The organism is Dyadobacter sp. CY347 (assembly GCF_021502655.1).
Classification (GTDB): Bacteria; Bacteroidota; Bacteroidia; order Cytophagales; family Spirosomataceae; genus Dyadobacter.
In genome coordinates this window covers 922,746-1,038,088 of sequence record NZ_JAKFFT010000004.1, presented here as the reverse complement: position 1 = coordinate 1,038,088, position 115,343 = coordinate 922,746, and the positions used below count along the sequence as shown (strand labels likewise).

The following is a 115,343-nucleotide window of genomic DNA, read 5'->3' as shown; positions in this document are numbered from 1 at the left end:
TGCTCGATATGAGCTAAGGAAATACTATTCATTTAGAGATTGCATAATTAATATTACGTAAAATAAATCTTTTTTTGCGGTTTTGACAAACATACGGCAATCGGCAAACGTGCCGCCGGAAGTTGCCGGAATTTTACATTTGCTTACTTTTGTCTGACATTCACGTTCCCCTTTCAATGATCGGAGATTTACTTTTAAGGTTACATCAGTTCCTTTCCAGACACAAGCCCGCATTCTTCCTTAGTCTGGTTGTCCTTACAAGTTTTCTGGTCCTTGGAATCGCGCGGTTAAAGGTAACGGAAAGCATTTTTGCAACCTTACCGAAGGGTAAAAGCTTCGAAGAATTCAACCGGCTCATCGAAAGCAAGAACATCATCAACCAGATCGTCTTTTCGATTGACATTCCGGAGGAAACCACATCTGAGGAAGCAAAATTGCTCGGAGAAGCTTTTTCCGACTCGTTAACCAGGTATACCAATGGCGCCATCCGGAACATTCAGATCGAACGGCCGTTCGTTCAGGAAGATGTTTACCAATTTGTTTACAGCCGCTTTCCGGAACTGATCGATTCTTCTTATTACTCCCACATTGCATCGCGGTTAAACGCAGATACGGTCAAAGCCTCTGTCAATTCAGCTTATAATCAGCTTACAACACCCGGTGGGACATTTCTCAAACAATTCATAGTCAATGATCCGCTTGGCATAACCGGCCCCTATTTTCGGAAATTAAATGCCAACAGCAATGCAAACGGCATGGTGCTGGAAGATGGCGTCATGTTTACAGGCGACCGCAAGAAAATGATCATCTTTGCCGCAACAAGCTTTGATTCAGGTAATTCCGAAAAGAATGTTGAGCTGTATGAAGATGTAGAAGCATTCAAGTCCCGGTGGAATAAGCGGCAGAGACACCATAACTTTTCTTATTTCGGCACTTTTCAAATCGCAGCACGCAATGCTATCCAGGTCAAAAAGGATTCCTATTTAACGTCCTTCGTCGCATTGGGAGGCATTTTGCTCTTGCTGATCTTTTATTATCGCAAATTCCTCATTCCGCTTTACATTATATTACCCGGCGTTTTCGGGGCGATATTTGCATTGGGCATTATTGGCTATGTCCGCCCTGAGATATCGGGCATTTCCCTAGCGACCGGCGCCGTAGTTTTTGGCATTTTGCTCGACTATGCATTTCATTTTTTTACACATTTAAGGCATACCAATTCCATTTCCACGGCAATCAAGGAAGTAAGCGCGCCTTTGCTGACGGGCAGTTTTACAACTGTGATGGCTTTCAGTGCATTACATTTTGCCAATTCGGCGGTTTTGCAAGATTTTGGGCTTTTTTCATCCCTTAGTCTGCTCGGAGCAGCGCTTTTCACATTGATTGCATTGCCCGTTATATTATCCTCAGTTGCATTTGAGAAAAAGCGAATGCCCGAAGAAAGCCGTGCGTTCTGGTTTCCGCAAATCCAGGAAAAGTCTAGACCGATGGTTTTGGGATTCATTGCCGTTGTAACCCTGATATTCCTCTATTTCGCTCAGTTTACGGAATTTGACAGCAGTTTTGAAAACCTCAGCATTCAGGATGAAGATTTACAAAAACGGGAAGAGACGCTTACCGGGATTGACCCGAAGGCTGAAAAAAGGATCTATATTTTCGCTGGCGATCCTGTTAGGGTGAAAGCGGAGTCAATAAATTATAAGGTTTACCAAAATCTGATCCGGCTTCGTGATCAGGGTAAAATAAACAGCTTTGTTTCCTCCGGGTCATTCCTTATTCCCCAAGAACTCCGGCTCGAACGGAACCGCCAATGGCATGATTTCTGGGATTTGGGCCGGAAGGAAGCGACGTATAATGCACTGGATCAGGCGGCTGTAAAGAAAGGATTTAACGCCAATGCATTCAGTGATTTTAAAGGCTGGGTCGCCGGCCAGCAACCAGGCGGTGTTCCCGTGGATACATTGCTAGCCGAACTGGGCCTGGATAATCTGATCGAATCGAATGCCAAGGGGACGACCTTTATCACCACATTGATCGTTCCGCAAAACCAGCTGGCAATTGTCAAGAACGAACTGAGAACAATCCCCGGAATAGCATTGTTCGACCGCGGAGAACTTGCCGGCGATCTGTTGAAAATGGTCAAAGATGACTTTAATTACCTCCTGCTCATTTCGGCGTCCATTGTGTTCCTCACATTACTTGTCGTCTACGGCCGGATCGAATTAACACTGTTAACTTTTCTGCCAATGGTGATCAGCTGGATCTGGATATTGGGCATAGCAGCTATTTTGGGCATAAAATTCAACTTTGTGAATGTTATCGTAACGACATTCATCTTCGGGCTTGGCGACGATTTCAGTATTTTCGTTACGGACGGACTGCTCAATAAATATAAATACGGGAAGGATTCGCTTCGTTCTTACCAGTCGGCCATTGTGCTATCCGCCACAACAACGATCATCGGAACGGGTGTCCTTATTTTTGCCAAACATCCGGCGATTCAATCCATTGCATTGATCAGCGTGCTGGGCATTGTTTGCATCCTTTTCATCTCCTTCGTTTTTCAGCCTGTCCTTTTTGGTTTTTTTGTTCAAAACAGAATTGCGCGTAAAAAGGCCCCGGTAACCTTACTGCCGTTCCTGATCAGCATTTCCAGTTTTACCTACTTTTTATCCGGCTGCTTATTCCTGCATATCAAACTGGTTGCGATCTTATTATTGCCTATTTCGAAATTAAGAAAGAAGGCCATGCTGAACCGTTCGCTTTCTTTTTACGCTAAAACTGTGATCTATTCCGGGCCGCATGTAAAGAAGAATTTTTCAGGGCTGGACAACCTGCAACCTGAAAAGCCGGTCATTTTCATTGCCAACCACACTTCATTTCTGGACATTTTGCTGGCTATTATGCTCAATCCCAAGATCGTGTTAATGGTCAAAGGCTGGGTTTATAATTCACCATTTTTCGGCCCGATCATTCGCCACGCGGGTTATGTGTATACAGACGACGGCCCTGAAGAGAACATTCATCAGGTAAAAAAGCTGGTTGCAGACGGTTATTCATTGCTGATCTTTCCGGAGGGGACGCGGTCTGAGGACGGCGAAATCGGGCGGTTCCATAAAGGCGCTTTTCACCTTGCGGAGCAGCTTAATTTGGACATTCAACCCATATTGATCCACGGTGCTTCCGATGTTTTGCCTAAAAATGATTTCCTGATCCGCCCCGGCGCACTCAACGTCCGCGTGCTTCCACGCATCCGACTCGCTGATCCTCAATGGGGCAGCCAGCTTCGGGATAGGACTAAAAACATTGCCGCTTATTTCAGAACGGCATTTGCTACCTATAAAGACGAGATGGAGGATACTGCTTATCTGAAACATAAAATTTTCGCCAATTATGTTTTCAAAGGCCCGGTGCTGGAATGGTATTTCAAAATTAAATGGCGGCTGGAAAGCAAGAATTTTGCGCACTACAATGCGTTAATCGGAAACAGGAAAAATATCCTCGACATTGGCTGTGGTTACGGCTATTTGTCATTTTACCTGCATTATAAAAACGCGGACCGCCAGATCACCGGCATTGATTATGATGAGGAGAAGATCAGCATTGCACAGAACAGTTACCGCAAAACGGCGAGTCTGAGCTTTTTAAACAGCGACATTATGCAGGCTGACCTGGGGAGTCAGGATGTAATATTTTTGAATGATATACTGCATTATTTATCAACAGAAAAACAGCTTAAATTGCTAGACCGGTGCGCATTAGCATTGCAACCGGATGGCATCCTTTTCATCCGCGACGGCATCACGGATCATCAGGAAAAGCACAGGAACACGCAGAAAACGGAAGCACTATCCACGGGAATTTTCTCATTTAACCGTAAAGAAGATGAATTTCACTTCTTCGCATCGGCTGACATCCGTGAATTTGCGGCCAGGCACAATATGCGCATTGAGATGCACGAACATTCCAGCAATACATCGAATGTGCTGTTTATTTTGCGGCCACTGACCAGATAATAATTCGTGGATTATAAACTTTTTCATTAATCATTTTCATGCAATCTTCCGCCGTGCAAAAAGAATACGACTTTGTAATTGTAGGCAGCGGCCTCGGCGGCCTGGCTTGTGCGAACATTCTGGCTTTGGAAGGTTTCAGCGTTGTTGTGCTGGAAAAAAACCATCAAATAGGCGGACATTTACAGGTTTACAGCCGTGGAAAAAGCATTTTTGACACGGGCGTCCATTATGTAGGCAGCCTGGACAAAGGCGAGAACCTGTATCAGTTTTTCAAATATTTCGGAATACTTGACAAGCTGAAAATGAAACGGATGGACGATGACAAGTTTGACGTCATCCGCTTTCAGGATGGCTCGGAATATGCTTACGCTCAGGGATTTGATCATTATAAAAACGCTTTGATCGAATATTTCCCGGAGGATAAGACCGCTATCGAAACCTATTGCGACAAGATTTTAGAAGTTTGCGAAAAATTCCCGCTTTATAACCTCAGGATTTCGGGAGACAATTACCAGATGGACGGCGATGTGATGGGATTGAATACGCACGATTTCATTGCGTCGATCACTGACAATGAGCGCCTTCGGAATGTGTTGGCCGGATCAAACCTGCTTTATGCGGGCGTCCGTGACAAAACGCCATTTTACGTTCATGCGCTGATTATGAAAAGTTATTTGTCGGGCTCATACAAATTTATCGATGGCGGCTCCCAGATTGCCATACAGATGAGCAAGGCGATCAGGGCGCATGGCGGGGAAATTTACAAATATAAAAAAGTTGTTTCGGCCAATTATGATGAAGAAGGCAAGATCACGGAAGTGGTTTTGGAAAATGGCGAGACGTTTAAGGGTAAACAGTTCATTTCAAATGTGCATCCTTCCGTGACCATTGACATTTTTGGGAGTGAGAGATTCCTTAATGTGTATAAAAACCGTGTTCAGGGATTAGAAAACAGCATTTCGACCTTTTTGGTGCATGTTACTTTCCGGGAAAAAAGCTTCGAATATTTAAATTACAATATCTATCAGCATCACATTGACGACGTTTGGGGAGGCATTGATTATGATCAGGAAACCTGGCCGCAAACCTATTTTATTTGCACCCCATACATTTCCAAAACAGGTCAATATGCTGATTCCATGTCGATTATGACCTATATGAATGCTTCCGAAACCGAAAAGTGGAGCGGGACTTTCAGCACGGTGGCCGAGCCGGGCGTGCGTGATGCGGAATATGAGCAGTTTAAAAAAGACAAAGAGGCCAAAGTTCTGGCGCGGTTAGAGGAAGTTTTTCCGGGAATTTCAGAGAAAGTGAAGGCAATTCATAGCGCTACACCACTGACATTCAGGGATTACATTGGCAATAAAGACGGCTCTTTGTATGGAGTACTGAAAAACTCGAATTCGCCTACGCGGACACAGATCAATACAAAAACAAGAATTCCGAACCTGCATTTAACAGGACAAAACATTTCAATGCATGGCATACTTGGCGTCACCGTGAGTGCTTTTGTGACATGCTTTCCATTTGTAGACAAAGAGAAACTCATCCAAAAAGTTAAAAATGCCTAATCATGCAAACAGTTGATGTTGTGGTCATTGGTGCCGGACCCGCCGGGACAGTTGCAGCTTCCTATTTAAAAAAACAGGGCTACGATGTCACAATTTTAGAAAAAGAAAAATTCCCCCGTTTCCAGATCGGCGAAAGCCTGCTGCCCTGCTGCATGGAGCATTTGGACGAATCTGATCTTTTAGAGGCCGTTAAGTCCAGAAATTTCCAGAAGAAGACCGGTGCTGCATTCATGCGGGGTGAAAAAAGATGCGAATTTCTCTTTTCCGAACAATTTACCAAAGGCTGGGAATGGACATGGCAGGTTAAGCGCGCCGATTTTGACCTTACGCTTGCAGAAGCAACCCAAGCAAAAGGCGTTGACGTAAAGTTCGAATGCGAAGTATTGAAAGTAACGTGCAGCGCTGACATTCAGCACATTGAGTATCAGGATATCGACGGCAACCGCCACGAAATCCAGTCCAGGTTTATCATTGATTCCAGCGGATATGGCCGCGTGCTTCCACGGTTGTTTGATTTGAGTAAACCTTCTGCATTCAGTCCCAGAGGCGCCATTTTCTCACATTTGGAAGACAAAAACCGGACTGAAAAAACCAGTAACAACATTTTCGTCCACTCATTTGATAACAATAGGTCGTGGATCTGGGCGATTCCATTTTCAGATGGCTCAACTTCCGTGGGAATAGTTGGGGATAAGGAGAAGATTACGGAAATGGCCGAAAATGGTGGCGAAGCTTACAAAAATTTCATCCGTGACTTCGAAGATCTCAGTGGTCGTTTCAAGGATTCTGAGTTAAAATTTGAGCCGCGGCATATCCTTGGCTATTCCATTGGCGTCAAAAAGATGTTTGGGGAAGGATTTGTGCTTTCGGGAAACAGCACTGAATTCCTGGACCCAATCTTTTCGTCCGGCGTCACTTTCGCAACCGGTTCGGGACTGCTTTCAGCAAAACTGACCCACAAGCATTTGCAAGGCGAAATTGTGGATTGGGAAAATGATTATGAAAAGGTGGTCCAGCAAGGCATCAACGTTTTTAGAAGCTATGTTACAGGGTGGTATAGCGGTGATTTTCAGACCATTGTATTTGCAGACCAGATCAATGATAACATTAAGCATCAAATTTGTTCTGTGCTCGCTGGGTATGTATGGGACAAATCCAACCCATTCGTAAAAAAGCATGACACCATTCTGCCAACGCTGGCGAAGGTCATCAAAATGAAGGAAAAAAATATAGAGGCTAAACTGAAAGACGCTACGGAGTAAGTAGAATAAAACTGTGCTGAATTTCTTTATAATGATTATAGATCAGCACATTACGTGACTTTTGACCTTGAGAGTTGTCACGAATACATTGTGAAGGAACTGGGTGGCCGGAAAGCATTTTAACGGCCAGCCATGTTGCAAAAGCCGATGCCGTGGGATAATCCCCCACCATATTCTTGTAAGTATAACTGCTGCTGCCCGGGAAAAAATTGTTTTGAAAATCCACGTATAAATGGTCCGTGCGGTTATCCCCGCTGATCCCTAAAACCAACGTATCGATATCCTGGCGTGTGAGCCCGTTTCGTTCCAAAAAATAATCCAGTTTTTCTTCAAGGTCGTCACCTTTTGGATGATTGATCTGGTCCACATCCATAATACGCGCCAGCGTGCGTTCGCTTCTGGACGATTCTACAACAAACATTGTAGCCCCTTCCCCATTCACCGATCCGGGCGAATCGGCTTTCAGCAAATCATTTGAGGTTATATCTTCTGTTTTGAAATAACCATTCAAAAAATCAATGTTATGGTTGTAATCAGAAATTTCCTCCACGCTGCCGACCAGGATGCGCCGGAGTTTTTTCTCTTCCAAAACCATCATTGCATCCAGTAACGCCGCTTCGAAAGCCAGTCCCTTGTGAACATGCGTTGTATTATAACCCGTCACCTTGCTCATTAAAGCCAGATTTCCCGCAACTGCATTTGGTGTGCTCTGAACGAAGTGGGTGGGCGTTAATGTGCCTTCGTCGTAATCTACGATCTGGTTCAGGAATTTCAGGCAATCCCCTAATCCGCCATTTGCGGTTCCGAGAATGATCCCGTCCATATCAGTTTTCCGGATCAGCGGCAAGCCCGCCCCTACGCCCATACGGACGGCTTTGCCCATTCGGCGCAACAAAGCGGCCGGTATCAATTCGCCATAACCCGGTTCAATGGCAGCGTAACGATTGCCGCGATGCACTTTAATCTCTCCCCGGAAAAAGGCGTTATCAAATGTTAATTGGGGTGAAATACAGGCTAAGTCTGTTACGTACATTCGGGATTTAATGTGGGTTAGTTGCCGGCGTCGGCAATAAATTGTTTGAGTTGAAGCGCATAGTCATCGATTTGTCTTTGCGTTTCGCTTTCGTCCCAATTCAATTCCCGTGCCATCAGATTTGCAACAATAGGTAGGCAATTCAAGGTTTCGTTCCAATCGGTAATTTCCAGCCTTATTCTTCTTGCCAAGAAATCCCGCGGCGTCATAACCATTTCCTTTCTGACCGTGTAAATCACTTCGGCCTGAATGTAAGGATAGGACGCGCTTAGGCGCTCTTTTAAGGAACTGTCGGTGATAATTAATTCTGCCACCAAAGCAGCCCGGGAACCGTATTTTCTGACCAGGTGCAGCGCAACGTCTTGCGGTAATGCGTATTCCGAAGTGAGTTTTCCGGATAACGAAGCATCATAATTTTCCCCGCCGGCCAGCATATGGTTTGCTGTCAGGCATTCATTTCGTTTGGAAAACAATGCATCCGCTTCATCAATGGTGTCTTTGGCCATCAGCCGGTAAGTCGTCCATTTTCCACCGAGAAGGCTAACCAGTCCGCTGGACGAATCCACTTCAACTTCATGGTCCCTAACCAGGCTTTTGGTCGATTTTGAGGGATCTGCTGCCAGTAATGGCCTTAGTCCGCCAAAACCGGCTTTTAATGTCTTCATGTCAATCGGATTTGCCAAAAACGGATTCAATGTGTCCACTAAATATTTCTTCTCCGACTCATTCAAGGTTGCCTCAGAATCAATGCTATCAGATTCTGTATCCGTTGTTCCGATCATCATGGCACCCTCGAAAGGAATAGCAAAGACGACTCGGCCATCGGAAGTTTTGGGGATTAGCATTGCATATTCGCTGTTCAATGTCGCATAAGGCAGCACCACGTGAACGCCTTTACTGGGGCGAAGCCGCTCTGGCAATGCGGGATTGGCCAGCAACCTTATTTTGTCCGAAAACGGCCCGGTACAATTGATTACCAACCTAGATTTGATAATAAATTCACCGCCAAGCTGCATATCCTTCACCTGAACGCCCACGAGTTTGCCAGAGTCATTTTTGGTAAAACCCGTCACATCCAGATAATTAGCCACAATGCCACCCGCCTCCGAAGCCGACTGTACCAATGCCAGACAATAGCGCGCATCGTCGAGCTGGCCGTCATAATACAGAACGCCGCTGTGCAGTTTGACTTTGTTCAATGTTGGGATTTTGTCCAGGACTTCCTTTTTGGAAAGCCATTTGCTTTTGGGAAGCGAATCATTGGTCGCAAATGTATCGTAGAGTTGCAGGCCAATTTTGAAATACAGCCCTTCTATCCAGGAACTTACGGGCGTCATCAGCGCGAGCGGACGCGCCAGGTGCGGTGCATTTTTGAGAACCGTATGACGCTCTTCCAAGCCATGACGGACTTGTTTAAGCTGCGCGAAATCTAATTTTTTAAATGCCTGTTCCAGGTAACGTACGCCGCCGTGGATCAGCTTGGTGGAACGGGACGAGGTTTCGGAAGCGAAATCTTTCTTATCAATGATGGCGACTTTATATCCCCGCAAAACCGCATCCAATGCACAACCAGCCCCGCTTGCCCCTGCCCCGATGATACAAATATCAAATTCTTCACTTCTTAATTTATCCAGCGATGCGTTACGATTCATTGATTGGCAGAATATCGAGCATTTGATTGACCTGTTGCAAAAGTACAAAGTCGGGCTTGAAAAGTGGCCCTTGCTGAACGGTCTTTTAAAGTTTGGCCGCAAAAACTTTGGTATAATAATTGCAACGCCGGAGTTACCATGCAGCGATCATGACTGCATTACATTTTATCTATTTTCACATAAACCAACTAAAACATGGGCTTACTATCGTTTCTTAAAGGCGTAGGGGAAAAAGTTTTCAAAAAAGAAGAAACAGCCGTTCCCACGCCGGAGGCTGAACCACTAAGGGCCAGCGCGCTCCTCGCACACGTGAAAGCGCTTGGGCTTGCCTATAACAGTTTGACAGTCAAAACATCAGGTGATACTGTAACCATAGAAGGCGAAGTGGCACAACAGGAAGATGCAGAAAAGATAGCTCTTGCAGTAGGAAACGTAGAAGGCGTTGAAGTGGTCGACAACCGTCTGAAAGTGGCCACTCCGGCACCGGAAGCAACTTATCACACTGTGGAAAAAGGCGACACGCTTTCAAAAATAGCGAAAGAAGTGTATGGCGATATGATGAAGTATCCTATCATTTTCGAAGCAAACAAACCTATGCTCACGCATCCGGATAAGATATATCCAGGCCAGGTTTTAAGAATACCGGCACCCTGATGCAGATCGGAAACAAAAAAAGCAGCCTCAAAATTTTGGGGCTGCTTTTTTATGTCTTGTTGAAGTGATTAATCTTCCTGCGCGATAACGTTCAGGGCGATTTTGTGTTTCACTTCTTTATGCAAATCGATTGTTGCAGAGTAAGTTCCGATGGACTTTACGTCGTCCAAAGTAATTTTCTTGCGATCGATGTTGAAACCTTTTGCTTTAAGAATATCAGCAACTTGTGTGTTGGTAACACGTCCGAAAATACGGCCGCTTTCTCCAACCACTGTTTTGATATCAATTGTAAGATCGCCGATTGCTGCTGCAATTTCTTCCGCGTCTTTTTTCAGCTTTTCAGCTTTGTGCGAAGCCTGACGCACGTTTTCAGCAACGATTTTGCGGTTAGAGGCATTAGCCAATAATGCAAAACCCTGAGGGATAAGGTAGTTACGACCGTAACCTGCTTTCACAGTTACGATATCGTTTTTATAACCTACACCTGCTATATCCGTTATAAGTATGATTTCCATTGTTTGTAGCTCTTTCTATATTATTTCAATTGATCAGCAACAAAAGGCAATAAAGCCAAGTGACGCGCTCTTTTAATTGCCTGAGAAACTTTGCGCTGATATTTCAAGCTTGTTCCTGTAAGGCGGCGTGGCAAGATCTTACCTTGCTCATTCACCAGTTTCAATAAGAAATCCGGATTCTTGTAGTCGATATATTTAATGCCTGCTTTCTTAAAACGGCAGTATTTCTTACGGTTATTGTTTTTCTCAACCGGTTCGTTTACTAGTGACATAGCTTATGCGTTTTCGGTTTTAGACTCAGTTGACTCTTCTCTTTTTCTTCCAACCAGACCCTTACGTTTCTTCTCGTTGTAAGCAATTGAATGCTTATCCAGGGCGATGGTCATAAAACGCAAAATGCGCTCGTCACGACGGAATTCGGTTTCCAAAACGTCAACCACGTTTCCTTCATTTGCTGTGTATTCTACAACATGATAGAAACCTGAGTTTTTCTTTTGGATGGGGTAGGCCAGCTTGCGCAATCCCCAATTTTCTTCATGTACAATCGATCCACCATTTGCGGTGATGATTGTCGTGAATTTTTCAACGGCGTCCTTTGCCTGGGCCTCAGACAAAATGGGAGTTAGAATGAACACCGTTTCATATTGCTTAGACATACGGTAATTGATTAATTATATAATGTAAAATAAAAACCCTCACTTTGGGTTCATACCAAAATGAGGGTGCAAAAATAGGGCTTGAAATCCAGAATTCCAAGCCCCGATCTTACTTAAATTCAAGCAGTACAGCGTGGTTACTTCACTTCGAAGTCGCCCTGCCCTATTTTAAAGCCTTCACTGTAAACTTCGATGGCATATTTGCCATCCTTCAACGGGATCCCGCCACGTCCGTACAAAATGTCAACCGACTGGCCGCTGTTTGTAAAATTGACAGTCTGCCGTGAGCTGTAAATCAGCTCCTTACCATCATGAATGAATGATCCTGATCCTGTGGCCATATCGGATAAAACTGCTCCGTCCGGATCCAGAATGCGCAAATACATTTCCTTTTCGTTCTGTTTGGCAACGCCGTTAGGCGCCAGACTGAAATTCACACGAAGCTTATCAATGCGCTTTGCCTTGTATTTTCCGCCTTCGCGTTCCTTTCCTTTTGCAGAAACAGCATTAACTGTCAGATTTTCAGCCCTTAATGCGGAAGCAATGTTCACTTTCTCCGCCAATTCCCTGTTTTGAACTGAATAATTGGTTACCGAGTCAGCAAGCAGTTGTTTTTCTGATTCCAGGCCGGTCACTTTCTCGTTCAGTTCCTGGTTTTTCGTAGTTGCGATGCCCAATTCCTGCCTCAGCTGCGCGATTTCGGTGTCTTTTTCATTCAGCACAGTTTCATAACCCTTGATCTTCTTATTATAGCCCAATGCAGAATAGTTGCTCATGTTTTTCAATTCCAGCTTATCCTTTTCAAGCTGTGATTTCATAGCCATTAAAGAATCCACGCTGCCGCCAAGTTTCTGAATTTCAGCGATTTTGATGTCCAGCTCTTGCGAAATCGAGTCGAGCTTAGTTTTGATAAAAAGAACTTCTTCGGTTTTAGCAGTTATAATGTCATCCTTTGCGAGATTTTCCTGTTTTTCATGATAGATAAAATAAACAAGCACCAAATTAAGCAATAGCAATACGGCCAAAGCGGCCCATAAGAGTGTTTTCCTGTCTTGCTTTTGTTCCTGATTATAGTCCATACAGAAGGTTATATTTTTTAATTAGTTGGTAAAAGAACTATGTTTTTTTCAATTTTGAAATATGTTAACATCTATTTCTGGATGCTGGCCGGGAAATTTTCTCTTTAATGCATTAATAATCAAAAATTTAGTCCTCAAAAATGCCTTCAATCGCTGAAAATATACAACAAATAGAAAAAGGATTAAAACAGGAAACCCGCTTGGTTGCCGTAACAAAAACGAAGCCAGAAGAAGTTCTCCTTGAAGCATATAAAGCTGGCTGTAAACGCTTTGGCGAAAACAAAGTGCAGGAGATGACCGCAAAATACGAGGCACTTCCGAAGGACATTGAATGGCACATGATTGGTCATTTGCAAAGCAATAAGGTCAAATATATGGCCCCATATGTTGCTTTGGTGCATTCGGTGGATAGTTTCAAATTATTAAAGGAGATCAATAAGGAAGCGGCGAAAAATGATCGTTTGATCGATTGCCTGCTGCAAATTTTCATCGCGAAGGAAGAGACAAAATTTGGATTGTCGAAAGAAGAGGCTGTTGAAATACTCACTTCCCCAGCGCTCCCCACATTGAAAAATATCCGTATAGCAGGACTTATGGGAATGGCCTCCAATACAGACGATCAGAATGCTGTCAGGAATGAGTTCAAGGGATTAAAATCACTTTTCGAATCATTCAAAAAATACAATAATGAGCAGATCAGCATGCGCGAGCTTTCCATGGGCATGAGCGCGGATTACAACATTGCCATGGAGGAAGGCAGCACGCTCGTACGCGTGGGAAGCGCTATTTTTGGATCACGATAAACTGATCACGTCGGCCACTTTACTCTTTACAAATTCAAAAGAAAGCTGCGAGCAAGGCTCACCTTTTTGCCGGATAAAGACTGCATTTTCCTGTCTTCCATAACTTCCCGAATAAGGGTTATACTCCGGAAAATCATTCAATGAGCCCATTAAAATGATTCCGAATGTGCCCGTAGCATTGCCCAAATGCGAAGGCCCGCTATCCAATCCAATAAAATACGAAGCGCGGCGAATCACCTCAGCTGTTTCCAGAATGGTTAGCTGGCCGCACAGGTTGCGATAGGCTTTTGAGCTAACATTCAAATTGCTCTTCAAACCAATTTCAACGATTTGATAAGGGTAATTGTCTGATAACCAATGTACGAACTGCTCCCATTTTTCGGCGGGCCAGTCTTTCGGCGCGTAGTTGGATTGACAATGCAACACGATAAATGGCTCTGTCAGCTGCAATGAGTCCACTTTCTGACGATGATTTTCCTGTAAATAAAGTTTCGGCTGATCATCAGCTGGGAATGCAGCTTTCGCCGGAATCAAATCACCCGTTTGCGCGAAGACTTCAAGCAGGTTACCAAAGTTGAAATAGTTGAAAATGTTAATGTTACGCCGCTCAGCAACGGGATTGTCAATGAAAACCTGACACTTAGGACAATGGTTGTTGTTTGTAAATTGAAGTTGAATAACCTCGTCAAAAATGCCTGTATCCAGCAAAGTCTTCCGTTCTGTCACACAGAATTCCTTGAAAACTTCGTCAATGGAAGGATTATGGCTTACCAATTCGCTGAATGATGGTTTGACAAACCAAACAATGTGCGCGTCAGGATGCAAAGACCGCACATAACGCGAAATCGGTTCAGCTGCCACAATGTCGCCGAAATGTTCCGTCCGGATGATCGCAATCAGCTTCTGACCTTTTTGCAATTTGCCTTTAACGCCCTTGAAATATAGGTAAGCCTGATAACCAAGCAGGTGGGCTTTACCAATGTGCGTGTATTTGTGATAACGATGAGTCCAGAGCGCTATAAAACTTTTTAAGCTCATTTGCTAAGTATAATCTACAAGTTGCGGCTTTAACGAATCCGCCTATACAAGCTCGCAAGATAATAAATTTGAAACAAAGAGTTGGTTGCGCTGCATTCCGGGCATAACTTTACCGGGCTGCTCTATCGGAAAATTATGGTCCGCATAGCAGCGCAAACCTCGTTTTTAATTATTCAGATTAATACAAAATATGATGAAATTCATGATTCAGGCTGGTGGGATTTTGGGTGCACTTGCAGTTGCATTGGGTGCCTTTGGAGCACATGCATTAAAGGGCATGCTCGAAGCTTCGGGGCGTAGCGAAACCTTTGAAACGGCTGTAAAATACCAGTTTTATCACGCCATTGCCATGGTTTTGGTTGGCTTGCTCATGCAGCGTGCGGGCACAGACGCCATCAAATTACTGGGCTGGTCGGGCAATGCATTCGCGATTGGCGTGATCATTTTTTCAGGCTCACTTTATGCAATATGCTTCACAGGAATTACCAAATTCGGCGCCACCGCTCCGATTGGCGGAGTTGCGTTGATAGTGGGTTGGGTGTTGCTGATTTTGGCAGCGGGGAAAATGTAAAAATTAACCCCTCGACAATGTAAACGGCCGCTGTGCGTCGATTTTCAGGAACACAAACAACAAAATTGAGAACGACCATAGTGAGGATCCTCCGTAACTGAAAAATGGCAGCGGAATGCCGATTACGGGCATTAATCCGATGGTCATACCAATGTTGACCATGAAGTGGAAGAATATGATCCCGGCCACACAGTAGCCATAAACGCGTGCAAACCGGCTTCGCTGTCGCTCGGCGAGCACAACGAGCCTTGCTATTAAAGATACAAATAGCACCACCACAATGGCGGAGCCGATAAAACCGTGCTCCTCGCCTACTGTGCAAAATATAAAGTCGGTGCTTTGCTCTGGTACGAAGTCGAATTTAGTTTGTGTTCCCTGTAAAAAACCTTTTCCCGAAAACCCGCCTGAGCCGATTGCGATCTTCGACTGGATCACATTCCAGCCAATGCCGCGCGGGTCAGAATCTGGGTCGAGTAATACCATAATACGGCCTCTCTGGTGTTTTTGAAGCACATTATTCATAAAAAAATCAACCCCGAAAACAATCCCGATCATTACAAATCCGATAATGATCGTCGCCCAAAGCCCGCCCCGCCGCCGGGTCATTACCGGCATGAGCCATATGACCAGTCCCGCGATCACAATGATGGCTCCTGCGATATACCATTTCACAAACAGCAATGTAATGATCAGCAAAGCGGCCGTCACCATGCCGATAGCTGGAATAAAGCCGGGCATTCCTTCGCGGTAAAGCACAATGGCAAATGAGGCAAAAACGAGCATAGAGCCCGTTTCATTAGACAAAAGAATCAGGAAAGCAGGCAATGCAATGATCCCCATAATCGGGTAATAATCTTTGAGCTTGCGTGTGAGACTAATGGCCGGATCACTCAGATATTTGGAAATAGCGAGACTGATCGCCAGCTTGGAAAACTCAGCGGGTTGCAGCGAAAAAGAGCCAAATTTAATCCAGGAACGGGATCCGTTAATGTTGGAACCGGCAAATAGAACCACCACCAGCAGGAAAATAATCACTGCATATATAATGAAGGAAAATGTTTCGTAGAACTTGTAATCGATCACCAGAATGCAAATGATCAGTACAGCCGCCGTTCCGATCCACATCAGCTGTTTTCCTGCATTATTCCCCAGATCGAACATGCTCATATTCACTTCCGGGTTGTAAACCGCCGCGTAAATGTTCACCCAGCCTATGCCGAGGCACGCGATGTAGATAAGCACCACCATCCAGTCCACATTCTTCGTAATTGGCTTATTTTCGGCCATTTTCGGTCTTTGGTTATTGTTTTTTAGGTGCAGTTACAGGCTTCTCAAGCAGCTTTTTCTTTGCCGAATCCGGGGAGATCAGCTTCTTTTTCAACGAATCGGGAGAAATTGGCTTTTTCTGTCCGGGCAGAATAACTTTGCTCATCAAATCGGATTTCAGCATCCGCTCTTCCAGCGCTTTGTTGGTCACCTTTCTTGTGAGGTATTTTTCGATGATCAAGTTGGCAATCGGCGCGGCTGCCGAACCTCCTGCCCCTGCATTTTCTACAAAAACCGCGATAGCGATTTTCGGATTTTCAACAGGAGCGAACGCGATAAAGATCGAGTGGTCATCCCCGCGCTTATTCTGCGAAGTTCCCGTTTTACCGGCAATGGTAATGCCTTCCACACGTGACCTGCGGGCCGTTCCGCCTTCGACAGCTCCAATCATTCCTTCGATAACAGGATCAAAATTGTGGGAATCGACGCCCGTTTCATGTCTTACCAAAAAATCCGGATTGACCTTTTTGCCATCGCCGATGCCGTGGATCACGTGGGGCGTGTAAAAATAACCTCTGTTGGCAATGATCGCCGCCACATTGGCCATTTTGAGGGGCGTAATCAGCAACTCGCCCTCACCAATGCTCAGCGAATAAATGTTAGAGAATTTCCAGCGATACTCGCCATAAAAGCGGTCATAGTATTTTTTATTGGGCAAATTCCCCTTGTATTCACTGGGAAGGTCAATCCCTAACCTTTGTCCAATCCCAAATTTACTGATCGCATCATGCCAGGCATCCAGACCAACAGCCGAAGCTTTAAAAGTATTTTGAATGTTGTTTTTATAAATAATCCGCCTGAAAACATTGTAGAAATACGGGTTACAAGAGTGCATAACGCCCAGAGCAACGGTTCCTGTGGCCGGGTGATTGTGGCAGCCGACCGGGCAATTTGCATGTGTAAAACCACTTTCCGGCGTAATCACGCCTTCCTGCAAACCGATCAATGCCTGTATTAATTTGAATGTTGAACCTGGCCGGTAACTCGCCATAACCGGCCTGTTGAACAGCGGCTTATATGGGTTTCGCGCCAGTGCAGCGTAGTTTTTAGAAAAATAACGACTTGCCAGAATGTTTGGATCATAAGTCGGCGCGGAAACCATGGAAATGATCTGACCGGTTTTGGGCTCAATAGCCACAACGCTCCCTACTTTATTAACCATCAGACTATCAGCATATTGCTGCACTTCCAGATCGATGCCCGAATAAAGATTATCGCCAGCAACAGCCATCGTGTCCAGCTCGCCGCCTTTCCACGGGCCTTTGTAAACGCCGCTCACATTCTGCATCACGAACTTCGTCCCGCGTTTTCCGCGAAGCTCATTTTCATAAATTTTCTCAATCCCGCTCTGGCCAATGTAGTCGCTCTGGCGATAGTAAGGCTCCTCCTGCTTTTCCAGCTGGCCTCGCGTGATTTCACTCACGTAACCAAGCGTGTTTGCTAGCGTAGGGGCAGTGTACGTACGCAGGGAGCTTTTGGCAAATTCAAAACCGGAATAATCCACCATAATGTCCTGTATCGAGGCAAAATCCTCTTTGGACAACTGGCGAAGAAATAAGGAAGGTTTCACTCGGCTATATGCGCTCGCAGCATGCATTAAACTGTCAAAATCGCGGCGTTCGATGCCCAGAACCTGGCAAAAACGAAGTGTATCATCTACACGTGCTTTGTACGGCGTAACCAATAAATCATAAACCGGGGTGTTATAAACGATGAGCTTTCCTGTGCGGTCGTAGATCTGTCCGCGGAAAGGGATTTCTATGACACGTTTAATAGAGTTACTGGACGATTCGATGGAGTAACTCTCGTCCAGAACTTGCAAGTAGAAAAGTCGAAATAAGTAGATTAAACCTACTAAAGCAAAAAAACCAATGATGACAAAGCGACGACTTTCAAGCATTCTGCACTAAAAATTCCTGTTCCTATTTTCACACGAAGTTCGTCATATCGCGAGACTTATCAAAGCCCGCCTATACGTTTACTCACCTTTTGCCTCCACCATAACCACATTTTCTTTGTCGATCACTACGGCGCCTTCGGGCAGACCTTTTGGTTTACGTACAAATTTCTTTGGCGTGTAAATGACCGGGCACAATGAATCGTTTTTTCGCTTGGAATAAAATGCTGCCAATTCTGCCGCACGTTCAATTACGGGTGCTGGAAAATTGCGTCCGGGCTGGTTTTTGATCACCACGTGCGAGCCGGTAACATCCTTTGCGTGCAGCCACAAGTCGTCTTTTGAGGCAAATTGTTTGGTTAAGACATCATTATTTTTTGCGTTCCGGCCGATCAGGATGGTGTATCCCATGAATTCCACTTTCTTGAACAGATCCGTTGCAGTTGCGACCGCCTTTGTTTGATCCAGGCCATTCGTTTTAATATAACTTCTCAGCTCCCGCAATGATTCTATGGATTCTATTTTGGTCAAATGTGCTGCCAGGCTTTGCTTTTCTAATTCCCGTGCGCTCAAACTGTCATTCAACCTGCCTAGTTCAATTTTCTCGTTTTTGGATTTTCTATAATAACCTTCCGCGTTTTTTTGGGCGGTAAGGTCTTTTTTGAGCTTTACCGTAATGGGTTGATCCCGGTAAAAATCGAACAATTCAATTTTCTCCGTCCGCTCGGGAATCATGTGCAGATTGGCCATGATAATGTTCCCGATCTCATCATTCTTGGTCGCTTCTTCCAGCTCAACGAGTTTTTTAAATGTGTTTTCGAGATAATTGTCAGTCTGGGTGAGCCGCTTGCGCAGTAACCGAAGCATTTCCGCTTTCTCCTTTTCAATGCCGCTCAGCCGGATATAGGCCAGGTAAAAACCGTTCAGCGCCTCGATTGGATCAATAAATTCTGTTATAACGTCGCCAACGGGCAAGAGCGACAATGTTGGAACCAGCTCAATTTTAGTTAAATAGTAAGGGGGCGCATTCAGTTCATTTAATGTCTGCTGAATGATGTTCCATTTTGCGGCCGCGTTGTTTAGGCCAACTAACTTTTCCGCCAAATAAGCATTCACAAGCTTCCCGAATGTTGGGAATAAGGCTTCGAACCGCTCATTATTTTGGACAAATGCTTCGTAAGACTGGTCAATGTTGCGGTTCAGTGAATCCGATGTAATCGCTTTGTCTGCGGGAAGTTTATTATTAAAAAGCTGCGTTGCTATGCCTTCACCATTCAGTGCAATGAGGTTAGATCGATTTCCAAACAGCTTGAAAATTAACTTCTTACCATCTTCAAAACTAATTTGAATCGCCCTTTCGTTGAGATAAACTTTAACAAACTCAACCTTTTGATTTTGGAAATCAGTAAACAAATTGACGCTGTTCCGCCTTGCGCGATCAAAACTATCAGGAAAGCTCAGGCAAGCGAAACTGGACCTGAGGGTGGCTTTGATAAAAAATGCGTCAAACACCAGGATAATTTCATCTTTTTCCTGGCTAAATGCTTCAATAAAGGTTTTTCCGGCCAATTGCTGATGCAAAGCCGGGGCGAGTTGTTTTAAAAAATAATAATTCTGATGCACGGTATTTCTGATAATCCAGCGCAAAAGTAGGCACTTTTACACTAACCCGGTCACAGATCCCAATCTCCGGCACTCTTCCTGGACCGCACCAAGGAAACCATGCTTAGCCAGCCACGCATCATTATAATAAGTATCCTGGTAACGCTCACCCGAATCGCAGATCAAAGTGACGATCGAGCCTTTCAGATCCTGCTCCTTCATTTCCTTCGCCAGTTGCAATGCGCCCCAGAAGTTGGTCCCTGTCGAACCTCCTACCCTTCTGTTCAGCAGTTTCGACAAGGTTTTCATGGCCGCAAAACTCGCCGCATCCGGCACGCGGATCATATGGTCGACCACCGTTGGTATAAATGACGGCTCCACTCTCGGCCTGCCAATTCCTTCAATGCGTGAGCCAAAATCGCTACAAACGCCGGGATCATTGGTTTGCCAGCAATCGTAAAACACCGAATTTTCTGGATCTACTACGCAAATCCGGCTCGCATAACGCTCATAGCGGACATAACGGCCCAATGTTGCAGAAGTCCCGCCAGTGCCTGCGCCAATGACAATCCAGGTTGGAACAGGGTGCGCTTCGAACTGCATTTGGCGGAAGATGGATTCGGCAATGTTGTTGTTACCACGCCAGTCAGTAGCCCGTTCGGCATAGGTGAACTGATCCATAAAATGGCCGTTATTTTCCTCTGCAATGCGGGTTGAAACTTCGTAAACCTCCGAAGGGTGATCTACAAAATGACATTTGCCCCCATAAAATTCAATCGCCTGCACCTTATCCTGGCTCGTTGTTTTAGGCATCACCGCAATGAAAGGCAACCCCAGTAACCGCGCAAAATATGCCTCAGAAACAGCCGTAGAACCACTCGACGCCTCCACTACCACTGTCCCTTCATGGACCCAGCCATTACAAAGCGCATACAAAAACAACGACCGCGACAACCGGTGCTTCAAACTCCCCGAAGGATGCGTGGATTCATCCTTAAAATAAAAGTCAACACCCGGAAATTCAGTCAATTGCAAGGGAATCAAATGCGTATCCGCCGACCGCTGATAATCCGCCTCAATCTTGGTTATAGCAGCGGTTACCCAGGAATTAGCAGTTGAATGTGTGTTAGTTGAATGCACAGGAATCAGTTTAAATCAGTGTGCAAAGAAAATGATTAATTATAAGAAGTGATCCCTCCAAACAACAAAAAGGCCTCAACGAGGCCTTCTGTTTTAAAAACACCACTACACTTGAAATCTTAATGTACGGAGGATGGGTCGACTTTGGTTTTGCCGCTTTTGGTCCAGAGGACGAAGGGGACGCAGATGAGGAACATGAGGCCCAGATAGAGGAAGACGTCCATATATGACATGACCTGCGCTTGTTTGGTGACTGTATAATCCAGGATCTTGTAACCGCTTTTCAGCGCAACATCGGCTGGCATTCCTTTGGCCATAAATGATTGCTGCAAACCTTCAACGCGCTGCATCACGGACGGATTATTAACATCCAGCTTGCTCACCAAATCATTGCGGTGCAGCATGTTTTGCCGGGCAAGATAAGTTGTGATTACTGCCACGCCAAACGAACCGCCCAGCTGCCGCATCATCCCGGTAAATGCGGCTCCTTCGCCGATTTCCCTTCCTTTTAATGTTGATAATGCCAACGTCGTGATCGGCACAAATAGTAATCCCAAGCCAATTCCACGCACGATCAGCATGTTGAAAAATGCATCTTTTCCAGTGTCAGGAGTCAGGATCAAGTAACCCCAGTAACTATAAATAAAGAAGAAGACCATTCCGGCAGAAACCAGATATTGCTGCTTCACACCGCGCTGGATGAGCTGCCCGACAATGGGCATCATCATGGCCGTAACAATCGCCGCGGGCACCATTAACATTCCGGATTGCGTCGCCGTCCAGCCTAATGTTGCTTGGGTGTACAAGGGAATGATAAATGTAGAACCATACAATCCAAAACCAAGAATAAAGGATAGAATCGTCCCGACGCGCAGGTTTCCATTGGCCAAAACCCGGAGATTAACGATCGGATTTTTGTAAGTCCATTCGCGCCAGATGAAGAAAAAGAATCCGAAAACGGCTGTAACGGTTAGTAGGATGATAATTTCATCATTAAACCAATCTTCTTCCTGCCCTTTTTCCAACACATATTGAAGCGATCCTACGGAAATAGCCAGCAGCACAATGCCCCAGTAATCAATTTCATTCGCGGCCTTCTTTTGCGAAAATCTTGGGCTTCTTACAAATTGCAAGGTGAGCATCGCGGCAATGATGCCGAGCGGGATGTTGATATAAAATATGTAAGGCCAGCTGTAATGATCCACAATGTAACCTCCCAGTGGCGGGCCTAATGTAGGCCCTACGATCACACCCAAACCGTAAATAGCCTGCGCGATCCCGCGTTTTTCGGGTGGGTAACTTTCTGTGATCAATGTTTGCGCGGTTACCAGCAACGCGCCGCCGCCCAAACCTTGTATTAATCTGAAAAATACGAGTTCCCAGATATTGTTCGCATTACCACAAAGAAATGAGGCAACGGTAAAAATAATGATCGAAGCTGCAAAGTAATTCCGGCGGCCAAACTGCTGTGAAAGCCAGCTGGTCATGGGCACAATGATCACATTACCAATAGCATAGGCCGTAATAACCCAGCTCACTTCCGACAATGTGCCGCCCAGGTTCCCCCGCATGTCGTTGAGCGCGACGTTGACAATGGTGGTGTCAACGATTTCGAGCAACGCGCACAGTACAGCTGTTATCGTAATGATGACCCTTCGGAAACCATATTCGACGAGTGATTCCTGTAATTCCATTTAATTTGGGTTTAAGGTCAGTGTGCTGATCCTTAGTTCAATTCCACATCCACGAACACGTTCATGCCCGGTCTTAATTCTGCTATGCGCTGGTCGTTTGGCTGCGTAAATTCAATTCTGACCGGCAGACGCTGCACCACTTTTACAAAGTTTCCACTTGCATTGTCAGGAGGAAGTAATGCGAACCTTGCGCCTGTTGCTGGCGAGAAAGAAGCCACTTTTGCTTCGAATTCATGATCCGGATAAGCATCCACGTGAATTTTCACATGTTGTCCCAGTTTCATTTTGGTCAACTGCGTCTCTTTGAAATTCGCTACAACCCAGGGCTCCGTTGTGGAGATAATGCTGAACAGCGACTGACCTGCCTGCAAATACTGGCCAACCTGTGCATTTACTTTTGAAACACGGCCATCGGTGGGCGCAGTGATGACTGTATAAGAAAGAGTTAGCTCTGCATTATCGATCTCTGCCTGACGTGCTTTAATGTTCGCATTAGCGACATTGGTTTGTACGGAAGTCGCACGAGTCTGACTCCCTGCGGCTTTCGCCTGACGTTCTGCTGCGTTCTTCTGGGCAACCAACACGGCCAGCTGACGTTCTGCTTTTTGTTTCGTTGCAGAAGCCTGCTCATATTCCTGCTGCGTGATCGAATGGTCTTTGATCAGGTTTTCATATCGTGCAAAATCCTGGTTCGCACGCCATACATTCACTTTTGCCTCTTCAATTTGCGCTTCAACGATCGATACATTTGCCTGGTAAGTAATGCCGCTAGCCTGCGATGCGGTGGTTGTAGCATTAGCCACGACCAGGTTTCCCTGCGATCCTGCCAGTCCAGCTTTCGCTTGTTCAAGCTTGATAAGCTGATCGCGGTTATCCAGTACGATCAATGTGTCGCCTTTTTTGACATTCTGGTTGTCCTTCACCTTAATTTCGGTTACATAACCTGATATTCTGGGAATTACAGGGCTGATGTTCGCGTCAATCTGTGCGTCATCTGTTTCCTCGTGGTGCAATCCGTGGTTGTATTTATTGAATCCCCACGTTCCGCCGATGGCGATCAGCACGCAAAGAATGATCACGAATGTGTAGTTTTTCTTTTTTGGAGCTTCCTCAGTTTCCAATGTATTTTGTCTGGTTTCCATTTCTAATGTTGAATTTTAATTAATCACTCCGGCTGATTGTTCTAGTTTCTTGTATGCTACGATGGCGTCGGCTTTGGCGGATTCGTAGTTGATGCGGGATTGAACCTGCGCTACGTCTGCGTCGAGTAGTTCGGTGGTGGTTACCAGGCTGTTATCGTATTTATTTTTGGTAATCCGGTAATTTTCGCTGGCTTGTTCAACCGCTTTGGCATACACATCTATTTTTCTTTTACTCAAAACATAATTGTAGTAAGCCGTATTTACTTCCAGATGAATGCGGTCCAATAGGATCTCTTCATTCGTTTTCAGTTGATAAACCCTCGTTTTGGCCTGTTCCATTTTCGCTCCTGATTTCCAGAGCGAACCAATGTCGTATCGCACACCAATTCCTGCATTCATTGCATTTGGGATCACCGCCACACCCGGAATGTTAAGCGCGACGTAACCGGCTGTTAAGGCCACATTGGGATAAAAATCAGCCTTCACAACCTTAATATCCGAATTGGCCGCTTTCTGACGGATGCCATTCGCCGCATAATCCTTGCGGTGCGAAATGGCCGTTTGCTCCCATTCAGCGGCATTGCCTTCCTCTTTTAATGTGAGAAAGCTTGCAGAATCCGCTGCCAGCACCGTATTTTCTGGCATGCCCAACAGGAGGTTCATGTTAATGGTTGTCACTTTCAGATCGTTCTCGGCATCCAGCAACGTGAGCTCCACATTCGATTCCTGCAACTTTGCCTTCATGAGGTCATTTCTTGCCAGCATTCCGTTTTTTTCACGGTTGGTAAATTCAGTCACCCGCTCCCGCTCCCGCAAAAGATTTTCGGCAACCAGATCGACTGACTTTTTAGCTTTATATAAATTACTATACGCAGCCACTGTGTTCTGAATCACGGCATCGCGGTCGTTCTCAGCATCCAGTTTGGCAGCCTGTTCCAGGTAATGTGCTGATTCCAAGCCGTATTTAAATCTGAAACCGGAAAAGATCGGCAATGAAGCGCTGGCCATTCCGTACATCACCTGGTGCACTTCCGGCGAGCTGGTTTGCGTGCTGTCATCCCCGTTCCTGGGTAATTTCAGGTTAATGTTAGGCGAATTTAATCTCAGGTAAGAGCCCGAAACACTCAAACTTGGAAGCTGATTTTCCCTGATCTGCTTAATGCTCAGACCGGCAAGGTCCACGTTCGTCTGACTTAATTTGAGCTGCTTGCTGTTTTGTAAACTCATTTCAATCGCTTCTTCCAGCGTCAATTTCCGCGGGGCCTGAGCGAACGAATGAGCGGTTGCGGCGAGCCAGAACACGCTGGCGATCGCAAAAACCATTCTTTTAGTCCTGGTTGTGGTGTTCATTAGTTACTGTTGATTTAAATAAACTTTTTAAGTGCTGGCTTAACTTTCTTCTCAAATGGATCTGAAATTCAGCCTCTTCCATATCTTCCAGACCATTGATGCGCTTGTAAAAATCCTGGGTCGCGATGGCATAATTGATCGTGCCGTATAAGGTGGTTGTCATCAGGCTCAGGTCAATGTTTTTTCTAAAAGCGCCTATTGCCTGACCTTCTTCGATCAGCTGCTGCATCAACTGGATGTTCCGCAGTTTCAAAGTTCTGATATGCTCCGTTATCGTTGGCGTCCTTTCTGAGGAAAGCTGCTCGCGCATCATAATGTTGTGGAAGCATTGATTGCCCATGAGCCGGTCAATCGCGCTGTCGATCAGGACATTGATTTTTTGAATGGGAATTAAATCTTCGTTACTCAGCAGCGTTTCCATCCGCGAACGCGACTCGCCCATGCGCATTGCAAATAGCGCCTCGATGAGCTTTTCCTTAGATCCAAAATAATAAGAGATCATCGAAACATTCACATTGGCTTCCTGCGCGATGTCCCGGACCGATGTTCCGGCAAACCCTTTGTCCGCAAACAAACGTTCTGCAACTTCTATGATCTGTATTTGCTTTGCATTGTATTCCATATAATTACCTCATTAACAGCTGTTAGCAATTGCTCTCCGTTAATCATGATGCAAATTTAATATACCCCAAAACAAAAATCAAACGCTTGTTTGATTTTACTAAACAAACGTTTGATTAGTAAAATGAAATGTTGCTTAAATACCATTAAAATTTTTTTAATGTCAGTTCGAAGCCTGTTGCAACGAAAATGAGCCGAACATTGTCCTATTTTTAAGGCAGATTGCCATATGCATCGCATTCATTTGCATCCGCTAAAAACTCCTCGTTCGATGAAATTAAATTTTACCAATTCCATTTGGTTCGGCCTGTTCCTACTTCTCTGCACGCTTTCCACGATTGCGCAGCAGGCTCCTCCCATCTGCGGCACAAACGATTCATTATCAGCATCCAGACTGGACAAATATAGCCGGATCAGGGACATTACCCGGGCCAGAACATCCAGCGGGCAGAAACTGGAATACAGGCTTGCGCTGGATATCAATTACAAGACTTATCAGCTTTACGGAGGAGATAAAGCGTTGATTACCAAAAAAGCAGTCCGATTCATCAACGATGCGTCAGCGATTTTCGAGCGGGATATTAACGTCAAGCTTACCATTACTTCAATCCTGATCTGGGACCATCCCGAGCCTTATGCGCTCGATGAGGATTTTCAATACTATTCCAATGTTCAGAATTACTGGGTTTTTAACCGTACCGATGAAAGGGATGCCGTGGTGAGCCTTTCTGTCCGTGATGGCTGGTTTTACGGCGGTTACCGCATGTGCTCTTCTAATTTTCCAAAACCTGACATGCCCGATCTGCCCGTGGATTTGCTCTGTCATGAGCTAGGCCACACGCTTGGCTCGCCGCATACGCATAGTTGCTCATGGCCGGGCGGGCCTATCGACCGTTGCACGGCGCTGGAAGGCGTCAATGAGGAATGTGAAGAGGGTTACCAGGAGTCTGTTAATGGCTCCCTCATGTCCTATTGCCGGTCCATTTTGAAATTTCATCCGCTTTGCCAGAACCTGATGCGGGAATACGCCGAGGGACGGCTTGATGAGAGTTTCAAACTGACTCCCATTGCGGAGAATCCGGATGTGCCGGATTCGCTGATCATTTATGAAGATAACGAACAAAAAGTTTCGCATACGCCTTCATTTCGATGGAAAACGCCTTTTGGTGTAGACAAATATCAATTTCAGATCGCCCGGGACGCGGATTTTAGAGACATTGTTGAAGACACATTGGTGGCCCAGTCCCATTTTACATCGGCCGGACTAGGTGAAGGAGACTACTATGCACGGGTGCTTTCCGTTCAAATCCCAAAAGCAGCATTATGGTCGCAACCACTGCCTTTTAATATCTCCAAATTTGACGAAAACACTCCTTCACCGCTGTTCATGCAGGTTTCCTGGAAAAATGATGACCTGATAACAGGCCTGTTCCGTAAATACGACGGCACGGAATCTTATCAGATCGAACTTGCTGACCGAAACCAGACGGATGGCGTCACTTACCATGATTTTCCTGTAACGAGCCAAAAAATCCAGCGTGTGAAAATCCCGCTTACAGGCAAACAGTATCAACGATACAGCATTCGCCTCAGGGTGAAGAAAGATAATATTTGGAGCAAATGGTCTGATCCTGAAATCTTTAATTCGCCCTGGAACAGCGAAGTCTGGGCGCCGACGCGGCTTTCAGAGACGTCGGCATCACCTATGCTTGCAGCATTCACCTACGTTTCTACTTTGCACACAGGCTTTTGGCAAAACATGGAAGTGGCGACGGATCCTGAGTTTCAGAATGTGGTTTTCAAAGATTCTATCGCTTTGAGTGAAATGAACCAGACACATGTTAACAAAGGCGTTTTCCATCCCGTTTTGGAAGAAAACAGAACCTACTATGGACGCAGCCGCACGCAATATTTACCCGGAATTTTCACTTCATGGAAGCCATTTGAGATCAAGACCAACTGGAAGGATGAGCGCTTGACCTATCATGGAGTCGTTTCCAGAAACCTGTCTACGACAAACTCATTTTACAATTCTAATTTCATACCGCAGTTTTATACAACAAACGATCAATTATATGTCTACGGAGGAAATCAGGGCTATTTTAAAACACGCGATCTGAAAGATTGGCAGAGCATTGCCACCGCTTCAACAAAAGGAAAAAGTCCGAATCAGGTCAATTATTTTGGCGTGTCCGGAACAGGCGACGTTTTTGCGATGAGCTTTAATAATATTATGCTCAAACGAACTCCGGGCGGCATCTTCGAGCAACATATGGTGACCGAAAAATTCTTCACCGACCAACTCGCCCCGCTTATTGTCACCGCGTCCGACGGCATATTTTTCAAAACATTTGACAGAGGCGTCGGCCGCTTTTTCAATGGAAAATGGACATTGTATGGAGCGGACATTGTCGGCCATAACCATGTAATGACAGTTGCGGCGGATGCAGACCAGCAAATCTGGGCGGTTATGGAAGACGGTTTTGTATTTTCATTTAAAGACGAAAAATGGACGCAGCAACCGCAGTTGACCAATTCGCAGGAGCTGAGCGGCATTGCGTTTGATAAGGAACAGAATATTTACGCATATGGCGGCTGGGGCATTTCGAAGCTCAATAAGGCAAATCGCAACTGGGAAGTGATTGTTTCGCCAGCCGGACATTTTATCCGTAAGGTTGTTTTTGATAAAGAAAACAGGCTTTGGGCAGCCGCTTATGGTGTTGCCGAGCATTATGATCCCTTTGCACTCATTAAATACGAAAACCAAAAACTAACCCTCTATTCAGATGGCCTCAATTTCCTGAAAGAGCCTTTCGACTTGACTATTTTCAATGATAAGCTCCTCATTATGACTAGCGGAGGGGAAGTCCATTCATTCCAGGAAAACCAATTTCAGCGTTTTCAACCCAAAGCTTCCTACGAAGCCGGGGACGAGATCGCCTTAACATTAACCACCAATTCTACTTTTGGCAAACATAATGAGACCAGCTTTATCCTGCGAAACACCGGCAGCAATGAGGCTGTAACAATAAAAGGAACGAGCGGCGCGGAAAAGACTTACACATTCAAGATTCCTGCTGACATAAAAGGAGGAATATATCAATTAAAAACAAAGACGACGGAGCCGGAAGTAACTAGCAATGAAAGTGTTGCATTTAAAATAATCCAGTCCGCCACAGTCAACAAGCCGGATGAGGTTACCTTGATGCAGAATGTTCCCAATCCTTTCGGTTCCAGCACGGACATTTCATTTTTCCTGCCGGCAGAAGACGAGGTAACACTAACATTATTCAATGCACGGGGGCAGAAAATGATGTCGCTTGCAGAAGGAAAATATCCGGCGGGCTGGCACCTAGCGCGGTTGGAAGGTCAGAAACTTGCATCGGGCGTGTACATTTATCAGCTCAAAGCCGGTCCTGTTACCAAGACGCTCAAAATGGTCAGATAACGGTTATTTTACACGTTCAGGATTTTCACTAACAAATGCGCCCCAGCCGCCTTTTTTAGACTTTTTAGAAGATCCGGAGGAAACAGAAGCGGGAGAATTGGCGTGATACTGATGGCAAATGGCAATAGCAATGCCATCTGTTGCGTCCATAAACTCGCGGCTGAGTTCCATATTAAGGATTTTTTCAAGCATATAGGCCACCTGCTCCTTGGAAGCGCTTCCGCTGCCGGTGACCGATTGCTTCACCTTTTTAGGAGAATATTCGACGATTGGAATGTCCCTGGCGAGCGCAGCCGCCATCGCTACACCCTGGGCGCGGCCGAGTTTGAGCATGGATTGCGGGTTCTTGCCGTAAAAAGGATCTTCAATGGCCATTTCATCGGGCAGATAATCCTCAATTAGCTGGGTGATGCGCTCAAAGATTTTCTTTAACTTCAATTCATGCGTACTATATTTGCTTAAATGAATCACACCATATTGAACCAAAGTAATGTGCTGGCCTTTCACCGAAATCACCCCGTAACCCATCACCTGGGTGCCGGGATCCACTCCAATAATCACTTTTTCGGTAGCGTCGGTTTGCTGCATTTTAATCATGGTGCAAGATAAGGAACTCTCTACTGCCAAAGAAAAAAGAAAACTGCAAAGCCTGCTCTGGATCGGAAAGCTCATCGTCACGCTCCTGATCCTGAGTTACATCTATAAAACTTTCCGGAACGAGCAAAAAGGGATTGGCGACGTAGGCGCTGTGTTCCAGAATATTCTTGTTCTAGATCACCTCCCGATTCTCTTCTTAATGCTCATTCTTGTGCCAGTTAACTGGGCGCTGGAAAGCCTGAAATGGCAGCAGCTTGCTAAAAAAGTCGTTGATATCAATTTCCGGGACGCATTTCGGGGAACATTGACTGGCCTCGCATTTGGCGTGGCGGCCCCGGCTCAGCTCGGCGACACAATCGGTCGCGTGGCCGCATTGAAATCCGACCGGCGCTTGGAAGCCATTGGGGCAGCAATAGTTTCTAACGGCATTCAATTTTATATCTCCGTCGTTGCCGGTGCGATTGGCTGGTTTCATTTGCAGCAGAAAATCGACCTGTCAGTGCAAAGCAAACAAATGATCAATTTGCTGCTTGCTGTCGTGATCATTTCCGGCATTATGGTGGTATGGCTCCGGAAGCCACTCATGGACTGGCACCCTAAAAGGCCGGTTTTTCAGAAAGCGCATGCCTATCTGCGCATCATTGGCAATTACTCGGCATGGGATTTGTATCTGTCTGCATTATACGGCGGGCTTCGCTACGCTGTGTTTTTGAGTCAGTTTGTGCTCGCTTTATCCCTTTTCGACTTTCCCGTTCCTGCATTTGAACTTGCCTCTGCGGTTTCGTTGATTTTTTTGGCCAAGACACTGATCCCGGCGATCAATGTGCTGGGCGATCTGGGATTGAGGGAGTTTACGGCATTACTCGTTTTTAAACAATACAATTTGCCCGCAGAAGAGATTATCGCGGCCACTTTTCTGGTCTGGATACTGAATGTACTCGGACCCATCCTGATCGGAATTTTCCTGATCTGGAAATATAAATGGAGTAAGATGAAATTTTCGAGCTCCCACAATTAACTCAATGACACAACATTATCTTCTTTCCTGGCTTATCCCCCTACTCTGGCTCGTCATTTTGAGTTATGCGGTTTTTACATTCATTCTTACCTTTTTCTGGAATCGGAACAAGCCATCGGGTGTTTTTAAATTTGATAAAAGAATCTTCATTACGGTCATTGTTCCCGTGCGTAACGAGGCAGATAACATTGGTTTTTTGCTCAATGATCTGGACAAACAACATTTTCCGCACGAACAATTTGAAGTCCTCATTATGGACGACAATTCCACTGACCGGACCGGCGCCATTGTTCAGGGACTTGCCGCCAAATCACAAGTAAATCTGCAACTCATCGCATTGCCCGACACTGACACCAGTTCTCCCAAAAAGCGGGCGATCGAAACAGCCATCGGCCGCGCAAAAGGAAACCTCATCGTAACCACAGACGGCGATTGCCGCGTAGAATCGGGCTGGTTACAGTCTATTGCTGCTTGTTATGCAGCAACCAACGCAAAATTGATCAGCGCGCCAGTCACTTTCTCAGAAGAAAATTCCGTTACAGATCATTTGCAAACCGTAGAATTCGCAAGCCTGATCGGCAGTGGTGCGAGTGCCATTGCGGCCGGATATCCTTCTTTGTGCAACGGTGCTAATCTGGCTTATGAGAAAAATGCTTTTATAGAAGTTGGTGGATTTGAAGGCGTGCGGCACATCGCGTCGGGAGACGATGAATTTCTGATGCATAAGATTGCGGCCAGATATCCGAAAAGCGTTCATTTTCTCAAAGATCCGAGAGCGATTGTTACCACAAAGGCGCATGATAACTGGCAGGCTTTCTTTCGGCAGCGGAAGCGCTGGGCGAGCAAATGGAAACATTACCAAAGCAAAACACCGCTAATTCTGGCGATTTATATTTTCACTTGTAACATTTCATTGATAATCAGTGGATTGCTCTTTGCGTTGGGGTTTGTGGACGGCTACTTTTTCCTTAGCCTGTTATCTGCCAAATGCTTACCTGAATGGCTTTTCCTGGGATCTGTTTTGACTTTTCTTAAAAAGCAGAAATCAATTTTCTACATTCCGATCACGCAGATCATTTATCCTTTTTATGTGTGTTTCTTCGGATTGGCAGCGCAGAAGCCGGAGTACGAGTGGAAGGGAAGGAAGTTGGTTTAAACCAAAAAACCACCTTGTGAGTGGCATTTGGCGACGAACAGTTGAGCTTGAGAAACAACACCAGTAATGCACACTCGGAAATAATTTGAAAGTCAGATCTTCATTGACGTTACGTCCTGTAAAAAATATTTGTCAATGACTTTAAGCGTAATGGATGGCGGCGCTATGTTCATGGCAGCGTTCCTGAGGAAAACGGCGATGCCATTTTCTAACTGCCCTAGTTTACCTAACATCAGGCTATCCTCAACAATTGCTTTTGCCCGCGGAAACTGAATCGATTCATAAAGTTGAAACGTTGTATCCGTAATGCCATATTTCCTTATGATTTCTCCTAACAAGTAGGCTCCTTCAATAGCAAGACACCCGCCTTGACCCAGATTGGGTGTAGTCGGGTGTGCTGCGTCGCCTATTAATGTGCAATTCCCCTTGGTCCAACCCTTGACGGGGATCCTGTCTGAGATGCTATCCTTGATAATAAATTCACTTTTTGCAATTAATTCGGAAATGGGATGATGCCAATAACCGAACAGCCTTTGCAGTTTTGGTTTGGTCCCTTCCGGCTCATCATCGACCATAAACTTTTCATTCATCGTGGCCCACCAGCCGTATCGGCCGTCTCGGATCGGAACAATGCCTACGCGTTTTCCTTTTCCATAACTTTCGCTTGCATAATGAATGTCTGAGTTGGACTCTGCGATGCCGCGCCAGATGTTGTATCCCCGGAAAACGGGTTTTCCATCATCCATAATGCCTTGTCTTACCACTGAATTAAGCCCATCTGCGCCTATCAATGCATCAAAAATTTTGGATACACCATTTGTGAAGCTGAGATTGACCTTTCCGTCAGGCATATTTTGAAACGAGTCCAATGCATAACCAGGATAGAATGTTCCCTCAGCGTGGTGCAGTAAAATGGAATACAAATCCTTCCGCAGCATTCCCAGGGCCGGAAGCTGGTAGCGTGGCTCCGTTTGCGCGAGGATTTTGCCGTGATCCGTTTTCATAAAAATCCTTGTGATAGCGCTTCCTACTCCTACCACTTCCTGCAATAACCCCAGTTGTTTCAGCACACGTAGCGCATTGGGAAATATACTTATTGCCGCATCAATCTCTTCGAACTCCTCTTTTTTTTCAAATATATGGCACTTAAAACGTGAACCTTTCAGACAGATGGCCAGGGTCAAACCTGCGATTCCGCCGCCTATGATTGCGATGTCCTTTGTGTGCATGGGGTTTAGGTGTTGGTTTCTTAATTTTTGATAAGTTTCTCCGACTGCACAGTTCCATCATTCCTAGTAATGCTGATAATGTAAACGCCGGAAGGATATTTTTTAAAATCAATCTCCTTTCCAGGCATATCCCTTAGTTGGAAGTAATTGAATTCTGCGACTTTCGCGCCTGATACATTTATAATTTTCAGATTTTCCAATGAAGACCAATCCCTGGCAGTAATCGAAAGCTTGTCCACAACCGGATTCGGATGAAAGGTCAGGCCACCTTCCCCTCCATAGTGAACGCTACGCATTCGGCTATACGCATAAGTCCCATCCTGATCCACCATTTTCAGCCGGTAAAGGTTATCACCCTTCACCGGGCTGCTGTGCTCAAATGAATAAGTCCTTGTCGCATTGCTCTCACCAACAGCCTTCACCCGCCCAATCTCGCTCCAATACTTACCATTCACGCTGTGCTGGATTTCAAAATGGTCGCTATTGGTTTCCTCGGAAGTGCTCCAAGTGACTGAAACTACTAGTTCATCTGTTAGCATACATTTAAAGTCAATAAGTTTAACAGGCAACGCCGACATTGCTTGTGGCGTCAAGCTTCCCAGAACCCAGGTTACGCTCACCCCGCCACCGGCAGAAGTGTTAGACGCACCATAAATGCCGGATGGGGAAATGGATTGGGCGTTGGCCAGTGTTCCGGCAAAACCCATCCCTATGATAATTATCATTCTCTTCATTTTGCAACGGTTTTAGTTGTAATGGAATTTGCTCCGCCATTAACACTCGCTTCCAGCAACTCCAACCGCTTACCCATCTCCCGCATGCCTTCCAATTCCTTGCGCAATGCCGCAATTTCATCGGTAAAGGCAGTAGGAACCGCAACTTTATAAGTTGGAGCACTACTTTGATGTGGTGAATCAACAATGCGTAGGTCAAGCCGAGTAATCTCATTGTTGTCCAGACTTAAATTCGAAGCAGCCTTATCAATGCGTAAGATTTCATCAAATATTTGAAGTCATTGATGTTAAACGTCTTATTTTCTAGCAACCAAGTGGCCACTAAAATAGTTAGCGTCGGGTTGAACAAACAATTCAACGCCTGCCTTTGAGATGTACACGTTAATATGAAATTGGTCCCCAATTACCGCTTCACAAGTCCTAGAATAGGCAATTATCCCATTGGCTTCAAATTGCACATCTAGCTCAGAGATTTGAGTTGAAGCTCCGTTTCTGGTTCTAATTAGTGCCAAGCCTGCCTTGAATCCCGGATCTTGTATTTGCCCATTAAAGTTCAGGGCCATTTCAAATCTATAAATCCCATTTAAAGGAGCAGTGAAAGTGCTATGATTCGCTGCATTTACATCACTATAATTATTCCCAAGATCATACTCCTCCACTGCAAAAGGAACCTTTGAAATTCCAGGCGGCAACTTCTCACTCCCCCCTCCCTTAATTCCACTTGCAGAAAAAGCGACATTAACACCAGCATTCTGCCAAGTTGCATACCCATTATCATCAGAAGTAAGAACTTTGCCTGCCCCAATTGTTTGCCCTGGACCGTGGATCTGCACTCTACCATTTACTTCTAGTGCAGTTCCATTTACATTTGCTGCTGAAGCCGTGATACCCTTTCCACCGGAGGCTGTGTGCCCAACGACACCTGTTCCTGATAATGTTGCTCCCCTTACACCAACAGCGTTTGCAGCAAGGCCGCTGATAGCAATTGCTCCCGCATTTGCATCGTTGTTGTTTATAAGAAATAAGGGGCCGCTGTTCGTGCCTAATTGCGAAAACGGCAAAGTCAATGTCGCGGTGCCTACACCTACCTCACTCCAAACAGGATTGCCAGATGTTCCGGAATTGTAAAAAAATCCTCTCTTCCCGATCCCCGCATTCGTATTATAAATAAGCAAAGCAGTCGCCGGATTCGGAATCGTCGCGTTATCAGTAAGCGATTGAAGAGCAATTCTTGGAATAAGCAATCCCTTATCTGCCCCTGCCACTTCGAGCGAAGCGCTTGGATCTGGGTTATTTGTATTTATGCCTACGTTTTGTGAAAAAGCATTTTGGCCTGCGCATAGGAACGCAAATGCGACGACAGCGGGCTTGAACTTTCGATAGAGTTGCTTTCCAGCCCAAATGTGTAAGTGTAGAGTCCTGTTTTTCATAGTTTAATCTGTTTTATTTCGGATAGTAAATGTGCATAGCCTGATGTTAATGCCCTTATTTGAGCCTAATGATCTGCATTTATTCTCAGAGGATGGCAATTCAATGAGCCAGAGGTGAGGTTGAGTTATTTAAGGGTTGAGATTTACGGTGAGCGGAAAACGGGTTTATTTTCATTCTCCGGATCGTTTGGGAGCACCCGTGTTTGGTCGTAAACATGGTTTTTATCCTGGCCACTATATTGCCCAGTCGCTTTGAACGAGGCAGGGTCAGCGCAGGGAACAGTATATCCCCGATAGTATACTTGTTTATGATCACGGGCATAATAGGAACTGCTTACATAGCCGGGAACGTCGGTGTCCAGCCGTACCATCTCAAATGTTGCGGCATCGACATCTATCAGCTCCTTGATCGAATCATTCATTATTCCACCATAATAATAGACCCTGTGATCTCTCACATGATAGCCTGCTGGTGTGAGCGCACCGGGTATGAAAACTCCTTTTTTATAAGAATATCCAATGCATTTTGAACAAATCCATACAAGACAAATAACCAGGAATATGCCAAGCAGATATCTCATTTGTTCATAAAAGTTAGATGAATCAATAAGGGTATTGCTTTTGTTTATAGCCTCAAAATCCGATGATTTTCCGGCTGGCGCTATTGAGGGATTGGTCGTGAAAGGTTGTGAAGAACAGAAAGCGAAGCGCGTAGCCCGGACGCAAAAAAAAGGCTGCCTCAAAGTGAGACAGCCTTTTCGTTATCACATAACGCTATATAAACTCTAATTTTATTTTTTCAGGATCTTGGACGAATAGGCGCCTTCTGCATTGACAACATTCACAATGTATAAGCCCGATGCAAAAGCCTGAACATTCACTTTGAGCTCTGTTTGATTTTGGGTTGGCGTTGCCTGATACACACGCTTTCCGTTTAGTGTCAGAATTTCGAATTTTTTAACCGGCGAGAAACTTTTTACCGTCACTTCGTCCTGTGTTGGGTTCGGGTAGAAATCTACTGAAAGCCTAGCATCACAAGTCCCGGCTTCAACGGCGCGGATTGCACTGTATTCAAACGTTTCATCATTATCTACTTGTTGCAGACGATAGTAATAAAATTTCGAAGGAGCTGATTCTCTGCTGTAAGGTGCGTCATTGTATGCATATGTATCCTGCGTCGCGCTGTAATTAATGCGGTTCAGCGAGGTAAAGTTTTTTGCATCCGTTGAGCGCTCCACTACGAAGTGTGAGAAATTTGTAGCTTCCGTAACTGCCCATTTCAATTGAACATCGCAATTCTCATTTTTTGCTGTGAAGCTGGCCAGAGTTACCGGCAATGTTCCCGTTGGCGGAGGGCTAGTGAAACATTTCCCGTCAGGTGTAGAGGCTGGGTATGAGACTTCTACGATCTTCCAAGGAGTTACGGTTATCCTCACCTTTGCGCCTTCTTCCAGGATTGATGAATAACGATCTACTACTTCTACCCACTTGTCACCGTCCTTTTCCCAACCCGGCCAAGCCATTCCCATTCCGTCCGCATCCACAGCCGCGCCTGGGAATAAAATGCTGCCTTTCAATGGCAAGTCACTGTTTTCCTGAATAATGCTTTCACCAGCATTCATCCATTCAATTTTCGCCGTTTCGCCGTTTGATGGGTAATTCGGTGTGATGGTATATTCAAGCCATGGAGCGTTGTTGATGCATTTCGATACAACCGTAACTTCGATTGCTTTTTCGACTGGCTCAGGAATGGAAGGTAAAAAAGGCCAGAAATGAACCTCGTCGCGGGTGTGTACAAAGCTTTTTGCAATGATCTGCCCGTTGATATTTCCGTTGTTTTCTTTGATCAGGTTCGCGCATGGAGCGAAAATTGTTCCATGGATCGGCGTGTTGCCTCCTAACACCAGTTTGTCAGTCGCGTCAGGGAAGTTGTAAATCACGTAGCTTCCTTGTGGATCGGACAATCCGCCTACGCTTGGGAAGTTGATGATGGGGTTGTTACCCTTCGGTGCTGCAAATGTCGGGAAGTCGATAATGTTGACGATCAAGGCAAAAGGGCCTGTGTAACTCGCATCTCCCAATTGTGGTCCTTGTGGGATGTTTTCAATGTTCGTATTTCCAATTCGATCCCAAACCGCTGCTGAAACGGTCAAAACGTTGATTTTGTTTGGGTCAACAATGATTTTTGGGTTGTTACCGATCTGCGACGGATCCAGGTAAGGCCCTGTTTCCATTCCCTTGATAATATTCCCGTTTTGATCGCGGATAGCCAGGTTGTCTTTCATGTCTCTCAACTGGTTCGAGCGCTTCATGAAAGTTGTAAAAGCCCCGTCAATGTCGATCTGATTGCTGGCTGTTCCAAAAACATTCTCACAAATCGGATTCTGAGAATCACTTACTTTCGGAGACCACGTATTTACATTCGCATTGATTGTAATGTTTGGCGTATCACTGTAACCTCCCGTGCTTCCTGTAATCCGGATCGTGGATTCGGCATTGTTGTTATCCTTGTACCAGATACGCAATGGAGTTGCTGCATTGGCGTCTGTTGGTGCACATTGTCCGATTTTCAGATAATTGTCACCGTTTATGGTCAGGCTTCCGCTATTAAGCTTCACCCCGCCCCTTACGGCCAGTCCGATGGACGCACCGCCTACAAAAAACACTCCGTGGTTTTTATTAAAACTAATCTGATATTGATTAGTGGTCAGATTACCGCCGATGGCAACAGGTCCTTCTGTTTCATTGGAGATAAAAGTTGCATCGCCTTTCACAAAGATGTTAAATCTCTTGGCGGCTGCGGTTGGGCTTTGTGCCCTGGCATCATTCAAATTCAGTGTAATAGATGCGAGAAGGATTACGAGTAAAAGTTTGGCAGACATTGTTGAGTTACTTTTTTAATTACTCAACGAAAGTAGCCGACGCCGAAAATTTTGTAATTCTTTTTGTGACAACCCGGCGAATGCTTGGGGTGATTTCTGGCAATTCAGGGGTTTCCAAAACTCTCGAATTGCACTTTGCTCATATCTCCACACGAGACCAAATAACTAAATCGGATCAAAATGCTATTTAGTTATTCACAAATAACGCACTTATTCTACAACCTAATGCCTGAAATATGCCTCACAAAGCCTTTTATCAAACAGTATTTCTACATTATCCGGTGAACGAACGGTTTTATCGACATTTTAACATTATAAAAATTCCGATATGAACTTTTCCGCACCGCTACCGATATCCTGATGACGTATGTACATTATCCAATTATTTGGAGCCCGGCCGTCCTTTTATTTCTTTGATCTCATTCTGCATTTCCTGCAACATTTTCATCAGCTGCTGCATGTCTGTCTGCGGTTCAGGAAGCTGCTTACTATGGAAACTGTAATACTCCCAAAGCTCTATAACTTCCGATAGAGGCACAGTGTAAGCAAAATATTGCTTGTTAAAAGATTGCAGCAACATGGTCCCATCCTTATTAATAGTCACCTGTTTGAACACAAAATCCTGATCCCCTTTCAAAATGACGATACATGGTGTCTCCGGCCGGATCGTAGTCCAGTCCTGTACGTATTTTGTAATGATATCACTTCCCTCGGGAACGGGCAACATGGAATCTCCAATGGTCGGGAACATCCTGAATGTGCCGTTTTTAGGGAGCGTAGGCAAACTGAACCTCGGAAGCGTCGCCAGAAACTCCGGATCGCTGTAACCCGAGCGGTATCCTGCTTTGGCCTGCACAGGGACATATTCAACGTTCTCTTTCTCCTCGCGGTCCACCGTGATAGCAAGCACGCGAATGTTATCACCTTTCATAAAGAGCTCGCTGCCTTCTTCCAGGTCTTTCACTTTCTGCTCCGATAGCTTGCTGAGGTCAATTTTGAGCAGGCTGTCAATGCTCATTCTGAAAAACTCGGAAAAATGGATCAGGTCGTCAATCGTTGGATTGGCGGTTCGGCCACTTTCATGCGCATTCAATTTGACCCTGGTAATTCCCAAACGCTCCGCAAGCGCCTCCTGGCTCAGTTTCAGGCGTGAACGAAGGAATCTGATATTCACCGGCCAATAAATCTCCTGATTTCTCATAACGTGAATGATATTTTGTAAATCAATCATATGATATTAATAATATCAAAAGTAGCAGCATTTTTTTATTTTCCTACAAATTATGGCTAAAATAATTTTGTTTAACTATTTTTGAAAAACGTTAAACAAAATGTCGTCATATTCCATTAAAGACCTGGAACGGATCAGCAACATGAAGGCGCACACAATTCGCATGTGGGAGCAACGTTACGGCTTGCTTGAACCGGACAGGTCCGATACGAATATCCGGTCTTACAATGACGATGACGTCAAGAAGTTGCTGAATGTCTGCACGTTGCTGGACAGAGGGATGAAGATTTCAAAGATCGGCCAGCTTTCCAAGTCGGAAATGGCTATCGAAATTGAAAAGGTGGTCCAGGATTCGTTTCAGGGGGATATGCATGTGGAGGCGATCATTAATCAGGCTCTGGTTGGGATCACGGCTTTTAATGTTGCGCTTTTCGACGAGCTGTTTGCAAATGCCGTAAAAAGGTTTGGTTTAAAAAAGACCTACACCAAAATCCTGTATCCGCTCCTGGTCCGTACGGGCTTAATGTGGGTAAAGGGTGATCTGCTTCCGTCACAAGAACACTTTTTATCAAACCTGATCCGGCAAAAACTGTTCGCGGCCATCGACGCATTGCCCCTGGCGGAGAATTCGGACCAGAAATGGATCCTTTTTTTGAATGAGGAAGAGGACCATGAAATCGGCCTGCTTTTTGCATACTATATGATAAAGCAACTGGGAAAAGAAGTGATTTATCTGGGCGCACGGGTTCCGTTTAGAGATCTTTCCACAGTTATTTCAGGCTGCAAGCCTACGCACGCTTACTCTTTTTTCGTCCGTAATCATTTTGATAATCAAATAGAAACACTCCTGGTAGACCTGAAAGCGGAGTTTCCTCAGCTAAACGTCTGCGTCTCCGGGGGGAGTGAAAAAACAAAGAAAATTGCGGCTAAAAAAGGAGTTACCTTAATAGAAACAATTGAAAATCTGACTGACATTCTTAACGCTACCAATGCATAACGGACGCCTACCCAAATCTGGAAAATCACATGAAGTCGCAGTCATCGGCGCAGGTTTCGCAGGGCTGGCAGCCGCCGCTGTGCTGGCCGAAAGTGGAAATGAGGTCACTGTTTTTGAAAAAAATTGCGGCATAGGCGGCCGTGCAAGAACCTTCTCACAAGACGGCTTTCTTTTCGACATGGGGCCGAGCTGGTATTGGATGCCGGATGTTTATGATAGCTTCTTCGCCCTTTTTGGAAAAACAACCGCCGATTTTTACGAACTGAAAAAACTGGATCCCGGCTTCGCGGTTATTTTTGAGAATGAGGTAATGGACATTCCGGCCGATTTCGATGCGGTTTGCGATCTTTTCGAGACCATTGAAACCGGAAGCGCAGACAAGCTCCGGAAATTTATTGCAGAAGGGGAATTCAAATATACGGTCGGGATGAATGATATGGTTTACAAGCCAGGACATTCAGTTACCGAATTTTTTAGTCTGAAATTATTTAAAGACGCGCTCAAACTTCAACTTTTCACGTCATTCAGCAAGCATGTCCGCCGTTATTTCAAAGATCCAAGGCTGCTCGCATTGATTGAATTTCCGGTCCTGTTCCTGGGTGCAATGCCCAAGGACACACCTGCCCTGTACAGTCTGATGAACTTTGCAGGCCTTAAACAAGGCACATTTTATCCAATGGGCGGTTTCGGAAAAGTTGCGGAGTCTTTCAAGCAAATTGCCGAAAATGCCGGTGTTAATTTTTTGACATGCCAGAACATTGAAAAGCTGGAAGTCAATTCGGACGTCATCAGTCATTTACATACCAACAACAAGAGCATCAGGACGGACGCGGTGATCGGAAGTGCTGATTATCATCACATTGAACAGGAGTTGCTGGGTAAAGACCATCGCACCTATGATGAAGCATATTGGGAAAACCGCACCTTTGCCCCATCCTGTCTGCTATTTTATCTGGGCGTGAATAAGAAAATTGAGAAGCTCAGACACCACAATTTATTTTTCGACGAACACTTCGATCAGCACGCTGTTGAGATATATCAAGACAAAAAATGGCCTGAGCGTCCGCTGTTCTATGTTTGCTGTCCTTCCAAAACAGACCCGTCGGTTGCGCCTGAGGGAAGCGAGAATCTGTTCGTATTAATGCCTATTGCCATCGATCTCGACGACCCTGATTCGATCCGGGAAAAGTATTTTGACGTACTTATGGATAGGCTTGAAAAATTTGCGGGTGAGGATATCAGGTCGCACGTGGTTTACAAGAAAAGCTACTCGGTTTCGGATTTTATAAGTGATTATAATGCTTACAAGGGAAATGCCTACGGACTTGCTAACACGCTGATGCAGACTGCTATATTCAAACCTAAACTCAGGAGCAGCAAGGTAAAAAACCTCTTTTACGCTGGTCAGCTTACGGTTCCGGGGCCGGGCGTTCCTCCATCGATCATTTCGGGCCGCATTGCAGCTACTGAACTTCAAAAATACCTAAACAAGTAAGTCATGAAGAGCTTATTCGACAACCTTTCGGCGTCATGCAGCAAAACAACCACCCAGTTATATAGTACGTCGTTTTCGCTGGGCATTTATTTTCTCAAACCAGCATTGCGGGCACCGATTTACGGCATTTATGGCTTTGTAAGGCTTGCCGATGAGATCGTGGACAGTTTTCATGACTACAATAAGGAATTCATGATGAACAAGATCCGGCAGGACACCGTGGAAGCGCTTCGCGACAGGATCAGCATTAACCCGATCCTGAACAGCTTCCAGCACGTCGTACACACTTATAAGATTGAATGGGAGCTGATTGACACGTTTTTGAAGAGCATGGAAATGGACCTGATGAAAACGGAGTACACCGCGGATTCCTATAACGAATACATTCTTGGCTCTGCGGAAGTGGTGGGGCTAATGTGCCTGCGGGTTTTTACAGAAGGCAATCAACAGCAATTCGACGAGCTTAAACCGTTCGCTATGAAGCTAGGTTCTGCATTTCAAAAAGTGAATTTCCTCCGTGACCTCAAAGCGGACTACGTGGACCTAGGCCGGACGTATTTCCCGGGCGTAAATTTTGACCATTTTTCGAGCAAAGAAAAAGAGAAGATCCAGCAGGAAATTGAAGAAGAATTTGAGCAGGCGCTGATCGGCATCAAGCAGTTGCCAAGCGGCGCAAGACGAGGCGTTTATCTTGCATATTATTATTACAAAAAACTTTTCCTGCGGATAAAAGAAACCCCACCAGAAAAAGTAATGAATGCGCGGATCAGGATTCCCGACCATGATAAGGTGGGACTCATGTTTCGTTCGTTGGTAAGGCATCAGTTCGACCTTTTATGACGTTTTTTTGTTAGTTAAACAAAGGAGCTGAACATTGAACTGTTTGCCGTGAACCTAAAACCCGATTTTATGACTGATCAAGTTGTGCTGGTGAATGAAGATGATATGGAAATTGGCTTGATGCCAAAGTTGGAAGCGCATCAAAAAGGCGTCCTGCATCGCGCATTCTCCGTTTTTATATTGAATTCAAAAGGTGAAATGCTTTTGCAGCAGCGCGCTTTTGGAAAATATCATTCAGAAGGCCTTTGGTCAAATACATGTTGCAGCCATCCGCTCCCTGCCGAATCCGCGCATCATGGAGCGGTAAGAAGGCTTTCGGAAGAGATGGGCATTACTGCGGATCTGCAATTTCTTTTTACATTCCAATATCGCGTAAGCCTCGAAAACGGCCTGACAGAAAATGAGCTCGACCATGTTTTTTGGGGCATTTCCGATGCCGTACCGAACATTAATGTGAGTGAGGCAAATGATTTTAAATATATGAAACTGGCTGATATCAAGGCAGATATGCAGCAGAACCCGGAGGCTTACACCGAATGGTTCAAGATTTGCTTCGCCGAAGTAGCCGAGAAAATAAAACCAAAACAATAGCCAATGGCAAACGCCGGAAGCTGACAGCTTAAATTGCAATGAGTCCCTGGATACAAAATACATTGATCGTACTGGCCGCATTTATAGGCATGGAATGTGTAGCGTGGCTTGCACATAAATACTTGATGCACGGCGCATTGTGGTTTTTGCACCACGATCATCACCAGCGTGATGACGGTGATTTTTTCGAGAAAAATGATTATTTCTTTGCCATTTTCGCCACGCCCGGCATCTTATGCATTTTGTTTGGTGTGAATCAAGGATTTAATTTCTTTTTCTGGATCGGACTGGGCATTACGCTTTATGGGTTTACGTATTTTTTGGTGCATGATATCTTTATCCATCAGCGCTTTAAGATGTTCCGAAATACAGAATCGGTTTATCTGAAAGCAATCCGCCGCGCCCATAAAATGCACCATAAGCATCTTGGAAAGCATCAGGGTGAATGTTTTGGTATGCTTTGGGTGCCATTGAAATATTTCAGAGATGCAAAAAACACGGCATCCAAATGAATTTCCTGTATCTGCTCGTCGATCTTGGAGCGATTGCCGTTCCGTTGATTTTTTCTTTTCATCCCAAAATCCAGCTTTACAAAAGGTGGCATCTGCTGTGGCCGGCCATCATGCTGTCACTAGTCCCTTTTGTGATCTGGGACAGCTATTTTACTAAAATTGGCGTTTGGGGCTTTACACCGAAATACCTGGTCGGCACTTACCTTTTTGGGCTTCCCATTGAAGAAATTCTCTTTTTCATCTGCATTCCCTACGCCTGTCTTTTCACGTATTATTGCTTTCGGATCTATTTTGGAACAGATTACAAAATCAAGAATGAAAACCTGATTACGGCCATTTTTGTGTGCTTCACATTTGCGTTAGGCATAACTTATTTTGATCGATACTATACTTCCTGGACGGCAGTTGGTCTCGTGGGATTTTTACTATTCCTTAAATTTATCGCGAAACCGCGCTGGCTTAGCCTGTTCTATTTTTCGCACATGTTTTTACTGGTCCCTTTCTTCATCGTAAACGGCATTTTGACGGGATCGGGGCTGGATGAACCTGTTGTTTGGTATAATAGTGCAGAAATCATTGGTCTCAGGATCTTTACAATCCCATTTGAAGACATTTTTTACGGAATGTTGATGCTGCTCCTGAACACGTTCATATTTGAATATCTGCTTTCCAAATATCCGGTTCCGGAAAAAGAAAAGTTAGAACCGGTCTCCGTGCGTTAAGGAAACGAGTTTGTTCAAGGCTCCTGGAAATTTATTCAAAGTTCTGAGCGCCAGATCAGTAGTATTTCTTTTCCCGAACAGTCCCTGCAAATAATAGCCAGCCGTTATGCGCCGCGCGAATGCGTGGTTCCAGGCTTTTTGATAATGAGCCGAAACTTCGTCTATACTTTGCTTTTGCTCAAAATAGCGGATCAGTTCGGTCGCCAGCATTTTTGAAGCGCGGATACCCATACTCATGCCATTTCCGCACAGGGGCGTAATGGAACCAGCGGCGTCGCCAAGGAGAAAAACGCCGTCTGTCTGTGTTTGTTTTTTGGAAAAATGAATGTTGCTAATTACTAATGGGGCTTTGTTAATAAATTCAGCCTCAGTGAAGTACGATTTGAGAAATGGATTTTTGTGCAGCACATTTGCCTCCATGGCCTTGATATCCTTTCCATTATCCTGCAAATTCCGGGACGTGGTCAAATAACACAGACAATGCCAATCCTGATCCACTTTTGAAATTCCGCAATAGCCATCTTTAAAGTTGTGCAGCTCGATGCGGTTTGGTGCCAGATCGGTTTTAATGTGATATTTTACACCAATATAGTTACCGCTTTCATTCACAGTCTCAGCCGGATTTCGCGCCAGGAACTGCGGGGTATATTTCCCGTAACTCCCGCAAAGGATGCTCACATTATAATCCCCAAGCGCGGATTTAACTATAAAACCTTCATTACCAAGATCTTCCATTCCATTTACCCGGCAATGTTCGAGGATCACAACTCCCTTAGCTATCGCAATGCGTGAGAGCGCATGATCCAGGCTGAACCTGCTGATCCCAAAACCGCCCATTTGCAGGTTATGTTCGAGCATAAAACCCTTTTCCGAGCTGATCCCGAGCTTGTTAATGATAGGCAGATTGAGCTGGTCAAGGTTCAAGCCAAGACTTTTGATAAAATCCCAGCTTTCCATGGAAATGTATTCGCCGCAAACTTTATGAAACGGGTATTGATTTTTTTCAAATAAGACAACCGAAACACCCCTGTCCGCAAGCTGGATAGCCAGGCACAGGCCGGCGAGGCCGCCTCCAATAATGCCGCAATCGTACTTTTTAACCTGCGTTTCCATAAACGATCACTTCATGCCTGAATGCCCATTTGTTGCGCACTGAATAATTAACTGCACCCGCTTTGTTGAGAATGGATAACCATTCGGTCTTTTTAAACCCACGTAAAACGGACAACGGAGCATCATTTTTAACCAGATAAGATTTAGAAAAGAGCTTAGTGAGCCATTTGATGGCATAATAAGCCAAAGGATTTCTTTCAAGATCATTAACAATCAGAACAGACTTATTTTCCAGCGCAAAACGCACAAGCTCAATGAGTTGATTTTCTGATAAATGATGGCAAAACAGGCAGGCGTGAATAATGTCGACCTGTTTTAAATGGTTGAAAATGTGCCGGTAATCATCACAAATCAGCTTAACCGGTGCGGTTTTGAGATTTTCCTTTGCATAGGCAATGCATACGGGCTTAATGTCGACGCCGTATAAGTCGAGCTTATATCCTGCCTTTTTATTCCAATGGTCAATGCGTTTCAATGTATCACCGCCACCGCAACCAATATCCACGAGAATGTGGGATTTTACGGGCTTAATAACCTTTTTTAGCGCATTAAAAGAAATGTTATATCCGCCCAGCCAATGGTTAATGAAATCAAGTTCTCTTAAATTCAGAAAAAGATCCGTTGAGGGAATCTCTTCCTGATCAAGCAGTTCCTTTTCATGGCTGCGGAATTTAAACATAACGCAGCTGCATCGTTTCAATGCTCAATCCGGGTCCGAATGCTGCTGCAAAGATCCGGTTGCCCATATTTTCCGCCTTCGCCTTTTCAAGGACTTCCTTTAAAACAAACAAAACGGTTGGCGACGACATGTTTCCGTAATTTTTGAGCACATTATAAGTTGCTGCCAAATGGCACCTATCAAGCTCCAAAGCAGCCGCGAAATCGTCCACAATGCGTTTTCCGCCCGGATGAACGGCCCAATGCTTGAACGCTTCCGCAGTAAGTCCGATCCTGGCCATCATTGGTTTTATATTTTTCCGGATCAGGTCAGGCACATATGAAGACAAGTTCATGATAAACCCGGTTTCCGATAATTGCCACGCCATATCGTCGTATCCGTTGTGCAGGATCAAAGAGTTAAATGCGTCAATTTCAACGTTATGGGCATAATGTGATCCCGGCTCAGCAGTCACCAGAACTGCCGCCGCGCCATCTCCGAAAATGAGGTTTGAAAGCAGGTAATCATCATTATATCGCTTTTGGAAATGTAATGTGCATAGTTCTGTGCAAACGATCAGCACTTTGGCGCCGGGCTGGCTTCTGCAAATCGCATCGGCATTTTTGAGCGCAATAATCGCTGCATTACAGCCCATAAAATTCACGCTGCTCCGTTGTATGGCAGGGTTTAGATCCAGTTCCCGCATAAGCTCCACATCAAGCCCTGGCGCGAAAAGGCCCGTGCATGTGACCGTTATCAGATGCGTTAATGTATTCTTGAACTCAGCAAAACCTTGAAGTTTCTCAATAGCGCTTCTTGACAATCTCGTGGCATGCTGCTGATAGAGCTGCATGCGCTGTGTCAATGTCGGTTCGGGAAGTAATGTGGCCGTTTTGTTGAAGAACTGATAATCTTCCGGATCTTTATCAAAGTCTGCGATCACAGAATAACGATTTTCTATGCCCGTTTTTCCTGCTACGATCTTGATCTTTCTCTGATTGGTAATGTCATCGGTTGATTTCATATAGAATGAAGTCAACGTTTCCTGCGGGTAACAATGTTCGGGAACGGCTGTCTCAATAGCAGATATATAACTCAAAGGGATTCTGTTAATTACAATTAAAATAATGAAACAACTGTTCATGCAGACGGCGGCTATCCAGTTCATCCGCATGGTATTCTTAAAATTCGCCTCGCTCCTATCCTTCCAGACCAGGTAAAACCAGTAGCAGAAATAAGCCACAATTGGCATAAAGAACACCTGGATAATGTAAAAAACCATTCCAAGGCCTTTCGATGTAAAGTACAAATAATAAAACACATTGCACAGCAAAAACATCAGCGCCGTAAACAGAAATGTGCCCCTGTAACCGAGCTTGTAACTTAATGTCACCACGCCGTCTTTCAGGTCCTGCTGGTGCTGGTAAACCTGCGTAAGCGGATAGGCGCCGGCAATCTGAAAAGAACAGGCCAAAAGGACATAAATATGCTCCCTACTCAACTTCAACGCACCTTCTGAAATACCCGCAATGGACATATAATAGGTAAAAGCGCCCTGAAAAATCACAACGGTCAGAAAGCCGATCACCGGATATTTCTTCAACCGGATTTGCCGTGAACTATAAGCCCGCGACGCAGCAATGTAAAGCAAGAGGCAAAAAGCAAACAATGTATTTACGAACGAGAACGCCAAAACGAACGCGGTAAAATCCAGAAATATGGTAAGATAAAACAGCCCGGCCGTGGGCATAGGAGGCTTTTCCAGTCCGCCAATGCTGTCTTCATCCCGGTCTACGTAACTGTTATAACCATTACTGGCAGGATAAATCAGCAAATGAATGATTAAAAAAGCGAGAAGCGCGTGGTGATGCATAACCGTATCTGCCTGACTGTAAGCAAGTAGAAACAACGGCATCAGAAAAAAAGAAAAAGGAATTCGCAGAAGTTTAATTGTATTGCCATCGATGCCCATGGCCTAATTTAAGAAGAAAATTGATTCGCGAAAACGGAAGTTGATTGAAGCTTTTTGGTGGTTAACTAATGTTTCTCAATTCACGTTAGTCAAAATATATGCTTTCAATGAATTATACACATTATATTACTCAGTAAATTGAATTTCATAACGGTCATTGTTTTGGAAACCGTTAGAGGATAATAACAATTAGTCAGAAAAATAAAGATCATGCAAGCACAAAGTAAAGCACCGTCCACCCTTATGGTGGTATTGGCTTTTGCCACCGTTTACATCGTATGGGGATCCACTTATTTCTTTATTCAACGCGCGTTGGAAGGTTTTCCACCCTTTTTCCTGGGCGCATTCCGCTTCCTTACCGCCGGACTTATTATGCTGGCATGGAGTCTTTTGCAGGGTGAAAATGTATTTTCTGCCAAAGCGATCAAGCCTGCGATCATTACCGGACTTTTACTGCTTTTTATTGGAAACGGGGTTGTAATCTGGGTCGAACAATTCCTCCCCAGCGCCATGGTCGCCATCATGATTTCTTCTTCTCCCCTCTGGTTTATCGTGCTCGACAAACCGAAATGGTCTGAAAACCTCAGCAACAAATCGACGATTGTAGGGCTTTTGATCGGTTTCGCAGGTGTTGTGCTGTTGTTCAGTGAAAAAATCATGATATCGATGTCATCAATGAACAGCTCGCGCGATTTGTTTGCGATGGCGCTGGTCGTTTTTGGCTCTATGGCGTGGGCCGGCGGCTCATTGTTTTCCAAATATAAATCCGGCACAGACTCGGCAACTGTAAATTCCACGTGGCAAATGCTGGCCGCAGGCTTTGCTTTCCTTCCGGGCAGTATTATTGCCGGTGAACTGGACACGCTAAACCTGGCAACCATTCCTTTGGAAGCCTGGCTATCAGCGATATACTTAATCATTTTTGGATCAATAGCCGGTTTTGGTGCATATGTCTGGCTCTTGAAAGTCCAGCCTGCCACCAAGGTCAGCACCTATGCGTATGTCAATCCTGTCGTTGCCGTTCTTTTGGGCGTATTTTTTGCCAAAGAATCTATTTCCGTGCTGCAAATCGTCGGACTGGTCATCATCCTTGGCAGCGTACTTTTGATTAACCTTCGTAACTATCGCAAGCCCAAACCGATCGCGTCGGCGGTTTAACCAAGTCCGGTATAATGCGTTGCGCTTAAATCGCGAATCTGAGAGAAGGGATATGAACTTATGTTTTTAACATAATGAGGCTTCCGTAATCTGTTCGACCTCTGAAATGTCCTTGTTTCTTTTGATCAGGCTTAATATTCTCTCAAAATCAATGAGCTGTGAAGCTTCGAACGCGATGACGCCTACGAATACTCGTCCTTTGCTGATAAAATTGAGGTGTTTGATCCTGGCGCCGTTGAACGATTCTACAATCGATGTGATCTTGTGAAGGCTTACTGCACTTCTGTAAATGATTTTGAGGAAAAAGATTTTGCTCATTTTAATGTAGTTTTTTCTGGCTAATAGTTCTGAAACGAAAGTTTCAATGCGTTAATTCATAATGAAAGCGCGACTGGCTATTACGCGAAACGGGATCAGCATTATAAATGCTCACAATAGCCTGCACAATGTGATCGATCTCGTCGAATGTGTTGAACTTACTGAATGACAAACGGACATTTTCCTTATCCTTTTGACAGGGAAGCGCGCTGATCACATGCGAGCTGCCCTGGCTCGAACAAGCGCTGCCACCGGAAACTGCAATACCCAGACTATCAAGGCTTTTTACCAGACTTCCCGCAGCCAGGCAGGGAAATGACACATTCAAAATATTCACCAGGCTGTTTTCAAGCGAGTGACTTTCGCCGTTATAACAGATACCCTCTATGCCGCTGATCGCAAGTTTTGAAACCGTATATTGCTTCAATTTGCAAACTGTGCTATGGTTGCTGTCCAGGTCGCGATAAGCCACTTCCAGCGCTTTTGCCAGTCCTACTATGCCCGTAACATTCTCTGTTCCACCGCGCTGGCCCTTTTCCTGGCCGCCGCCAAAAATCTGCGCTTTAATGCGTTGTTTTTTATTAATGTAAATAAATCCGACTCCTTTTGGTCCGTGGAACTTGTGGGCGGAACCCACCAGAAAATCGATAGGCGTCTGGGTCAGGTCGATCCATTGCTTCCCGATTGTCTGGGTGGTGTCCGTAAAAAAAATAGAATCATAACGTTGAGCAAGTTTACTGATCGCCTGGATATCCGTCAGATTTCCAATTTCATTATTGCCATGCATCAGACAAATCAATGTCTGCGGGTTGGCCCTCAAAAGATTTTCAAGATGGTAAAGGTCAACATTGCCGCGCTCGTCCAGCTTCACAAAGCTTGTTTCGATATCGCCTGTTTTTTCGTGTTGCAGAATGGTTTGCAAAACGGCCTTATGCTCGATTTTGCTCGTCACAACATGGTTAATGTCATATGTTTCAATGGCTCCGGAGATTGCAAGGTTGATGGCCTCCGTTGCGCCGGACGTGAAATAAATTTCTTCCGCAGATGCATTTAAAACGCTCGCAACCGTTTTCCGGGCATCATCAACGGCATCTTTGACTTTCCGTCCGGCCCAATGGGTCGAAGAGGGATTGCCAAAGCTGGCGGTAAAAAATGGGAGGATTGCTTCAATCACTTCCGGATCCAGTGCAGTTGTTGCGGCATTATCGCAGTAAATTTCCATGTTGATCTTAGTGTTTAATTTTTATTAGTTCGTCGATTTCAAATACCGTAACCTGCCTGATTAATCGCCACAATTCCGCCAAACGGGAATTGTAACGAACATTCATGGGCAAGCCTTTGGCTTTCATTAACTCGATTTTACTCTGTTTACTCCGGTGGTTGGATTCTCAGATTTATCATTAGAATTAGGTTGGGGCACCTTAAAAAGTCATAGGTTGCCAGAAGATCATAGAGCCTAACCTCTCCCTTCCTTCTTTATAAATCTACTAATTCGATAGACAAAGATTGAATAAAGATTTTAAGAATGCAAGCGGGAGGAAAGAATTTTGTTTTGAGATAAGATTTATCCCCATTTTTTCTTTCAATTCTATCTCTTATCGCGCTCATCACTCTGCTCGCTCATCACTCTGCTCGCTCATCGCTCCCATCCCTCTCCTGTCTCAGCGCGCTCCTCTCATCGCGCTCGTCTCATCGCTCGCCTCCTCGGAATGAATTCCGAGGTTATGATAAAAGATCCCCTGATGGGGATTTGCTATTGGGATGTTGGGATAAAATATCGCTCTGGCTAAAAATCCCTGTCAAGGGATGCAGATATTCTGGCCCAGGATTTTAATCCTGGGAATTAAAGATTCAGGATGCAATCCTGGGAATGATTCATCTTGGAAATTCAGGGCCTGGCTTCGGGATAGCCCTTCTGCAAGAGCATGGCCAGTTCATTTACTGTGATAATGTACGTGCTTTCTTTTGCCAGGTTTTTGAATTCGTTGGGGTCTGTTTGGTGGTCGTATAATTCGACCCCAGCCTTCCCTCCGTCCCATTCTGTATAACGGAAGCGTTCGGTTCTTACGCTCCGGCCGAAGATTTGGTTGCGGCGGACTTGCGTATATGCAGCTTTGTCCCAGATCGCATCCGGGTTTTTCAGCAGCGGTGTGAGGCTTTTGCCACCTAGTTTCTGTGGAGGAGTAAGGCCGCAGAGTTCTGCTAATGTTGGGTAAATATCCAATAACTCTACCGTTCTGCCGGAAGCGCCGCCCTTTGTTCCGCCCGGCACAGATATGATTAAAGGAACGTGGGCTGAATTTTCAAAAAGGCTCTGCTTCATCCACTGACCATGCTGGCCAACATTATACCCGTGATCACTCCACAAAACAATGATCGTTTTGTTGGTCAGTTTCAACCGGTCGAGTTCGTCCAGGACCCTTCCAACTTGCGCATCCATGAATGAAACTGTTGCATAGTAAGCGCGTAAAGCCTCTTTTCGTTGCGCCACGGACAGGCCCCAATGCGCAGGTTTGGTAAAAAGCGCAGCTTCGGGAATGTCGTCAAGGTCATTTTTAACTTCTTTGGGAAGCGGAATGGATGCCAGTGGATATTGGTCAAAATATTTCTTTGGCGCTACATATGGTGAGTGCGGGCGATAAAAACCGACCGCCAGAAAAAACGGCTCGTTCTTTTTTTCTTTTAATAATTTAATGGCCTCACTCGCCACCATTCCATCGGTCTGCTCTTCGTCCGTTCCCGCACTCGCATGCCAGGCCAAGGCACTTCCCAAGCCGCGGTCCGGGGTCAGGTTTTTGACTAAGGATTCTTCGGTTTTGTCGCGCCCTTTTGGATTAATTTTATGGTTCCAGGAGATAGGATCATCCAGTCCATCCGTGCCGATCTGCCCGGGAACGCCATAATGGTAGATTTTTCCAACACGAGCACTGTAATAATCGTTGTTCTTGAACAGTTGCGACAATGTGACCACGTTCGGCAAAGTCTTTCGGAAGTGTGTTTGTAATTCGTAAATCTGGGTAACATCCGGCCTTTGGCCGGTTAGCAGCGACGAGCGGCTCGGGCTGCACAGCGGGAATTGAGTGTAAGCCTTGTCAAACTTTACTCCGCGTCGCGCGAGGCGGTCAATGTTGGGTGTTTTGACGAATTTGTTTCCATAGCAGCCCAAATCGGTGTTTAAATCATCAACAGCAATAAAAAGGACATTTAACTTTTTCACTGCCCTACCTTTTTCATCTTCCGCAGAATAACTTTTTTGAACAATGATCCCAGAAAATGAGCAGACAAGCAATGCAGAAACCAAGTATCTTCTTATCATCAGTTAAATGTTTATTCCTTCCCCTCTGTCACTGCCGGGGCATCAATTCCGCAAAATCAAGACAAGCTACCAAATGATCTTCAAGCCATCCAAAGCATATTTCCGAATGTTCTCATCATCACTGATCAGCGTATATTTATGACAAAGTGCTTGCCAAATCAGCATCCTATCGAATGGGTCTTTGTGGTAGGATGCAATAAGTTGATGAAAACTGCTGGTTTCCTTGGCATTCAAATTTAAAATATCGAATCCGGCCCTTTCGCATATTTCAGGCATCAATGAGGGACTCGTGTCGCCTATTCGAAGTTTCCCCGTATTCACTTTGATAGATATTTCCCAAAAGCTTACCGAGCTTACCAATATTTTGTTATCAGTCCTGGATACAATTTCCCTGACGCGATCAGTTAGCTTCTCAGTTTCAAAAAATGCCCAAAGTAAGATGTGTGTATCTAATAGATAAGTCATATTCCAAATTCGTCGTCCGTGGTTGTTTGGAAGTCATCGCTCATAAAAAATTCTCCTTTGCCCTGGAGAATTCCTAACTTCCTTGGCTCTCTATGTACATCATTTGGAACGAGAAAGGCCTTCACTTCCTTCTTTCTTCCAAAAGTAATCCCAATCTTTTCGCCCTTCTCGACATCTTTTAAAACCTGAGAGAAATGGGTTTTAAATTCTCCGACAGTCATGGTCTTCATAATTGATCTTTTTAATCAAATATAAATCTATTTTGTCAAGTTGTCAAGTTGAGGAGAATGAATATATTATGGGTAAATATAACCTATTCCACCTTCTTCGTCAAAGCATTCAACTCCGCTTCGGTAGGTGTTGTTGAGGGGATTCCTTCTTTTGGGATTTGGGCTTTGGCAGTCCAGGCGATGGCATTCAGGACTATTTTTCGGAAATTATCGTTGCCCCAATTTTTGTGCATATGTCCGCCGGAGAATCCAAATCCCCGACCGCCATCCGGCCTTTCCAATGCCCAGGCAACGGGTTGAAGTTCTTTTTTTGTCAGTACTGCTTCGCGTACAGCCGGATTGTTTGAATGCGTTCCGTCTTTTCCTTTCAATGTAGATTCCGGCGGTAATGCTTGTAAAATAGGTGTGATGTTTTTCATTCCGTCCGCAAAGCGCATGTGATAATACCACTCGTCGGTAATGGAAAACGGCTTCACGCCATTTGCAATCGGATGATCGGGAAAACGGGAAAAAGCAGCTTCCCAAACCGGGTTTACAGACCAATTTATCTCAAAATACCCTCCTATCCAGTCTTTAAAATAATTTCCCACTTTTCCTTCCGGCACTTCCAGCGAGAAATGCAGCATCACCAGCCCGACCCCTTTTTTAGCCAACCGGTCCATTTCGCCCAAATGTGGCATCAGCAAATGATCTCCCCCGCCGTCCGCATAAATCACAATCGCATCGGCATCATTCAAAACAGAACTGTCTTTTGGCCAGCCATTCTGCACCAAGACCGCATTTGCCCCGGGCAAACCTTCCCTGATTGATTTCAAAAGCAACGTACTTCCGCCGTGATGTTCATGCTCGCCTTTTCCATGGCTGTCGGGCCCGGCGATGAATACAATTTTTTGAGCAAAGACATTACCGCTCAAAAAAGCCAGTAAAAGTGTGAAATTTAGTATCCGCTTCATCCTCGTCTATGGTCGGTTATGAATTGAACTGGTAAAAAATCACTTCAATGTAATCGTATAATTCCCGTCATCCCCTTTTTCAGGTAACGACATTTCGAGGCCTTCGCCCTTATTTACACGTAGATAATTTTCAGCAGCGAGAATAGCTTCATTCTCAGACGACGCGTTGGATACAGACAACTTCACTCCTGACTTTACAGCTCCCGAAGGATCTAAATTTTTGATATTTGGCATAATGTTCTATGTTTTTAATGATGCGTGTAAATTCCCGTACCAGCAAGATTGCCGTACAAAAAAACAGCCCACCGATTGGCGGGCTGTTTTTTATTTCAAAACCTATACATATTCTCAGCTATTATTTCTGAGGAGTTGCTGGTCTTGAAGTGCTGCTACCTGGAACTGTTGATGACGATGATGGCGTGGTAGTACTTCCCGGCACTGTTGATGATGGGATAGTTGTACCCTGCGGAACAGTTGAAGGTTGTGTCGTATTGTTAGGAATGCTCGACGCTGGCACATTGCTGTTAGGCGTTGTGTTGGATGATGGTTGCGTTGTGCTTCCTGGAATAGTTGAAGATGGCTGAGTTGTTGATGAACCCGGCACAGTGCTCGATGGCTGCGTAGTTCTGTCAGGCACAGTTCCTGGTGGAACTGATGCTGGCCTTGTTGTAGAACTTGGGGTTGTAGTCGATGGCTGTGTAGTCGTCGTCGAACCTGGCTGCGTTGTTGAGCGCGGCTGTGTCGTTGAACCCGGCTGGCTCGATCCCGGTAAAGTTGATGGCTGCACCGTGCTTCCAGGAACTGTTCTAGGTTGTGTTGATGAGCTGCCCGGCGTAGTCGACGGCTGCGTTGTACTTGATGGAGTGCTGCTTGACGGTGAACTGCTTGATGGCGTCGAAGTTTGGGCAAACACTGCGGTTGATCCTAATAATGCGATTGCTAGTATGTTTAACTTTATAGCTTTCATAACATTTGGTTTTTAGTGATGAATTTTAATTGTCATATGATATTACGAAGATTAAGTAAAAAGAATCGTACCAAAGCGGCACATTGCCAAGCAATTTTTTTTAAAACCAGCTGGAAACGAGGCTCATTGGATCACCTTATATGTTCCTCTGTCCCAAACGCCCCCCGGATTCGACGTTTTTACACACCCTATCTTTATCAATTATTGAGGAAGTTTGTAAACAACAAATTTATCAACATGGAAAAACAAACTGATCTGGCAGCTGCTCTCGAAACAGAAAGCGTTGACAACCATAACATTGTGTCGCAGGAAGAATGGATAGAGGCACGCAAAGACCTTCTTAAAAAAGAAAAAGAGCTCACTAGGCTTAATGACGAACTGGCCCGTCAGCGCCGCAAGCTTCCCTGGGTGAAGGTGAATAAAGATTACACTTTTGAAAGCGAGCACGGGAGGAGGACATTATCCGACCTTTTCGATGGTAAAAGTCAGCTTATCATTTATCATTTCATGTTTGCACCGGGGGATAAGGAAGGCTGTCCCGGCTGCTCATTCCTGGCCGATCATATCGATGGCGCCAACCTGCACCTTGCGCATCACGACATTTCAGTGGTGGTCGTTTCCCGGGCACCATTACAGGAATTATTGCCATTTAAGCAGCGGATGGAATGGAAATTCGAGTGGGTTTCGTCTTTTGGAAGCGATTTCAACTATGATTACTTTGTTTCTTTCACCCAGGAGCAGCTTGACAAAGGGACGATTTATTACAACTACGAAAATTTAAAACACGACGACGGAACGGAATCTCCTGGAACAAGTGTGTTTTTTAAGGATAAAGCGGGCAATATTTATCACACTTATTCAAGTTATGCACGCGGAGGCGACATGCTCGTAGGCGCACATAATTTCCTGGACCTCACCCCAAAAGGCAGAAACGAAGATGGCGCCATGGACTGGATGCGGCACCACGATAAATACGATGATTTCAAAAAAGACAACAATTCGTGCTGTCATTAACATGTAAGAACCTGTTACGCGCCCCTTGGCCAAATCAATATTACTAATGTTCATCAACTAAATTCCAATTGGCGCTTTTCCTGAAAGCCATGATAGAACCGGAAGTATCCAGGCCTGGATACTTCCGGTTCTATCATAGCTTTCGCGCTACCTTAATCAGGCAATCTTTTCAGCGGTTGTATCTGGCAGGAAAATGCTGCTATCGCGCAGGAATGCGGCAATCCAGATCAAGATCATCGGTAGCAATGCATTGAATGGTGTGCCGTGCGACAGTTCCGTAGCCAGGGCTCCCGCAAAATAACAGGACAGCAGAATGAACCCGATCTTCATCGTTTTAGGGTAAATAAACAATGCTGTAAAGCCAATTTCCATCAGTGCGAGCGGAACGAGATAGTCCCCTACTCCAACTTTTGACAATGAACTGACAATTTCCTCGCTGCGGGATAATTTCATAATGCCGCTTAGCACAACAAGCGCGCTGGAGACCACGGTAACGCCAATGGTGATAATTTTCTTTGCTTTCATGTTGATTTCATTTCCAGCAAAAATAGTTACCTTTACTTACGAAAATATAGTAGTATACAAAAGGTTAGCAGTATCCTTTCGGTTAGCGAAATTCAATATGGAACGTATAAACGGACATTCAGGACCGCACTCCGTGGCGGAATGCAACAGTAAATTGGGAGCAATCGGCGACGCACTTTATGTGATAGGCGGAAAGTGGCGGTTGCGGATCATTGTCGCGCTAACCGAAGGGGGAACAAGATTTAATGAATTACAGCGCATGCTTCCGGGCATTTCGCCGCGTGTGCTTTCGAATGAACTTAAAGAATTGGAAATCAACGGCTTTTTAACCAGAACCGTGTTTACAGATATTCCCGTTGTTGTAGAGTACAAGCTCACCCCATATAGCCGGACCCTGGATAGCGTCATGGGCGCACTTGTGGAATGGGGCGAAATGCACAGGGTGAAAATACGGCAGGACGATACGCAGATTGCGAAACCTATTGCTCAGGAAGCGATACTGTAATGTGCCACATATCGCCTGAATTCGTCACTTTCGGCGTTCCCCAAACCCCGGGACCGCCATCAGGGCGGAGATAAACACTGAAAACAAGGCTGGTAACATTCGAGCCGGTTACTAATAAGCTTCCGCAGGCCGCGCCACTGCCGCAAAAGCCGGTTACGGCGGATTTGGTGTGCAATATTTTTGTTTTGGAATCGTCCAGGACCAGTTCCTTAGTTCCTGAGAGTTTGACCAATGTTCTGCCGGGTGTTTGCAGTTCCAGTTCTGTGGTAAAGCCCAGACGTTTGTTGGCAAAATTGGTCGTAGCCCCCAAGCCCACCACGGAGATCACCGGATTATTCACCGGCCTGTTGAACTGCAAACGCAATTTACCGTAATAATAACGGCTTGTATCCGAAGTAGAAGCATTCACAGCCTGTAATGGCTTTGCCGACAAAAAAACCTGAACGCCTACATTATTATATAAACTAACCCCACGCCCTGCCTCTCCTTTTGGGTGTGCGGTGAAAAGCGTCCGCGTAGAATCTTCAAAATAGTAATTGTTGTTCACCACCGGAACTGACCTTACCTGCGTGGCGCTGGCGCCTGACGCGGCCCCGAATGTCATGCCCGTAACATGCTGGGGAACCGTAATGTAAGGCTGGTCATCGAAACTGAATGTCACCGAAAGTTCGGATTGGGGCTTTTGAAAATAGATGCCTTCGTCTTTGCTGCCATTATTGTTCACAAAAAACGAAAGCGTTTGGGGAATGGAGGTTGGCCCTTTGGGAACGGGCGGACGGTAACTGTTATTTACACCATCCTGAACCAATTCAAGCGTGTTCTGTGCAAAGGCCGTTTGCGCGGCGATACAGGCCATCCATAGGAAACACACCCGAACGATGAGAGTCTGTCTTAAAAGCATGTGTACTGAATTAAAACCGTTGAGTTGCTTTATTTGGCGCAATATAATGTTTCAAACGCAAGGTCGATGCGTTGTCAGCCGCAAAAATTAACGGAATGCAACTGACAACGCATCAGTTTGCAATTCTAAGTGTTTGAATGTTAACCTGGTGTGAAGCTTTACTTCAATTCTGAATTAACCGGAATTTTATCAAAAGGCAGCCCTTATATCATGGAACTGCGCGAAACCAGCGGTAACCGTAAGCTTCCAGTGTAATGGTATGCCGGCCTTTTTCATCTGTAACACTTTCAATGTTGCTCATCAGATCGGCGATGCGCCTGGCTCCTGCCGTCTTTTCAGGAACGACCAGTTCCAACGATTTTTCCTCGAAATTATGCCAGATAAGCAGGATCCTGTTCTTCCAGGTGTAACGCATGCCCAGGATCTGGTGCTGGCCGGTATCCATAATCTCCCAGTTGCCGTAACCGATCTCGGGACACTCTTTTCGCATCCGGATCAGGGAGGTCATCCAATTCAGCAAGGAACCCGGTTCGCGCCGCTGATCCTCGACATTTACGTGGTCGTAGGCATAATAGCCCTCGTCAACAACCGGATGGATTAATGTTTCGGCTTTTGAAAAACCGCCTTGTTTTTCACCAGTCCATTGCATCGGCGTCCTGACGGCATCGCGTTCTTCAAGTTCAAGGTTGTCACCCATTCCGATTTCGTCGCCGTAACGGATTACCGGCGTTCCGGGCAATGAAAACATGAGACTATAAGCCAGTTCGGTTTGCTGCCTGCTGCCCAGCATCGGCGAAAGCCTGCGCCGGATCCCGCGCTCATAAAGCTGCATATGCTTTTCGGGACCGAATCTCTCGAAAACGGTTTGCCGTTCTTCCTCGGTCAGCCTGCCCAGGTCCAGCTCGTCGTGGTTACGGAGGAAATGCGCCCACTGGCTGGTGCCCGGAATGTCGCGTGTGGCTTCCAGCGCCTTGATCAGCGGCCGGGTATCGGCGGTGGCGAGGGCATAAAATGTATATTGATTTACAAAAAAATTAAACATTAAATGAATGCCGTCACCGTCTTCTCCGAAATACTTTTTGCTCTCATTTGGCAACACATTGGCCTCGCCCAACAGTACCGCGTCGCCTTTCCGCCATTGCAGAAATTTGCGCATTTCTTTCAGATATTCGAAGTGCAGCTCAGGCTCTCCGGTCTTTTTAGAAGTGCTTGATTCCAGAATAAACGGCACGGCATCCACCCGGAATCCTGCGATCCCGAGTTCAAGCCAGTAACCCATGATCTTGTTTATTTCGTCCCTAACCTCAGGATTATCCGTGTTCAGGTCAGGCTGGAATTCGTAGAAACGGTGAAAATAATATTCTTTTGATTCCTTATCCTTTGTCCAGGTGGCTTTTTGCACGCCCGGAAAAACCATTCCCTTGTTCCAGTCTGCCGGCCTTTTTGCAGACCATACATACCAGTCTTTTTTTGGATTGTCCTTTGAAGATCTTGCTTCCTTAAACCACCGGTGCTCGTCGGAAGTGTGGTTTACAACGAGATCAATAATGACTTTTATACCGAGTTTCCGGGCTTTATGAATGAAGCTCACAAAATCACCGCTGGACCCATGGCGCGGATCGACACCATAAAAATCGCTGATATCGTAACCATTATCGCGGTTGGGTGTGGGTTGAAAAGGAGCCAGCCAAATGGTGTCCAGGCCCAGTGCATGCAGATAATCAAGCCGGTTGCAAAGTCCCTCAAAGTCGCCCGTTCCATCGCTGTTTGCATCCATGAATGTTTCGAGATCGAGGCTGTAAATCACCGCGTTTTTATACCAAAGGTCTTCGAGCATAGGTTTGAGGTTTGTTGATTTGCTAAAATCGTAAAAAAGCAATGCCATGAAACCTGCGTCCCATGGCATTTTTTACATTAAACCTACACACTAATTGCCTCCGCTATACATATTGAATGCAAGTAAATGCTTCCTGAAAATCGCCTCATACTTTTTCGCTTCGGCATCTTGTTTCGCACGCTTGCATTCCTGAGCAATGGTTTGCAGCATATACAGATCCACATTTACCTCCCGGTTCCTGATACCGCCGTTTTCCTTCGCCCAAGTTAGATTTTCGTCCGATCGAAGTGCCATGATCCGTGCCGAATCCAGCGCTTTTTTATTCTCACCCACATCAAAAAGCATCCCTACAAAACCCACTGAAAACTGATCAAACGGGATCGTGTCGTCCGGCATTACCGTCATGGCCGTATTTACCACTTGCTTCGCCTTTTGCAAGTCATTTTCCGCAATTAGCTGGCCTGCAAGCCGCAGGAACGAGATCCGCGCCGTAGCGACGGGCGAGCCGCGATAGGTGTCATCATGATATACTTTGGGATTGTTCAGCGACCGCCATTGCATTTTGTTCATCATGTTGTCGTACATGATTTCGGAATTGACATAACCATCCGAAGCACCCTGAACGCGGACAGGTAACAATCGGTACGTGTAACCTTCGAGCTGCAAATATTCCTGTAAGCCCAGGTTATGCGTGGCACCCATCGTTGAGGAAAAATATACAGGGCGCTTCCAGTTATTGGTGGCGATAATGTCCAGCATAACGAGGTCACTTTTGTAAAGATCCTTAGTGCCAATGTTCCAGCTCATGGAGTCGGTGAGCATAGGCAGCAAATCATTTTTAACAATATTCATAGATCTGATCTTGTGCGCATCGACGGGTAAAAAAAGTGTGGAAGATGGCAAAATTGAGGTCATATCACCGCTGGTGAGCGGAACCTGTATGGCCTTGTTTTCCTGATTGATCAGGTCAAGATATTCTTTCAGGTTAATGCCATTCTTAACTGCCGGGATTTCATAAAACGGCACGTATTCATTTTTCCCTATTGCATAATCGTCCATGTCCAGGGAAAGCGGCAGGGCATCCGAAAGGTTTGTTTTTCGTTTCAGCTGCTCAATGTACCAGTCAATGCCCAGGAAGGTTTGTACGCAAACGCGCACGTCCGTGCGAACGCCCTCCACTTCCTGCAAATACCACAGCGGAAATGTATCATTATCGCCTCCTGTGAAAAGAATTGCATTTGGTGCACAGGAATTGAGCAGATTTCTGGCAAAATCCACAGAATGATAGCGGTTGCTGCGGTCGTGGTTATCCCAGCCCCTGGCCAGCATGATCACAGGCACGGATAGGCTGGCACACACGGCCAATGCGGTTCGCAGCTTAGACATCTTTATCAATTTTGGCAGGAAATCAGCAATAGCCATCACGCCAAACCCGATCCAGATGCAGAAAATGTAAAAGGAACCCACATAAATGTAATCGCGCTCCCGCGGTTCGGTGGGTGGGGAATTGAGATAAATGACGAGCCCTACCCCCGTCAAAACAAACAGCAGGCCCAGCACCAGCAGCTCATTCCGGCGCTTTCCGTACATCCAAACCAGGCCTGCAATGCCGAGCAGAAGCGGCAGCATAAAAAAGTTGTTATGGCCCCTGTTTGTTGCAATGGATGAAGGAAATTTGCTGGCAACCTGCCAGGGCATCACTGTCCCCGCTCCTTCCTGATCGCTTTCCCTGCCTACAAAATTCCAAAGAAAATAACGCCAGTACATATGCCCGAGCTGGTGGGAGAACATGTAATTAAGGTTGTGCTTCATGGTCGGCTGCTGCCCTTCCGCCAGCCCCGTCATTTGCTGGTAAAGTTGCGGATGGCCCGGCTGTGCGCTGTACATTCTTGGAAACAGAACATTGCTGCCCGGCTCATATCCGTAAACCGGCCGGTAATCGATGATGACATATTTTCCGTCCTTCTTGCGATAAACCGGCGCGCCTCGTTCCTGGCTGATGGGTTTGGAAGTAAATGACGGCCCCCATAACAGCGGCCTGCTCTCATATTGCTCCCTTTTTAAATAAGACACAAACCGCAAAACGTCACTTGGATTATTTTCATTGATAGGCGGGTTAAATTCTGACCGCACCAGCACCATAATGTAGGATGAATAGCCAATCAGCACGAAAACCAATGATAGCAATGCAGTGTTCAGCAACACTTTCCCCCTCATATGTGCATAGCGGATCGACCAGCCTAATGTTGCCAGGAACAGCACCACAAAAAAGATAATCCCCGAGTTAAAAGGCAACCCCAGCGTATTCACAAAGAAGATCTCAAACTTGCCCGCTACATCCGGCAAGCCAGGAATAATGCCGGAATTAATGATCACCAAAACGACCAATCCACCGCAGAATGCCAGAATACGGCCCATTAGGTTCGGTTTTGGGAATTGTTTGAAATAATACACCAAAGCTAAGGCCGGAATGGTAACCAGATTGAGCAAATGCACCCCGATGGAAATGCCGATGAGATAGGCGATCAGGATGAGCCAGCGGTTTGCTGTGGATGGGTCCTTCGTTTGCTCCCATTTGAAAACTGCCCAGATGACGATGGCCGTAAAAAACGAGGACATGCCATAAACCTCCGCCTCTGCTGCCGAAAACCAGAAGGAATCTGACCAGGCATAAGCAAGAGCGCCTGTTAGACCTGAAAAAATGACCAGCATGGCCTCTGGTTTGGTAAGCTCTTCCGCTGTTTTGCCAATGGACTTGCGGACCAGCATGGTAATGGTCCAGAACAGAAACAGGATTGTAAATGCGCTGCTGAGCACAGAAACCATGTTTACCCAGTACGCTACCCGCGTCACATCGCCGAGTGCTAATAATGAGAAGAGCCTGCCTATGAGCAGAAAAAAAGGTGCTCCCGGCGGATGGGGCACCTGTAATTTAAAAGCCGCTGCGATAAATTCACCGCAATCCCAAAAACTGGCCGTTTGCTCCATGGTAAGCACATAGGTCAGGAATGCAGTCGAGAAGACTGCCCAGCCGGTAATGTTGTTCCATTTTTTAAAAGGTGTCATGCTAAGTTAAGTTTTTTCTGTGCCCAAAGCTATCGAAAGCGGCTTGAAGCAGGATTCGGCCAACTCTTAAAAAAAGTTAACTGAACCACTCAGAATCAACTATTTAACTTAATTTAACATAACACCAGCTGTGCTATTTTGTCAAAATCTGATAAAGCGCGTAGATCAAGGAAAACCATAGCAGCGAACCTGCGATGATGGTGAAAACTAGGGCTCCGATGAAGGACAGCGCCCCGGAGTGTATTTGAAACTGTACAATTCTTGCCATCTTCTTCTTACAATAATTCTGACTGGGTTACCCGATGGCCGGAGAAGCCATCTTTTTGTAAATATAATTATTGTTGAATTAGTGCAATTAAGCTACTCAAAAACGGACCGTGCGAATGTATTGACGCCACGTGGCGAATCTTCGACAAATTAGGAATGATGAAAGCCTGAGTTGGGTTTTTTGTAGATTTCGACCTTTTTGAACAACTCGAGAACATTGCTTACTTCCAGTTTTTCGAAGATCCGGGCCTTGTAGGTGCTCACTGTGCTCTCCTTAATGTTCAGTTCAATGGCGATGTCTTTGGTCCACTTGCCGGTGAGAAGCATGTCCATGATTTCCAGTTCGCGGTTCGAGAGAATTTTCAATGGGCTTTCGCGGCTCTCTCTTTCTAATAATGTGTTGTTAACCAGTTGCTGCTGCACCTGATTACTGATATAAGTTCCGCCGCCAAGAACACACGTGACGGCCCGTTCCAGTTCTTCATTGCTTGTGTCTTTTGGTAAAAAGCCATTTGCGCCCGCCTTCACATAATGCAGCGCGTACAACTCTTCCTCCTGTGAAGAAAAAACAAGGATTTTAACGTTTTCCTGCACGGATCTAATGCGGGGGATCATATTAAATGCCTCACCGCCGGGAATCCGAATGTCTAATATGACCAGGTCAAAATTCCTGGTATGCAGCAATTTAAGGGTTTCATTAAATGTTGCTGCTTCAATAATAACCACACCCGGTATAACGTCTTCAATCACCAACTTTACCCCCATCCGCACTATTGAATGGTCTTCTACCAATAAAATCGTTTTCATCAACGCTGTTATTTCTTATTTCCTCTAAAAGTAATTTAATATCGAGGAAAAATACGTAGAAGTTGGACTACAATAAAGTCATTTTTGAAAAATGATATGAATCGAAGTGCCTTGTATTTTGTTGCGTTCCGCCATCAGCCGTGCGTTGATCAATGCGCTTACTTCTTTGACTATAACGAGTCCCATTCCAAAGCTTTCCGGATCCAGTTCAGCGCCCGGAACTTTCGCGTCGCTGTTGAGCCAGCGTATGATCGCCGGATCCATTCCGGGGCCTGTGTCCCTGATGACCAGGTGAAGCGCGTCGCGGTAATCGATATGGGTCACTTCAATTATTCCCTTGGTCGTCACCTTATTCGCATTATCAATCAGGTTATGAAGCACAATGCTCAGCAGTTGTACATTGTTTCTGAGGATCACCCCCTGGGAAACTGTGTTGAGAAATGTATTGCCGCTGCTTTCAGCCTCCGCCATAAAAATCGCAAACTTTTGATCAACCAGCTCATGCACATCCAGATAGTTGAATGTCACCCGGGTGTTTCTGTAACGGAACTGTGTGTATTCCAGCAGGTTTTTCATAAAATGATACAGCCGGTAACTCGACTGGCTGATGGCCCGGATCGTTGGCAGGTCGGGATTGCTTTTGGCCAGACGACCTGTTGTTGCCATTAAGAAACGCAGCGGGCTTTTAATATCATGGGAAATACTGGCCAGCAATAGTTTCTGGTGACTGAACTCCGATTCCAGCTTACGCTGCGACTCTTCCTGAAAAGCAAGACTTGAAGTAAGCTCCGTTGTGCGCGCATCGAGTGCCGAAATTGTTGCGTAAAAGGAGTTGAAAAAGTAATAGTTTATCAGAAAGAGGAAGAAGAAATTATGTAAAAGCAGGATCGCGACCGTTATTCTGCTCACGCCTACCGGTCCCCAGGGAATGGCTGCCCCGAGCTGATGTTCGAGATACATGTAAACGAAGAAGGGCAAAATAGCGACCATCGAATAGAAAAGCCCCCACTTGTTTCCCAGTCCATAGAATGCATAAATGCTGATGATCACGACATACTGAAGCGTCACGACGTGAAAACCTTCCTTATAAAAGACGAGATTAGACCAGATTATGGCCAGAAAAATCAATATGGCTATGTGTATGGCCTTTTTCCAGTTCAGCCCCAAACGCAGGGCAATGTAGTACAGGATCACCACCACGAGCAACAATCCGATCCGTTTGGTTTGGAAAGCATGATCTTCAAGAATATAAAACACAAGCAACATGACGGTGGTGATCAGTCTCAGATGAAGAGTTAATGATAGCACCTTGATACGCGCGATGTTGAGGGCGTTTGATTCCTCAGCCAACTGTTTTTGAACGGGCCAATCAATAAAAGATAAATTCATGTACGTTCAATACTGTACTCCCAAAAAACCAAATCTACCTAAAAAAAAATCACCAGCGATGTAGAGAAATCGCTACAAGAGAATTCACAGCTATCTACAATTAATGTTGCTTCCACATTGTAAATTTGTATATTCTTTCAACCGTTATGGCTTGTGCGTTGGCAGAAAGAATGATTTAGGAGTGAACGTATGAAATACGTTATAAACGTTGAGTATATCTTACACCTTCCGGTCCTGCCGTGAAGGTGTTTTGTGTTTTAGATGCGGCGTTGAGATACCGGGAGAAGGCAATTAGAGGAACGAGAGCAGGTAATGCGCTTATTTTTGCAATGTGTTGTAACAGAGGAGCGACTTCATTAATGAACGGCAGGCCTAGTTTCTTTCAGCTCTTTCCTGCGCCTCTTTTTTGGATTTCTTCACTTCCCCTGGCGTGAATTCGCCATTGATCCATCTTACAAAATTCTTTGATTGAACCTGATAGACCTGGGCGGATAAAGGTTTTAGATCTGAATTCTCAATTTCCCGAAGATAATCTGCAAGCAACCTGTTAATCTCCTCTAAATACTTACTTTGTGTTCTCATGTGCGATTTTCAATAAATAATGATAATGTGACTAAATCAAGGTGAGATAAGCAAACTCCTTCCTTAACTGAATGCAATTATAATTATTCATTTTCTCGCATTTTTATTTTTGGGGTGAGATGGCGTTTTTTCTGGGTGTAATGTAATCTCAACGGGGAAATATGCGATGAGGGCTATACGCAACGCGCACAGCCCTACCGGTTCATGGCTAATAAAACTTTTAAGACTATTCTTTACTCCTCAGATACACATCATTGCTGATAGATTCAAGTTTCACTTCCGGCCCGCCGCCGTTCAGTGTGCCTTCCAGCAAATAACCTACGATCGGGTTTTTCTGCTTTTTGTCTTTAAAATCAATGTCAAAATCGGAATAAACTTCTCCGGTGATTGTTTTTAAAGCAACGTTGATGCCCTTGGATTTTGGCCAGCTCATATCCACAAATCCGCTGATTGTTTTCGCATAAACGGTCGTGCTTGCGCCCTGAATGTCAATGTTCCCATCGATGGTTTCAAGTTTTAGTTTAGCATTGCGCGGCAGAAACACCTGATAATGAATTTCTTTACACAAATAATACCTCTCTTTTCCGTCCTTATCATTCCAGGAACTGCGGTTGTTTCCCGGACAATCTTCCGCCTTCCCTTGTTTGAGCAACACATCATCAAACCCGACCTCCAGAATCACTTCGTCCGCCGTAGCGCGGTCGGTTACGAGCAGTGCGTCGTTTAGCTTGTTATTATTGATCACGGCGCGGATCTTTACATAAACTTCCGGTTTGTCCCAATATCGAACCTGAATGCTGTCGGCAAATTTCAAGTTCAGGTTTGCGGATTGCCCGTCTTTGTAGGGCAGCTTTTTCTCAATGATTTTCTGGGCAGATAAAGGACCTGCGAGCAGAGCAAGAATGCATATTAATAGTCTGTTTTTCATAACTGATATGGCCAGGATGGTTATTTTTTTCTGATGTAAATGTTGCCGCTGATCGTGTTGAGCTGCATTTCAACCCCACCACCGTTCGTCGTGCCTTCAATGTTGCTTCCGCCGCCCACTTTGGAAAGCCCGTCTTTCGTGTTCCTGGTGCCCAGATCAAAATCCGTGTACATTTCGCCATTAATGGAACGCAGCTTCATCGTGGATTTGGCAGTTGCCGGTAAAGTCACATCCACCTCGCCGCTGATGGACGAAATCGCCGTCGGTTTGCTTTGATTCAGGTTGGAAAAAACCACTTGCACATCACCGCTGGTCGAATTGGCCACTACCGGGCCGGTAACATTGTTCATCAGAATATTAGCAACATTGGTCTTGACTTCAAGATCTCCGTCCATATTGCTGATCGTAATTTTGGAACCGCCCTGCCAGTTCACTTCCTGAAAAAGGACTGAAACCTGCTTCGGCAACCGGATCGTGTATTTTGCCTCCTTACGCGTTACTTTCTCGACTTTGAGGCCGCCCGCATCCGTAGTAACCGACAGACCGATCCCCGTGTTGTCGACACCGACGTAATACAATGGTTTCAAGCCCTTTGCGCGTTCAGGCGGCGCTTCAAACCCTGATGAAGCCTGGATCAGAATCTCATCACCAGCATATCCCTCAATCTTCACCTGGCTTGCGGCCATTTCAATGGTCACCTTTTTATCTTTCGAATTGGCCAGCTTGGCTTTGTATTCGTGCGTTTGGGCCATCGATTGAGCAAGGCACAACAAGCAACCCATACTTATTAAAAGTATTTTTTTCATGGTTTTAATTAAAATATAAATTGATTAAATAAGCGTAATCTCTTGAATGCGTTTTCAGACGTCGGCAGCACGCAGCTCACTAACTCCCTGTTGCGCTTTGAGCCTTACCACTTCCAACACTTCCTGGTTTCTGGCCAGTTGCTGGAAAGGCTCAACCGCCCGCTTTTCTTTGTTAGACACCAATGTTTCGATAATCATGATCTGAATGTTAGGATCGGTTTGAATGGCCAGGGACCTCATCAGCGCTTCCGGCACATTCTCTTCATTATCAAAGCGTTGCAAAGCCTGGCAGGCAGCAAGCCTGACGTTGACATTCGGATCAAAATTGAGTGTATTAATAAGCAGCTGCGTAATTTCCTGATCCACATTGGCCAGGTCGTAACTCTGGTTAACCGCCTGAATGCGCTCGCTGGCCGAGGTCGAATTCATTTTTTCAAAAGCCAGTACATTTTTCATTTCAACCTGTGACACAGACTCTTTCGAAGAAATCAACGGATTACCTGCCACGTTGCGATCCTGAAATGCGCGTCCTCCCAAAAACCCGACTATTAAGAGCGCCAGTCCAGCCGCAATCCGCACCAGCCAGCTCCCGAAACTGCGCACCGGACTTTGCTTTGGCGGATCCAGCAATAATAATAACTCGCTGCCGAATGTCAGGGAAGGATGCTCGTTCCTGGCCTCCACAAAATAACCAAACTGTGCTGCATGGCTTTTCAAATGATCCGGAACATCGCCGGTTTGAAAAAAGTATTTGAGTTCTTTTTCCTCTTTAATGGTCGTTTCGCCTTCGTAATATTTCTCTAATAACTTTTCAATATCCTGATTCATAATCGTTTGCTTTAAGGTAATTCTCCCGAAGCTTCTGCCTCGCCCTCGAAAGGATTGTGCGAATGTTCGCATTGGTCAATCCTGTAACCTGCTCAATCTCCTCAAATGTGTATTCCTCCACATCGCGCAAATGCAGCACCAGTTTGTGTTGGTCAGGCAACTCGCCTATGAGCTTATGGATAAGCGCCGCGCTGTCGCTGTTTTCCAGCTGCCGGTGCGGGGAAAGGTCCCCGGCCTGCACACTGGATATATCCGCATCGTTTTGCATTTTTTGCTTGTGATGCGATTTCAGCTTGTCCATACAAAGGTTTTTGGTCATTTGCACGGCCAATGCTTCAATACTGTTGTAGGTTTCCAGCTGCTGCCTGTTCGCCCACAACCTTAGCAACACATCCTGAATCGCATCTTCGGCCTCCTCGCGGTTGCGAAGAAACATTTGCGCCAATCTGAAAAGGCGTCCCTGCACGGGAAGAATGCGTTGGTTAAAGGCTTGTAAATCCATTTCAAATACAAAGACGACCCAACCCGAATTTCGTTACAGGCTGGGAGGGAATTATTTTTAAATCTTTTGAAATGTTTTAGAGAACAGGCACTTCTCAGCAATGATATGCGGCAGGCAGCTCTTCAATCGCCTGTATTGTTTGATTTATCCTACCGAAAGTTATGAACGAAGTATCGGTGCAGGCTTGTAAGGGATTGCCTTGATAAGGCGTGTGTTATTAAACTCTTCAATTGTCCGCACATTTTCCGCGGGAATAATGCCACGGTTAATCCAGTTTACCACTGTTTCAACATTCTTGACATTAAAACGATTACAATATTCCTTGATAGTCACCCATTCCGCCAGGTCAACCACTTCGCCCTGGCTGATCAGATAGTTCGTTGCTTCTTTAATAGCAGCATCAGCGCCTGCGAGTAACCGCTCGATTTCTTGCGCCAGGTCCGGCGTTGTTTTCATTTGATTATCATCTTCGAAGACCATATTTCAATCATTTAAAGATTCCAACTTCTCTATCAAATCCTGCAAGGCTTCAATCTTATTCCAGATTTCCAATCTCTGATCCTCCGTCATCTCCTCCGACCTGTCCCTCAGTAACTGCCTAAGCGCAGCAAGGTGCATTCTCAAACTAAACAACTGCATAGGTGTGTATTTTCAACAAATATAAAACTGTTTGGCAGCCAAACAAATCCATATCCGATATTAAACGTTTGCAATTGGATGTGATCGAAAAACTTTTTTAGATTTGTTGATTACTTAAAAATACACACGTATCACAGCTATATGGACGCACTAGATATTTTATCTTCAATGGTTATCGTCGCAGCAATTGCGGCAGTGGTTTATAAATCCGCGAAACTCTTTTACAAGATTATCACTAATGCTGATCTGACGGTTACCAATACTAAAACTGGTAAATCCATTAAAATGGGGGCGCATCCAACCCCTGGTTTTGCTGAAAAACTACTGGAAGTGCTCAATTCATGACACGCGTTTTGCCTGAACCTTCTAGCATTCCAAAACGACAAGCTATAAAAGTTACCGGAATCACCTTTGTTTTGACCAGTATCGCAAACAAAGTCAGCGATCCCACCTACAAAGATTGGCTGGTGTCACTGAGCCCCTTGTTCGGCTATTTGCTTCATTTGCTTTACGCAGTGGTAGCTTGCGAAATCTCCTTTGCTTACTTTCAAAACCGGGTCAACCGATTTGTAAAGGAATTGAAACTGCGAAAAATGGATCCTGAATGTGACGAAATTGAAGCAAAACAACTTGACAAGGAAATGGCGGACATGCGTAGGGTGTTGATAGAAAGGCGTATAAAAGATCTCAATGCCCGGTTTTAATCAACGGCGTCCTATCATTCACTTCAAATGAAAACGGGCAACCAAAAACAAAACACACTGTGAAGCATTATTGTCTGATCATAGACAATGAAATTTCGGCAAGCTCGGCTAACCATCAATTACATTTCAGACGCAGGAAATCCCATTCCGGATGGCTGATAGCACAGGTTAAACAATTACGATCTGGTTTAAACCGTTTGCAGGGCTAAATTGTCATGACTTAAATGCGTTGTTTACTCAATATGCTTAGCCATGAACCTGAAAATTTCTACTATTATCCTCAGCTCCGTTATACTTGGCGGAACCATTACGACCATTTGTCTTAGCATTGGTCAAAGTCGTCTGCCGGAAGGAACACTGAATGTAAATGCCGTGAATGTAGAAACTGCATCGCATTGTAAATATGTCTACGACGAATTGGCGCATAAACTCGTGGCTTACAGTGCAACGGAAAAGTGCGCAGCTGACAGAGGTTTTTCTTTTAAAATCGGAAGCCGGATTTTGGAGCTCACGAAAGGATCTCTGAGGGAATCACAACCCATCACGCTCTGAGACCACTGCACGCTCCAAGATCACTGCGCTGTTCCAAACATTTCTTCATAGTGTTGGGAGGGCGTCAGGATGCCACCGCTTTCGGCGTAAAATGTTGCGTCAGTGAGGTAAACGCCTTTTTGCGTACGGATCCAGGACGCGTCCTTTTTGGGATGATAGGTCATTAATTTCTCCCAATTTTTATAATACTGATGACCATTTGTTTCCTGTAAACCAACGGTCATGCCCGGAAAAGGCTGCAACCTTGCCGCCACATTCTTGTTCCAGTCCACTAAAATCGGATTGACGGTTAAGTCTGCGCAGAAGCATGGCACTTTCTTTTCATAGGCCAGCTGCGTAATTTTCATGGTCATACTGAGCGTTTTAGCAATTGCTTTGACCGCAATAGCGCTATAACCCAATTCGATCCGGTGCGCTGCATCTTCAACCGTGTGCGCACTTTCATCCGCAGCTACGCGCACGCCCATATCACCCACAAAAGCTTCGTTCTGCTCTTCAAATGGCTCTTCGATCACCGCGATCTGATCAAAGGCACCGATCTTTTTGGCATGGTCCAGAAAGCGCAGCAATGTTTCCTTTTTTTCATATCGCCCGTTTGCATCAAAATAATACGGGATCTTGCCATTCTGCGTGTAGGGGGTTTCGTAATGTCCGATCGCCTTGTGCACAGCGGTTAGGAAAGCGATATCTTTTTCGATCATTTCCTGCTGCGTCCCAGCCGAACCGGTTTTTAATTTCATGATAAAATAACCTTCATCCGCCGCCTGCTTGATCCGCTCGGCCGAGGTTCCTACACTGAATGAAGGGATACTCGCGACTTTTTTGTGCTTGTAGGACATGCCCGGCTGGTAGGCGGCCGGAATAAGTTTATCAAACTGGTCAATGTTATTTTCTTTCGCATATAAAAGCCATGCAGCATTGTCGACGCTCACCAATGCATTGAGCGCAAATGTTTTGCGGAGATCCGGGTTGCCGGTGACTTTTTTACCATAAGCCAAAACCTCCGGCAAGATATCATCCAGCAGCTTTACCGGATCCGAGAACGTAGTGCCCTTGATCATTTGCAAAGCGCGCTCGGTCATAGCGTACATCAATGCATTCCCCGCACTCTCGGAATGTCCGGCAAAAACTTTTGAATCAGACCATAACACACCCTGCGTCCCGATTCCGATCTTCCTGATCCCCGAGTCGGATTCCAGCAGGGAAATGGCTTGCCAGCTATCTGTGATTGCGCTTCCCTTGAACCGGTATGGATTCAAAGGCTCTCTTTCGAAGTTGGAATTAACGTTTTTGATCCGGATCGCTTTCATGGGTTTGGGAAAATCCGGGGAAGCGCTTGTAAGTTCCGGGGCCAGCATGCCGGCCGCCGCAACAAGGCCTGCCCTATTAATAAACTCCCGCCGGGAAATATTTTCAGTGCTTTTTGTGAACATCTACATTACTTATTTTCAGACCGTTTATTAAAGGACTTAGAAACGCGCAACTACCCTGACAGGCCGTTATTCAAGGATTACTCCCGGTTTTTCCATTGCCTGACTTACATGCAATAGCCCGGCCCTTTCATGGAGGAATAGTTTTTTACGCACCAAGGCAAAATCAACAACTATTCACCATTGCATGTATGAAAAATGACACAACAGTTCTGGAAGAACCATTCCGGAAAAGACCTGATTTGCCTGATTACGAATTAGTTAACCTAACTATTAACGGCCAGTCTTTTAAACTCAAACTGCAACCCTGGGTAAGCCTTCTTGATGCGATCCGGGAATATGCCGGATTAACCGGGACAAAAAAGGGATGTGACCACGGCCAATGCGGCGCTTGCACAGTACTCATCAACGGCAAGCGCATTAATTCCTGCCTGACTCTTGCAGTCATGAAAGACGGTGAGGCGATTACGACCATTGAAGGACTCTCGGACGGAACCAGCAACCATCCTTTACAAGATGCATTTGTAGAACACGACGCATTTCAATGTGGCTACTGCACGCCCGGACAGATCTGCTCTGCCGTGGGCCTGATCAACGAAGGCCGGGCCAATTCCCTGGAAGATGTGCAGGAACTCATGAGTGGCAATATCTGTCGCTGCGGCGCTTATAACAACATTAATGCGGCCATTATGGAAGTTAAATCGAAAATGGCATGAACAGTTTTTCATACAACAAAGCCTATGACGTCGCAGAAGCTGTGGCGGACATTCAGGAACACGAACAAGGAAAATTTATAGCAGGCGGCACCAATTTGCTCGATCTGATGAAAGAGAATGTGATGAAACCCGATCATTTGACGGACATTAACCGGCTTGACCTGGCAGATATCACGGAAAATGAGGACGGCGGATTAAGGTTGGGCGCGCTCGTTACCAATGCAGACACCGCGTGGAATGTGCTTGTAGAGCAACGCTACCCGCTGCTTTCAAAGGCCATTCTGGCTGGTGCATCGCCCCAATTGCGCAATATGGCGACAAACGGCGGAAACCTGTTCCAGCGCACGCGATGCTATTATTTTTATGATACAACAACCGCTTGCAATAAGCGCGAGCCGGGGTCCGGTTGCTCTGCGATCAATGGGATCAACCGAATTCATGCCATTCTCGGAACAAGTATGCAATGCATTGCCACACATCCATCGGATATGTGCGTCGCGCTTGCCGCATTGGATGCGAAGGTGAACATTTCAGGCCCAAATGGTGACAGAACACTGGAATTCGCTGATTTGCACCGGTTACCGGGCAATACACCGCACTTGGATACCAACATTGCCCAGGGTGAGCTTGTTACTTCCATTGACCTTCCGCCCGGCAATTTTACCAAAAACACATTTTACCTGAAGGTACGCGACCGGCAATCGTATGCCTTCGCATTGGTTTCGGTGGCAGCAGCATTAGACATGGATGGGGATGTGATTAGGGATATACGGGTTGCGATGGGTGGCGTTGCGCATAAGCCGTGGCGGCGCAGGGATGTAGAGCAGAGTTACATTGGAAAAGTAGCTTCCACCGAAAATTTCAGGGAACTGGCCGAAACTATGCTCACAGGTGCTGTGGGTTTTGGTGGTAATACTTTCAAAATTGCATTGGCCAAAAAAGCAATCGTACGTGCTTTGAACGAGGCGCTTAAAACAGGAGAAAATCTATGAAAACGCAATATATAGGGAAGCCCGTAAGCCGGGTAGACGGTTTGGCGAAAGTCACGGGAAGTGCCAAATACTCAGCAGATTTCAAAGTGGAAGGAATGCTTTATGGCTACATTGTATCCAGCGGCATTGCAAAAGGCAGAATTGTAAGCATTGATGTGTCGGAAGCCATGTCGTTAAAAGGCGTTTTACAGGTTTTTACGCATGAGAATGTGTCGGGCTTGCCTTGGTTCAGTATCAAATATAAGGATATGGACGCGCCTACCGGCTCGCCTTTCCGTCCGCTGCATGATGATAAGATCGTTTACAGCGGCCAGCCTATTGCCCTGGTTGTGGCCGAAACGTTCGAACTGGCGAGATATGCATCTTCGTTAATTCATGTGGAATATCAGGAAGAAACATTCACGACTGATCTGGTTGAAAACTTAGGGAATTCATATAAGGCACCTTCGGGTAAGATTGGTTTTGTACAGCCAAAGTCACGCGGTAATGCTGAGGAAGCTTATGAGCAGGCAGAATTCAAAATGTCCGGCACTTACCAGCATGGGGCCGAGCATCATAACCCGATGGAGCTGTTTTCCACAACGGCGATCTGGGAAAACGAAAAGCTGACGGTTTATGATAAAACACAAGGCGTTTCCAATTGCCAGTTTTACATTGGTAACGTATTTGGACTTGCCTATAAGGATGTGCGGATCATTTCGCCTTATGTGGGCGGCGCTTTCGGTTCTGGGCTAAGGCCACAGTATCAGCTTTTTATGGCTGTACTTGCTGCTTTGGAATTGAAAAGACCGGTTAAAGTAGGGTTAACGCGCCAGCAGATGTTCACATTCGGACACAGGCCTGTTACAATGCAAAACGTTGCGCTGAGCGCATCAGCGGATGGCACATTGGAATCCATTAAACACGAGGCATATTCTGAGACTTCCCGGTTTGAAAACTATACAGAGATCATCGTAAACTGGTCGGGGACGATGTATAACTGTGATAATGTTAAATTAAAATATGACCTGGTAGGCCTCGATATGTACACACCTGTGGATATGCGCGCGCCAGGCGCGGTTACGGGTGCGCATGCGATAGAAAGTGCTATGGACGAACTCGCGCATGAGCTCAAAATGGACCCGCTGATTTTCAGGTTGAAAAATTATGCCGATGAAGACCAGACAGAAGGAAAACCTTTTTCCAGCAAAGAACTGATCGCTTGTTACCGGGAAGGTGCAGAGAAATTCGGATGGACCAAACGTAGCATTGAACCGCGCTCAATGCGGGAAGGAAACCAGCTGATTGGCTGGGGAGTGGCAACGGCTGCCTGGGATGCATTCCAGATGCCCTGCCGGGCAAAAGCATTGTTGTCCATCGATGGAAAGCTGGCGGTAAGCAGCGGAACTTCCGACATTGGAACAGGCACTTACACCATTATGACGCAGATTGCTGCGGAAAGTCTCGGCTTGAAAATCGAAGACGTCGCATTCAAATTAGGTGATACCAATATGCCGCTTGCGCCGCTGGAAGGAGGTTCCTGGACAGCAGCTTCGGTGGGTGCAGCCGTGAAAGGCGTTTGCGAAGACGTCAAAAAGAAGCTGGCAAAAATGGCTGTCAAAACCAAAAATTCACCATTCTACAATGCGGATACGAAAGACATTTCGTTCGATTCAGGAATGTTGTCGGATATGAATGACGGTTCAAAAACCATTTCTGTCGTTGACCTGATGCGGCTTGCTGGCGTTAACAGCATTGAAGAAACTTCGACGAGCGGCCCAAATCCGATTAATAAGATGAAATACACATTCAATTCGCACGCGGCGGTTTTTGCGGAGGTGAAAGTGGATGAAGACTTAGGGATCGTGCGTGTAACACGTGTCGTATGCGCAGTTGCAGCAGGGAAAATCCTGAATCCAAAAACTGCCCGGAGTCAGATCCTCGGGGGCGTTGTTTGGGGAATCAGTAAGGCGCTGGAAGAAGAAAGTAAAATGGACCACCAATACGGGCGGTTTATGAACCACAATCTATCAGAATATCATGTGCCTGTAAATAAGGACATTAATGATATTGAGGTGATCTTCGTGGAAGAAAAGGACGACATTGTTAACCCATTAGGCATTAAGGGCGTTGGGGAGATCGGGATCATTGGCGTGGCAGGGGCAATTGCCAATGCTGTGTTCCATGCAACCGGTGTTCGCGTGCGGAACCTGCCTATTACCCTGGACAAAGTCCTTCAAATTGCAGAGGATGATCACAACCAGGTTTCGGTTTAAAACCATCTTAATAGCGTAAAAAAAAGCGTGGCGATCGATCGCCACGCTTTTTTTTATACCTTTTCAATCCATTCGATCATCTTTTTGCGACCGGCCTCGTCGGGAAGTTTGCCGAGGGCTGCGCCCAGGTTATCAGTTACATGCTTTACGTCTGACGTCCCGGGAATGGCGCAGGTAACCGCAGGATGGCTTATAATGTATTTCAAAAAATACTGAGCCCAGCTCTTAATCTCATAGTCAGCTGCAAAAGCCGGTAATTCCTTACCCTTTACTGCCCTGAACAAAGCGCCCTGCTCAAACGGCTCGTTTATGATCACAGCCACACCTGAATCTTTCGCAGCATTCAGCAAGCTTTTTTCGGCATTCCGCGAGCGGATTGAATAATTAAATTGCACAAAATCAACTTCCCTAGACTTCACGATTTGTTCCAGACGGGCGTGGGCTGAATCGGTATAATGGGTAATGCCAATGTATTTTATTTTTCCCTGCGCCTTCCAGTCTTTCAATGTTTTAAGGTGCGTTTGCCAATCCTGCAAATTGTGGATCTGCATCAATTCAATTGTCTTCCGCCCCATTTTCCTGAATGAATCATTCATCTGCTTAATCCCCTCCTCTTTGCCGGTTGTCCAGACTTTGGTAGCGAAGAAAAATTTATCATTGTTTTTTAATTCGGTGGTAAGTGCGCCAATCACTTCCTCCGCACGGCCGTACATAGGCGAAGCGTCGATCAGCTTGCCGCCCAGGGCTTCCATTTCTTTCAAAACCTGGGTCAATGCTGCCCTCTCGCTGGCTGCCTGGCCGACATCGAATTGCTGCCACGAGCCCAGGCCGATAACCGGGAGCTTTTCGCCGCTGGCTGGGATTGTTCTTTGTAACATGACTTTCTGTTCGGGATTAGCATGAGAAAACAATGGGGTCAACAGCATGGCGCCAGTGGACAGACCAATGCTTTTGATAACATTACGGCGGGAAAACGACTCTTCCATATTTTAAGGGTAGGATATAAAAACTTACACTGGCTAATTTACACAACAATCACAAAACTCAACCGCCTAAACCAAAAAAGGAGCCCGGCTCACAGCCAGGCTCCTTTTCCAGATCTTCACACCAAAACTAACTCCCTATTTTTTCTCAATAGTTACATTAACCTTATAATCCTCAATATTGGGCGTTTGCGTGCTTACCGGATAGGGCTGCAATTCACTTACTGTCAATATGTAGTTTTTACCACTTAATGCAAATGCCTGCGAATCGGTTTTTGCGTCTCCTTTGAAATCGACATTTACCTCCGTTGAGTTGACTGCATCCGACACATTTAACTTGATTTTCGCGCTCCTCATGTGAATGCAAACTACATCTTTGGGACAACGGCTGTCGTTCACTTCCCGAAGATCCACTTTGAGATCGGCTCCCGACGCAGCGATGGTTGTCTGCTTGCTGACAAAACAAAACAGCCGGAAAATTTCCGGCTGTTTCTCATTTATGTGGGAAAATTATTCCTTATCCCGCATTGTTTCCATCTTTATCTAATCTCACCCTGGCACTTTCACTGCCTTTGGCTACCTGCAATTCGTAATACGGTGTTTTGGATCCTTCTTTCACTAAAAAGGCTTTTTTCACTGTCCAACCTGAAAATTCTTCACCTTTAATGGTCTTTTTAATTCCCTCAGGAAGGTCTTCTGGTTTTACCGCTACTTTATCTTCTTTTGATGTTGTAGTGGTTTTTGTAGTCGTCTCTTGCTTTGTCTCCGTTTGGGCCGACTCCGCTGTTTGCGCTGTGGCTTGAACAGAAGCGAAAGAGATAAGTGTCATGGCTAAGGCCGATACTATTAGCTTTTTCATAATGTAGGTTCGTTTGAACTTGTTTATTTTGCGTTTCTGTGCATCCGCACTGTTACGTAGTTAGCTAACATCATTGTGCCAAAACCCTTAAATTATTGATTTTCAATAATTTATACAAAATACCTTACTTGCAATTGTGTCGAATGAAATCCACGTTTTGTGGGATTTATAGCCAGCTTCGTTAATTCAAAACCTGACCTTCTTTATTAATTTTCATGCGTGACTGCTCATCAGCCTTCCGAACAACGAGTTCATAATACTGGCCACCGTCATCAGCTACGACCAGATATGCATCTGAAATCGTCCATCCTGCATATGATTTATTATTCAATGCATTGCGCACTTTTTCCGGAAGGTCCTCCGGCCGCACCTGTACACGCTTTTCGAGCTCAATAACAGTTGCTTCTTTGACGAAACCCGCATTTTTATTGCCTTCACTTGTAAATGTAGAACCGACAACGCCAACTCCGAATAATATTGAAATAAGCAAAAGTCCCATTTCAAAAAATACCTGTCTCTTCTTCATAATTGATAGCTAATGCCGACACCTTGGTCGGCGTCATTGCTATATGGCCAAAATTATGCCTGCTGTAAAAACAAAGAAGCCATACCCGGCTGGGCATGGCTTCAAAGCGGATTAAAATCGATTATTTGTCGTAACCTGGATTTTGGATCAATTTTGCGTTACGGTTGATCTCGTCACGGCTGAAAGGACGGAAATACATTTTATCAACCCACGTCCGGTTTTCATGCGATTTCTCAACAACCGGCGTGTAGGTGTAAGTATAAACGTCTGTATCATAGTGATAAGGCTCTCTCATAGACTTGCCAGGCTTGAATTTGCCCAGCACGTTGATATATTCCAAGGGACGGCCTAATGTTTCTTTGGCAATCATCCAGCGGCGTGCATCATGGTAACGTTGCTCTTCGTAAGCCATTTCAATGCGTTTTTCGTGACGATACGCCTCTTTCAAAGCCGCGCCAGTCACTTTCAATGCTGGCATACCCGAACGGAAACGAATCCTGTTCAGCCAAAGCAAAGCTTCTGCTTCCTGACCAACTTCAATGCTCGCTTCAACATAGTTGAACACAACTTCCGTTGTACGGATGAATGGCCAAGGGATATCCTGACGATCTGTGTTGTCGTACAATGTCGGGTTTGGATCAATGAATTTACGCATGTAGTAACCTGTGCGGCTACCATTCCAGTCTTCAATGGAACTGCTGCGCGTATCCAATCCTTTGCGGTTGATCAATGCTCCTTTGTCGTCCAAAAGGTCATAAGCGCCTGTCTGGATCTGGTTTGCAGGATCCTTTGCATCTGATGGACGTGGCTTCCAGTCTGCGCCGTCAAACATTACCGTTGCGTAGAAACGCGGATCGCGGTTTTTGTAAGGCGCTGCTTTGTGCGTAGGATTGGTCCATGTGAAACGTGTTCCGTCCATCAGCTCATAATCATCCACCAAAAGTCCGATTGGCGTATTTCCAGCCCAATTGTGGTAACCATTAGGGCCATTGTTCAAGCCGGTCTGGCGTGCACCTTCGCTAAGGCTAGGCGTGAAATAACGTCCGAAAATGATCTCACTAGCAGCCGAAGCGTCCAAGGTTTTATCACCACTGGCACCGCCCATTGCAATTGAAATATAATTTGTCCTTCCCTGCGCGGCTGTTACCGGCGCAGTCAGATTGAGCTTATAGCCTCCGTCCGTTGCAGCCAATGCAGCTTTTGCGGCAGCCAGAGCAGCAGCCCAGCGCGCTTTTCTGTCACCGGAAACATAACCCAGGAATTCAGGGTTAGGATATGCAGCAAGCACAGTCGATTTCGCTTTAGCAGTAGGCATATCATGCAAATCGCTCGCAGCATATAGCAATACCCTCGATTTCAGCGCCAATGCAGCAGCTTCGGTCGCGCGGCCTTTCACCAACGTTTTACCTTTCAGCAACATTGCAGCGCTGTCCAGGTCAGTAACAATGCGCGTTACGCATTCTTCATAGGTGTTACGGGGCACAGAGTAATCTTCATTCAGGTTATAAACCTTTGTGATGATCGGAGCAGAACCGTAGTAACGAACCAGTTGCTGATAGTAATATCCGCGCAAAAAGTACGACTCTCCCATCAGACGTGCTTTCAAGGTTTGGTCCGTAAAAGTCGCCGTTTGGAGATTGGCTATCGCCAGGTTTGTAGCCCGGATACGCGTGAACATCGGTCCCCAGCCGTAAGTATCATCTACCCAGCCCAGGTTGGAAGGGCTTAAACTTCCCTCGTTCACCGTATTAATGTTCCGGCCAGTGTGCGTAAATACTGCTTCATCTGTAAGAGAAGCAAGCATTTGCTCGCTGAATCCGCCTTGCTGTAATCCTGCGTAAATTCCCGTCACAAACCCTTCGGCCAATGGGCCTTCTTTCCAAACTTCTTCTGACGGAATTTCGGTTGGAGGCGTTACGTCCAAAAATTCCGTGTCACAAGACACCAGCCCGATCGAGCCCAGTGCTGCTAAAAATATCCAATGTTTATAATTCAGTTTCATTTCTAATTCTTAAAAAGTTACACGTACACCTGCATTAAGTACTCGCGATTGCGGATAATATTGTCCGTTTGAGCTCGTCGATTCCGGATCCCAGATTTTGATCTTATCGAATGTGAACAGGTTAAGTCCATTTACATACAACCTCAGATTACCCAAACCAACTTTGCTTCCGATTTCCGAAGGCAGGTTATAACCAAGCTCAATGTTTTTCACACGCAGATAATTGTTGCTTCTCAGGAAGTAAGTATTCGCGCCGGCATTGTCGAAGTTGGTATAATAAGTGTTGTTTCTGTTCGCAAGTCTTGGCTCAGTTGAGCTTGGATTGTCAATGGTCCAGCGGTTATCATATGCATATTGCAGATAATTTCCAATGTCCCCGGATTCAGTCTGTCCAATGTATTGCAACCCGCCTAGTGCTCCCTGGAACAGGATCGAAAGGTCAAATGCTTTGTAACCCAGGTTGATCGACGCACCGCCGGTAAATTGCGGACGGTTTGTTTTCTCAGATCGTACTTTATCATCAGCGGTGATTCTTTTATCTCCATTGATATCCTTAAACTTCATGTCACCTGGACGGATCGTTCCTGTAATACCACTGTAATCCAACGGGTTCGAATCAACTTCGCCCTGATCGCGGAACACTCCATCGTACTGATACGCCAGGAATGAATTATATGGCATTCCCGTTGTCTGCTGGTAAGTTGGCGCGCCCGGCGTTTCGTCCCAGAATTTGATCTGGTTCTTCGCATAACCACCATTCACGCTTACAGAGTAGGTAAAGTCGTCCGCGCTGCCGTCGTAGCTCACTTTGAATTCCCATCCTTTGTTTTGCAGCTTGCCCAGGTTTTGAGGCGGCAGTTTTCCGTCAATACCAGCACTGGAAGGTGTAGAACCTGTTTTCGGGATCAGGATATTAGAACGGTTGTTTACAAAATAATCAAATTCGAAAGCAACTTTATCGCGGAACAATGTTCCCTCGATACCGAAGTTCATGTTGTTGGCAACCTCCCATGTAAATGCCTTGTTAGCCACACGTGATTCAAGAAGCGTTTTAGCAACCTGATCATTGATCACGTAAGAACCAAAACCCATTGTTGACAAATACTGATATTCAGCAAGGATTTCTGTTCCAACCAAATACGGTTCAGCACCCATTTGTCCCCATGAACCACGGATTTTAACATTGTTCAGGAAGTTGATATTTCCCTTCCAGAAATCCTCCTCCGAAATTCTCCAACCTGCCGAAATTCCTGGGAAGAAACCAAAACGGCCGTCCTGCGGGAATACGTAAGAACCATCGACGCGCCAAAGAAATTCAGCAAGATATTTCTCTTTGAAGTTATAACCGGCTCTACCGAAGTAGCTCAGACGAGCTCTGTTAAACAAATCTGTATTGTTATAAGTTATCCCGTTAGCCGTTGTAGAACCTGAGTTACCAATGTTCTGCTCAGGCGTTCCACCTGCGAAAAGCTGATCTACAACCGGTGAGATAAAGTAGCGACGGTAAGCAAAAAATCCATCCGCATCCACTTTCTCGCGCTGGATACCAGCCATTACATTGAAGTTATGCGAGCCAAACGACTTCTCGTAAGAAACCTGACCTGTGAGCTGAATAGACAATTCCTGCGAAGAAGTTTCAGTCAAACGCGGATCACTGAATGTCGAGCGAACCGTTCCAGTCAGGAATGGAGAAGTTCCATCCGCTTCGTAGGTTTTTTTATCCCAAAAATAAAGCGTCCATGGTTTCTGGAACGACTTCTGACGGCGGATCTGCTTATCAATCGCTGCCATTGCATTCACTTTCAAACCTTCAACCCCGGGAATAAGGATTTCTAGGGAACCGTTTGTTTGAATGTAGTCGCGTTTGTCGTGGTTGTAACCCGTTGTGTTGGTTGTAATAACCGCAGGGTTCTGGCCATTTTCAATATCAGGACCAGGTCTTCCATCTGGCCAGATCGCAATTTCAGTTGGTTTACCACGCATCAACATACGGAAAATGTCACCCGCGCCACCGCCATTCGGGAAACGACGGAACTCTTCACGAAGCGTCAAGCCCAGGTTTGCACTTACATACTTATTGATTTTTGTATCCAGATTGATACGCATATCATATTGCTTGTAACCCGTTGCAGAATTCACATAGTTACCTTCTTGGTTAATATGCCCAAGCGATGCAAGATATTTAATGTTCTCGCTACCACCTGTCAGCTGCAAGTTATGGCGTTGCTGCGGCGACCATTTACGGATCACGCTGCCATACCAGTCTGTGTTCGGGTGGATCAAAGGATCTGAACCGTCTGTAAATTTCTGGATATCATCCGGCGTAAATACCGCGTTCAGCACATTGCCATTGTCTTTTCTGGTATAGGCACCATTGGTATTGAAACCTTGCAGTGCACCTGCCCACTCACCTACCTGAAGGTTATCATAAATCTGCAATTCGTTACGGATTGTAGCGTATTGCGTTGCATTTGACATCGTTGGCGTACGTGTCGGCTGACCCATACCCATGTTAAAGTCATAAGATAACTGAGGTTTTCCGGTCTTACCTCTCTTAGTCGTAATCAAAATAACCCCGTTACCCGCACGTGAACCGTAGATCGCAGCAGCCGCATCTTTCAATACGGATACGCTCTCAATGTCGGCAGGATTCAGACGGTCCAAACCACCACTCCGGTTAGGAACACCATCCACAACGATCAATGCATTGCTGTTACCCAGTGAGTTAGTACCACGGATACGGATCGCAGAACCATCGTAACCCGGCTCACCGCTGCCTTGTACAGCAGATACACCCGGCAGACGTCCGCTCAATGTGTTGGAAAGGTTGGTTGCCGGCGCTTTCGCCAATTCGCCACCCTTAACCGCTGTCACAGAACCTGTTAATGTCGCCTTTTTCGCTGTTCCATAACCTACGACCACCACTTCTTCGAGTGCTTTTGTATCCGTAAGCAATTTCACGTCCAGGCTGGTTTTGTTGCCCAACGGAATCTCCTGCGTAATATAACCGATAAAGGAAAATACCAATGTTGCGGTTCCGGGAGCATTCACCGTGTAATTTCCTTCTAAATCTGTGACGGTACCCGTAGATGTACCTTTTACCACAACGCTAACGCCGGGAAGCCCCTGCGACTGCTCATCATTGACTTTTCCCTTTACCGTAACATCCTGAGCAAATGCAGCGGCCGTGACGGTGAACGTCAGTAAAAGGGAAAAAAAGTACCGGCTTAGGCTCCGGCCTTTTTCAGGTTTAGAAATCCCCATAAGTAGAGTAGAAATAGTAGATAGTTAAAAAATAGTTAAACAATGCAAAATCTTAGTCCTTATATAAATGGCATTTTCGGGCGTCGTCTCAGCGATTTGTGTGTCTTTTTTACACAATTATTTCAATTAAAAGATCAGTCATATTTTTTTCCTCTGCGAACGCTGTTTTACGCAGAACACAATCAGCAAAATTTAGAGGGGGTTGAAGCAAAAGCGACACTTGCGCTGCTTACTTTTTCCGTCGTTGCGGAGCCGGCATATTGTAACCGGGAGTACAAAAAGATATGATATTATTCACATAAACAAGCATTCCTGCTTTCTGACTATGTTTTCTTCGAAAATAACCATAGGTTACTAAACGTATATCCCATAACCGTGTCATATCGACACTTAAATGCTGATTATTCCATAAATTGTTACAAAAATTGATTATGATGATGCCTTCACTAAACCCTTCCGACACTAATTCCAAGCAATCCGTCAGCGCAACGCTGCAAAAAGAAAAGAGCAAATAAAACACCTCGCTCCATAGGTGATATAACTACAAGCGAATTGTTTTTATTATGTTTTTAAATAAAATATTTACATCACGTTATAAGGAGTACTGATAGGTTGTTTGATAGTGGGATTTTAAATTTGCAGCATAGAAATAGAAAAAGATTCGACCAATTCATCACACTTAACAAAAGCAATCTTATGAAGAACGAAGCAGAAGGTATCCAATCACTTAATACGCCGCTCAACGGAGGAATTGCTTGCGGCCTTTTTTTGGGCGTTGTCGGAGGCCCCGTCGGCGCGTTCATTGGCGTTGTCATTGGAGCAGCAGCGGGTTTTTACTACGATAAAAAGGAAAGTTCATTAAAGAATAAATCCGCGAATTAATTATCGTTGTAACTTTTTCAAGATAACACACACGCACCCATCCTGCATGGACAAATACTTTAATGCATTGGCAATCCCAATCATCACAGCGCTTAAGATCTCCTATTCCTATAAAGATCTAATCGGAAGATTCAAAACGAATATCTAACACGCAGATCAAGCGGCAACCGGTTTAGTCATTCACTCATTCACTCATTCACTCATTTAAACTCAATGTGCCGTCCAGCCGCCGTCGACGGTTACTATCGACCCTACCATGTAATTTGCGGCTTCGCTGGATAGGAATATGGCGGCGCCTTGGATCTCGGGGAGATTGCCCCAGCGTTGCAAGGCGGTGGCGCCGATAATGATGTTGCGGGCTTCGTCGCTGTCGGCGATAGGGATGTTCATTTCGGTGAGGAACGGGCCGGGACAAATTGCGTTCACATTGATATTGAACGGGGCAAGCTCCATAGCCAATGCGCGCGTCATTTGCACGACTGCACCTTTGCTGGCTGTGTAAGGCGTCCGGTTGGCAAGGCCGACGAGCCCGAGCGTGCTGGCGAGGTTAATGATCTTACCACTTCTCTGCCGCTTCATGACAGGCGTAACGGCACGCGACGCAAGCCACGTGCCATTCACATTCACATCCATAACCTGATTAAAATCCGCAGGCGACAGCTCGTCGATCGGCCCGCGTATATTGATGCCCGCACTGTTGATCAGAATGTCAATTTTGCCAAAAGTTTCCACCACGAATTTCACCATTGCCTCGGTCTGTTCGAGGCTGGTAATGTCTGCTGCGAAAGAATGGATCCTCGTTCCGAATGGACGCAGCTCTTCTGCGCTTTTCTCTCCGTCGGAAGCATTGCGGTTTACTAGCACAATGTCCGCTCCGGCGGAAGCCAGCCCGGCCGCCATAGCAAGCCCGAGGCCTTTGGACCCGCCGGTGATGACGGCCACTTTTCCCGTCAGATCAAAAAGCTTTATTCCCGGTAAATTCGCGACAGACATAGAAAGTTAATATTGATGGAACGCCTGCGAGACGAATTCGAGCACCTTGGGCAGCGATTCGCGCCAGTAAGTCCAGTTGTGTGCGCCGTCGCGGATGCGGAACTCGTGCGGGATTTCCTTTTTCTTCATGGCAATGTGCACCAGGCTGTTGCCTTCGAAAAGGAAGTCGTCATCCCCGCAGTCAATGTACCAGCGGATGGCTTTTTTCTGATCATCTTTGATTTTATCAATCAACGCCAGCGCACTGTGGCGGTTGTAATAATTGGTCACCGTTGAATCCTGAATGTCCGGATTGGCGTTGTTGCGCTGTAAATTCTTTTTCGCGTCCTCCACCGTGATCGGGCCGGCTGCTGCGCTCAATGGGCAGGCCGATGAAAAGAGTTCGGGATGGTGCAACGCATACATGAAAGTGCCTCCTCCTCCCATCGAAAGTCCGGATATAGCCCTGAATTTCTTGTTGGCCTTGATCCTGAACTTCTTCTCCACATGCGGCATCAGTTCCTGAAAAAAGAAATCTTCATAATTCCAGTCACCCTTCACATCATTAAAATAACCTCTCCGGCCCGTGTCCGCATCGGGCATGACGATGATCATGGGTGTTGCTGTGCCTTCGCGGATGGCTTTATCGGTAATGTTGAGGACTTCGCCAAATTGCACCCAGCCTGTATGATCGTCGCCTGCACCGTGCAGCAGGTAAAGCACGGGATAGCTTCTTTCTGAGGTCGCATAATCGGGCGGAAGATAGATCGCGTATTTTCTTTCGGATTTCAGAAGTTTACTGGGCACCGATAAATTATCCATCACCTTACCAGTTTGGGCAAAAGCGGAAACCGCCAGCATAGCCAGCAGACAAGCAGCGTAAATCTGTCGCATAAAGTCGTGTTGATTGGGGTTAGAAAATCCTTCGGAATAAAAAGTAACCGCGCATCACACTTTACCCGCAATGTTGGTAATCATTCCTTTAAAAATGAATGCATGAAAAGGAAGCACCGAGTACCAGTATAACCTTCCCGCCAAGCCAAGCGGGCGAAATGTGGCCGTTTGTTTCAAAACATTGTTTTCATCGAGGCAGAATTCCAGCCAGGCTTCGCCGGGAAGTTTCATTTCTGCATACAGCAAAAGTCTCTTTTCTTCTTTATTGGCCAGCAGCACACGCCAGAAATCGAGCGGGTCACCCGGATAGATTTGTTCGGGATGCCTCCTCCCGCGCCGCAGCCCTACCCCGCCGGTTACCTTGTCCAGGAAGCCTCGTATTTCCCAAAGCCAGGTTCCGTAGTACCAGCCGGTTTTTCCGCCAATGGACCAGATCCTTTTGAGCACATATTCGGGATCGTCAATTTTGAGCTCTCTTTTGTCAATAAAACAACCATTGGTAGGCACCTGCATATAATTGGAAATCCCTTTTGACAATGCGGCACTGCTTTGAGCGCCTGTCCAGCTGGATAAAACCTGGTTCTGCTCTATTTTATCAAAAGCCAGACTGATCGCTTTTTCATAACCCAGCAATTCAATATGAAGCCTTTCTGCCAGATCATTTGGCCTGCATACAACCTTCACCTTCATGCTGTGCACCAGGTTTTTAGCCAGTGAATAGGATGTGGAAGTGACGAAATAAAGCCAGTAGGAGGACAATTTCGGCGTCATTACCGGCACAACCAGGATGCGCCGTTTCAAGCCACGGACTTCTGCGAATTTCAGCAGCATTTGTTTGTAGGTCAAAATGTCTGGCCCGCCTATATCGAAACTTTTGCCGTAGGTTTCTTCTAACAGCAATGTGCCGGTCAAAAAATCGACGACATTTCGGATGGCTATGGGCTGGCATTGCGTATGCAGCCAGCGGGGCGTGATCATAACCGGCAGTTTTTCAACCAAATCCCGAATTATTTCAAAAGAAGCGCTGCCCGAACCGACAATGATGCCTGCACGCAATGTGGTTAATGCATAATGTTCGGATTTGAGGATTTCCTCAACGTTTTTGCGCGAAAGTAAATGTTTGGAAAGCTCTTCTTCATTAATGATCCCGCTCAGGTAAATGACCTGCCGGGCATGCGTTTTTTCAATCCTCTGCTTGAAATGCGTCGCGGTCGTTTCTTCGAGTTTTTCAAAATCCTCGCCGCCGCCCGTGGACATGGAGTGGATCAGATAATACGCGACGTCAATGTTATCCGGGATGTTAGCGAGCGTTTCTTCACGCAAAAAATCCACTTCTAAAACAGTTGCGCCAGGAAACTGCTGCGCATTGAAACGCTGCTTATCCCTGACGCAACAAAAAACCTCATGTCCTGCTTCCAGTAACACCGGAAGTAATCGCTGTGCAATGTATCCGGTGGCACCCGTCAGTAGGATTTTCATTTAGTTTCGTTTATTTCTTTTTAATCTTCATCGCAACGGGATCCCAGTTGATGATCTTTTTGGAAAAATAACTTTCGTTGCAAGCCAAAACCGGCGCTGCGGCGCGGAAACCGAAAATCGGATCTTCGACTGTCCCTACGCTTCCCTTTTTAATATTATCAAAAAAATCGGCGAAGTGGTTGGCATGCGCATCGTCCTCTTTCGGCGCTGTGAACTTCACTTCCTTCACCGGGTCTGCCTTGTGGGTGTCTTCGGGATATTGGGCGTCATATTGCTTTTTAAATTCCTTCTGCTCACTTTCCGAGAATGTGTTATAACTATCATACCCGCCAAATCCAGGCGCTTTGGGAAGTTTTTTCTTGGTTAACACCAGATTGTTCTCAGTAAATTCTATCTGTCCTTCGGTTCCGATGATGCGGGTGTTGTTCGCGATTGCTCCTGCATTGGCAAAATTCACGCGCAGCACCATTTGAAAATTTGCGTGAATGTCTGTTTTTGGGTAATCCAGAATAGAAACCAGCACATCCGGCACATCACGGCCATCTTTCCAGTAACTGAGCTCACCAGACGACATAATACGCTCGGGACCAAGCGAATTAGTAACGAAATGCACACCAGTGATCAAATGCACAAAAAGGTCCCCTCCTACGCCCGTTCCATAATCCCGGTAATTTCTCCATCGGAAAAAGCGCTTGGCCTCAAACGGAACTTTGGGCGCGTCGCCCAGAAACTGGTCCCAATCCAATGTTGTCTGTGAAGCATCTGTCGGGATGGAGTAATTCCAGGCGCCTATGGAGTTAAAACGGTCATTGTTAGACTCTACGTAGTTGATCTCGCCAATTTCCCCTGCCTGAAAAAGCCTTTTCGCTTCTTTAAATGAGGCAGAACTAATGCGCTGGCTGCCGACCTGCATAGTTTTTCCCGATTTTTTCCAGGCGTCTATCACAGAAAGCCCTTCGTTAATGTGATGCACCATTGGTTTTTCACAATAAACATGTTTTCCGGCTTGTAACGATGCTTTGGTAATGTGGTCATGCCAGTGGTCGGGCGTAACGATCAGGACGGCGTCAATATCTTTTCTTTCAAGGATCTGACGATGGTCACGTGTTGTAAAAATATCTTTTCCGAAAACCTCTTTCACACGTGTAAGCCTGCCATCATACAAGTCTGCCGCCGCAACAAACTCCGCATTGGGCGCGCCCCTTAATACGGCTTTTGTATCCTGATGGCCCTGGATTCCCATCCCGATCGTTGCGAAACGGATCTTATCATTGGGGCTGATCTTTTTAAGGTCTTTGATAATGTTGAAAGGCTTGGCAATGCTTTCGGTGGCTAACAATGCGGAGGCTGCTGTTACGTTGCTAAGAAATTTCCGTCGGGTAGGATTCATATTAAATATGACTAAAATGTTACATTGTGATGATTCCACTAAAATAAGGAATAAATGCTTGTCGAACCACAACGATCTTCTAATTACGATTCATGGACAATTCTCAAAGAAAAAAACTGGTAGATGAGCTGATCAGCCTCATTGAAAAAGGAAACGCACACGTCAGTTTCACGGATTCTGTGGAAGGTCTGCCACCGGAGCTGCGAACCGTTATCCCAGAAAATCTGCCTTACAGCATATGGCAGCTGGTGGAACACATCCGGATTGCGCAAAAGGATATTGTAGATTTTTCAGCCTCCTCCGACAGTCCCTCACTAGCCTGGCCGGAAGATTACTGGGTAGAACCAACCAACACAGTCAGTGATGATGCCTGGAATGCCTCATTAGCACACATTGAAGAAGACCAGCAGCGCTTTCAAGCTTTATTGGAAGATGAAAACAATGATCTTTTCTCACCGCTGCCCTGGGGAACCGGACAAAGCTTATTGCGCGAAGCCATGCTGATCGCCGACCACAATGCTTACCATACGGCAGAAATTGTGGTTGCAAGACGTTTATTGAAAAGCTGGAAATAGAATAGAACGCCACGTCGGCAGCGGCGTGGCTTTTTATAGTTCTTCTATGAAAATATCTTTGAAAAAAACCTTTGCTTTTCCGCCTCCATGGATCTGTAAACAAATGAGACCCTGCTGGGGAATGGCCTTATCGGGCTCGGTATAATCCACGGTCTGCTTGCCATTGAGCGCAATGCGGATCCGGCCATTTTCGCTCCATACCTGGTAATCGTTCCATTCATTCAGCTTCACAAGTTTGAGCACTTCGGCGGAATCGGGCGCGATCAGCGTTTTGTTCCTGCGGGACTCATCATAAAGGCTCGCCCAGAATTTTTCTCCCAGATCCGCCTGATAGCCAATCATTTCATAAGCCGGGTCTTTTGATCTCACACTATGGAACTGAACGCCCGTGTTGATAAAGCCTTCGTGCCCTGTGAGTTTGAATTTGAGGTTCAGGATGAAATTCGAGTATTTTTTTTTGGTACATAAAAACTCATTGTGGGGAACAGTTTCTTCCAATGAACCGCCCGCAATTGTGCCGTCTTCTATCTTCCACGTTTTCACCGTATCGCCCTCCCAACCGTTGAATGTCTTCCCGTCAAAAAGTGAAACGCGCTTCTTCTGGGTTGCTAACGCTGCAATAGTAACCAGCATGACAGATAGAAACAGGTATAATGATGTTTTTAACATAATGCAGATATAAAGTTCGATCTGGGATAAAAGCCCGCCGGCTAAATACTTTACTATGTCTGCTCCGCCCGCAATCCGAAATTGCTGCTTTCACGTAGCTATTCGTTATAGGCAACATGTGTTGGCGGATGCCGGCTTGTGCTTACGCATTGTCATTAATATCATTATTTTTACGCTCAATAAATAAGAAGCATCGGGGAAAATGGAGATCAAACCGGACTCAAATCATAATAAATTAATGGGGGATCTGTCGGAAGAGCTGCAATCTGAAATTTCGCGCCAGGAAAGTGAAGCCAATTTGCAGTTTGCACTCGGTGCCGCGCAGCTGGGCGTCTGGAATATGAACCCGGAAACGGGCATAGTTTATTTCGATGAAAGATGCAGGGAACTTTACGGAAACCCGGAGGAAGAAATATTGAATTTCGAGACGCTGGTGCTGCACATTCACTTTGAAGACCGGGAAAAAGTAATCACTGCCATCCGGAATGCGCTCGACCCGGACAAGCGGTCGCCCTATGACGTTCGTTACAGAACGGTAGGTGCGACGGATAATACTTTGCGCTGGCTGCAGTGCATCGGAAAGGCATATTTTACCGGTGAAGGGATCCCCTATCGGTTTTCAGGCGTTTCGCGCAATGTTACCGACGAAGTATCCAGCCGGGAAAGGGTTGCATGGGCCGATCAGCAGGCTGCAATGACGATCGAAGGTTCCGGTGCAGGATCGTTTTTGGTTAACCTGGCAACGGATGAGATTATTTATTCCCCAACCATGTCACGCATTATCACGGGCCGGGAAAACAGTGCCTATTCACGTGATGTGTTCATCAGGCATGTACACCCGGAGGATGCCGATACCCGGCTGAATGCTTATAAAAATGCCTCCACAACCGGCCAGCTGCGTTATGAAGCTCGTTTCGTATGGCATGACAATTCTGTCCATTGGATAAGGGTGATCGGTCAGTATCTTTTCGACAGCACGGGGAAAGCCGTTTCGCTTTCGGGCGTGGTAATGGACATTACAGACCGTATTGAGGCTGAAAATATCATCAGGACCAGCGAGGAACATTTGCGGACATTGATTGAGCAGGCGCCTGTGGCGACTTCGATATTCGTGGGTAAGGAAATGATTATTGAGCTGCCAAATGAGGCCATGTTGAAGATCTGGGGAAAAGGCAAAGGCGTGATAGGCAAGCCATTACATGAAGCGCTTCCTGAACTTCAGGGCCAGCCGTTCCTGCAAATACTTAGCAATATTTTTGAAACAGGAATCCCGTATGCTGCGTCGGGCAGTTGCGCCGATCTGTTGATCGACGGCGTTTTGGAAACATTTTATTTCGACTTTACATATAAGCCGCTCCGCAATTCGAAAGGCGAAATTTACGCGATACTCGATATGGCCGTAGACGTTACTGAGCAAGTGAAGTCGCGCCAGGCTTTAGAGCAAAGTGAGGAGCGTTATCGTCAGCTGGTCAATGAATTGGAACAAAGAGTGCAGCAGCGTACCGAAGAACTGCATCAGGCCAATCAGGAGCTGTTAAACTCAAACAGTAACTTGCAGCAGTTTGCCTATGCGGCAAGCCACGACATGCAGGAGCCTCTACGTAAAATCCTGTCGTTCAGCTCGCGTTTGCAGACGGTTTATGGAAATTCATTCGATGAAAACGGCATTTTTATGCTGAACAGGATTCAGGATGCTTCCAAAAGAATGTCGAGTATGATCGATGACCTGCTGGCATATTCCAGGCTGACGACGCGTGACAGCGCTTTTGAGCCTGTTGATCTGGGTAAGGTTGTTTCATCCGTGATCGCCGACCTTGAATTCTCCATTGAAGAACAAAAATCTGACATTCAGGTTAGCCACCTGCCTACGGTCTGGGGCAATGCTTCCCAGCTGACGCAACTCGTGCAAAATCTGCTGAGTAACGCAATCAAATACAGAAAGCAGGATGTCCCTTCGGTCATTGAAATCCACGCCAGGGAATTGGATGCAACTGAAATCATGGATCTGCCCCGTCTGCTTTCAGATCATTCCTACATTCGTTTTGAAGTGCGGGATAACGGGATCGGCTTTGACGAGCGATATCTCGACCGGATCTTTCAAATGTTCCAGCGCTTGCACGGACGGGGAGAATTTTCCGGCTCAGGAATTGGCCTTGCGTTATGTAAAAAGGTTGTTCAAAACCATCACGGTTACATTACGGCAAAAAGCGAACCGGAAATTGGGTCCACATTTATCGTATATCTGCCGGTTCCCAACTAATATCTGCCGGTTCCCAACTAACATTTGAGATTCCGTCTTATTTCCGCCAGACATCCTGATATTCTTCGGGATGTTTTTTGAATTGTACATGCACATATTCGCACAAGGGAACGACTTGCAGGTTTTGTTTGCGCGCATAGCCGACCATTTCGTCCAGCATTGATTTCGCCAGTCCTTTTCCGGACATATTTTCGTCGACTTCGGTGTGGTAAACCGTCACAGCGGTGTCGCTGACGCCAATCACCATTTCGCCCACCTGTTTGCCATCTTCCTCGATAAAAAATGCGCCTCTCTTGCGTTCATCGAGCCTCAATTTTATTTCACTCATATATATATCTGATATACCAAAAAATTAACCATTACGACCGATAAATAATTGTTCCCGGCGTTGCCCGACAAATTGAGCCATATTCAAGTAAAAACCAAAAACATACCAAACAAACACCACTATGCTCTCCAAGATCCTTTTTCCAGCCCTTTTTCTGACGGGGGTTTATTTTCTGTTCAAAAGCATTGGCCGGATTGCGCAGGTTTATGCGGGGCCGAAAATTGAATTTCCGGGAAAAACTGCATCCCATACCATTAAAATAGATCAAGCCGGTGATTATGAGATTGCCTATAAACGTGCGGCATTGACTGGCGTCATTCCCACAAACTGCACTTTTAAATTGATTAAGGATGCCGACCAGCAGGAATTGCAGGTTACGAGTGCAGTTAATATGCTGGGAATGCGGAAAGATTTTTCCGGAAATCGCGTCGTTCCCATTGCAGTATTTACCATTACACAGCCGGGCGCCTACACATTCCGTACGATTGAATCTATCAGTTTTAAAGAAGGTGATAAATTGCTTGTAACAGCAAAAACTGGCTCAAAAGGATTTCTCGCCATACTAACGATCATGGTCTCCGCCTTTGCCACCATTGCCGGACTCGTCCTCAGTATTCTGTCCTGGATAAACAAGTTACAGCTAAACGCCTTCGGTGACCTTTTTCATTTTAGCAAGACCGGTTTTTGCTACGAGCAATGCGTCCTGTGCGTAATATTCTTTATTGAAAACCTCAAACGAAAGGATAACCGGTCGGTCGGGATTTTTAAGTGATTTCAGAAGGTCTTTTAGTGGCGCTACGCCGTCGCCTGCATACACGCGGTCCGCATCCGTGATCGTTTCCCGCGGGGGCGTTGCCGGGTAATCATTAATGTGAAAAATTTCTACCAAAGGTTTGCCAACATCTTTCACGGCGTCCATTCCCGAGCCGCCTTTATGCAAATGGTAAACGTCCATCAGCAAACGCGCAGACGGATGTCCCGACTCTACTGCCACATATAATATCTCTCCTACCCGGCTTAGGTTTTTTGAAAAACCCCAAAGTTCCAGGTGCGGCACGACGCCCGTTTTATCCCCTAATTCCAGGATGGTCCGGTAACGTTCTGCCACTTTGGCTAGGTCCAGTGAATCGCCGGTGGTTGCGCCCATTGGCGGCGCCGCAATGCGCGGACAACCGATTTGCGCGAGCTGGTCCATTTCGACTTTAAGCTGTTCAATCGCCTTGGAACGCGCCGATTCGTCATTCACGATCCAGGTGGCAAAACCAATGGCATCCTCCACTTTAATACCCAGATCATCGATAATTTTCTTCGCTTCTTTCAATGACCCACCTTCTTTGAGATAGTCCTGCAAAGTGTTAATCCAAATTTCCACTGATCCAAAACCTGCTTTCGCGGCCACTTCCAGCTCCTTCCTGAAACCCAGTTTATGGCCACGTAATGTGCTCATATTAAGGGAATAAATAAAAGGCTGTGCTTTGGCGGGTGCCGCATTTACTGGTAAAGCGCTCGCTCCTGAAACGGCAAGCATGGAAGATAGGGCGGTTCTGCGGTTCATTCAATTAAGAGCTGATTGTAGACTGGTTTCTTGGTAAAGGTGTTTTTTGGACTTATTTACCGCAACTCGGTTTGAATTGATCGGCAAAATCGCCCTGATTCAGTATTTCATCATTAGTGTAAGCAACTTACGGTCGAGCTTGTGGCCGTGCCAGTCTTCATAGGCAACATCGTCGCGGCGGGAATCGAGGACGCCGAAGTCACCTGCAAATTCCCAAAGTGAGAAGCCGATTCCGTTGGAAGTTAAAATGTCGAGCACATCGCCAAACCAGGCCAGGAAAACGGCATGCGGCGTTTTGTTCCAGCATCCGCATTCGCCGCAATGCACCCCTACGCCTTTGCCTACCATATCGATCCAGGGTTTGTAGAAGCTTTCCAGCATGGCGCGGCTCAAATATTTGTCTCCTACTTGTCCGGGCCATTTGGGTTGCGGCACATTGGCCGTGTCCTTCATTGCCCACGGCGCTTTATAATGTGAGATCGCACCGGGATGATAACCGCGGCAGCTTTGCGCAATGTCCAGATCGGCAATTTCAGGAATGACTGAACTGCCGACATCATTGCCATCGGCGATGATCAGGTGCATGGGATTTTCCTTGCGGATCGCTTCGGAAGCTGCTATGGCGAGTTTTCGGTAAACCGCGCCCGGCACGGACGATCTTTTGGAATGTTGATCGTTCATATCCTCGCGCATGCTGGGCTCGTTCAGCAGGTCAAAGCTGATCTTCTTATTAGAAACGCCTTTATAGCGGTTCGCCCACATGTTCCAGTGAAAGCAGAATGTATCCAGCGCTTGCTGATCCGTCCAGAGATTATAAGGTTCATTGAAACCAGCATTGACGCAATATCCAGGCGCGCGGTGCAGGTTCAAGCTTACGTGCATATTGTATTTGTGGGCCGTAGTGACGAGCTTATCAATGCGGTCAACAGCCTGCTGGTCAATTTGATAGACTTCTTCCGGTGTGATGTTGCGGCTTCTGTCGAACTTCACATATGCAGGATAAGCCATCGGAATTCTGACAAAGTCAAAACCCCAATCGCTCATCCATTTGAATTGTTCTTCGGTAGTTGGCTTCCGGCTGGAAGTTGGATCAGGAGAAAAGAAGTCGAGCAAATTAAAGCCTTTCCATTTCGGGAGCTTGTTTTTTGCATTTTGATTTTTGAATGAAAAGCCCGTCGAAACGGCTGCGCCTGCTGCTACAACCGCGCCTGTATTTTTGATAAAAGTCCTGCGATGCATGATGAAACATATCACATTATAAATAAAAATTACGCGCCTAATGCCTTCCTGGCATATTCCACGCATTTGGCTGTTTCCTTCACAGCATCTGAGCCAGCCGGGATCTCATATTCCAGCTCTATGGTTGCCGGGAATTTGTATTTTCTGGCGCGCATCAGTTCCAATGCAGCTGTGATCGGTGTATCGCCCTGGCCCCAAACCACATTAGCGCCGCCATTTTCCTTATTTTTTCTGTCCTTCACGTGCATGCTTACAATGTGGTCATGCTTGGTTTCGATCAGGGGGATCGGGTCGAAACCTGCGGCTACATAATGTCCCATGTCAAAGTTCAACGCATTGTATTTCGACTGGTTCAACGCAGTGTCCCACCAGGTTGGCGTTTGCTGCGTGTGGCCGTGGTAACCTACGTAAACTTTGTTTTTGGCAGCGATGTCGCCCAACCTCTTTGTTTGTGCAGGATCATTCGGCTGTTCAATGGTAGCCTGGTTTGCTCCCAATGCTTTGGCCGCACGGAATGCATAATCCACTTCCTGATCCGTATTTTTCTCCCCTAATGCCGATGGTTTGAATGCATAAATGCTTACGCCTGCGTCATTGTACATTTTGCGAAGCTGGACAAATTTATCCATAGGAACTTTGGCGCGCCATTCGGCCATTTTTACCAAATGTTCGGCTTGTGCAGCTTTTTGTTCGTCTGTTAGTTCGGGACGCTTGCCGCCGGTCCAGGGTGGCATTTTTGGTCCTTCGGGCGCACCAGCGAACAATTCGCCCGTCGGGCCCATGAGCTCGATGGCACTAACATTGGCTTCAATGCAATATTTGAGAATATCCGCGGCACTGCCCGGCATACTCCGCCATGAATACGTAATCGCGCCTACCTGCACGCCATTGAAAAGTGAGTTGGGCTTGCCTAAGTTTTTGATATAAGCCGGAAAGCTGAAGCCGGAAACCGGCAAAAGGCTTACGCCAGCAGTCACAAGCGCGGATGCGCTCAAAAACTGACGTCTTGAAATTTCGTGTTCTGCCATGATTAGTAAAGGTTAATGATCCGGTTGTTAGTAATATCTGCCTACGTATTTATTCTCAACGACAATTTTCTTCATCTTATGCGGGTCAATCGGGCCCTGCTGCGCGTAAACGATCTTTCCGCCCGGTTCTACCAGGATTGTGTAAGGCAAAGCGCCCTGCCATTTCGGATCAATTGCTTCAATCATTTTATACTTATCTTCCATATTAAAAATATAATTCTTATTTGAAGCAAATTTCCCTTGCAGGAACTTCAAAGCCTTTTCCTTCTTATCGGGGTTATCGGCGCTGATGGATACGAATTCAAAGTCCCGCCCGCGATACATATGATGCATGGTCATAAAATCCGGGAATTCCGTGACGCAAGGCCCGCACCAGGTGGCCCATACATTGATCAGCCGCAGCTTATCCGATTTGTTACTGATCAGTTCCTTTAACCCCGCTTCATCAATATTTTCCAGCGTCACAGGCTCTTTCGCCCAGCCAGCCTTTTCTTTTTGAACGCCATCTTCTTTGGAGATCCATTTCATGGAGCAGCCGAATGTTTTGGTAGCAGGCACAGGAACCGGTTTGTTAGCGAGCAATGCTTCAATGGCATTTTTCGCATCCAAATTTTTGGGTGTGCCCGTCGGCTTTTCAACGTCGTCAATGCGACCGTGATATTGCAGTTTTCTGGCCTTATCAAAAACGAAAATATGCGGCGTAGCAACCGGGCCGTAAGCCAATGCAGTTTTCTGGTCGTCGCCGTCGAACAGATAGGGAAAGTTGTAAGCCATATCCTTCGCCCGCACTTTCATTTCTTCATAAGTGTCGCTCAAATCCGTGTAACCCAGCTCATCCAGGCGGATTGCTTTGGGATCATTCGAGGAAATCGCGATTAATGCAAATCCTTTTGACTTATAATCAGCAGTTAACTTTTTCAGACGGTCCTCATAAGCCTGTGCCGTGGGACAATGATTGCATGTGAACACAATGGCCAGAACCGGCGAAGCTGCGAAACTTTTCAGTGAATATTTCTTGCCGTCGACGCCTGTCAGGTTAAAATCCGGGGCCGCCGCGCCGATCTTTAATGTTTCAGGCTGCTCTGCCCGGGTAAATGGAATGGTGGAAATGAGAACAATAAGCGCAAATAGAATCCTGTAATATATCCGCATAACGATCTCTTGTTTGATTTGAGTTATAATTTAAATCAAAAGCAGATCTATTACAATAAATTACTGGTATCGTGCCATTTATTTGGGCAGTTCAACCTGCGCAGTGGTTCTCAGATAAGCCACCAGTTCAGTCACTTCCTTGTCCGATAATGCCTCTAAAAGCCCCGATGGCATCATGGAAACCGGCGTCACTTCGCGTGTTTGAATGTCCGATTTGTTTATCGCAACGGCATCCTGCCCGACAATGCGCAACGTCAGCTGCCGCTCGGTTTCCTTGGCAATGTTGCCCACGTAAGTGCGGCCGTCACGCGTGGTCACGACCACCATTTTGTAATCGTCCTGGATTTCTCCGCTAGGATCCAGGATGTTACCCAGCAAATAATCCAGATTGGCGCGGTTCGAGCCGGTAAGCTCGGGTCCGATAATGCCGCCTTCGCCGTAAAGCTTATGACAAGGCGCACAGGTTCTCTGGAAAATCATGCGTCCGTGGTTGCGGCTGGCTTCTGATACATTCTTGTCGGTTAACAAGCCTTTGTATTTCTTGTAAGCTTTCTCATCAAACGCGACGTGATCAATCGGCCCCCAAACTTCCACAAAACCACTTCCCACCACCCTTCTGAGCTGGCGCGCGACGTAAGTAGGAATGTCCTTTTTGGGGATCACATTTTTGGAAATAGCTTGGGTAAGCAGCCAGCCGGACTTTGGCCTGGAAGCCAATGTTTGAATGGCTTCGGCTTTTTCGGCTGCATTGAATTTTGGATACTGCTCAATCAGCAATTTGCCCATCGGTTCGCTGTCATAACCAGCCATGGCGCGGATCGCGTCCAATTTTAATTCGCTACTGGTCAACAATTTCGGCAATTCAGCAACCAGCTCGGGGCGCTGCCTGATGGCCAGTGCCTGCAATGCTTTGCGGCGTTGATCCACAGGCGCATTTACGTTTTTTAATGTTACCAAGAAGTTTTTTGCCGCTTCGGTATCGCCGAAATGCTGTGAGATTTCCAGGGCAAGTTTTGCTGCCGGTTCATTCGCTTTTTTTAATGTTGCGTAAACTGCTTTCCAGTTTGCAGGTGTCTTAATGTCCGTTCTGCCTTCCAGGCCGTCGCGCATGCCTTCCATCATCGCTACGGGATTGGCAGGCATTTTACCAATTGCCGCCACAACAGCTTCAATGGCATCCGCGTCCACAGTCCGCCGCGCAATAAACTGGGTTACCATTGGAATTTTGCTCTTCCCAGCCATTTCTAGGGCGTTTGCAGGATTGGATTTGACCAGAGGTTCAATGCCATACCAGATCATTTTGGGCAGGTTATGGTCCTCAGCGTCCGTCTGATGGGAAAGTAAATTTTCCGCAATGCCCCACCGCTGTGCCATATCCATGCGCTGCAATGCAGAGGCAAGATAAAGCCGCACAACCGGCGAAGGATCGTCTTTGGCCAGCTTCGTGAATATTGCAATCGCCTTTTGCGACGGTTTGTTGTTTTCACATAAAAATTGAATGCTCCAAGCTCTGACATAAGGGTCTTTATCTTCCAAAGCTTCCGATAATGCATTCGCATCTAAACCACTTGTCACTTGCAATGCCCACATCGCCCGAAGCCTGTAATCTGCGTTGGTATCCTTTGTATAAATGTCAGTCAGCTTTTTAAGCGCATCCTTAGACAGCTTTCCTTTCGCAGCCCTGTTTTGCAAAATGATCCTAGCCCGCCGCGCGTGCCATTCGCTCTTGCTGGTTTGCAGGTCTGCGAGTTGCAGGTCTGACATTTTACCCAGATCATCATAACGACCTTTCCAGTTCTCCGCATTCGAAACTTTTGGCATAATCCGGAAAATCCGGCCCGTTTCTGAATTTAAAACGTCCGACCCGCAAATGTCGGCATCGTGCCAGTCGAGCACGTACATGCCGCCTTCCGGCCCTATTTCCATGCTGAAACCGACCCATTGCGCATTGTTGGCCATCATAAAATCATCGCCATGCTTCCCGCTGAAACCGGAGCCTTTTGGCGTGAGAATGTCGGATAAAATGCCGTGTTCATGAATGTTAGCCATAAATATCTTCCCGCGTTCAGATTCCGGAAAAGCATCCGAGAGATAAACCCGCGCGCCGCCATGCGCGGAGCGGTGCGTGTGATCGGCAATGGTTTTAATATCATTATAAACGTAAGGATTGAAATGCTGCCCGCCCTGCCGATGGTAAATGCCGCCTGGAATGACGTGCCACAAATGCGGGATCACGCAAGCGGTCATCAGCAACTGCCCTTTCGCATCGTAATCAATGCCCCATGGATTGCTAAAACCATGCGCTACAACTTCAAAAATATTTTTTGTAGGATGATATCGCCAAACACCACCATTGATATCGACGCCATTTTCGACTTCGAAATTCTCCGGAAACGGGTCCTTATGCTTGTAAAGCTTGCCTTTGTCCTTGGGCTTGCCCACTTTGGAAGGCGTTGCAAAACCCTGCAATCCATATAACCAGCCATCGGGTCCCCAATGAAAACTGTTTAATGTTTCGTGCCGGTCACGGATGCCCCAGCCCGTTAAGCGCACTTCAATGTTGTCCATATCAGCCTTGTCGTCCCCATTTTTATCAGGCACAAAAAGTAAATTCGGAGGCGCACCTACGAATACGCCATCAAATCCCACTGCAATGGCAGACGGAAATGCAATGCCTTCCATGAACACCTTCCGGCTATCGGCAACGCCATCGCCATTCGTATCTTCGAGAATTAAGATCCTACTATCGCCCGCATTGGAAAACCCTTTTCCCCTTGACTCATAATCTTTATTTTCAGCGATCCACATTCTGCCCTTATCATCCCAGCAAAAAGCCATGGGCTGCGTCATCATCGGTTCCGAAGCATATGCATTCACCTGAAAACCATCTTTGATCGTCATTGCTGCAACTGCCTCTTGCGCGCTCAGGAATTTAGCTTCCCTACCCTCTTTTTGTGCGATTGCCCACAACGCGGCGGTGTTATAAGTGCCATTGTTTCCGATGAATTCACCAAACGTTTTATTCAATTCCACATCATTCAGCTCGCCGGTGTAAATGACGAGTTCGTGCTTAATGGTTTCTGTTTCGCCTTTTTTAATGTGCCAATCTGCTTTCCTGGCCCTTGCGGGACCGGCGCCCAGCTGCGGGTCTACGCGCCAGGTTTGCGGGTAACCTTTGTTTTCAGGATGATCCAAAATCGCAATGTGCGCGAGATTTTCGCGGCCTTCCACCTGCATGCCTATATCAACCCACATAGCAGCTTGTCCTTCGGCTTTTTCATTTTTTTGCCGGGCCGCATTCACGACTTCGCCCTTAATGCCTTCTTTCCAGGGCATTCTGACAAACAATCCGCCGTAATCGTATTTTCCAATGGTCACGTCAGTTTGTGCTTCTCCGTTCCATTCCAGATCAAGCAGATATTTTCCATCTTTAAAGCGCATGGACCAGTTTTGGGTTTCGGTCAAAACGGCCTTTCCAGTTGAATCCAGAAGGTTATAGACCGTTTGCCATTTCACTTCCGTTCCTTTTGCCTCAATCACTTTTGCAGAAACCCTTTTCCAATAGTCGCCGTCGGGATGATGAAAATAATCACGGCCATTCACCCGCGTGTAGCCCCAGTAAATGCCGGTTTGGTGCTTGTGATGACCGGGACTGTATTCGGTGAGCACGCCTTTGCCATCCGGCGCAATGATCGGGTGCAGATAAGGCCTGAAACCGGCTTTTACATTTTGTACTAAAATCGGCTTTTTATCTGTGCCGCTGAATATACTGATGGTCTCCGCCGCTTCGTTTTGAACGGCAGAAAGAGAATGTTCAGCAACCGAGTTTTTTTTGACTTCCTCAGTAGAATTTCTGAAATTATATCCGAAATTGAGGAGCAGGAAAATAAGGAAAAGCGGGGCTGACCTGACGATTTGCATGGGTTAGGGACCAGATTTTGGTAAATAAAAGGGCTTGGAATGACTGGAATAAGCACTGTTTCCTCCCAAAATACTCTTTATACTTTCCACAGGACTATTTTAAACGAGAAAGGTTTCGTTTCCCGATGACGCTGATCAAATCCATATTGCTGCTGATCATAATTATAATGATGGACCATCATGGGATCATTTATCGCGGTGTGAAACAGAAAAAGGACGCGGATTATCAGGGCCGGATTACAGACATTAACCCATTGATCCTTCAAAAAGGAAGGCTTGCTGGAAGCTGGCGGTTTATTAATTTTGAAAGAGGCGGAGACGCCCGAAAACAATATCGGGAACTTGCCAAAGTCGCCGGCAGCTCGGGCCAGGTCCTGATGTCCTTCTTTCCGGACAGCACTTTTACCCGCGTTCATAACAGTGGAGCATACGAATTTGGCCGCTATTCATATGATGAGCAGGAGCAATCGCTGCTGCTGACAGCCAACCGGAAAACGGAGGAGCTGAAAGTTGTTACGCAAACGTTGCCTTCCGGGAAGCAGCAGTTGATGGTCGAATTTTTACCCGGCGTCACGCTTTCGCTTGCCCAGTATGGCGAGCCGCTGGATAAATTCATGGAAGATCCGTTTTCGGTCCAGAACAATGCGTGGCGCGTCCGGCCTTCCGCGCCTGAAACCAAGGATCAGATCTTTGACAGGCTGATCAACTACATTGGCCATAACGCCTCCATTCTGAGGGCCGCCTATACCCGTGAGCAGGATTTTATTTCATGGGAATTCTCGAAAGGCATTATCAGAGTTTACAACGTCGGCATCGGCATAGTTCCCAAAAATGAAGTGCCACAGGTCTGGATTGATAGTTTCCATTCGCGGGAGGATGCTATGGAATGTTATGCATTGTTCGAAAATTATCTTCGGAAAGGTAAGCATGTTAAGCACAACTCTGGAAACTGGGTGAAAGATGACTACCAGATCTTGGCCGACATTCGCGAAGGCTTGCTCAGATGGCAAAAGACCGGCGTCCGCGAATAAACGGGCACAAAAAAAGAGGGAGAAAAAATCCCCCTCTTTAAACTATTCATTCTCAATAAAACCTTCTTAATAAGGCTGTTGCAATTACTTCGTGCTCTTCAATTGAAGACCTACGATAGCTGCTTTTTGTGATGCACTGTGATTGTTGGTGTCAACCGAATTTTTTGCCTTCTGTGGTGCTGGACTCTCCAAAACCGGAAGTGAAGCTGGGAGTGACTTTAATCCTGTAACCTTTACTTTTTCTTCAACTGTATATGCAGTATTATTAGCGTTGGCGTAAGTTGCGAAAGTCATGGCCATCAAGGCTGCTACTAACATGTTTCTTGTATTTTTCATCGATAATAGTGTTTACGTTTTTTGTTTTGTTTTTGTCTCTATTTCTTGTACAAATATACTACAATATTCTGAATACAAACGTTCAAGCAAACAATGAACAATACAATATTTGGTCTAATAGGACAATAACCCTCCATTCTAACCCCCAACAATCGGCTATAAATTTAGTATTATTTCAAGATTAGAAAATCAAATGTTACCCAATTTTGAATTTTGCTGCTTAACTTAATTTTGCTTGTGCGAGCCTTTGGTCAATCTTAGAACAATCCAATTTGAAAGACTATTATAATGTTTCGCCCTATTGCGGTAAAACCGAATTTAATTCCGAGTGTATTATATCAATAGCGATTTTTGCCAAATATTTGCTTCAAAATGCAGGAATGGGAGGAAAAAATTTTGAAAAAAATTTGAAATATTTTTAGGTGATTGATTATTCGGTCAGTTTTTCAGGTGTTTTTATAGACTTTGCGGGTCAATCAAGTAAGTTTGCAGCTATGAAAGTGTGTATTGCTGAAAAGCCAAGTGTTGCCAAAGACATTGCGGGAATCATCGGGGCCAATCAGCGCAAGGACGGTTATTATGAAGGGAATGGTTACCAGGTTACCTGGACGTTCGGGCACTTCTGTACATTAAAAGAGCCGCACGACTATACAGAACGCTGGAAATCATGGCGTTTGGAAGATCTGCCCATGATCCCGTCCAGTTTCGGAATCAAGCTGATTGATAATGCGGGCGCGATGAAACAGTTTGAGGTAATCGAAAGCCTGGTCAGTAAATGCGAGGAAGTGATCAACTGCGGGGATGCGGGCCAGGAAGGTGAGCTGATCCAGCGATGGGTTTTATTGAAAGCCAAATGCGCCGTTCCGGTAAAACGTCTCTGGATCTCTTCACTTACCGAACAAGCCATTCGCGAAGGTTTCGAAAAACTCAAAGACAGCGCACTTTACAACAACTTATATGCAGCCGGCAGCGCACGCGCCATTGGCGACTGGCTGCTGGGCATGAACGCGACGCGACTTTTTACCAAAAAATTCGGTCAAGGAAAAGTCGTCCTCAGCATTGGACGCGTGCAAACACCCACGCTCGCATTGATCGTGCAGCGCCAGAAGGAGATCAATGCATTTGTTTCGGAAGAATATTGGGAATTAAAAACCATTTACCGCGAAACGGAATTTACGGCAACCATTGACCGCATCAGGAATGAAGAAAAGGCAAACAAAGGCCTCGCCTATTTGCTGTTGCACGATTTTGAAATAACATCATTTGAAAAAAAGGAAGGAAAAGAAGGAAACCCAAGGCTCTTTGACCTGACTTCGCTGCAAGTGGAAGCCAATAAGAAGTTTGGTTACTCCGCGGAGGATACATTAAAACACATTCAAAATCTTTACGAAAAGAAATTTGTAACTTATCCCAGGGTTGACACCACCTATCTTTCCGAAGACCTGCACCCCAAAGTCGAGGGCATATTAAGACAACTTACTTACTATGCACAGCTTACTGCACCGCTTTTGGAAAAGCCCATTCCAAAATCGAAGACCGTTTTCGACGACAAAAAAGTAACGGATCACCACGCCATTATTCCGACAGGCGTTTTGCCCGGCAATATCAGCGCGGAAGAGAAACGCATCTATGACCTCATTGCCCGCCGTTTTATCGCTGTCTTTTATCCGGAATGTAAGGTCTCGAACACCACAGTTTTAGGAATGGTGGGAAAGGTTGAATTCAAGGCAACCGGAAAGCAAATCCTGGAACCGGGCTGGCGGGCTGTTTATGCCAATGATGCCAGCGCCAAAAAGGAAGCCGCGGAAGAAGAAAAGCTGATGCCCAATTTTGAAGTAGGCGAAAAAGGGCCGCACGAGCCACGCGTGCACCAGGGAAAAACGACGCCGCCGAAAGCTTATACGGAAGCAACGTTGTTAAGAGCCATGGAAACGGCCGGAAAGCAGGTTGAGGATGAAGAAATGCGCGAATTGCTGAAAGATAATGGCATAGGAAGGCCTTCAACACGCGCAAACATTATAGAAACGCTTTTTAAAAGGCGTTATATTGAAAAGAAAAAGAAGAACATTTTCGCCACCCAAACCGGGATGGACCTCATCGACACAATCCAGAACGAGCTGCTTAAAAGCGCCGAGCTGACGGGCAACTGGGAAAGAAAACTGCGGCTGATCGAGAAGGGCGATTATTCGATGGAAACATTCAAGCAAGAGCTGATCCAAATGGTCGTTGATTTGACGCATGAAGTGAAGAATAACCGCGGACGTGCCATCAGCATTGCGGAAGAAGCTCGGGTGGAAGTCGTTAAAGAAGAAAAGGAAAAGAAGCCGGCTAAACCCAGGGAGCCAAAAGAGGAAATCAACATTGAATTGCTTACCTGCCCGAAATGCAAACAGCAATTACTAAAAAAAGGAAAAACCGCTTACGGCTGTTCCAATTTCAGCGCATGCGGCTTTAAAATCCCGTTTGAATTTTTGGGCAAACAACTCACCGACAAACACGTTTTCGACCTGTTAAGTAAAGGGAAAACGGCCAAAATAAAGGGATTGCAGATTCCCGGCAATCCCGAAACCACCGACGCCAGACTTGTTATGAACGGTGATTTCAATTTCGAGGTCGGTTAAACCCATTTACATGGGCGTATTAGGCGTTTCGACCGTTGGCAATTGAAATGATATTCCTGAAATCTGGCAGAGCGCCAGGAATTCTGATAAGCTGGGAAGTTCTTGTCCGCTAAATATTTTGTCTGCCCTTTCCCTGCTCAAACCGGCTTCCGCCAAAGCATTTCCATCAGCAATGCCTTTTGTTTCAATAAGTTGCTTCATATCTGCAATCAGCGCCTTCGCCTGATCTTCATAAACTGTCGTTTCCATTTTTTATCAATTGTTGTTTTCAAATTCAGGTACAAAACTATGCCAAATCCTGCGCTGGCCTGACATTTGTGGCTGGCAATATGAATTAAACGTGAACTTGAACCGCGGGACGAATCAAATCTTAATCCGTCGGGTTAATGTTCCATACACTTTAACAAATGAATTATGAGCACGCAAAACACGGACACATTTAAGGTTGGTGGGCAAATTGAAATAAAAAGACTGGGTTATGGCGGCATGCAGCTAACAGGCAAAGGCGTTTGGGGCGAGGTCGCTGACCGGGAAAATGGCAAGAAAGTATTGCAAGCTGCTGTTGCAGCAGGCGTAAACTTCATCGACACGGCCGATTCGTACGGCCCGCACACCAACGAAGTGCTGATTGCAGACGCATTGAGCCCATATCCGCTGGACCTGCTGATCGCCACAAAAGGCGGGTTCGACCGAACCGGGCCCAATCAATGGGTTACTAACGGTGATCCAAAACATATCCGCGAGGCCATTGACGGAAGCTTAAAACGCCTGAAAAAAGAGAAAATCGATCTTTGGCAATTGCACCGCTTTGATCCGAAATTTCCCATTGAAGAAACATTAGCTCCTGTTGTAGAAGCGGTTAATGCGGGAAAAATACGTTTTGTGGGACTTTCAGAAGTGGATGTAAAGCAAATCGAACGCGCGCAAAAGGTTGTTGAAATTGTTTCTGTCCAAAACCTTTACAACCTGGGCGACAGGAAATGGGAAGAAGTGGTGGATTACACAGAACAACAAGGAATGGCATTCATCCCCTGGTATCCATTGGCTTCCGGCCCGGATAAGCTGCAAGCTAAAATCGCCGAGATCGCTAAAAAGCATAATGCAACAACCTCACAAATTGCACTGGCCTGGCTCCTGAAACGCGCACCACACATCCTGCTCATTCCAGGAACAAGCTCGCTGGAACATTTGAAAGAAAACATGGGCGCAGCGAATATTACTTTGTCTGATGAGGACTTTGCGGCATTGTCAAAGTAACATTATGGACATTAAACAGTCTTTTGGGATGCCGCCTTCTGCGGCTCCCAGAAGTGCTGAATGGTATAATTCTTTACCAATTTTGTTGCATTCTCCGCTTGTCTCAAATCATAATTCTGCTGCATATTGAGCCAGAGCTGCGGCGTTGTATTGAATGCCTCAGCAAGTCTTAAAGCCATGTTGACAGACACAGACTGTTTTCCGTTTACCAGGTAAGACAATGTTTTTCTGTCCACTGCCAATCCTTCCGCAGCTTGCGTAATCGTAAGATTAAGCGGCTCCAAATACATTTGCTTCAACACCTGCCCGGGGTGTAACGGATTCTCCATCGGGCCTTTTACTTTATTATTATCTTCCATTGTTGAGTTCTGTTTAATGATAATCAAGATAATCAACATCAGCGACGCCTTTGCTGGTAAATTTGAAGATGATCCTATAATTAGCATTCACCTTCACAGACCAGAAATCTTTATATTCACCTGATAACTTATGTAAGCCGGAACCCGGGAAGTCCATATCTTCCGGTTCACCCGCGCCATCCAGCAACGTCATGATCTGATTGATCTTACCCAATTGAGAAGCGGGAAGTTTTGTTCCATCTCCCTTCTGATAAAGCAAACGTAAAGGCTTACTATTGATGCTGATGATCATAAAAACAAATGTACAGTGTAACTGGACACTGTACAAGCAATGAAGAGATTAAATGTCTTACTATAATTTAACCAAACACAAAATCCATCAACTCAACGCTGCCACATTCTGTGCATTTTTCTGTGCCTTCAAGGCGAGCTCAGTGGCCAGGAAACAATGTTCTTGTGACATGGCGGTTTCGGTTCGGTTCAGGACGTCGTCTACGAGTTGGCGGCCGTAAGGGAGCTCTACTTTGCTGCAATCGATGTATTGTGTTTCCTTGTTATTGACAACAAAAAGGTGATTCCCGCCTTCTCTGCCGGCAATGTCAATGTTTTTGCGGATTTCAATGTAACCTTCCGTGCCCAGGACGGTCAGGCGGCCGTCGCCCCAGCTTTTCAGGCCGTCGGGGGTGAACCAGTCAACGCGGATGTAGCCTGTTCCGCCATTTCCCCGCAGCATTGTGTCACCAAAATCCTCGAATTTCGGATACTGGGGATGGTTGACATTGCCCACCTGCGAGGCTACTATTTCTGCCTTTGTTGAGCCGGTAAAGAAAAGAAACTGGTCGAATTGGTGTGAAGCAATGTCACAAATGATGCCGCCGAAGCGCTTTTTATCAAAAAACCACTCAGGACGGGATTTTGGCGTCATACGGTGCGGGCCGAGGCCAATGGTTTGTACAACTTTCCCAATCAAGCCTTCTTTGACTAATTCCCCAGCCTTAATAGTCGCGCGGTTTTCAAGCCGCTCGCTATACATAATCGAATAAATCCGTTTCGTGTCTTTTTGCACTTTCCGCACTTGTGCGAGCTGTTCCAGCGTGGTAATGCCTGGTTTATCAACCATATAATCCTTCCCGCTTTTCATGACGCGGATCCCGAGCGGGGCGCGTTCGTTGGGAATGGCTGAGCTCAGGATTAGATGTATCGATTTGTCATCGAGAATTTCCGCTTCGCTTTGCGCCTGTTTGGCCTGCGGATAACGCTTGGCGAACGCAGCGGCAAGATCCGCTTCTTTGGCATAAAATGAAACCAGCTCACCCCCACCCCGCGTAACCGCTTCCACCTGACCATAAATATGGCCATGGTTCATGCCTATCACCGAAAATTTGATCCTAGGCGGCATAGCAGGCATAAATGTGTCTTTTACAGGACGCACCAGGCTGGAAGCCGAAGCCTGCTCGGCCATGCCGGGTGCGGCCAAGCCAGGTAATAACATAAGTCCGGCGGCTGTGCTTACTGAATTCCTGATGAACTGGCGGCGGTTATCCTCTGATTCTTTCATGTCAAGGTTGGAATGTTGTGATTATATACAAAGCACATTTTAGGCAGATTTAATGTACCAAAACCATGGACATCATTATCCGCTTTCTTCCCTTACAAAATCAGCACTGCTCAGCCTTTATTTATTCCCGACGGAAACTCCGAATGTGATCCGGGAATCATTCCGTTTCCGGGTGGCTTCCACCACACTTTCATAGGAATTTTCAAAACTGGTGCGCAATGTAACCCACTTGTTCAAAGGCAGTTCGAACGAAATGATCGTGTTCCAGCGCAGGTTGGAAAAATCATTCAAAGCAGGTTGAAGAAACGTTAAATGGTTGATCCGGATCTTGTCCTGGATCATGGAATGCTTGCCCTTGACCCGAAAAGAGTTACGGATCGTGCTTACGGTAGCAATTTCCCGGAAATTGGTCGACTCATACAGGATTGCATTGGTCAGACTAAGATCATTGGTTTTGGTTCTGACAACCCTGTAACCCACTCCCGCTCCGGCCATTTGCCGCAGATCGATCCGCCGCAAATTACTTGTTTCCAATGCGCCCAGCGCGAAAGCATACGTTCTTCGCTTTTTAAAAACGTCCAAAAAAAGATCAATGTAACTGTCCCTTTCTGCAAGTATGCCACTTTGCTTGCCGTAAGTAAAGCGTGGATTGGTGGCCAGATTAATAGCGGGTCCGCTGAATGTAAGTTCTGCCCTTAGCACGACGAGGCTGCGGTTCACATTGCCGCGCGCAAAATTGCCATCTCCGATAAAGCGGTAACGAATGGTGTCGAACAGCGGAGGCGGTGGTTTTACGGCGCTGTCCGGTTTGACTGACAACACAGAATCGAGCGGAACGGCCTGCGGAGAGCCGGATGAAGGCTGTTGCGCGTGAACTAAGATTGTTGAACTGAACAAAAAGAAAGCGGTAAGCTTTGTTGCGAAACCTCCACTCATTTTTCTAACGCTTTAACCTTTCCTAACCTGCGCAAATGCCTCTCTTCGCCCGTAAAACGCGCATTTAAAAAGGATTCAACAAATTCCTGGGCCACCATATTTCCGGTAATGCGACCGCCCAGACAAAGCAGGTTCAGGTCGTCATCTTCCACACCCTGATGGGCCGAAAAGTGATCGTTAATCAACGCTGCGCGCACGCCCGCAACTTTATTGGCAACCACAGAAGCGCCTACGCCGCTCCCGCAAACTGCGATGCCGCGCTCAACTTCCTTTTTCACAACTGCATGGGCCAGCGGGATCACAAAATCGGGGTAATCGTCCTTGGAATCCATTTGATAAGCCCCAAAATCGGTTATATGATGCCCTTTTCCGATTAAATAAGTCTTCAAGAACTCTTTCAGTTCGTATCCGCCGTGATCAGCAGCAAGTCCGATTTCCATGTTGAGAATGATTTAAAATGAATGTGCAAAATAGTTCATTAATTTGCCATATGAAAAAGAATGCCCCTGCCGACGCGGAAAACCAGCCAGCCCACAACTTTGTTTTTCAGGATTTCAATCTCGCCGATTTAACCACTACACACATCCTGCAAAACAGCGGTGAACTTCCTGCTACCGACCGGAGAGGCTTCTTCGACATTCAGCCGCACGAAATTGACGTGGACTATGCTTCTTTCAGAGTCCCGGCCGCGTCGACCGATCATTATAAAGTTGTAGCCAGGCAAAACAGCCATTCACTCAGCATTTATTGCGAATGCAGCAAGCCCAAAAAACGGCTTTGCGAACATCAGATACAGGTTTTATATAATCTCAATAACCGAAAAGACCTGCGTGTTTTTTTTGATAAAAAGCTGCGGTTTGAAAAAATGAGGGTTGTTGCAAAAGACTATGGTTTGGAAAACGAAGCAGATCTGGATGCTTATTTTCAACTCAATTATGTAAACAAGGAGCTGGAAATAAAGCCAAAGATGAAGGAACTGATCCCGATCAGCGCGACTTCGGTTTCATTTTTGGAAAACCAATGGATCAACAAGCCCGTCATCGACATTCCCGGCTCCAAAATGCAGGCCGAGAACACCAAAACGATCGTCATCATCGGTCAGCACAAATATTACGAGCACTTTTATCTTGAAATTTATGAGGCTACGACCACCAGGGACGGAAAGCTTAAAAACCCGCTTACATTAATTAATCCGCTTGACGCGATCTGGAAAACGCAGGATGCGGATGTAATCAAGTTCTACACGGCCATTGCCTCTTTCCAGAATAATTTTCGAAAAAAACAGGTGGATACGGATCTTGCGGGGCTGAAAAGCATTGTTAAAAATCCGCACGGACTCGATTTTTTCTATCATAACCCTTTGATTTCCGAGAATGTCAGCGCAGCGTCTTTGGTTTTGGTAAAACTGGAAAAATCGCCCGTGGACATGCATTTGAACATTGACCGGAAAGATCCTTTCTTCCAGATTTCAGGCCAGCTCAGCCTGAATGGCGTTTCCCTGGATCTTGAACTGGTCAAAATGCGCTACGATTATTTCGTGCTTTATCTTGACGCGCTGCATTTGATTGACAATGAGGATATTCTCAAAACGGTTGAATTTTTCAGTCAGCATAACCAGAAAATTATCATTCATCAATCCAAATTTGAAGAATTCAGGCAAAACCTGCTTTCGAAGCTTGAATCGAAGATTCGGATCACTTATTCGTATCTGAAACCGGCCACGCAGGCGCAGAAAGAGGAACAGGGTTTTGATCTGGAAAATGAGAAGATCATTTACCTTGAAGATTTCGGCAATTATGTAATGATCACGCCCGTGATGAAATATGGGCGCGTGGAAGTGCCCGTTTTTTCCAAAAAGCAAATCTATTCGGTGGACGGCCATGGAAATCCGTTCAGCGTGCAAAGGGACGAAAGCGAAGAGCTGCGGTTTGCAGGCGCGATTATCCGCCAACATCCTGATTTTGAAGACCAATTGGGCAGGGAGTTTTTTTATTTATACAAAGAACGCTTTCTCAACGAATCCTGGTTTTTAAACACATTTGAAGAATGGCGCGACCAAAAGATAACGGTGCTGGGATTTGATAAACTAACCAAAATCCGCCTTAACCCGAACCGCGCACAGGTTTCTGTAAATGTCATAAGCGGGATAAACTGGTTCAATACAACAGCCGGCGTAACATTTGGAAATCAAAAAGTTACATTAAAAAACCTGCATAAAGCGGTCAAAAACCGAACGAAGTATGTGCAGCTGGATGACGGCTCCCAGGGCATTTTGCCAAATGAGTGGATTGAAAAATTTGCCAAATTCTTCGAGGCCGGTGAAATTGTCGGAGATGTGATCCAAACTTCAAAAATGAACTTCGCTTCAGTGAGTGAAATGTATGATGCTGAGGCACTTAGTATGGAAGTGAAACAGCAGATTACATTCTATAAATCCCGTTTCGCCGATTTTGAATCTATAGAGCCGGTTGAAGTGCCGGCCAATCTGAATGCATCATTGCGAGAATATCAGAAACAGGGGCTTAACTGGCTCAATTTCCTGGATGAATTCGGTTTTGGAGGCTGTCTGGCGGATGATATGGGCCTGGGCAAAACATTGCAGATCATTGCATTTATATTATCACAAAGGGAAAAGCCTGTTCAAAATACAAACCTGATCATTGTTCCTACTTCACTGATTTTCAACTGGCTGGCTGAAATTGAAAAGTTTGCCCCATCGCTGAAAGTCCTGACCATTTACGGTGCAGACCGGGTGAAAACTGTTTCCGATTTTGACAATTACGAAGTAATCCTGACGTCTTACGGCACATTGCTTTCGGATGTTAATTTTTTGAAAAAATATCATTTCAATTACATTATCCTCGACGAATCCCAGGCCATTAAAAACCCTGAATCACAACGTTATAAGGCTGCGCGATTACTGCAATCCAGGAACAAACTTGTGCTCACGGGAACGCCTGTAGAGAACAACACATTTGACCTGTATGGACAACTTTCCTTCGCATGTCCGGGCTTACTAGGGAATAAAACGCAGTTCCGAAACCACTTTTCCATGCCCATAGACCGCTTTAGGGATAATGACCGGGCGCGGGAATTGCAGAAACGGATCGATCCATTCATCCTCAGACGCACCAAAAGGCAGGTTGCCACCGAGCTTCCTGATAAGACCGAAATGGTTATTTACTGCGAAATGGGCGAAGAGCAGCGCAAGGTTTACAATGCTTATGAGCTCGAATTTTACACCTTCCTGAACACCAGAAACGAGGGAGACATTGCGCGTGAAAGCTTGCATGTGCTGCAAGGGCTTACCAAGCTCCGCCAGATCTGCAACTCTCCTGCCCTGCTCAATGACCACCTCTATTATGGCAATGCATCTTCCAAGATTGACACGCTTCTGGAACAGATCGAGAGTAAATCGGCGCAGCATAAGATCCTGGTTTTTTCGCAGTTCGTGACCATGCTGGATTTGATCAGGGCAGAACTTGTTACCCGCGGGATCAAATTTGAATATCTGACCGGCAAGACAAAAGACCGGGCGGCGAGGGTCGAGAATTTCCAGAACAATGCGAACATTCGCGTGTTTCTGATCAGTTTGAAAGCGGGCGGTACGGGCTTAAATCTTACCGAAGCGGATTACGTTTATCTGGTCGATCCATGGTGGAACCCGGCGGTTGAAAACCAGGCCATTGACCGCAGTTACCGGATCGGGCAGAAGAAAAATGTGATCGCCGTGAGACTGATATGCCCCGGGACCATTGAGGAAAAGATCCTGGAATTGCAGGAATCCAAAAAGGGGCTGGCCGATGATCTTGTGAAAACCGATGCCTCCGTTTTGAAGACTTTGACCAAGAAGGATTTGCTCAACCTGGTCAGTTAGTCCAGGTTTTTGCTGATTTCCGTGATCAGATATTCTTTTGGGTCACTGAAATATTCCCAGAAGAAGATGCCTGCCAACTTATTCTTTTTGATATACTTACACTTGTCCCGGATCGATTTTTCATCTTCGTAAGTGATCAGCACTTTTGTAGAATCGTTGAAAAGATAAGGCGCTTTGGCTTTTTTGTCGTAGAACTTTTTGTAGCCATTCTGGTTGATCAATGTGTCTTTCAGCTTCGTATAACCGCCTCCCTGCACCGCTTTCACGCGTTGTTCACCCAGACCATTATTATTTGCCGTTGCTGCTTCCCAGCCTTTTCCATAGAATGCTGCTCCAAGGACAATCTTGTTCGCCGGAACGCCGGCTGCCATAAAATTCTTGACGGAGCGATCAGCTGAGGAACCGTCCGGAGTGTCGCCGTAGTCGTATAAATTGGTGTGGTGGCCAACAGTCCCGTTTTTTCCGCCGTAGTCATAAGTCATGATGAAAAC

The 115,343-nt window shown here is 45.9% G+C and carries 104 protein-coding genes and 1 riboswitch (2 of these 105 cut by a window edge); of the genes, 32 read left to right on the top strand and 72 right to left on the bottom strand.

Annotation, left to right across the window (positions count from 1 at the left end; genetic code table 11):
* Nucleotides 1–32 carry the 5' portion of a histidine ammonia-lyase gene (hutH, locus tag L0659_RS12470; protein ID WP_235126371.1) on the bottom strand. It extends 1,498 nt beyond the left edge of the window, so the window shows 32 of its 1,530 coding nt (coding positions 1–32); its start codon is at nt 30–32; its stop codon lies beyond the left edge, outside the window.
* A gap of 144 nt (nt 33–176) precedes the next feature.
* Between hutH and L0659_RS12465 the strand changes: the two genes are divergently transcribed.
* From L0659_RS12465 to L0659_RS12455, 3 genes are read left to right on the top strand one after another with little or no spacing between them, the layout of a single operon-like run.
* Nucleotides 177–4,016, top strand: a complete 3,840-nt coding sequence (locus L0659_RS12465) for a trifunctional MMPL family transporter/lysophospholipid acyltransferase/class I SAM-dependent methyltransferase (protein ID WP_235126369.1) — start codon at nt 177–179, stop codon at nt 4,014–4,016.
* Between the two features lie 38 nt (nt 4,017–4,054).
* Nucleotides 4,055–5,587 carry an NAD(P)/FAD-dependent oxidoreductase gene (locus tag L0659_RS12460; protein ID WP_235126368.1) on the top strand — a complete coding sequence of 511 codons (1,533 nt, stop codon included), beginning with the start codon at nt 4,055–4,057 and terminating at the stop codon, nt 5,585–5,587.
* Between the two features lie 2 nt (nt 5,588–5,589).
* Nucleotides 5,590–6,849, top strand: coding sequence for an NAD(P)/FAD-dependent oxidoreductase (locus L0659_RS12455; protein ID WP_235126367.1), 1,260 nt, complete (start codon nt 5,590–5,592; stop codon nt 6,847–6,849).
* Here the strand turns inward: L0659_RS12455 and L0659_RS12450 are convergent.
* Together L0659_RS12450 and L0659_RS12445 are read right to left on the bottom strand one after the other, a co-directional pair.
* Nucleotides 6,839–7,882 (bottom strand): beta-ketoacyl synthase chain length factor, encoded by a 1,044-nt coding sequence (locus tag L0659_RS12450; protein WP_235126366.1) that lies wholly within the window; start codon nt 7,880–7,882, stop codon nt 6,839–6,841. The genes L0659_RS12455 and L0659_RS12450 overlap by 11 nt on opposite strands.
* A gap of 17 nt (nt 7,883–7,899) precedes the next feature.
* Entirely contained in the window at nt 7,900–9,534 is a 1,635-nt protein-coding gene (locus L0659_RS12445; protein WP_235126365.1) for a glycerol-3-phosphate dehydrogenase/oxidase, read from the bottom strand.
* A 195-nt stretch (nt 9,535–9,729) separates the two neighbouring features.
* Between L0659_RS12445 and lysM the strand changes: the two genes are divergently transcribed.
* Entirely contained in the window at nt 9,730–10,188 is a 459-nt protein-coding gene (lysM, locus tag L0659_RS12440; RefSeq protein ID WP_235126364.1) for a peptidoglycan-binding protein LysM, read from the top strand.
* 68 nt (nt 10,189–10,256) lie between these two features.
* On the opposite strand, the gene rplI is transcribed toward lysM, so the two are convergent.
* The 4 genes from rplI to L0659_RS12420 all read right to left on the bottom strand — a co-directional run bounded on the left by rplI (nt 10,257) and on the right by L0659_RS12420 (nt 12,438).
* Nucleotides 10,257–10,703 carry a 50S ribosomal protein L9 gene (gene rplI, locus L0659_RS12435; RefSeq protein ID WP_082214465.1) on the bottom strand — a complete coding sequence of 149 codons (447 nt, stop codon included), beginning with the start codon at nt 10,701–10,703 and terminating at the stop codon, nt 10,257–10,259.
* A gap of 20 nt (nt 10,704–10,723) precedes the next feature.
* A complete protein-coding gene (rpsR, locus tag L0659_RS12430; protein ID WP_026630174.1) occupies nt 10,724–10,975 on the bottom strand; it encodes a 30S ribosomal protein S18 in 252 nt (83 codons plus the stop codon).
* A gap of 3 nt (nt 10,976–10,978) precedes the next feature.
* On the bottom strand, nt 10,979–11,359 hold the full coding sequence (gene rpsF, locus L0659_RS12425; RefSeq protein ID WP_026630175.1) for a 30S ribosomal protein S6: 381 nt from the start codon (nt 11,357–11,359) through the stop codon (nt 10,979–10,981).
* Nucleotides 11,360–11,496: 137 nt separating this feature from the next.
* The gene (locus L0659_RS12420; RefSeq protein ID WP_235126363.1) at nt 11,497–12,438 is read right to left on the bottom strand and encodes a hypothetical protein; all 942 of its coding nucleotides are present in this window, start codon (nt 12,436–12,438) and stop codon (nt 11,497–11,499) included.
* A 140-nt stretch (nt 12,439–12,578) separates the two neighbouring features.
* Between L0659_RS12420 and L0659_RS12415 the strand changes: the two genes are divergently transcribed.
* Nucleotides 12,579–13,241, top strand: coding sequence for a YggS family pyridoxal phosphate-dependent enzyme (locus tag L0659_RS12415; RefSeq protein WP_235126362.1), 663 nt, complete (start codon nt 12,579–12,581; stop codon nt 13,239–13,241).
* Here the strand turns inward: L0659_RS12415 and L0659_RS12410 are convergent.
* Entirely contained in the window at nt 13,233–14,279 is a 1,047-nt protein-coding gene (locus L0659_RS12410; protein WP_235126360.1) for a glycosyltransferase family 9 protein, read from the bottom strand. The two genes, L0659_RS12415 and L0659_RS12410, sit on opposite strands and share 9 nt — an antisense overlap.
* A 193-nt stretch (nt 14,280–14,472) precedes the next feature.
* Here L0659_RS12410 and L0659_RS12405 point away from each other — a divergent pair, with 193 nt between their 5' ends.
* Nucleotides 14,473–14,850: a DUF423 domain-containing protein gene (locus tag L0659_RS12405; RefSeq protein WP_026630179.1), complete on the top strand. Its 378-nt coding sequence runs from the start codon at nt 14,473–14,475 to the stop codon at nt 14,848–14,850.
* Nucleotides 14,851–14,853: 3 nt separating this feature from the next.
* Here the strand turns inward: L0659_RS12405 and rodA are convergent, their stop codons facing one another.
* The 8 genes from rodA to L0659_RS12365 all read right to left on the bottom strand — a co-directional run bounded on the left by rodA (nt 14,854) and on the right by L0659_RS12365 (nt 25,623).
* Nucleotides 14,854–16,137 (bottom strand): rod shape-determining protein RodA, encoded by a 1,284-nt coding sequence (gene rodA / locus L0659_RS12400; RefSeq protein ID WP_235126357.1) that lies wholly within the window; start codon nt 16,135–16,137, stop codon nt 14,854–14,856.
* Nucleotides 16,138–16,150: 13 nt separating this feature from the next.
* Entirely contained in the window at nt 16,151–18,076 is a 1,926-nt protein-coding gene (gene mrdA, locus L0659_RS12395; RefSeq protein WP_235126356.1) for a penicillin-binding protein 2, read from the bottom strand.
* A gap of 78 nt (nt 18,077–18,154) precedes the next feature.
* A complete protein-coding gene (locus L0659_RS12390) occupies nt 18,155–19,696 on the bottom strand; it encodes an NFACT RNA binding domain-containing protein (protein ID WP_235126355.1) in 1,542 nt (513 codons plus the stop codon).
* A 36-nt stretch (nt 19,697–19,732) separates the two neighbouring features.
* Nucleotides 19,733–20,815 carry a PLP-dependent cysteine synthase family protein gene (locus L0659_RS12385; RefSeq protein WP_235126354.1) on the bottom strand — a complete coding sequence of 361 codons (1,083 nt, stop codon included), beginning with the start codon at nt 20,813–20,815 and terminating at the stop codon, nt 19,733–19,735.
* Between the two features lie 119 nt (nt 20,816–20,934).
* Nucleotides 20,935–22,509, bottom strand: coding sequence for a DHA2 family efflux MFS transporter permease subunit (locus L0659_RS12380; protein WP_235126353.1), 1,575 nt, complete (start codon nt 22,507–22,509; stop codon nt 20,935–20,937).
* A gap of 32 nt (nt 22,510–22,541) precedes the next feature.
* Complete coding sequence (locus tag L0659_RS12375; protein ID WP_235126352.1) at nt 22,542–23,651, bottom strand: HlyD family secretion protein; 1,110 nt, start codon at nt 23,649–23,651, stop codon at nt 22,542–22,544.
* A 15-nt stretch (nt 23,652–23,666) separates the two neighbouring features.
* A complete protein-coding gene (locus L0659_RS12370; protein WP_235126351.1) occupies nt 23,667–25,001 on the bottom strand; it encodes a TolC family protein in 1,335 nt (444 codons plus the stop codon).
* A complete protein-coding gene (locus L0659_RS12365) occupies nt 24,979–25,623 on the bottom strand; it encodes a TetR/AcrR family transcriptional regulator (RefSeq protein ID WP_235126349.1) in 645 nt (214 codons plus the stop codon). Before L0659_RS12365 ends, L0659_RS12370 begins: the two co-directional genes overlap by 23 nt.
* Before the next feature lie 270 nt (nt 25,624–25,893).
* Here L0659_RS12365 and L0659_RS12360 point away from each other — a divergent pair, with 270 nt between their 5' ends.
* Nucleotides 25,894–29,070 (top strand): M12 family metallo-peptidase, encoded by a 3,177-nt coding sequence (locus L0659_RS12360; protein ID WP_235126348.1) that lies wholly within the window; start codon nt 25,894–25,896, stop codon nt 29,068–29,070.
* A 3-nt stretch (nt 29,071–29,073) separates the two neighbouring features.
* Here the strand turns inward: L0659_RS12360 and ruvC are convergent, their stop codons facing one another.
* Entirely contained in the window at nt 29,074–29,658 is a 585-nt protein-coding gene (ruvC, locus tag L0659_RS12355) for a crossover junction endodeoxyribonuclease RuvC (protein ID WP_235126347.1), read from the bottom strand.
* Nucleotides 29,659–29,665: 7 nt separating this feature from the next.
* On the opposite strand from ruvC, the gene L0659_RS12350 reads away from it, so the two are divergent.
* Entirely contained in the window at nt 29,666–30,685 is a 1,020-nt protein-coding gene (locus tag L0659_RS12350; RefSeq protein ID WP_235126346.1) for a lysylphosphatidylglycerol synthase transmembrane domain-containing protein, read from the top strand.
* A gap of 4 nt (nt 30,686–30,689) precedes the next feature.
* The gene (locus tag L0659_RS12345; protein WP_235126345.1) at nt 30,690–31,841 is read left to right on the top strand and encodes a glycosyltransferase; all 1,152 of its coding nucleotides are present in this window, start codon (nt 30,690–30,692) and stop codon (nt 31,839–31,841) included.
* 92 nt (nt 31,842–31,933) lie between these two features.
* Here the strand turns inward: L0659_RS12345 and L0659_RS12340 are convergent, their stop codons facing one another.
* From L0659_RS12340 to L0659_RS12315, 6 genes are all read right to left on the bottom strand, one after another.
* Nucleotides 31,934–33,070 carry an FAD-dependent monooxygenase gene (locus L0659_RS12340; RefSeq protein WP_235126344.1) on the bottom strand — a complete coding sequence of 379 codons (1,137 nt, stop codon included), beginning with the start codon at nt 33,068–33,070 and terminating at the stop codon, nt 31,934–31,936.
* Nucleotides 33,071–33,090: 20 nt separating this feature from the next.
* Complete coding sequence (locus L0659_RS12335; RefSeq protein ID WP_235126343.1) at nt 33,091–33,804, bottom strand: T9SS type A sorting domain-containing protein; 714 nt, start codon at nt 33,802–33,804, stop codon at nt 33,091–33,093.
* A gap of 296 nt (nt 33,805–34,100) precedes the next feature.
* The gene (locus L0659_RS12330; protein WP_235126342.1) at nt 34,101–35,234 is read right to left on the bottom strand and encodes a hypothetical protein; all 1,134 of its coding nucleotides are present in this window, start codon (nt 35,232–35,234) and stop codon (nt 34,101–34,103) included.
* A 143-nt stretch (nt 35,235–35,377) separates the two neighbouring features.
* Complete coding sequence (locus L0659_RS12325; RefSeq protein WP_235126340.1) at nt 35,378–35,815, bottom strand: DKNYY domain-containing protein; 438 nt, start codon at nt 35,813–35,815, stop codon at nt 35,378–35,380.
* A gap of 210 nt (nt 35,816–36,025) precedes the next feature.
* Nucleotides 36,026–38,116 carry a choice-of-anchor A family protein gene (locus L0659_RS12320; protein ID WP_235126338.1) on the bottom strand — a complete coding sequence of 697 codons (2,091 nt, stop codon included), beginning with the start codon at nt 38,114–38,116 and terminating at the stop codon, nt 36,026–36,028.
* A 382-nt stretch (nt 38,117–38,498) separates the two neighbouring features.
* On the bottom strand, nt 38,499–39,317 hold the full coding sequence (locus tag L0659_RS12315) for a LexA family transcriptional regulator (RefSeq protein WP_235126337.1): 819 nt from the start codon (nt 39,315–39,317) through the stop codon (nt 38,499–38,501).
* Between the two features lie 130 nt (nt 39,318–39,447).
* On the opposite strand from L0659_RS12315, the gene L0659_RS12310 reads away from it, so the two are divergent.
* The 6 genes from L0659_RS12310 to L0659_RS12285 all read left to right on the top strand — a co-directional run bounded on the left by L0659_RS12310 (nt 39,448) and on the right by L0659_RS12285 (nt 44,504).
* A complete protein-coding gene (locus L0659_RS12310; protein WP_235126335.1) occupies nt 39,448–40,344 on the top strand; it encodes a MerR family transcriptional regulator in 897 nt (298 codons plus the stop codon).
* Complete coding sequence (locus L0659_RS12305; RefSeq protein ID WP_235126334.1) at nt 40,337–41,839, top strand: NAD(P)/FAD-dependent oxidoreductase; 1,503 nt, start codon at nt 40,337–40,339, stop codon at nt 41,837–41,839. Before L0659_RS12310 ends, L0659_RS12305 begins: the two co-directional genes overlap by 8 nt.
* A gap of 3 nt (nt 41,840–41,842) precedes the next feature.
* Nucleotides 41,843–42,679, top strand: coding sequence for a squalene/phytoene synthase family protein (locus L0659_RS12300; RefSeq protein ID WP_235126332.1), 837 nt, complete (start codon nt 41,843–41,845; stop codon nt 42,677–42,679).
* A 69-nt stretch (nt 42,680–42,748) separates the two neighbouring features.
* A complete protein-coding gene (gene idi, locus L0659_RS12295) occupies nt 42,749–43,270 on the top strand; it encodes an isopentenyl-diphosphate Delta-isomerase (protein ID WP_235126331.1) in 522 nt (173 codons plus the stop codon).
* A 38-nt stretch (nt 43,271–43,308) separates the two neighbouring features.
* Nucleotides 43,309–43,782, top strand: a complete 474-nt coding sequence (locus tag L0659_RS12290) for a sterol desaturase family protein (protein WP_235126330.1) — start codon at nt 43,309–43,311, stop codon at nt 43,780–43,782.
* Nucleotides 43,779–44,504, top strand: a complete 726-nt coding sequence (locus L0659_RS12285; RefSeq protein WP_235126329.1) for a lycopene cyclase domain-containing protein — start codon at nt 43,779–43,781, stop codon at nt 44,502–44,504. Before L0659_RS12290 ends, L0659_RS12285 begins: the two co-directional genes overlap by 4 nt.
* Here the strand turns inward: L0659_RS12285 and L0659_RS12280 are convergent.
* The 3 genes from L0659_RS12280 to L0659_RS12270 are packed head-to-tail and all read right to left on the bottom strand — an operon-like array spanning nt 44,481 to nt 48,190.
* Nucleotides 44,481–45,617 (bottom strand): NAD(P)/FAD-dependent oxidoreductase, encoded by a 1,137-nt coding sequence (locus L0659_RS12280; RefSeq protein ID WP_235126328.1) that lies wholly within the window; start codon nt 45,615–45,617, stop codon nt 44,481–44,483. The genes L0659_RS12285 and L0659_RS12280 overlap by 24 nt on opposite strands.
* Nucleotides 45,601–46,296, bottom strand: coding sequence for a methyltransferase domain-containing protein (locus L0659_RS12275; RefSeq protein WP_235126327.1), 696 nt, complete (start codon nt 46,294–46,296; stop codon nt 45,601–45,603). The genes L0659_RS12280 and L0659_RS12275 overlap by 17 nt, the downstream gene beginning before the upstream one ends.
* A complete protein-coding gene (locus L0659_RS12270; RefSeq protein ID WP_235126326.1) occupies nt 46,289–48,190 on the bottom strand; it encodes a UbiA family prenyltransferase in 1,902 nt (633 codons plus the stop codon). Before L0659_RS12270 ends, L0659_RS12275 begins: the two co-directional genes overlap by 8 nt.
* A 267-nt stretch (nt 48,191–48,457) precedes the next feature.
* On the opposite strand from L0659_RS12270, the gene L0659_RS12265 reads away from it, so the two are divergent.
* The gene (locus L0659_RS12265) at nt 48,458–49,405 is read left to right on the top strand and encodes an EamA family transporter (protein WP_235126324.1); all 948 of its coding nucleotides are present in this window, start codon (nt 48,458–48,460) and stop codon (nt 49,403–49,405) included.
* Between the two features lie 66 nt (nt 49,406–49,471).
* Here the strand turns inward: L0659_RS12265 and L0659_RS12260 are convergent, their stop codons facing one another.
* The 8 genes from L0659_RS12260 to L0659_RS12225 all read right to left on the bottom strand — a co-directional run bounded on the left by L0659_RS12260 (nt 49,472) and on the right by L0659_RS12225 (nt 55,654).
* Nucleotides 49,472–49,723: a hypothetical protein gene (locus L0659_RS12260; RefSeq protein WP_235126322.1), complete on the bottom strand. Its 252-nt coding sequence runs from the start codon at nt 49,721–49,723 to the stop codon at nt 49,472–49,474.
* 43 nt (nt 49,724–49,766) lie between these two features.
* Entirely contained in the window at nt 49,767–50,945 is a 1,179-nt protein-coding gene (locus L0659_RS12255) for a cysteine desulfurase family protein (RefSeq protein ID WP_235126321.1), read from the bottom strand.
* A 169-nt stretch (nt 50,946–51,114) separates the two neighbouring features.
* Nucleotides 51,115–51,208: riboswitch (SAM riboswitch) on the bottom strand.
* Nucleotides 51,209–51,611: 403 nt separating this feature from the next.
* Complete coding sequence (locus tag L0659_RS12250; RefSeq protein ID WP_235126320.1) at nt 51,612–53,039, bottom strand: sulfatase; 1,428 nt, start codon at nt 53,037–53,039, stop codon at nt 51,612–51,614.
* Between the two features lie 66 nt (nt 53,040–53,105).
* Nucleotides 53,106–53,504 carry a type II toxin-antitoxin system VapC family toxin gene (locus tag L0659_RS12245; RefSeq protein ID WP_235126319.1) on the bottom strand — a complete coding sequence of 133 codons (399 nt, stop codon included), beginning with the start codon at nt 53,502–53,504 and terminating at the stop codon, nt 53,106–53,108.
* Entirely contained in the window at nt 53,501–53,734 is a 234-nt protein-coding gene (locus L0659_RS12240; protein ID WP_235126318.1) for a type II toxin-antitoxin system Phd/YefM family antitoxin, read from the bottom strand. The genes L0659_RS12245 and L0659_RS12240 overlap by 4 nt, the downstream gene beginning before the upstream one ends.
* 83 nt (nt 53,735–53,817) lie before the next feature.
* Nucleotides 53,818–54,687 (bottom strand): ThuA domain-containing protein, encoded by an 870-nt coding sequence (locus L0659_RS12235; RefSeq protein WP_235126317.1) that lies wholly within the window; start codon nt 54,685–54,687, stop codon nt 53,818–53,820.
* 39 nt (nt 54,688–54,726) lie between these two features.
* Nucleotides 54,727–54,921 (bottom strand): hypothetical protein, encoded by a 195-nt coding sequence (locus tag L0659_RS12230; RefSeq protein WP_235126316.1) that lies wholly within the window; start codon nt 54,919–54,921, stop codon nt 54,727–54,729.
* Between the two features lie 121 nt (nt 54,922–55,042).
* On the bottom strand, nt 55,043–55,654 hold the full coding sequence (locus L0659_RS12225) for a hypothetical protein (protein WP_235126314.1): 612 nt from the start codon (nt 55,652–55,654) through the stop codon (nt 55,043–55,045).
* 237 nt (nt 55,655–55,891) lie between these two features.
* On the opposite strand from L0659_RS12225, the gene L0659_RS12220 reads away from it, so the two are divergent.
* Entirely contained in the window at nt 55,892–56,668 is a 777-nt protein-coding gene (locus tag L0659_RS12220) for a thioredoxin family protein (protein WP_235126312.1), read from the top strand.
* A gap of 156 nt (nt 56,669–56,824) precedes the next feature.
* Here the strand turns inward: L0659_RS12220 and L0659_RS12215 are convergent, their stop codons facing one another.
* Entirely contained in the window at nt 56,825–57,193 is a 369-nt protein-coding gene (locus tag L0659_RS12215; RefSeq protein ID WP_235126311.1) for a DoxX family protein, read from the bottom strand.
* A gap of 97 nt (nt 57,194–57,290) precedes the next feature.
* Between L0659_RS12215 and L0659_RS12210 the strand changes: the two genes are divergently transcribed.
* On the top strand, nt 57,291–57,698 hold the full coding sequence (locus tag L0659_RS12210) for a helix-turn-helix domain-containing protein (RefSeq protein WP_235126309.1): 408 nt from the start codon (nt 57,291–57,293) through the stop codon (nt 57,696–57,698).
* Here the strand turns inward: L0659_RS12210 and L0659_RS12205 are convergent.
* From L0659_RS12205 to L0659_RS12155, 11 genes are all read right to left on the bottom strand, one after another.
* Nucleotides 57,673–58,599 (bottom strand): hypothetical protein, encoded by a 927-nt coding sequence (locus L0659_RS12205; protein ID WP_235126308.1) that lies wholly within the window; start codon nt 58,597–58,599, stop codon nt 57,673–57,675. The two genes, L0659_RS12210 and L0659_RS12205, sit on opposite strands and share 26 nt — an antisense overlap.
* Before the next feature lie 208 nt (nt 58,600–58,807).
* Complete coding sequence (locus tag L0659_RS12200) at nt 58,808–60,505, bottom strand: alpha-amylase family protein (RefSeq protein ID WP_235126307.1); 1,698 nt, start codon at nt 60,503–60,505, stop codon at nt 58,808–58,810.
* Nucleotides 60,506–60,526: 21 nt separating this feature from the next.
* Nucleotides 60,527–63,502, bottom strand: coding sequence for a DUF2723 domain-containing protein (locus L0659_RS12195; protein ID WP_235126306.1), 2,976 nt, complete (start codon nt 63,500–63,502; stop codon nt 60,527–60,529).
* A 417-nt stretch (nt 63,503–63,919) separates the two neighbouring features.
* On the bottom strand, nt 63,920–64,576 hold the full coding sequence (locus L0659_RS12190; RefSeq protein WP_235126305.1) for a response regulator transcription factor: 657 nt from the start codon (nt 64,574–64,576) through the stop codon (nt 63,920–63,922).
* 78 nt (nt 64,577–64,654) lie between these two features.
* The gene (locus tag L0659_RS12185) at nt 64,655–65,965 is read right to left on the bottom strand and encodes a HAMP domain-containing sensor histidine kinase (RefSeq protein WP_235126304.1); all 1,311 of its coding nucleotides are present in this window, start codon (nt 65,963–65,965) and stop codon (nt 64,655–64,657) included.
* A gap of 372 nt (nt 65,966–66,337) precedes the next feature.
* The gene (locus L0659_RS12180; protein WP_235126302.1) at nt 66,338–66,547 is read right to left on the bottom strand and encodes a hypothetical protein; all 210 of its coding nucleotides are present in this window, start codon (nt 66,545–66,547) and stop codon (nt 66,338–66,340) included.
* Nucleotides 66,548–66,773: 226 nt separating this feature from the next.
* Nucleotides 66,774–67,475, bottom strand: coding sequence for a DUF4097 domain-containing protein (locus L0659_RS12175; RefSeq protein ID WP_235126301.1), 702 nt, complete (start codon nt 67,473–67,475; stop codon nt 66,774–66,776).
* A gap of 20 nt (nt 67,476–67,495) precedes the next feature.
* Entirely contained in the window at nt 67,496–68,281 is a 786-nt protein-coding gene (locus L0659_RS12170) for a DUF4097 family beta strand repeat-containing protein (protein WP_235126300.1), read from the bottom strand.
* A 54-nt stretch (nt 68,282–68,335) separates the two neighbouring features.
* Entirely contained in the window at nt 68,336–69,109 is a 774-nt protein-coding gene (locus L0659_RS12165) for a HEAT repeat domain-containing protein (protein ID WP_235126299.1), read from the bottom strand.
* The gene (locus L0659_RS12160) at nt 69,093–69,611 is read right to left on the bottom strand and encodes an RNA polymerase sigma factor (protein WP_235126298.1); all 519 of its coding nucleotides are present in this window, start codon (nt 69,609–69,611) and stop codon (nt 69,093–69,095) included. Before L0659_RS12160 ends, L0659_RS12165 begins: the two co-directional genes overlap by 17 nt.
* Nucleotides 69,612–69,770: 159 nt before the next feature.
* Entirely contained in the window at nt 69,771–70,091 is a 321-nt protein-coding gene (locus tag L0659_RS12155) for a hypothetical protein (protein ID WP_235126297.1), read from the bottom strand.
* Between the two features lie 300 nt (nt 70,092–70,391).
* On the opposite strand from L0659_RS12155, the gene L0659_RS12150 reads away from it, so the two are divergent.
* The 3 genes from L0659_RS12150 (at nt 70,392) to L0659_RS12140 (ending at nt 71,506) form a co-directional block, all read left to right on the top strand.
* Nucleotides 70,392–70,595, top strand: coding sequence for a hypothetical protein (locus L0659_RS12150; protein ID WP_235126296.1), 204 nt, complete (start codon nt 70,392–70,394; stop codon nt 70,593–70,595).
* The gene (locus L0659_RS12145) at nt 70,592–70,954 is read left to right on the top strand and encodes a hypothetical protein (RefSeq protein WP_235126295.1); all 363 of its coding nucleotides are present in this window, start codon (nt 70,592–70,594) and stop codon (nt 70,952–70,954) included. Before L0659_RS12150 ends, L0659_RS12145 begins: the two co-directional genes overlap by 4 nt.
* Before the next feature lie 252 nt (nt 70,955–71,206).
* Complete coding sequence (locus tag L0659_RS12140; protein ID WP_235126293.1) at nt 71,207–71,506, top strand: hypothetical protein; 300 nt, start codon at nt 71,207–71,209, stop codon at nt 71,504–71,506.
* 20 nt (nt 71,507–71,526) lie between these two features.
* Here L0659_RS12140 and L0659_RS12135 read toward each other — a convergent pair whose 3' ends face one another.
* Entirely contained in the window at nt 71,527–72,939 is a 1,413-nt protein-coding gene (locus L0659_RS12135) for a mandelate racemase/muconate lactonizing enzyme family protein (protein WP_235126292.1), read from the bottom strand.
* A gap of 188 nt (nt 72,940–73,127) precedes the next feature.
* Here L0659_RS12135 and L0659_RS12130 point away from each other — a divergent pair, with 188 nt between their 5' ends.
* From L0659_RS12130 to L0659_RS12120, 3 genes are read left to right on the top strand one after another with little or no spacing between them, the layout of a single operon-like run.
* Complete coding sequence (locus tag L0659_RS12130) at nt 73,128–73,652, top strand: (2Fe-2S)-binding protein (protein ID WP_235126290.1); 525 nt, start codon at nt 73,128–73,130, stop codon at nt 73,650–73,652.
* A complete protein-coding gene (locus L0659_RS12125; protein ID WP_235126289.1) occupies nt 73,649–74,644 on the top strand; it encodes a xanthine dehydrogenase family protein subunit M in 996 nt (331 codons plus the stop codon). The genes L0659_RS12130 and L0659_RS12125 overlap by 4 nt, the downstream gene beginning before the upstream one ends.
* On the top strand, nt 74,641–76,899 hold the full coding sequence (locus L0659_RS12120) for a xanthine dehydrogenase family protein molybdopterin-binding subunit (protein ID WP_235126288.1): 2,259 nt from the start codon (nt 74,641–74,643) through the stop codon (nt 76,897–76,899). The genes L0659_RS12125 and L0659_RS12120 overlap by 4 nt, the downstream gene beginning before the upstream one ends.
* A gap of 53 nt (nt 76,900–76,952) precedes the next feature.
* Here L0659_RS12120 and L0659_RS12115 read toward each other — a convergent pair whose 3' ends face one another.
* The 6 genes from L0659_RS12115 to L0659_RS12090 all read right to left on the bottom strand — a co-directional run bounded on the left by L0659_RS12115 (nt 76,953) and on the right by L0659_RS12090 (nt 84,533).
* Complete coding sequence (locus L0659_RS12115) at nt 76,953–77,885, bottom strand: aldo/keto reductase (protein ID WP_235126287.1); 933 nt, start codon at nt 77,883–77,885, stop codon at nt 76,953–76,955.
* Between the two features lie 135 nt (nt 77,886–78,020).
* Nucleotides 78,021–78,239 (bottom strand): hypothetical protein, encoded by a 219-nt coding sequence (locus tag L0659_RS12110; RefSeq protein ID WP_235126286.1) that lies wholly within the window; start codon nt 78,237–78,239, stop codon nt 78,021–78,023.
* A gap of 160 nt (nt 78,240–78,399) precedes the next feature.
* A complete protein-coding gene (locus L0659_RS12105) occupies nt 78,400–78,741 on the bottom strand; it encodes a hypothetical protein (protein WP_235126285.1) in 342 nt (113 codons plus the stop codon).
* Between the two features lie 181 nt (nt 78,742–78,922).
* Nucleotides 78,923–79,267, bottom strand: coding sequence for a hypothetical protein (locus tag L0659_RS12100; protein ID WP_235126284.1), 345 nt, complete (start codon nt 79,265–79,267; stop codon nt 78,923–78,925).
* Between the two features lie 121 nt (nt 79,268–79,388).
* Nucleotides 79,389–81,269, bottom strand: coding sequence for a RagB/SusD family nutrient uptake outer membrane protein (locus L0659_RS12095; protein WP_235126283.1), 1,881 nt, complete (start codon nt 81,267–81,269; stop codon nt 79,389–79,391).
* A gap of 9 nt (nt 81,270–81,278) precedes the next feature.
* A complete protein-coding gene (locus tag L0659_RS12090) occupies nt 81,279–84,533 on the bottom strand; it encodes a TonB-dependent receptor (RefSeq protein WP_235126282.1) in 3,255 nt (1,084 codons plus the stop codon).
* Between the two features lie 42 nt (nt 84,534–84,575).
* Here L0659_RS12090 and L0659_RS12085 point away from each other — a divergent pair, with 42 nt between their 5' ends.
* Both L0659_RS12085 and L0659_RS12080 read left to right on the top strand, forming a co-directional pair.
* Nucleotides 84,576–84,821 carry a hypothetical protein gene (locus L0659_RS12085; protein WP_235126281.1) on the top strand — a complete coding sequence of 82 codons (246 nt, stop codon included), beginning with the start codon at nt 84,576–84,578 and terminating at the stop codon, nt 84,819–84,821.
* Between the two features lie 408 nt (nt 84,822–85,229).
* Nucleotides 85,230–85,415, top strand: coding sequence for a hypothetical protein (locus L0659_RS12080; RefSeq protein WP_235126280.1), 186 nt, complete (start codon nt 85,230–85,232; stop codon nt 85,413–85,415).
* Nucleotides 85,416–85,625: 210 nt separating this feature from the next.
* Here L0659_RS12080 and L0659_RS12075 read toward each other — a convergent pair whose 3' ends face one another.
* Genes L0659_RS12075 through L0659_RS12060 form a run of 4 tightly spaced genes read right to left on the bottom strand, consistent with a single transcriptional unit; the run spans nt 85,626 to nt 90,150 of the window.
* Complete coding sequence (locus L0659_RS12075) at nt 85,626–86,408, bottom strand: SDR family NAD(P)-dependent oxidoreductase (RefSeq protein WP_235126279.1); 783 nt, start codon at nt 86,406–86,408, stop codon at nt 85,626–85,628.
* A gap of 6 nt (nt 86,409–86,414) precedes the next feature.
* A complete protein-coding gene (locus tag L0659_RS12070) occupies nt 86,415–87,281 on the bottom strand; it encodes an esterase family protein (RefSeq protein ID WP_235126278.1) in 867 nt (288 codons plus the stop codon).
* A 54-nt stretch (nt 87,282–87,335) separates the two neighbouring features.
* Nucleotides 87,336–88,760 carry an SDR family oxidoreductase gene (locus L0659_RS12065; protein ID WP_235126277.1) on the bottom strand — a complete coding sequence of 475 codons (1,425 nt, stop codon included), beginning with the start codon at nt 88,758–88,760 and terminating at the stop codon, nt 87,336–87,338.
* Nucleotides 88,761–88,770: 10 nt separating this feature from the next.
* Nucleotides 88,771–90,150, bottom strand: coding sequence for a Gfo/Idh/MocA family protein (locus tag L0659_RS12060; protein WP_235126276.1), 1,380 nt, complete (start codon nt 90,148–90,150; stop codon nt 88,771–88,773).
* Between the two features lie 92 nt (nt 90,151–90,242).
* On the opposite strand from L0659_RS12060, the gene L0659_RS12055 reads away from it, so the two are divergent.
* A complete protein-coding gene (locus tag L0659_RS12055; RefSeq protein WP_235126274.1) occupies nt 90,243–90,725 on the top strand; it encodes a DinB family protein in 483 nt (160 codons plus the stop codon).
* Between the two features lie 33 nt (nt 90,726–90,758).
* On the opposite strand, the gene L0659_RS12050 is transcribed toward L0659_RS12055, so the two are convergent.
* Nucleotides 90,759–91,394: a DUF1080 domain-containing protein gene (locus L0659_RS12050; RefSeq protein ID WP_409018986.1), complete on the bottom strand. Its 636-nt coding sequence runs from the start codon at nt 91,392–91,394 to the stop codon at nt 90,759–90,761.
* Between the two features lie 238 nt (nt 91,395–91,632).
* Between L0659_RS12050 and L0659_RS12045 the strand changes: the two genes are divergently transcribed.
* A complete protein-coding gene (locus tag L0659_RS12045; protein ID WP_235126273.1) occupies nt 91,633–93,654 on the top strand; it encodes an ATP-binding protein in 2,022 nt (673 codons plus the stop codon).
* A 37-nt stretch (nt 93,655–93,691) separates the two neighbouring features.
* On the opposite strand, the gene L0659_RS12040 is transcribed toward L0659_RS12045, so the two are convergent.
* The 6 genes from L0659_RS12040 to L0659_RS12015 all read right to left on the bottom strand — a co-directional run bounded on the left by L0659_RS12040 (nt 93,692) and on the right by L0659_RS12015 (nt 102,877).
* Nucleotides 93,692–93,982: a GNAT family N-acetyltransferase gene (locus tag L0659_RS12040; RefSeq protein ID WP_235126272.1), complete on the bottom strand. Its 291-nt coding sequence runs from the start codon at nt 93,980–93,982 to the stop codon at nt 93,692–93,694.
* A gap of 640 nt (nt 93,983–94,622) precedes the next feature.
* A complete protein-coding gene (locus L0659_RS12035; protein ID WP_235126271.1) occupies nt 94,623–95,537 on the bottom strand; it encodes a sugar phosphate isomerase/epimerase in 915 nt (304 codons plus the stop codon).
* Nucleotides 95,538–95,636: 99 nt separating this feature from the next.
* Nucleotides 95,637–96,776 (bottom strand): glycoside hydrolase family 5 protein, encoded by a 1,140-nt coding sequence (locus tag L0659_RS12030; RefSeq protein WP_235126270.1) that lies wholly within the window; start codon nt 96,774–96,776, stop codon nt 95,637–95,639.
* A gap of 29 nt (nt 96,777–96,805) precedes the next feature.
* Nucleotides 96,806–97,804 (bottom strand): sugar phosphate isomerase/epimerase, encoded by a 999-nt coding sequence (locus L0659_RS12025; protein ID WP_235126269.1) that lies wholly within the window; start codon nt 97,802–97,804, stop codon nt 96,806–96,808.
* Between the two features lie 27 nt (nt 97,805–97,831).
* Complete coding sequence (locus L0659_RS12020; protein ID WP_235126268.1) at nt 97,832–98,956, bottom strand: redoxin domain-containing protein; 1,125 nt, start codon at nt 98,954–98,956, stop codon at nt 97,832–97,834.
* A 78-nt stretch (nt 98,957–99,034) separates the two neighbouring features.
* The gene (locus L0659_RS12015) at nt 99,035–102,877 is read right to left on the bottom strand and encodes a PVC-type heme-binding CxxCH protein (RefSeq protein ID WP_235126266.1); all 3,843 of its coding nucleotides are present in this window, start codon (nt 102,875–102,877) and stop codon (nt 99,035–99,037) included.
* Between the two features lie 167 nt (nt 102,878–103,044).
* Between L0659_RS12015 and L0659_RS12010 the strand changes: the two genes are divergently transcribed.
* Nucleotides 103,045–103,908, top strand: coding sequence for a hypothetical protein (locus L0659_RS12010; RefSeq protein ID WP_235126264.1), 864 nt, complete (start codon nt 103,045–103,047; stop codon nt 103,906–103,908).
* 84 nt (nt 103,909–103,992) lie between these two features.
* Here L0659_RS12010 and L0659_RS12005 read toward each other — a convergent pair whose 3' ends face one another.
* Nucleotides 103,993–104,244 carry a hypothetical protein gene (locus L0659_RS12005; RefSeq protein ID WP_235126262.1) on the bottom strand — a complete coding sequence of 84 codons (252 nt, stop codon included), beginning with the start codon at nt 104,242–104,244 and terminating at the stop codon, nt 103,993–103,995.
* 494 nt (nt 104,245–104,738) lie between these two features.
* Here L0659_RS12005 and L0659_RS12000 point away from each other — a divergent pair, with 494 nt between their 5' ends.
* Nucleotides 104,739–106,865 carry a type IA DNA topoisomerase gene (locus L0659_RS12000; protein ID WP_235126260.1) on the top strand — a complete coding sequence of 709 codons (2,127 nt, stop codon included), beginning with the start codon at nt 104,739–104,741 and terminating at the stop codon, nt 106,863–106,865.
* Nucleotides 106,866–106,871: 6 nt separating this feature from the next.
* Here the strand turns inward: L0659_RS12000 and L0659_RS11995 are convergent, their stop codons facing one another.
* Nucleotides 106,872–107,114, bottom strand: a complete 243-nt coding sequence (locus L0659_RS11995) for a transcriptional regulator (protein ID WP_235126259.1) — start codon at nt 107,112–107,114, stop codon at nt 106,872–106,874.
* A gap of 165 nt (nt 107,115–107,279) precedes the next feature.
* On the opposite strand from L0659_RS11995, the gene L0659_RS11990 reads away from it, so the two are divergent.
* Complete coding sequence (locus tag L0659_RS11990) at nt 107,280–108,122, top strand: aldo/keto reductase (protein ID WP_235126258.1); 843 nt, start codon at nt 107,280–107,282, stop codon at nt 108,120–108,122.
* A gap of 11 nt (nt 108,123–108,133) precedes the next feature.
* Here L0659_RS11990 and L0659_RS11985 read toward each other — a convergent pair whose 3' ends face one another.
* From L0659_RS11985 to L0659_RS11965, 5 genes are all read right to left on the bottom strand, one after another.
* On the bottom strand, nt 108,134–108,481 hold the full coding sequence (locus L0659_RS11985) for a HigA family addiction module antitoxin (protein ID WP_235126257.1): 348 nt from the start codon (nt 108,479–108,481) through the stop codon (nt 108,134–108,136).
* A 13-nt stretch (nt 108,482–108,494) separates the two neighbouring features.
* A complete protein-coding gene (locus L0659_RS11980) occupies nt 108,495–108,773 on the bottom strand; it encodes a type II toxin-antitoxin system RelE/ParE family toxin (RefSeq protein ID WP_235126256.1) in 279 nt (92 codons plus the stop codon).
* Nucleotides 108,774–108,860: 87 nt separating this feature from the next.
* Nucleotides 108,861–110,039 carry a Gfo/Idh/MocA family protein gene (locus L0659_RS11975; protein WP_235126255.1) on the bottom strand — a complete coding sequence of 393 codons (1,179 nt, stop codon included), beginning with the start codon at nt 110,037–110,039 and terminating at the stop codon, nt 108,861–108,863.
* Nucleotides 110,040–110,156: 117 nt separating this feature from the next.
* Nucleotides 110,157–110,975: a DUF481 domain-containing protein gene (locus L0659_RS11970; protein ID WP_235126254.1), complete on the bottom strand. Its 819-nt coding sequence runs from the start codon at nt 110,973–110,975 to the stop codon at nt 110,157–110,159.
* Nucleotides 110,972–111,415, bottom strand: coding sequence for an RpiB/LacA/LacB family sugar-phosphate isomerase (locus L0659_RS11965; RefSeq protein ID WP_235126253.1), 444 nt, complete (start codon nt 111,413–111,415; stop codon nt 110,972–110,974). The genes L0659_RS11970 and L0659_RS11965 overlap by 4 nt, the downstream gene beginning before the upstream one ends.
* Before the next feature lie 50 nt (nt 111,416–111,465).
* On the opposite strand from L0659_RS11965, the gene L0659_RS11960 reads away from it, so the two are divergent.
* A complete protein-coding gene (locus tag L0659_RS11960) occupies nt 111,466–114,852 on the top strand; it encodes a DEAD/DEAH box helicase (RefSeq protein ID WP_235126251.1) in 3,387 nt (1,128 codons plus the stop codon).
* Here L0659_RS11960 and L0659_RS11955 read toward each other — a convergent pair.
* A protein-coding gene (locus L0659_RS11955) for a glycoside hydrolase family 18 protein (protein ID WP_235126249.1) crosses the window boundary here: on the bottom strand, nt 114,849–115,343 show its final stretch. 630 nt of this gene lie beyond the right edge of the window; the window shows 495 of its 1,125 coding nt (coding positions 631–1,125); its start codon lies beyond the right edge, outside the window; the stop codon is at nt 114,849–114,851. The genes L0659_RS11960 and L0659_RS11955 overlap by 4 nt on opposite strands.

Excerpts from the sequence above, each read along its gene's own strand:
- L0659_RS12120 (WP_235126288.1), top strand. The coding sequence starts at position 74,641 with ATGAAAACGCAATATATAGGGAAGCCCGTAAGCCGGGTAGACGGTTTG.
- L0659_RS12370 (WP_235126351.1), bottom strand. The coding sequence starts at position 25,001 with ATGAACACCACAACCAGGACTAAAAGAATGGTTTTTGCGATCGCCAGC.
- L0659_RS12070 (WP_235126278.1), bottom strand. The coding sequence starts at position 87,281 with ATGCGACAGATTTACGCTGCTTGTCTGCTGGCTATGCTGGCGGTTTCC.
- L0659_RS12250 (WP_235126320.1), bottom strand. The coding sequence starts at position 53,039 with ATGATAAGAAGATACTTGGTTTCTGCATTGCTTGTCTGCTCATTTTCT.
- rpsF (WP_026630175.1), bottom strand. The coding sequence starts at position 11,359 with ATGTCTAAGCAATATGAAACGGTGTTCATTCTAACTCCCATTTTGTCT.
- L0659_RS12155 (WP_235126297.1), bottom strand. The coding sequence starts at position 70,091 with ATGGTCTTCGAAGATGATAATCAAATGAAAACAACGCCGGACCTGGCG.
- L0659_RS12115 (WP_235126287.1), bottom strand. The coding sequence starts at position 77,885 with ATGGAAGAGTCGTTTTCCCGCCGTAATGTTATCAAAAGCATTGGTCTG.
- L0659_RS12415 (WP_235126362.1), top strand. The coding sequence starts at position 12,579 with ATGCCTTCAATCGCTGAAAATATACAACAAATAGAAAAAGGATTAAAA.
- L0659_RS12000 (WP_235126260.1), top strand. The coding sequence starts at position 104,739 with ATGAAAGTGTGTATTGCTGAAAAGCCAAGTGTTGCCAAAGACATTGCG.
- L0659_RS12035 (WP_235126271.1), bottom strand. The coding sequence starts at position 95,537 with ATGAACCGCAGAACCGCCCTATCTTCCATGCTTGCCGTTTCAGGAGCG.
- L0659_RS12350 (WP_235126346.1), top strand. The coding sequence starts at position 29,666 with ATGGTGCAAGATAAGGAACTCTCTACTGCCAAAGAAAAAAGAAAACTG.
- L0659_RS12410 (WP_235126360.1), bottom strand. The coding sequence starts at position 14,279 with ATGAGCTTAAAAAGTTTTATAGCGCTCTGGACTCATCGTTATCACAAA.
- L0659_RS12180 (WP_235126302.1), bottom strand. The coding sequence starts at position 66,547 with ATGAGAACACAAAGTAAGTATTTAGAGGAGATTAACAGGTTGCTTGCA.
- L0659_RS12150 (WP_235126296.1), top strand. The coding sequence starts at position 70,392 with ATGGACGCACTAGATATTTTATCTTCAATGGTTATCGTCGCAGCAATT.
- L0659_RS12060 (WP_235126276.1), bottom strand. The coding sequence starts at position 90,150 with ATGAATCCTACCCGACGGAAATTTCTTAGCAACGTAACAGCAGCCTCC.
- L0659_RS12055 (WP_235126274.1), top strand. The coding sequence starts at position 90,243 with ATGGACAATTCTCAAAGAAAAAAACTGGTAGATGAGCTGATCAGCCTC.
- L0659_RS12140 (WP_235126293.1), top strand. The coding sequence starts at position 71,207 with ATGAACCTGAAAATTTCTACTATTATCCTCAGCTCCGTTATACTTGGC.
- L0659_RS12030 (WP_235126270.1), bottom strand. The coding sequence starts at position 96,776 with ATGCATCGCAGGACTTTTATCAAAAATACAGGCGCGGTTGTAGCAGCA.
- L0659_RS12015 (WP_235126266.1), bottom strand. The coding sequence starts at position 102,877 with ATGCAAATCGTCAGGTCAGCCCCGCTTTTCCTTATTTTCCTGCTCCTC.
- L0659_RS12090 (WP_235126282.1), bottom strand. The coding sequence starts at position 84,533 with ATGGGGATTTCTAAACCTGAAAAAGGCCGGAGCCTAAGCCGGTACTTT.
- L0659_RS12100 (WP_235126284.1), bottom strand. The coding sequence starts at position 79,267 with ATGAAGAAGAGACAGGTATTTTTTGAAATGGGACTTTTGCTTATTTCA.
- L0659_RS12255 (WP_235126321.1), bottom strand. The coding sequence starts at position 50,945 with ATGGAAATTTACTGCGATAATGCCGCAACAACTGCACTGGATCCGGAA.
- L0659_RS12200 (WP_235126307.1), bottom strand. The coding sequence starts at position 60,505 with ATGCCATGGGACGCAGGTTTCATGGCATTGCTTTTTTACGATTTTAGC.
- L0659_RS12315 (WP_235126337.1), bottom strand. The coding sequence starts at position 39,317 with ATGAGAAATCAGGAGATTTATTGGCCGGTGAATATCAGATTCCTTCGT.
- rplI (WP_082214465.1), bottom strand. The coding sequence starts at position 10,703 with ATGGAAATCATACTTATAACGGATATAGCAGGTGTAGGTTATAAAAAC.
- L0659_RS12445 (WP_235126365.1), bottom strand. The coding sequence starts at position 9,534 with ATGAATCGTAACGCATCGCTGGATAAATTAAGAAGTGAAGAATTTGAT.
- L0659_RS12095 (WP_235126283.1), bottom strand. The coding sequence starts at position 81,269 with ATGAAACTGAATTATAAACATTGGATATTTTTAGCAGCACTGGGCTCG.
- L0659_RS12260 (WP_235126322.1), bottom strand. The coding sequence starts at position 49,723 with ATGAGCAAAATCTTTTTCCTCAAAATCATTTACAGAAGTGCAGTAAGC.
- L0659_RS11990 (WP_235126258.1), top strand. The coding sequence starts at position 107,280 with ATGAGCACGCAAAACACGGACACATTTAAGGTTGGTGGGCAAATTGAA.
- L0659_RS11975 (WP_235126255.1), bottom strand. The coding sequence starts at position 110,039 with ATGAAAGAATCAGAGGATAACCGCCGCCAGTTCATCAGGAATTCAGTA.
- L0659_RS12455 (WP_235126367.1), top strand. The coding sequence starts at position 5,590 with ATGCAAACAGTTGATGTTGTGGTCATTGGTGCCGGACCCGCCGGGACA.
- L0659_RS12300 (WP_235126332.1), top strand. The coding sequence starts at position 41,843 with ATGAAGAGCTTATTCGACAACCTTTCGGCGTCATGCAGCAAAACAACC.
- L0659_RS12170 (WP_235126300.1), bottom strand. The coding sequence starts at position 68,281 with ATGAAAAAAATACTTTTAATAAGTATGGGTTGCTTGTTGTGCCTTGCT.
- L0659_RS12450 (WP_235126366.1), bottom strand. The coding sequence starts at position 7,882 with ATGTACGTAACAGACTTAGCCTGTATTTCACCCCAATTAACATTTGAT.
- L0659_RS12405 (WP_026630179.1), top strand. The coding sequence starts at position 14,473 with ATGAAATTCATGATTCAGGCTGGTGGGATTTTGGGTGCACTTGCAGTT.
- L0659_RS11970 (WP_235126254.1), bottom strand. The coding sequence starts at position 110,975 with ATGAGTGGAGGTTTCGCAACAAAGCTTACCGCTTTCTTTTTGTTCAGT.
- rodA (WP_235126357.1), bottom strand. The coding sequence starts at position 16,137 with ATGGCCGAAAATAAGCCAATTACGAAGAATGTGGACTGGATGGTGGTG.
- L0659_RS12280 (WP_235126328.1), bottom strand. The coding sequence starts at position 45,617 with ATGGAAACGCAGGTTAAAAAGTACGATTGCGGCATTATTGGAGGCGGC.
- L0659_RS11985 (WP_235126257.1), bottom strand. The coding sequence starts at position 108,481 with ATGGAAGATAATAATAAAGTAAAAGGCCCGATGGAGAATCCGTTACAC.
- L0659_RS12245 (WP_235126319.1), bottom strand. The coding sequence starts at position 53,504 with ATGACTTATCTATTAGATACACACATCTTACTTTGGGCATTTTTTGAA.
- L0659_RS12125 (WP_235126289.1), top strand. The coding sequence starts at position 73,649 with ATGAACAGTTTTTCATACAACAAAGCCTATGACGTCGCAGAAGCTGTG.
- L0659_RS12290 (WP_235126330.1), top strand. The coding sequence starts at position 43,309 with ATGAGTCCCTGGATACAAAATACATTGATCGTACTGGCCGCATTTATA.
- L0659_RS12325 (WP_235126340.1), bottom strand. The coding sequence starts at position 35,815 with ATGAGATATCTGCTTGGCATATTCCTGGTTATTTGTCTTGTATGGATT.
- L0659_RS12265 (WP_235126324.1), top strand. The coding sequence starts at position 48,458 with ATGCAAGCACAAAGTAAAGCACCGTCCACCCTTATGGTGGTATTGGCT.
- L0659_RS12365 (WP_235126349.1), bottom strand. The coding sequence starts at position 25,623 with ATGGAATACAATGCAAAGCAAATACAGATCATAGAAGTTGCAGAACGT.
- L0659_RS12175 (WP_235126301.1), bottom strand. The coding sequence starts at position 67,475 with ATGAAAAACAGACTATTAATATGCATTCTTGCTCTGCTCGCAGGTCCT.
- L0659_RS11960 (WP_235126251.1), top strand. The coding sequence starts at position 111,466 with ATGAAAAAGAATGCCCCTGCCGACGCGGAAAACCAGCCAGCCCACAAC.
- rpsR (WP_026630174.1), bottom strand. The coding sequence starts at position 10,975 with ATGTCACTAGTAAACGAACCGGTTGAGAAAAACAATAACCGTAAGAAA.
- L0659_RS12335 (WP_235126343.1), bottom strand. The coding sequence starts at position 33,804 with ATGAAGAGAATGATAATTATCATAGGGATGGGTTTTGCCGGAACACTG.
- L0659_RS12420 (WP_235126363.1), bottom strand. The coding sequence starts at position 12,438 with ATGGACTATAATCAGGAACAAAAGCAAGACAGGAAAACACTCTTATGG.
- L0659_RS12360 (WP_235126348.1), top strand. The coding sequence starts at position 25,894 with ATGAAATTAAATTTTACCAATTCCATTTGGTTCGGCCTGTTCCTACTT.
- L0659_RS12340 (WP_235126344.1), bottom strand. The coding sequence starts at position 33,070 with ATGCACACAAAGGACATCGCAATCATAGGCGGCGGAATCGCAGGTTTG.
- L0659_RS12185 (WP_235126304.1), bottom strand. The coding sequence starts at position 65,965 with ATGAATTTATCTTTTATTGATTGGCCCGTTCAAAAACAGTTGGCTGAG.
- L0659_RS12235 (WP_235126317.1), bottom strand. The coding sequence starts at position 54,687 with ATGAAGCGGATACTAAATTTCACACTTTTACTGGCTTTTTTGAGCGGT.
- L0659_RS12190 (WP_235126305.1), bottom strand. The coding sequence starts at position 64,576 with ATGAAAACGATTTTATTGGTAGAAGACCATTCAATAGTGCGGATGGGG.
- L0659_RS12135 (WP_235126292.1), bottom strand. The coding sequence starts at position 72,939 with ATGTTCACAAAAAGCACTGAAAATATTTCCCGGCGGGAGTTTATTAAT.
- L0659_RS12025 (WP_235126269.1), bottom strand. The coding sequence starts at position 97,804 with ATGGCAGAACACGAAATTTCAAGACGTCAGTTTTTGAGCGCATCCGCG.
- mrdA (WP_235126356.1), bottom strand. The coding sequence starts at position 18,076 with ATGCTTGAAAGTCGTCGCTTTGTCATCATTGGTTTTTTTGCTTTAGTA.
- L0659_RS12320 (WP_235126338.1), bottom strand. The coding sequence starts at position 38,116 with ATGTCTGCCAAACTTTTACTCGTAATCCTTCTCGCATCTATTACACTG.
- L0659_RS12375 (WP_235126352.1), bottom strand. The coding sequence starts at position 23,651 with ATGGAAACCAGACAAAATACATTGGAAACTGAGGAAGCTCCAAAAAAG.
- L0659_RS12205 (WP_235126308.1), bottom strand. The coding sequence starts at position 58,599 with ATGCTTTTAAGACAGACTCTCATCGTTCGGGTGTGTTTCCTATGGATG.
- L0659_RS12270 (WP_235126326.1), bottom strand. The coding sequence starts at position 48,190 with ATGCCGTTGTTTCTACTTGCTTACAGTCAGGCAGATACGGTTATGCAT.
- L0659_RS11965 (WP_235126253.1), bottom strand. The coding sequence starts at position 111,415 with ATGGAAATCGGACTTGCTGCTGATCACGGCGGATACGAACTGAAAGAG.
- L0659_RS11995 (WP_235126259.1), bottom strand. The coding sequence starts at position 107,114 with ATGGAAACGACAGTTTATGAAGATCAGGCGAAGGCGCTGATTGCAGAT.
- L0659_RS12130 (WP_235126290.1), top strand. The coding sequence starts at position 73,128 with ATGAAAAATGACACAACAGTTCTGGAAGAACCATTCCGGAAAAGACCT.
- L0659_RS12230 (WP_235126316.1), bottom strand. The coding sequence starts at position 54,921 with ATGCCAAATATCAAAAATTTAGATCCTTCGGGAGCTGTAAAGTCAGGA.
- L0659_RS12310 (WP_235126335.1), top strand. The coding sequence starts at position 39,448 with ATGTCGTCATATTCCATTAAAGACCTGGAACGGATCAGCAACATGAAG.
- L0659_RS12040 (WP_235126272.1), bottom strand. The coding sequence starts at position 93,982 with ATGAGTGAAATAAAATTGAGGCTCGATGAACGCAAGAGAGGCGCATTT.
- L0659_RS12165 (WP_235126299.1), bottom strand. The coding sequence starts at position 69,109 with ATGAATCAGGATATTGAAAAGTTATTAGAGAAATATTACGAAGGCGAA.
- L0659_RS12065 (WP_235126277.1), bottom strand. The coding sequence starts at position 88,760 with ATGAAAATCCTACTGACGGGTGCCACCGGATACATTGCACAGCGATTA.
- L0659_RS12305 (WP_235126334.1), top strand. The coding sequence starts at position 40,337 with ATGCATAACGGACGCCTACCCAAATCTGGAAAATCACATGAAGTCGCA.
- lysM (WP_235126364.1), top strand. The coding sequence starts at position 9,730 with ATGGGCTTACTATCGTTTCTTAAAGGCGTAGGGGAAAAAGTTTTCAAA.
- L0659_RS12460 (WP_235126368.1), top strand. The coding sequence starts at position 4,055 with ATGCAATCTTCCGCCGTGCAAAAAGAATACGACTTTGTAATTGTAGGC.
- L0659_RS12105 (WP_235126285.1), bottom strand. The coding sequence starts at position 78,741 with ATGAAAAAGCTAATAGTATCGGCCTTAGCCATGACACTTATCTCTTTC.
- L0659_RS12195 (WP_235126306.1), bottom strand. The coding sequence starts at position 63,502 with ATGACACCTTTTAAAAAATGGAACAACATTACCGGCTGGGCAGTCTTC.
- L0659_RS12085 (WP_235126281.1), top strand. The coding sequence starts at position 84,576 with ATGCAAAATCTTAGTCCTTATATAAATGGCATTTTCGGGCGTCGTCTC.
- L0659_RS12380 (WP_235126353.1), bottom strand. The coding sequence starts at position 22,509 with ATGGAATTACAGGAATCACTCGTCGAATATGGTTTCCGAAGGGTCATC.
- L0659_RS12465 (WP_235126369.1), top strand. The coding sequence starts at position 177 with ATGATCGGAGATTTACTTTTAAGGTTACATCAGTTCCTTTCCAGACAC.
- L0659_RS11980 (WP_235126256.1), bottom strand. The coding sequence starts at position 108,773 with ATGATCATCAGCATCAATAGTAAGCCTTTACGTTTGCTTTATCAGAAG.
- L0659_RS12110 (WP_235126286.1), bottom strand. The coding sequence starts at position 78,239 with ATGAGGAGCGCGAAAATCAAGTTAAATGTGTCGGATGCAGTCAACTCA.
- L0659_RS12275 (WP_235126327.1), bottom strand. The coding sequence starts at position 46,296 with ATGTTTAAATTCCGCAGCCATGAAAAGGAACTGCTTGATCAGGAAGAG.
- L0659_RS12020 (WP_235126268.1), bottom strand. The coding sequence starts at position 98,956 with ATGCGGATATATTACAGGATTCTATTTGCGCTTATTGTTCTCATTTCC.
- L0659_RS12210 (WP_235126309.1), top strand. The coding sequence starts at position 57,291 with ATGGAACGTATAAACGGACATTCAGGACCGCACTCCGTGGCGGAATGC.
- idi (WP_235126331.1), top strand. The coding sequence starts at position 42,749 with ATGACTGATCAAGTTGTGCTGGTGAATGAAGATGATATGGAAATTGGC.
- L0659_RS12285 (WP_235126329.1), top strand. The coding sequence starts at position 43,779 with ATGAATTTCCTGTATCTGCTCGTCGATCTTGGAGCGATTGCCGTTCCG.
- L0659_RS12075 (WP_235126279.1), bottom strand. The coding sequence starts at position 86,408 with ATGTCTGTCGCGAATTTACCGGGAATAAAGCTTTTTGATCTGACGGGA.
- L0659_RS12330 (WP_235126342.1), bottom strand. The coding sequence starts at position 35,234 with ATGAAAAACAGGACTCTACACTTACACATTTGGGCTGGAAAGCAACTC.
- L0659_RS12005 (WP_235126262.1), bottom strand. The coding sequence starts at position 104,244 with ATGAAAAATACAAGAAACATGTTAGTAGCAGCCTTGATGGCCATGACT.
- L0659_RS12215 (WP_235126311.1), bottom strand. The coding sequence starts at position 57,193 with ATGAAAGCAAAGAAAATTATCACCATTGGCGTTACCGTGGTCTCCAGC.
- L0659_RS12240 (WP_235126318.1), bottom strand. The coding sequence starts at position 53,734 with ATGAAGACCATGACTGTCGGAGAATTTAAAACCCATTTCTCTCAGGTT.
- L0659_RS12010 (WP_235126264.1), top strand. The coding sequence starts at position 103,045 with ATGATGGACCATCATGGGATCATTTATCGCGGTGTGAAACAGAAAAAG.
- L0659_RS12345 (WP_235126345.1), top strand. The coding sequence starts at position 30,690 with ATGACACAACATTATCTTCTTTCCTGGCTTATCCCCCTACTCTGGCTC.
- L0659_RS12160 (WP_235126298.1), bottom strand. The coding sequence starts at position 69,611 with ATGGATTTACAAGCCTTTAACCAACGCATTCTTCCCGTGCAGGGACGC.
- L0659_RS12225 (WP_235126314.1), bottom strand. The coding sequence starts at position 55,654 with ATGAAAGCTATAAAGTTAAACATACTAGCAATCGCATTATTAGGATCA.
- L0659_RS12045 (WP_235126273.1), top strand. The coding sequence starts at position 91,633 with ATGGGGGATCTGTCGGAAGAGCTGCAATCTGAAATTTCGCGCCAGGAA.
- L0659_RS12220 (WP_235126312.1), top strand. The coding sequence starts at position 55,892 with ATGGAAAAACAAACTGATCTGGCAGCTGCTCTCGAAACAGAAAGCGTT.
- L0659_RS12080 (WP_235126280.1), top strand. The coding sequence starts at position 85,230 with ATGAAGAACGAAGCAGAAGGTATCCAATCACTTAATACGCCGCTCAAC.
- L0659_RS12050 (WP_409018986.1), bottom strand. The coding sequence starts at position 91,394 with ATGTTAAAAACATCATTATACCTGTTTCTATCTGTCATGCTGGTTACT.
- ruvC (WP_235126347.1), bottom strand. The coding sequence starts at position 29,658 with ATGCAGCAAACCGACGCTACCGAAAAAGTGATTATTGGAGTGGATCCC.
- L0659_RS12145 (WP_235126295.1), top strand. The coding sequence starts at position 70,592 with ATGACACGCGTTTTGCCTGAACCTTCTAGCATTCCAAAACGACAAGCT.